This window comes from Klebsiella sp. 7-CIP_Kleb. (assembly GCF_050378655.1).
Classification (GTDB): domain Bacteria; phylum Pseudomonadota; class Gammaproteobacteria; order Enterobacterales; family Enterobacteriaceae; genus Klebsiella; species Klebsiella quasipneumoniae.
On record NZ_JBNRLJ010000001.1, the window covers coordinates 169230 to 278348 of the forward strand.

Annotated in this window: 114 protein-coding genes and 3 pseudogenes (1 of these 117 cut by a window edge); 55 read left to right on the plus strand and 62 right to left on the minus strand. The window is 59.8% G+C overall.

Annotated features, from left to right (window positions below; translation table 11 throughout):
- From mdcC to ACQUTI_RS00810, 4 genes are all read right to left on the minus strand, one after another.
- Nucleotides 1-256, minus strand: partial view of a malonate decarboxylase acyl carrier protein gene (mdcC, locus tag ACQUTI_RS00795; protein ID WP_428923169.1) — the 5' portion only. The gene continues 44 nt to the left of window position 1, outside the view; 256 of the gene's 300 nt are visible here — the first part of the coding sequence; its start codon is at nucleotides 254-256; the stop codon falls past the left edge of the window.
- 17 nt (nucleotides 257-273) lie between these two features.
- Nucleotides 274-1116, minus strand: a complete 843-nt coding sequence (locus tag ACQUTI_RS00800; RefSeq protein ID WP_048294814.1) for a triphosphoribosyl-dephospho-CoA synthase — start codon at nucleotides 1114-1116, stop codon at nucleotides 274-276.
- Nucleotides 1116-2771 (minus strand): malonate decarboxylase subunit alpha, encoded by a 1656-nt coding sequence (mdcA, locus tag ACQUTI_RS00805; protein ID WP_122543048.1) that lies wholly within the window; start codon nucleotides 2769-2771, stop codon nucleotides 1116-1118. The genes ACQUTI_RS00800 and mdcA overlap by 1 nt, the downstream gene beginning before the upstream one ends.
- 221 nt (nucleotides 2772-2992) lie before the next feature.
- Nucleotides 2993-4027, minus strand: a complete 1035-nt coding sequence (locus ACQUTI_RS00810) for an AI-2E family transporter (protein WP_428923170.1) — start codon at nucleotides 4025-4027, stop codon at nucleotides 2993-2995.
- A 138-nt stretch (nucleotides 4028-4165) separates the two neighbouring features.
- Between ACQUTI_RS00810 and ACQUTI_RS00815 the strand changes: the two genes are divergently transcribed.
- The 3 genes from ACQUTI_RS00815 (at nucleotide 4166) to kpnF (ending at nucleotide 5148) form a co-directional block, all read left to right on the plus strand.
- Complete coding sequence (locus ACQUTI_RS00815) at nucleotides 4166-4351, plus strand: hypothetical protein (RefSeq protein ID WP_004148297.1); 186 nt, start codon at nucleotides 4166-4168, stop codon at nucleotides 4349-4351.
- A 118-nt stretch (nucleotides 4352-4469) separates the two neighbouring features.
- A complete protein-coding gene (gene kpnE, locus ACQUTI_RS00820; RefSeq protein WP_428923171.1) occupies nucleotides 4470-4832 on the plus strand; it encodes a multidrug efflux SMR transporter subunit KpnE in 363 nt (120 codons plus the stop codon).
- Nucleotides 4819-5148, plus strand: a complete 330-nt coding sequence (gene kpnF, locus ACQUTI_RS00825) for a multidrug efflux SMR transporter subunit KpnF (RefSeq protein ID WP_004206057.1) — start codon at nucleotides 4819-4821, stop codon at nucleotides 5146-5148. The genes kpnE and kpnF overlap by 14 nt, the downstream gene beginning before the upstream one ends.
- 74 nt (nucleotides 5149-5222) lie before the next feature.
- Here kpnF and ACQUTI_RS00830 read toward each other — a convergent pair whose 3' ends face one another.
- Complete coding sequence (locus ACQUTI_RS00830) at nucleotides 5223-5336, minus strand: ArsR family transcriptional regulator (RefSeq protein ID WP_224052065.1); 114 nt, start codon at nucleotides 5334-5336, stop codon at nucleotides 5223-5225.
- Here ACQUTI_RS00830 and ACQUTI_RS00835 point away from each other — a divergent pair.
- A complete protein-coding gene (locus tag ACQUTI_RS00835) occupies nucleotides 5308-7410 on the plus strand; it encodes a putative bifunctional diguanylate cyclase/phosphodiesterase (RefSeq protein ID WP_428923172.1) in 2103 nt (700 codons plus the stop codon). The genes ACQUTI_RS00830 and ACQUTI_RS00835 overlap by 29 nt on opposite strands.
- Here ACQUTI_RS00835 and ACQUTI_RS00840 read toward each other — a convergent pair whose 3' ends face one another.
- The 3 genes from ACQUTI_RS00840 to ACQUTI_RS00850 all read right to left on the minus strand — a co-directional run bounded on the left by ACQUTI_RS00840 (nucleotide 7411) and on the right by ACQUTI_RS00850 (nucleotide 11235).
- Nucleotides 7411-8223 (minus strand): trypsin-like serine peptidase, encoded by an 813-nt coding sequence (locus ACQUTI_RS00840; RefSeq protein ID WP_049092630.1) that lies wholly within the window; start codon nucleotides 8221-8223, stop codon nucleotides 7411-7413. It lies immediately after the preceding gene.
- 940 nt (nucleotides 8224-9163) lie between these two features.
- Nucleotides 9164-9583, minus strand: a complete 420-nt coding sequence (asr, locus tag ACQUTI_RS00845) for an acid resistance repetitive basic protein Asr (protein ID WP_122543046.1) — start codon at nucleotides 9581-9583, stop codon at nucleotides 9164-9166.
- A 164-nt stretch (nucleotides 9584-9747) separates the two neighbouring features.
- Complete coding sequence (locus ACQUTI_RS00850; RefSeq protein ID WP_065877696.1) at nucleotides 9748-11235, minus strand: carboxypeptidase M32; 1488 nt, start codon at nucleotides 11233-11235, stop codon at nucleotides 9748-9750.
- A gap of 227 nt (nucleotides 11236-11462) precedes the next feature.
- Between ACQUTI_RS00850 and ACQUTI_RS00855 the strand changes: the two genes are divergently transcribed.
- A complete protein-coding gene (locus ACQUTI_RS00855) occupies nucleotides 11463-11555 on the plus strand; it encodes a KPN_01571 family protein (protein ID WP_004206050.1) in 93 nt (30 codons plus the stop codon).
- Between the two features lie 30 nt (nucleotides 11556-11585).
- On the opposite strand, the gene ACQUTI_RS00860 is transcribed toward ACQUTI_RS00855, so the two are convergent.
- Complete coding sequence (locus tag ACQUTI_RS00860; protein WP_049092632.1) at nucleotides 11586-12836, minus strand: MFS transporter; 1251 nt, start codon at nucleotides 12834-12836, stop codon at nucleotides 11586-11588.
- A gap of 130 nt (nucleotides 12837-12966) precedes the next feature.
- Between ACQUTI_RS00860 and ACQUTI_RS00865 the strand changes: the two genes are divergently transcribed.
- The 3 genes from ACQUTI_RS00865 to bioD all read left to right on the plus strand — a co-directional run bounded on the left by ACQUTI_RS00865 (nucleotide 12967) and on the right by bioD (nucleotide 16037).
- The gene (locus ACQUTI_RS00865; RefSeq protein ID WP_004206047.1) at nucleotides 12967-13869 is read left to right on the plus strand and encodes a LysR family transcriptional regulator; all 903 of its coding nucleotides are present in this window, start codon (nucleotides 12967-12969) and stop codon (nucleotides 13867-13869) included.
- 124 nt (nucleotides 13870-13993) lie between these two features.
- Nucleotides 13994-15214: a sugar metabolism global transcriptional regulator Mlc gene (mlc, locus tag ACQUTI_RS00870; RefSeq protein WP_004206046.1), complete on the plus strand. Its 1221-nt coding sequence runs from the start codon at nucleotides 13994-13996 to the stop codon at nucleotides 15212-15214.
- Nucleotides 15215-15341: 127 nt separating this feature from the next.
- Nucleotides 15342-16037 (plus strand): dethiobiotin synthase, encoded by a 696-nt coding sequence (gene bioD / locus ACQUTI_RS00875; protein ID WP_004206045.1) that lies wholly within the window; start codon nucleotides 15342-15344, stop codon nucleotides 16035-16037.
- Here bioD and clcB read toward each other — a convergent pair.
- The 6 genes and pseudogenes from clcB to ACQUTI_RS00905 form a co-directional block, all read right to left on the minus strand.
- Nucleotides 15990-17285 (minus strand): voltage-gated ClC-type chloride channel ClcB, encoded by a 1296-nt coding sequence (gene clcB, locus ACQUTI_RS00880; protein WP_053810422.1) that lies wholly within the window; start codon nucleotides 17283-17285, stop codon nucleotides 15990-15992. The genes bioD and clcB overlap by 48 nt on opposite strands.
- 133 nt (nucleotides 17286-17418) lie before the next feature.
- Nucleotides 17419-18027, minus strand: coding sequence for a Tat proofreading chaperone DmsD (dmsD, locus tag ACQUTI_RS00885; protein WP_049003714.1), 609 nt, complete (start codon nucleotides 18025-18027; stop codon nucleotides 17419-17421).
- 41 nt (nucleotides 18028-18068) lie between these two features.
- Complete coding sequence (locus tag ACQUTI_RS00890) at nucleotides 18069-18926, minus strand: DmsC/YnfH family molybdoenzyme membrane anchor subunit (RefSeq protein WP_114506402.1); 858 nt, start codon at nucleotides 18924-18926, stop codon at nucleotides 18069-18071.
- A gap of 1 nt (nucleotide 18927) precedes the next feature.
- Complete coding sequence (locus ACQUTI_RS00895) at nucleotides 18928-19545, minus strand: DMSO/selenate family reductase complex B subunit (protein WP_064187263.1); 618 nt, start codon at nucleotides 19543-19545, stop codon at nucleotides 18928-18930.
- Nucleotides 19546-19555: 10 nt separating this feature from the next.
- A pseudogene (gene ynfE, locus ACQUTI_RS00900) lies at nucleotides 19556-21990 on the minus strand (selenate/tellurate reductase subunit YnfE).
- Between the two features lie 150 nt (nucleotides 21991-22140).
- Complete coding sequence (locus ACQUTI_RS00905) at nucleotides 22141-22410, minus strand: DUF1161 domain-containing protein (protein ID WP_023318174.1); 270 nt, start codon at nucleotides 22408-22410, stop codon at nucleotides 22141-22143.
- Nucleotides 22411-22511: 101 nt separating this feature from the next.
- Between ACQUTI_RS00905 and ACQUTI_RS00910 the strand changes: the two genes are divergently transcribed.
- Nucleotides 22512-23222, plus strand: a complete 711-nt coding sequence (locus tag ACQUTI_RS00910; protein WP_017900332.1) for a YnfC family lipoprotein — start codon at nucleotides 22512-22514, stop codon at nucleotides 23220-23222.
- Here the strand turns inward: ACQUTI_RS00910 and speG are convergent.
- Both speG and ACQUTI_RS00920 read right to left on the minus strand, forming a co-directional pair.
- Nucleotides 23216-23776, minus strand: a complete 561-nt coding sequence (gene speG / locus ACQUTI_RS00915) for a spermidine N1-acetyltransferase (RefSeq protein ID WP_004206037.1) — start codon at nucleotides 23774-23776, stop codon at nucleotides 23216-23218. The two genes, ACQUTI_RS00910 and speG, sit on opposite strands and share 7 nt — an antisense overlap.
- A 66-nt stretch (nucleotides 23777-23842) precedes the next feature.
- Nucleotides 23843-24184: a DUF1283 family protein gene (locus ACQUTI_RS00920; protein WP_428923173.1), complete on the minus strand. Its 342-nt coding sequence runs from the start codon at nucleotides 24182-24184 to the stop codon at nucleotides 23843-23845.
- A 108-nt stretch (nucleotides 24185-24292) separates the two neighbouring features.
- On the opposite strand from ACQUTI_RS00920, the gene ACQUTI_RS00925 reads away from it, so the two are divergent.
- From ACQUTI_RS00925 to ACQUTI_RS00940, 4 genes and pseudogenes are all read left to right on the plus strand, one after another.
- On the plus strand, nucleotides 24293-24655 hold the full coding sequence (locus tag ACQUTI_RS00925) for a YnfA family protein (RefSeq protein WP_072140454.1): 363 nt from the start codon (nucleotides 24293-24295) through the stop codon (nucleotides 24653-24655).
- Between the two features lie 114 nt (nucleotides 24656-24769).
- A complete protein-coding gene (locus ACQUTI_RS00930) occupies nucleotides 24770-26053 on the plus strand; it encodes an MFS transporter (RefSeq protein ID WP_428923174.1) in 1284 nt (427 codons plus the stop codon).
- A 270-nt stretch (nucleotides 26054-26323) separates the two neighbouring features.
- A pseudogene (locus tag ACQUTI_RS00935) lies at nucleotides 26324-27786 on the plus strand (mannitol dehydrogenase family protein).
- Between the two features lie 267 nt (nucleotides 27787-28053).
- A complete protein-coding gene (locus ACQUTI_RS00940; protein ID WP_004206026.1) occupies nucleotides 28054-28485 on the plus strand; it encodes a universal stress protein in 432 nt (143 codons plus the stop codon).
- 51 nt (nucleotides 28486-28536) lie between these two features.
- Here ACQUTI_RS00940 and ACQUTI_RS00945 read toward each other — a convergent pair whose 3' ends face one another.
- Nucleotides 28537-29223: a GntR family transcriptional regulator gene (locus ACQUTI_RS00945; RefSeq protein ID WP_004206025.1), complete on the minus strand. Its 687-nt coding sequence runs from the start codon at nucleotides 29221-29223 to the stop codon at nucleotides 28537-28539.
- Nucleotides 29224-29314: 91 nt separating this feature from the next.
- Nucleotides 29315-30064, minus strand: a complete 750-nt coding sequence (gene ydfG / locus ACQUTI_RS00950; protein ID WP_004206024.1) for a bifunctional NADP-dependent 3-hydroxy acid dehydrogenase/3-hydroxypropionate dehydrogenase YdfG — start codon at nucleotides 30062-30064, stop codon at nucleotides 29315-29317.
- A 130-nt stretch (nucleotides 30065-30194) separates the two neighbouring features.
- Here ydfG and dcp point away from each other — a divergent pair, with 130 nt between their 5' ends.
- From dcp to ACQUTI_RS00970, 4 genes are all read left to right on the plus strand, one after another.
- Entirely contained in the window at nucleotides 30195-32240 is a 2046-nt protein-coding gene (gene dcp / locus ACQUTI_RS00955) for a peptidyl-dipeptidase Dcp (RefSeq protein ID WP_074384458.1), read from the plus strand.
- Nucleotides 32241-32543: 303 nt separating this feature from the next.
- Entirely contained in the window at nucleotides 32544-33125 is a 582-nt protein-coding gene (locus tag ACQUTI_RS00960; RefSeq protein ID WP_004206021.1) for a cytochrome b/b6 domain-containing protein, read from the plus strand.
- 51 nt (nucleotides 33126-33176) lie between these two features.
- Nucleotides 33177-33866: a VIT1/CCC1 transporter family protein gene (locus tag ACQUTI_RS00965; RefSeq protein WP_017900336.1), complete on the plus strand. Its 690-nt coding sequence runs from the start codon at nucleotides 33177-33179 to the stop codon at nucleotides 33864-33866.
- Nucleotides 33867-33976: 110 nt separating this feature from the next.
- Nucleotides 33977-34513: a GNAT family N-acetyltransferase gene (locus ACQUTI_RS00970; protein ID WP_004206018.1), complete on the plus strand. Its 537-nt coding sequence runs from the start codon at nucleotides 33977-33979 to the stop codon at nucleotides 34511-34513.
- Between the two features lie 78 nt (nucleotides 34514-34591).
- Here the strand turns inward: ACQUTI_RS00970 and ACQUTI_RS00975 are convergent, their stop codons facing one another.
- Nucleotides 34592-35263 (minus strand): SOS response-associated peptidase, encoded by a 672-nt coding sequence (locus ACQUTI_RS00975; RefSeq protein WP_428923175.1) that lies wholly within the window; start codon nucleotides 35261-35263, stop codon nucleotides 34592-34594.
- Nucleotides 35264-35601: 338 nt separating this feature from the next.
- Nucleotides 35602-35697, minus strand: coding sequence for a YnaM/YnfT family protein (locus ACQUTI_RS00980; RefSeq protein ID WP_272481999.1), 96 nt, complete (start codon nucleotides 35695-35697; stop codon nucleotides 35602-35604).
- Between ACQUTI_RS00980 and ACQUTI_RS00985 the strand changes: the two are divergent.
- From ACQUTI_RS00985 to ACQUTI_RS00995, 3 genes and pseudogenes are all read left to right on the plus strand, one after another.
- Nucleotides 35657-35749: pseudogene (locus ACQUTI_RS00985) on the plus strand (hypothetical protein); the annotation flags it as partial. The gene ACQUTI_RS00980 and the pseudogene ACQUTI_RS00985 sit on opposite strands and share 41 nt — an antisense overlap.
- Before the next feature lie 450 nt (nucleotides 35750-36199).
- On the plus strand, nucleotides 36200-36673 hold the full coding sequence (locus ACQUTI_RS00990; protein WP_017900339.1) for an Hsp20 family protein: 474 nt from the start codon (nucleotides 36200-36202) through the stop codon (nucleotides 36671-36673).
- Between the two features lie 169 nt (nucleotides 36674-36842).
- The gene (locus ACQUTI_RS00995; RefSeq protein WP_023318181.1) at nucleotides 36843-37355 is read left to right on the plus strand and encodes a 2-oxo-tetronate isomerase; all 513 of its coding nucleotides are present in this window, start codon (nucleotides 36843-36845) and stop codon (nucleotides 37353-37355) included.
- Nucleotides 37356-37375: 20 nt separating this feature from the next.
- Here the strand turns inward: ACQUTI_RS00995 and ACQUTI_RS01000 are convergent, their stop codons facing one another.
- A complete protein-coding gene (locus ACQUTI_RS01000) occupies nucleotides 37376-38593 on the minus strand; it encodes a diguanylate phosphodiesterase (protein WP_122543034.1) in 1218 nt (405 codons plus the stop codon).
- Between the two features lie 398 nt (nucleotides 38594-38991).
- On the opposite strand from ACQUTI_RS01000, the gene ACQUTI_RS01005 reads away from it, so the two are divergent.
- Complete coding sequence (locus tag ACQUTI_RS01005; protein ID WP_138100189.1) at nucleotides 38992-39111, plus strand: small membrane protein; 120 nt, start codon at nucleotides 38992-38994, stop codon at nucleotides 39109-39111.
- A 29-nt stretch (nucleotides 39112-39140) separates the two neighbouring features.
- Here the strand turns inward: ACQUTI_RS01005 and kbvR are convergent, their stop codons facing one another.
- Entirely contained in the window at nucleotides 39141-39752 is a 612-nt protein-coding gene (kbvR, locus tag ACQUTI_RS01010; RefSeq protein WP_004206009.1) for a LuxR family transcriptional regulator KbvR, read from the minus strand.
- Nucleotides 39753-40062: 310 nt separating this feature from the next.
- Here kbvR and ACQUTI_RS01015 point away from each other — a divergent pair, with 310 nt between their 5' ends.
- Entirely contained in the window at nucleotides 40063-40971 is a 909-nt protein-coding gene (locus tag ACQUTI_RS01015; protein WP_428923176.1) for a helix-turn-helix domain-containing protein, read from the plus strand.
- A gap of 26 nt (nucleotides 40972-40997) precedes the next feature.
- On the opposite strand, the gene ACQUTI_RS01020 is transcribed toward ACQUTI_RS01015, so the two are convergent.
- From ACQUTI_RS01020 to ltnD, 5 genes are read right to left on the minus strand one after another with little or no spacing between them, the layout of a single operon-like run.
- Nucleotides 40998-42362 (minus strand): GntP family transporter, encoded by a 1365-nt coding sequence (locus ACQUTI_RS01020; RefSeq protein WP_004206005.1) that lies wholly within the window; start codon nucleotides 42360-42362, stop codon nucleotides 40998-41000.
- 56 nt (nucleotides 42363-42418) lie between these two features.
- Nucleotides 42419-43201, minus strand: coding sequence for an HPr family phosphocarrier protein (locus ACQUTI_RS01025; RefSeq protein ID WP_017900342.1), 783 nt, complete (start codon nucleotides 43199-43201; stop codon nucleotides 42419-42421).
- A gap of 4 nt (nucleotides 43202-43205) precedes the next feature.
- Entirely contained in the window at nucleotides 43206-43826 is a 621-nt protein-coding gene (locus tag ACQUTI_RS01030; RefSeq protein ID WP_122543032.1) for an aldolase, read from the minus strand.
- The gene (otnK, locus tag ACQUTI_RS01035) at nucleotides 43819-45084 is read right to left on the minus strand and encodes a 3-oxo-tetronate kinase (protein WP_122543030.1); all 1266 of its coding nucleotides are present in this window, start codon (nucleotides 45082-45084) and stop codon (nucleotides 43819-43821) included. Before otnK ends, ACQUTI_RS01030 begins: the two co-directional genes overlap by 8 nt.
- Nucleotides 45085-45095: 11 nt before the next feature.
- Nucleotides 45096-45998, minus strand: a complete 903-nt coding sequence (gene ltnD / locus ACQUTI_RS01040) for an L-threonate dehydrogenase (protein WP_004205998.1) — start codon at nucleotides 45996-45998, stop codon at nucleotides 45096-45098.
- Nucleotides 45999-46258: 260 nt separating this feature from the next.
- Between ltnD and ACQUTI_RS01045 the strand changes: the two genes are divergently transcribed.
- A complete protein-coding gene (locus ACQUTI_RS01045; RefSeq protein WP_004205996.1) occupies nucleotides 46259-47020 on the plus strand; it encodes a DeoR/GlpR family DNA-binding transcription regulator in 762 nt (253 codons plus the stop codon).
- 20 nt (nucleotides 47021-47040) lie between these two features.
- On the opposite strand, the gene ACQUTI_RS01050 is transcribed toward ACQUTI_RS01045, so the two are convergent.
- On the minus strand, nucleotides 47041-47901 hold the full coding sequence (locus ACQUTI_RS01050; protein WP_122543028.1) for a broad-spectrum class A beta-lactamase OKP-B-22: 861 nt from the start codon (nucleotides 47899-47901) through the stop codon (nucleotides 47041-47043).
- 181 nt (nucleotides 47902-48082) lie between these two features.
- On the opposite strand from ACQUTI_RS01050, the gene ACQUTI_RS01055 reads away from it, so the two are divergent.
- The 3 genes from ACQUTI_RS01055 to ACQUTI_RS01065 all read left to right on the plus strand — a co-directional run bounded on the left by ACQUTI_RS01055 (nucleotide 48083) and on the right by ACQUTI_RS01065 (nucleotide 49633).
- A complete protein-coding gene (locus ACQUTI_RS01055; RefSeq protein ID WP_023318188.1) occupies nucleotides 48083-48214 on the plus strand; it encodes a hypothetical protein in 132 nt (43 codons plus the stop codon).
- Nucleotides 48198-48458 (plus strand): hypothetical protein, encoded by a 261-nt coding sequence (locus tag ACQUTI_RS01060; protein ID WP_004205993.1) that lies wholly within the window; start codon nucleotides 48198-48200, stop codon nucleotides 48456-48458. The genes ACQUTI_RS01055 and ACQUTI_RS01060 overlap by 17 nt, the downstream gene beginning before the upstream one ends.
- A gap of 86 nt (nucleotides 48459-48544) precedes the next feature.
- Nucleotides 48545-49633: an AAA family ATPase gene (locus ACQUTI_RS01065; protein WP_043519532.1), complete on the plus strand. Its 1089-nt coding sequence runs from the start codon at nucleotides 48545-48547 to the stop codon at nucleotides 49631-49633.
- Between the two features lie 30 nt (nucleotides 49634-49663).
- Here ACQUTI_RS01065 and ACQUTI_RS01070 read toward each other — a convergent pair whose 3' ends face one another.
- Together ACQUTI_RS01070 and ACQUTI_RS01075 are read right to left on the minus strand one after the other, a co-directional pair.
- A complete protein-coding gene (locus ACQUTI_RS01070) occupies nucleotides 49664-50929 on the minus strand; it encodes an MFS transporter (protein WP_428923177.1) in 1266 nt (421 codons plus the stop codon).
- Between the two features lie 54 nt (nucleotides 50930-50983).
- The gene (locus tag ACQUTI_RS01075; RefSeq protein WP_122543025.1) at nucleotides 50984-54091 is read right to left on the minus strand and encodes a beta-galactosidase; all 3108 of its coding nucleotides are present in this window, start codon (nucleotides 54089-54091) and stop codon (nucleotides 50984-50986) included.
- A gap of 196 nt (nucleotides 54092-54287) precedes the next feature.
- Here ACQUTI_RS01075 and ACQUTI_RS01080 point away from each other — a divergent pair, with 196 nt between their 5' ends.
- Together ACQUTI_RS01080 and ACQUTI_RS01085 are read left to right on the plus strand one after the other, a co-directional pair.
- Nucleotides 54288-55352, plus strand: coding sequence for a LacI family DNA-binding transcriptional regulator (locus ACQUTI_RS01080; RefSeq protein WP_004205987.1), 1065 nt, complete (start codon nucleotides 54288-54290; stop codon nucleotides 55350-55352).
- Between the two features lie 265 nt (nucleotides 55353-55617).
- Complete coding sequence (locus ACQUTI_RS01085) at nucleotides 55618-56058, plus strand: GNAT family N-acetyltransferase (RefSeq protein WP_049092649.1); 441 nt, start codon at nucleotides 55618-55620, stop codon at nucleotides 56056-56058.
- A 54-nt stretch (nucleotides 56059-56112) separates the two neighbouring features.
- Here ACQUTI_RS01085 and ACQUTI_RS01090 read toward each other — a convergent pair whose 3' ends face one another.
- Together ACQUTI_RS01090 and ftrA are read right to left on the minus strand one after the other, a co-directional pair.
- Entirely contained in the window at nucleotides 56113-56328 is a 216-nt protein-coding gene (locus tag ACQUTI_RS01090) for a DUF4177 domain-containing protein (protein ID WP_004205985.1), read from the minus strand.
- A complete protein-coding gene (gene ftrA / locus ACQUTI_RS01095; protein WP_136085025.1) occupies nucleotides 56297-57394 on the minus strand; it encodes a transcriptional regulator FtrA in 1098 nt (365 codons plus the stop codon). Before ftrA ends, ACQUTI_RS01090 begins: the two co-directional genes overlap by 32 nt.
- Nucleotides 57395-57461: 67 nt before the next feature.
- Between ftrA and ACQUTI_RS01100 the strand changes: the two genes are divergently transcribed.
- The 7 genes from ACQUTI_RS01100 to urtE all read left to right on the plus strand — a co-directional run bounded on the left by ACQUTI_RS01100 (nucleotide 57462) and on the right by urtE (nucleotide 64768).
- The gene (locus ACQUTI_RS01100; protein ID WP_032456007.1) at nucleotides 57462-57860 is read left to right on the plus strand and encodes a rhodanese-like domain-containing protein; all 399 of its coding nucleotides are present in this window, start codon (nucleotides 57462-57464) and stop codon (nucleotides 57858-57860) included.
- Between the two features lie 148 nt (nucleotides 57861-58008).
- Nucleotides 58009-59112, plus strand: a complete 1104-nt coding sequence (locus ACQUTI_RS01105) for a cobalamin-independent methionine synthase II family protein (protein ID WP_122543021.1) — start codon at nucleotides 58009-58011, stop codon at nucleotides 59110-59112.
- Between the two features lie 170 nt (nucleotides 59113-59282).
- Nucleotides 59283-60554: an urea ABC transporter substrate-binding protein gene (gene urtA, locus ACQUTI_RS01110; RefSeq protein WP_122543019.1), complete on the plus strand. Its 1272-nt coding sequence runs from the start codon at nucleotides 59283-59285 to the stop codon at nucleotides 60552-60554.
- 61 nt (nucleotides 60555-60615) lie between these two features.
- A complete protein-coding gene (gene urtB, locus ACQUTI_RS01115) occupies nucleotides 60616-62190 on the plus strand; it encodes an urea ABC transporter permease subunit UrtB (RefSeq protein WP_180249886.1) in 1575 nt (524 codons plus the stop codon).
- Nucleotides 62190-63263 carry an urea ABC transporter permease subunit UrtC gene (urtC, locus tag ACQUTI_RS01120; RefSeq protein ID WP_017900354.1) on the plus strand — a complete coding sequence of 358 codons (1074 nt, stop codon included), beginning with the start codon at nucleotides 62190-62192 and terminating at the stop codon, nucleotides 63261-63263. Before urtB ends, urtC begins: the two co-directional genes overlap by 1 nt.
- A complete protein-coding gene (gene urtD / locus ACQUTI_RS01125; protein ID WP_004205978.1) occupies nucleotides 63263-64060 on the plus strand; it encodes an urea ABC transporter ATP-binding protein UrtD in 798 nt (265 codons plus the stop codon). The genes urtC and urtD overlap by 1 nt, the downstream gene beginning before the upstream one ends.
- Before the next feature lie 9 nt (nucleotides 64061-64069).
- A complete protein-coding gene (urtE, locus tag ACQUTI_RS01130; protein ID WP_004205977.1) occupies nucleotides 64070-64768 on the plus strand; it encodes an urea ABC transporter ATP-binding subunit UrtE in 699 nt (232 codons plus the stop codon).
- Between the two features lie 35 nt (nucleotides 64769-64803).
- Here the strand turns inward: urtE and ACQUTI_RS01135 are convergent, their stop codons facing one another.
- Complete coding sequence (locus ACQUTI_RS01135; RefSeq protein WP_064177853.1) at nucleotides 64804-65286, minus strand: helix-turn-helix domain-containing protein; 483 nt, start codon at nucleotides 65284-65286, stop codon at nucleotides 64804-64806.
- Between the two features lie 129 nt (nucleotides 65287-65415).
- Nucleotides 65416-66612: an efflux MFS transporter YdeE gene (gene ydeE, locus ACQUTI_RS01140; RefSeq protein ID WP_004205975.1), complete on the minus strand. Its 1197-nt coding sequence runs from the start codon at nucleotides 66610-66612 to the stop codon at nucleotides 65416-65418.
- Nucleotides 66613-66806: 194 nt separating this feature from the next.
- Between ydeE and eamA the strand changes: the two genes are divergently transcribed.
- A complete protein-coding gene (gene eamA, locus ACQUTI_RS01145; RefSeq protein ID WP_064183699.1) occupies nucleotides 66807-67706 on the plus strand; it encodes an O-acetylserine/cysteine exporter in 900 nt (299 codons plus the stop codon).
- A 48-nt stretch (nucleotides 67707-67754) separates the two neighbouring features.
- On the opposite strand, the gene marB is transcribed toward eamA, so the two are convergent.
- The 3 genes from marB to marR are packed head-to-tail and all read right to left on the minus strand — an operon-like array spanning nucleotide 67755 to nucleotide 68843.
- Nucleotides 67755-67973, minus strand: coding sequence for a multiple antibiotic resistance protein MarB (gene marB, locus ACQUTI_RS01150; protein WP_043519537.1), 219 nt, complete (start codon nucleotides 67971-67973; stop codon nucleotides 67755-67757).
- A 40-nt stretch (nucleotides 67974-68013) separates the two neighbouring features.
- Entirely contained in the window at nucleotides 68014-68388 is a 375-nt protein-coding gene (gene marA / locus ACQUTI_RS01155) for an MDR efflux pump AcrAB transcriptional activator MarA (protein WP_002904397.1), read from the minus strand.
- A 20-nt stretch (nucleotides 68389-68408) separates the two neighbouring features.
- Entirely contained in the window at nucleotides 68409-68843 is a 435-nt protein-coding gene (marR, locus tag ACQUTI_RS01160) for a multiple antibiotic resistance transcriptional regulator MarR (RefSeq protein WP_017900358.1), read from the minus strand.
- A gap of 261 nt (nucleotides 68844-69104) precedes the next feature.
- On the opposite strand from marR, the gene ACQUTI_RS01165 reads away from it, so the two are divergent.
- Nucleotides 69105-69773 carry a MarC family NAAT transporter gene (locus tag ACQUTI_RS01165; RefSeq protein WP_004205969.1) on the plus strand — a complete coding sequence of 223 codons (669 nt, stop codon included), beginning with the start codon at nucleotides 69105-69107 and terminating at the stop codon, nucleotides 69771-69773.
- Between the two features lie 67 nt (nucleotides 69774-69840).
- On the opposite strand, the gene ACQUTI_RS01170 is transcribed toward ACQUTI_RS01165, so the two are convergent.
- Nucleotides 69841-71040 carry a sugar transporter gene (locus ACQUTI_RS01170; RefSeq protein ID WP_043519538.1) on the minus strand — a complete coding sequence of 400 codons (1200 nt, stop codon included), beginning with the start codon at nucleotides 71038-71040 and terminating at the stop codon, nucleotides 69841-69843.
- A gap of 201 nt (nucleotides 71041-71241) precedes the next feature.
- On the opposite strand from ACQUTI_RS01170, the gene ACQUTI_RS01175 reads away from it, so the two are divergent.
- Entirely contained in the window at nucleotides 71242-72033 is a 792-nt protein-coding gene (locus ACQUTI_RS01175) for a PhzF family phenazine biosynthesis protein (RefSeq protein WP_122543014.1), read from the plus strand.
- Nucleotides 72034-72083: 50 nt separating this feature from the next.
- Here ACQUTI_RS01175 and ACQUTI_RS01180 read toward each other — a convergent pair whose 3' ends face one another.
- The 6 genes from ACQUTI_RS01180 to ACQUTI_RS01205 all read right to left on the minus strand — a co-directional run bounded on the left by ACQUTI_RS01180 (nucleotide 72084) and on the right by ACQUTI_RS01205 (nucleotide 77931).
- Nucleotides 72084-72761: an SDR family NAD(P)-dependent oxidoreductase gene (locus tag ACQUTI_RS01180; RefSeq protein ID WP_057215131.1), complete on the minus strand. Its 678-nt coding sequence runs from the start codon at nucleotides 72759-72761 to the stop codon at nucleotides 72084-72086.
- The gene (locus ACQUTI_RS01185; protein WP_114508151.1) at nucleotides 72758-73231 is read right to left on the minus strand and encodes a YhcH/YjgK/YiaL family protein; all 474 of its coding nucleotides are present in this window, start codon (nucleotides 73229-73231) and stop codon (nucleotides 72758-72760) included. The genes ACQUTI_RS01180 and ACQUTI_RS01185 overlap by 4 nt, the downstream gene beginning before the upstream one ends.
- Nucleotides 73228-74394, minus strand: coding sequence for a sialidase family protein (locus ACQUTI_RS01190; RefSeq protein ID WP_057215137.1), 1167 nt, complete (start codon nucleotides 74392-74394; stop codon nucleotides 73228-73230). The genes ACQUTI_RS01185 and ACQUTI_RS01190 overlap by 4 nt, the downstream gene beginning before the upstream one ends.
- A 3-nt stretch (nucleotides 74395-74397) precedes the next feature.
- On the minus strand, nucleotides 74398-75807 hold the full coding sequence (locus tag ACQUTI_RS01195) for a sodium:solute symporter family protein (protein ID WP_048324146.1): 1410 nt from the start codon (nucleotides 75805-75807) through the stop codon (nucleotides 74398-74400).
- A gap of 76 nt (nucleotides 75808-75883) precedes the next feature.
- A complete protein-coding gene (locus ACQUTI_RS01200; RefSeq protein ID WP_064150080.1) occupies nucleotides 75884-76768 on the minus strand; it encodes a dihydrodipicolinate synthase family protein in 885 nt (294 codons plus the stop codon).
- A gap of 23 nt (nucleotides 76769-76791) precedes the next feature.
- Nucleotides 76792-77931: an iron-containing alcohol dehydrogenase gene (locus tag ACQUTI_RS01205; RefSeq protein WP_211774142.1), complete on the minus strand. Its 1140-nt coding sequence runs from the start codon at nucleotides 77929-77931 to the stop codon at nucleotides 76792-76794.
- 174 nt (nucleotides 77932-78105) lie between these two features.
- On the opposite strand from ACQUTI_RS01205, the gene dtnK reads away from it, so the two are divergent.
- The 3 genes from dtnK to ACQUTI_RS01220 are packed head-to-tail and all read left to right on the plus strand — an operon-like array spanning nucleotide 78106 to nucleotide 81083.
- Nucleotides 78106-79341: a D-threonate kinase gene (gene dtnK, locus ACQUTI_RS01210; protein WP_114506228.1), complete on the plus strand. Its 1236-nt coding sequence runs from the start codon at nucleotides 78106-78108 to the stop codon at nucleotides 79339-79341.
- Nucleotides 79334-80320: a D-threonate 4-phosphate dehydrogenase gene (locus ACQUTI_RS01215; RefSeq protein WP_122543010.1), complete on the plus strand. Its 987-nt coding sequence runs from the start codon at nucleotides 79334-79336 to the stop codon at nucleotides 80318-80320. The genes dtnK and ACQUTI_RS01215 overlap by 8 nt, the downstream gene beginning before the upstream one ends.
- 1 nt (nucleotide 80321) lies before the next feature.
- Nucleotides 80322-81083: a DeoR/GlpR family DNA-binding transcription regulator gene (locus ACQUTI_RS01220; RefSeq protein WP_048324158.1), complete on the plus strand. Its 762-nt coding sequence runs from the start codon at nucleotides 80322-80324 to the stop codon at nucleotides 81081-81083.
- Nucleotides 81084-81104: 21 nt separating this feature from the next.
- Here the strand turns inward: ACQUTI_RS01220 and ACQUTI_RS01225 are convergent, their stop codons facing one another.
- Nucleotides 81105-82049 (minus strand): L-lactate dehydrogenase, encoded by a 945-nt coding sequence (locus tag ACQUTI_RS01225; RefSeq protein WP_004205964.1) that lies wholly within the window; start codon nucleotides 82047-82049, stop codon nucleotides 81105-81107.
- A gap of 145 nt (nucleotides 82050-82194) precedes the next feature.
- Between ACQUTI_RS01225 and ACQUTI_RS01230 the strand changes: the two genes are divergently transcribed.
- Complete coding sequence (locus ACQUTI_RS01230) at nucleotides 82195-82677, plus strand: GNAT family N-acetyltransferase (protein ID WP_017900361.1); 483 nt, start codon at nucleotides 82195-82197, stop codon at nucleotides 82675-82677.
- Here ACQUTI_RS01230 and ptrR read toward each other — a convergent pair.
- A complete protein-coding gene (gene ptrR, locus ACQUTI_RS01235) occupies nucleotides 82631-83509 on the minus strand; it encodes a putrescine utilization regulator PtrR (protein WP_032456014.1) in 879 nt (292 codons plus the stop codon). The two genes, ACQUTI_RS01230 and ptrR, sit on opposite strands and share 47 nt — an antisense overlap.
- 106 nt (nucleotides 83510-83615) lie before the next feature.
- Here ptrR and sad point away from each other — a divergent pair, with 106 nt between their 5' ends.
- From sad to ACQUTI_RS01270, 7 genes are all read left to right on the plus strand, one after another.
- Nucleotides 83616-85001 carry a succinate-semialdehyde dehydrogenase gene (sad, locus tag ACQUTI_RS01240; RefSeq protein ID WP_004205961.1) on the plus strand — a complete coding sequence of 462 codons (1386 nt, stop codon included), beginning with the start codon at nucleotides 83616-83618 and terminating at the stop codon, nucleotides 84999-85001.
- A gap of 80 nt (nucleotides 85002-85081) precedes the next feature.
- A complete protein-coding gene (glsB, locus tag ACQUTI_RS01245; protein ID WP_004205960.1) occupies nucleotides 85082-86008 on the plus strand; it encodes a glutaminase B in 927 nt (308 codons plus the stop codon).
- Nucleotides 86008-86376: a DUF4186 domain-containing protein gene (locus ACQUTI_RS01250; protein ID WP_043519542.1), complete on the plus strand. Its 369-nt coding sequence runs from the start codon at nucleotides 86008-86010 to the stop codon at nucleotides 86374-86376. The genes glsB and ACQUTI_RS01250 overlap by 1 nt, the downstream gene beginning before the upstream one ends.
- A gap of 114 nt (nucleotides 86377-86490) precedes the next feature.
- Entirely contained in the window at nucleotides 86491-87915 is a 1425-nt protein-coding gene (locus tag ACQUTI_RS01255; RefSeq protein WP_048294837.1) for a GGDEF domain-containing protein, read from the plus strand.
- 77 nt (nucleotides 87916-87992) lie between these two features.
- On the plus strand, nucleotides 87993-88523 hold the full coding sequence (locus ACQUTI_RS01260; RefSeq protein WP_049003686.1) for a GNAT family N-acetyltransferase: 531 nt from the start codon (nucleotides 87993-87995) through the stop codon (nucleotides 88521-88523).
- A 113-nt stretch (nucleotides 88524-88636) separates the two neighbouring features.
- Nucleotides 88637-90088: a tagaturonate reductase gene (locus ACQUTI_RS01265; RefSeq protein WP_053810400.1), complete on the plus strand. Its 1452-nt coding sequence runs from the start codon at nucleotides 88637-88639 to the stop codon at nucleotides 90086-90088.
- 253 nt (nucleotides 90089-90341) lie between these two features.
- Complete coding sequence (locus ACQUTI_RS01270) at nucleotides 90342-90788, plus strand: GNAT family N-acetyltransferase (protein ID WP_017900367.1); 447 nt, start codon at nucleotides 90342-90344, stop codon at nucleotides 90786-90788.
- 209 nt (nucleotides 90789-90997) lie between these two features.
- On the opposite strand, the gene ACQUTI_RS01275 is transcribed toward ACQUTI_RS01270, so the two are convergent.
- The 7 genes from ACQUTI_RS01275 to ACQUTI_RS01305 form a co-directional block, all read right to left on the minus strand.
- Entirely contained in the window at nucleotides 90998-91378 is a 381-nt protein-coding gene (locus ACQUTI_RS01275; protein WP_004205951.1) for a tautomerase family protein, read from the minus strand.
- Nucleotides 91369-91689 (minus strand): carboxymuconolactone decarboxylase family protein, encoded by a 321-nt coding sequence (locus ACQUTI_RS01280; RefSeq protein WP_094309675.1) that lies wholly within the window; start codon nucleotides 91687-91689, stop codon nucleotides 91369-91371. Before ACQUTI_RS01280 ends, ACQUTI_RS01275 begins: the two co-directional genes overlap by 10 nt.
- Before the next feature lie 161 nt (nucleotides 91690-91850).
- Nucleotides 91851-92612, minus strand: coding sequence for a trans-aconitate 2-methyltransferase (tam, locus tag ACQUTI_RS01285; RefSeq protein ID WP_130938998.1), 762 nt, complete (start codon nucleotides 92610-92612; stop codon nucleotides 91851-91853).
- 202 nt (nucleotides 92613-92814) lie between these two features.
- Complete coding sequence (locus ACQUTI_RS01290; protein ID WP_004205945.1) at nucleotides 92815-93105, minus strand: hypothetical protein; 291 nt, start codon at nucleotides 93103-93105, stop codon at nucleotides 92815-92817.
- A 229-nt stretch (nucleotides 93106-93334) separates the two neighbouring features.
- Nucleotides 93335-94522 (minus strand): MFS transporter, encoded by a 1188-nt coding sequence (locus ACQUTI_RS01295; RefSeq protein ID WP_043519545.1) that lies wholly within the window; start codon nucleotides 94520-94522, stop codon nucleotides 93335-93337.
- A gap of 155 nt (nucleotides 94523-94677) precedes the next feature.
- The gene (locus ACQUTI_RS01300) at nucleotides 94678-95100 is read right to left on the minus strand and encodes a VOC family protein (protein WP_004205943.1); all 423 of its coding nucleotides are present in this window, start codon (nucleotides 95098-95100) and stop codon (nucleotides 94678-94680) included.
- 202 nt (nucleotides 95101-95302) lie between these two features.
- Nucleotides 95303-96148, minus strand: a complete 846-nt coding sequence (locus ACQUTI_RS01305) for a LysR substrate-binding domain-containing protein (RefSeq protein WP_043519547.1) — start codon at nucleotides 96146-96148, stop codon at nucleotides 95303-95305.
- A gap of 89 nt (nucleotides 96149-96237) precedes the next feature.
- Here ACQUTI_RS01305 and ACQUTI_RS01310 point away from each other — a divergent pair, with 89 nt between their 5' ends.
- On the plus strand, nucleotides 96238-97296 hold the full coding sequence (locus ACQUTI_RS01310; protein WP_114508154.1) for an NAD(P)H-dependent flavin oxidoreductase: 1059 nt from the start codon (nucleotides 96238-96240) through the stop codon (nucleotides 97294-97296).
- Between the two features lie 10 nt (nucleotides 97297-97306).
- Here ACQUTI_RS01310 and ACQUTI_RS01315 read toward each other — a convergent pair whose 3' ends face one another.
- Genes ACQUTI_RS01315 through ACQUTI_RS01330 form a run of 4 tightly spaced genes read right to left on the minus strand, consistent with a single transcriptional unit; the run spans nucleotide 97307 to nucleotide 100609 of the window.
- Nucleotides 97307-97966 carry a methionine ABC transporter permease gene (locus ACQUTI_RS01315; RefSeq protein ID WP_004217626.1) on the minus strand — a complete coding sequence of 220 codons (660 nt, stop codon included), beginning with the start codon at nucleotides 97964-97966 and terminating at the stop codon, nucleotides 97307-97309.
- Nucleotides 97963-98754, minus strand: a complete 792-nt coding sequence (locus ACQUTI_RS01320; protein ID WP_075201745.1) for a methionine ABC transporter ATP-binding protein — start codon at nucleotides 98752-98754, stop codon at nucleotides 97963-97965. The genes ACQUTI_RS01315 and ACQUTI_RS01320 overlap by 4 nt, the downstream gene beginning before the upstream one ends.
- Nucleotides 98751-99557: a MetQ/NlpA family ABC transporter substrate-binding protein gene (locus ACQUTI_RS01325; protein ID WP_032452814.1), complete on the minus strand. Its 807-nt coding sequence runs from the start codon at nucleotides 99555-99557 to the stop codon at nucleotides 98751-98753. Before ACQUTI_RS01325 ends, ACQUTI_RS01320 begins: the two co-directional genes overlap by 4 nt.
- 23 nt (nucleotides 99558-99580) lie before the next feature.
- A complete protein-coding gene (locus ACQUTI_RS01330) occupies nucleotides 99581-100609 on the minus strand; it encodes an isopenicillin N synthase family dioxygenase (protein ID WP_017900371.1) in 1029 nt (342 codons plus the stop codon).
- A gap of 281 nt (nucleotides 100610-100890) precedes the next feature.
- Here ACQUTI_RS01330 and ACQUTI_RS01335 point away from each other — a divergent pair, with 281 nt between their 5' ends.
- The 3 genes from ACQUTI_RS01335 (at nucleotide 100891) to ACQUTI_RS01345 (ending at nucleotide 102421) form a co-directional block, all read left to right on the plus strand.
- Entirely contained in the window at nucleotides 100891-101154 is a 264-nt protein-coding gene (locus ACQUTI_RS01335; RefSeq protein ID WP_428923178.1) for a VF530 family DNA-binding protein, read from the plus strand.
- Nucleotides 101155-101175: 21 nt separating this feature from the next.
- Nucleotides 101176-101487 (plus strand): cupin domain-containing protein, encoded by a 312-nt coding sequence (locus ACQUTI_RS01340; RefSeq protein ID WP_004205936.1) that lies wholly within the window; start codon nucleotides 101176-101178, stop codon nucleotides 101485-101487.
- Between the two features lie 178 nt (nucleotides 101488-101665).
- Nucleotides 101666-102421 carry a VOC family protein gene (locus ACQUTI_RS01345; protein WP_069136002.1) on the plus strand — a complete coding sequence of 252 codons (756 nt, stop codon included), beginning with the start codon at nucleotides 101666-101668 and terminating at the stop codon, nucleotides 102419-102421.
- A gap of 9 nt (nucleotides 102422-102430) precedes the next feature.
- Here the strand turns inward: ACQUTI_RS01345 and ACQUTI_RS01350 are convergent, their stop codons facing one another.
- Nucleotides 102431-103375 carry an AraC family transcriptional regulator gene (locus ACQUTI_RS01350; RefSeq protein ID WP_004205934.1) on the minus strand — a complete coding sequence of 315 codons (945 nt, stop codon included), beginning with the start codon at nucleotides 103373-103375 and terminating at the stop codon, nucleotides 102431-102433.
- A 105-nt stretch (nucleotides 103376-103480) separates the two neighbouring features.
- On the opposite strand from ACQUTI_RS01350, the gene ACQUTI_RS01355 reads away from it, so the two are divergent.
- Nucleotides 103481-104719, plus strand: a complete 1239-nt coding sequence (locus ACQUTI_RS01355; RefSeq protein WP_114508371.1) for an MFS transporter — start codon at nucleotides 103481-103483, stop codon at nucleotides 104717-104719.
- Here the strand turns inward: ACQUTI_RS01355 and hpxE are convergent.
- Together hpxE and hpxD are read right to left on the minus strand one after the other, a co-directional pair.
- On the minus strand, nucleotides 104696-105670 hold the full coding sequence (gene hpxE, locus ACQUTI_RS01360; RefSeq protein WP_096833912.1) for a molybdenum cofactor-independent xanthine hydroxylase subunit HpxE: 975 nt from the start codon (nucleotides 105668-105670) through the stop codon (nucleotides 104696-104698). The genes ACQUTI_RS01355 and hpxE overlap by 24 nt on opposite strands.
- A gap of 11 nt (nucleotides 105671-105681) precedes the next feature.
- On the minus strand, nucleotides 105682-106719 hold the full coding sequence (hpxD, locus tag ACQUTI_RS01365; protein WP_087771731.1) for a molybdenum cofactor-independent xanthine hydroxylase subunit HpxD: 1038 nt from the start codon (nucleotides 106717-106719) through the stop codon (nucleotides 105682-105684).
- A gap of 125 nt (nucleotides 106720-106844) precedes the next feature.
- Between hpxD and hpxR the strand changes: the two genes are divergently transcribed.
- On the plus strand, nucleotides 106845-107768 hold the full coding sequence (hpxR, locus tag ACQUTI_RS01370) for a LysR family hpxDE operon transcriptional regulator HpxR (RefSeq protein ID WP_008804925.1): 924 nt from the start codon (nucleotides 106845-106847) through the stop codon (nucleotides 107766-107768).
- Here the strand turns inward: hpxR and hpxO are convergent.
- Nucleotides 107749-108903, minus strand: a complete 1155-nt coding sequence (gene hpxO / locus ACQUTI_RS01375) for an FAD-dependent urate hydroxylase HpxO (protein WP_004205928.1) — start codon at nucleotides 108901-108903, stop codon at nucleotides 107749-107751. The two genes, hpxR and hpxO, sit on opposite strands and share 20 nt — an antisense overlap.
- Nucleotides 108904-109119 lie beyond the last annotated feature (216 nt).

Sequence of the window (109119 nt, forward strand, 5' to 3'; positions counted from 1 at the left end):
GGGCGATGCCCGGCGTGGCGCCGAAGTCGTGAATAACCAACTGTCCGGCGGGCAGGCCGTTGATCAGGTTCAGCCGGTCGAACAGCGCCTGCCAGCGCGCCTGGCTGTTATCCACCGAGGTGGTAATTTGCACGCGGAGCGTATCGCTCCCGGCGGCGGTATAGAGCACCTCCATATCGCCTGAACCTACAACCCCTGCCAACGCTCTGCCGCTGAGGGCGCGGCTGGCAGGAAATGACAATGTAATCTGTTCCATAACATCCTCTGAATGCGTTAGCCGGCAACCCGGTCGAGAAACAGGGTGGCGGCAAGGAGATCGGCGGCGCCGCCCGGCGAGGCGTTGTGCGCCAGCATCTGCGCGTCAAGCCGCGCCAGGGCGGCGCGTCCGGCGACGCTGGCGCAACCGCCGGCAGCCAGCACCTCGCGGGCGCCCTGCTGCATGGTCTGCAGGCCGCTCATGCCGGCGCGCGACAGCACGCAGGTATCGCTCAGCGAGGTCATGATGGCCATCAGCGCGTCAAGTCGCGCCTGCGGCTCGCTGGCGCCCCGGGCGCGGCTTTGCTGTAACTGCGGCAGCGCCAGGGCGGTGATATGCGGGAAACCGCGCTGCGCCTCTTCGCGCGCGCCAGGCACCTGCCAGCGGCGGCTGGCGCGCAGCCCTTTACTGAAGCTTTTCGGCGCCAGGCTGTCGGGCAGGCGGGCGAGGGCGGCGGCGGTGTCGGCGATCGTCTGTGATTGCCCCTCTCCACCCAACATCGCCACCGCGCTGACCAGCAGCCCCAGCGCCCAGATGGCGCCGCGGTGGGTATTGACCCCGCCGGTGGCCTGCATCATCTGCGCTTCGCCTTCGCGACCGAGGCGGCCGACGGTTTCGCGCAGCGCGATATCCGCCGGGCGACGCCAGCTTTGCTGGGCCAGCGCGTGGAAGGTCGGCTGCAGGCTGCGGGCGGAGCGTTCCATCAGCGCCAGCGTGAGGTCCTGATGCGCGCCGCTGCCGCGGCTGTCGACCAGACCCGGTTTCGGGCTCAGACGGGCTTCGTCAATCAGGCAGGCGCTGGCGGTGTCCGCCAGCCAGCTGACAAGACTTTCGGCGTGCAGGGGAGAGAGAATTTTCATTACCAGCTCCGGAATTTTGCCGGTGGGTTGTACAGTCCGTCGGACCATTCCACCAGGTCGGCGACGCTGCCGGCGGCCAGCAGTGAACGGGTTGCCTCGCTGCGGCGAATACCCAGATCTTCCGGGTAGACCACTTTGCCGCTCTGACGCAGGGCAGCCACGCGTTTTGCGTCCACCCCGAGGCCAATGTCGGTGATCCCGGCCACTGCGGCGACCATCGCCCGGCGCTCTTCCAGGCTTTCCGCACGATACAGATAGGCGATACCCTCTTCGGTCAGCACGTGGGTGACGTCATCGCCGTAAATCATCACCGGCGCCAGCGGCATGCCGGAGGTTTTAGCGACGTCGACCGCGTCGAGGGTCTCAACGAAGGTCGGTTTCACGCCGGCCTGGAAGGTTTCGACCATCTGCACCACCAGTTTTTTACCGCGCTGCATTGGGTCCGGCTCGGTGATCGTATTGAGCCAGGCAGGGGTAGCGTGGCGGCGGCCGTGCGGATCGTGGCCCATGTTCGGCGCGCCGCCGAAGCCGGAAAGGCGGCCGCGTGTGACGGTCGAGGAGTTAGCCAGTCCATCCACCTGCAGGGTCGAACCGATAAACATATCCACCGCGTACTGACCCGCCAGCTGGCAGAAGGCGCGGTTGGAACGCATGGAGCCGTCCGGGCCGGTAAAGAAGATATCCGGGCGGGCGCGGATGTACTCTTCCATCCCCAGCTCGCCGCCGAAGCAGTGCACGCTCTCCACCCAGCCGCTCTCGATCGCCGGGATCAGGGTCGGATGCGGGTTCAGGGTCCAGTGTTTACAGATTTTGCCTTTCAGGCCGAGCTGTTCGCCGTAGGTCGGTAGCAGCAGTTCGATAGCGGCGGTGTTGAAGCCGATCCCGTGGTTGAGGGACTGCACCTGATGCTCTGCGTAGATGCCCTTGATCGCCATCATCGCCATCAGAATGTGTTCTTGCTTAATCAGGCGCGGGTCGCGGGTGAACAGTGGTTCAATAAAGAACGGCTTGTCGGCGACCACCACGTAATCAATCCACGAGCCGGGAATATCGACGCGGGGCAGATCGCACTCGTCGTCCACCAGTTCGTTGACCTGAGCGATAACAATGCCGTCGTGGAAGGCGGCGGCCTCCACCAGCGCCGGGGTATCTTCGGTACTCGGCCCGGTATAGAGGTTTCCTTTGCGGTCGGCTTTGTAGCCGGCGATCAGCGCGACGTTAGGCGACAGATCGACGTACAGGCGGGAGTAGAGTTCGATATAGGTATGAATGGCGCCGATTTCCAGCAGCCCATCTTCCAGCAGCTGCGAAATGCGCAGGCTTTGGGTACCGGAGAAGGAGAAATCGAGCTTACGGGCGATGCCTTTTTCAAACAGGTCAAGGTGCTCGCTGCGCCCGACGCTGGGCATGATCATATGCAGATCGTGGATTTTCTGCGGATTGACTTCCGCCAGCATGCGGGAGAGAAAATCGGCCTGCTTCTGGTTGTTGCCTTCCAGCACCACCCGGTCGCCGGGGGCGAGCAGGTTTTCCAGTACGCTGACCAGCTGGTCAGTGGGGATGACTTTGCCCGGGATGTTGGCCTCGGCCAGCCGCCGTTGCTTTTCCGTCCGGCGACGGTTCCAGACCCGCCCCGTCGTTTGTTCGGCATTCATTATTAACCTCCTGATTCGACAAATCGTTTTGTTTGTCCTGGTGGAGGGTAGTGTGCGACGCGGGGCGCGGAGCATCAATTAAGCACGGCGGCCAATCGTTAGCCTGAGAGTAACAATGGTGAGTGGCCCTTTGTGATGAGGATCAATAATACAAAAGGCGTAGTGGTCTACTGCAGGTGACAAGGAGAGGAGGGCCGGTCAGCCACCGGCCCGGGGAAGGGTTACTGTTTGCTCACATCACTTAATAAGAAGGCGATGCTCTGCCCGCCGCTGGTCTGCTCAAGGGCAATTTTGACGATAATCGTCAACGGCACCGACAGGAGCATACCGACCGGACCCAGCAGCCAGCCCCAGAAGATCAATGACAGGAACACCACCAGGGTGGAGAGCCCCAGGCCGCGCCCCATGATCCGCGGTTCGAGAATATTGCCGAACACCAGGTTAACGATCAGATAGCCGGCCAGCACCACCAGCGCCTCGTACAGGCCGCCGAACACCAGCACCTGCAGGATCGGCGGGATGGCCGTCAGTACGGAACCGATATTGGGAATATAGTTCAGCGCGAAGGCCAGTAGCCCCCACATAAAGGCGAAGCGCACGTCCAGCAGAACCAGCATGCCCCAAACCACCAGCCCGGTGACCAGGCTAATCGCGGTCTTCAGCACCAGATAATGCGACACGCTGTCGATGGCGCGCTGAATGGCCCCCATGCCTTCTACCGGGCGGGACATCAGCTGCTGCAGTTTGGCGGGCAGTTGCGGAACCTCCAGCAGCATAAACACCACCGTCAGCAGCAGCAGAAAAATCGAGGACATGGCGTTCGACAGCTGAGTGAGCAGACTGGTGACCAGGGTCATCACGGCGTTGGGGTCGATGTATTTGTTAAGCTCCACCACCGAGACGGTAAAACCCAGGCGCTGCAGCCAGGGGGCGATGGTTTGCATCGGTTCGTAGAGATAGTTGCGGTACTGCGGCAGGGTGCGCGCCAGCTCGTTAAGCGAGGTCCCCAGCGAGGCCAGCAGCACAACGGCTAACATCACGATAAGGCCGATCAGCAGTGAGATCGCCAGCACACGCGGCACCCGGCAGCGGACCAGCAGCTGCACCAGCGGATTAAGGATCACCGCCAGAAAAATCGCGAGAATAAACGGGACAATAATGTCTGCCGCAAAGCGAATGCCGGTCAGGATGATCACCAGCATGCCCAGCATGATGACCATCTTTAGTCCGTTAAGTGTAATAATAGGTTTAGCCATAGGATCCCGTCCTCAATCTTCCTTGCCTGTTAACAGGTTGCGTTACATTAGCATAATGACGTTTTTTTTCAGAAAAAACGCATTGCTGCAAAACCGCGGCGTAAAGAATTGCAAAGTCTTTGAATTAAATGTAGCACTATGCTACAAATCTACCTGTGTTTAACTACTGAGGACAATTTCCATCCGCACCGGACGAGAAGCAACACCGCGGATAATTGTAATTTTATGGACAATCAGTTCAGGATGTATATTTTAAATCACCCCGCAGTATCCCTCACTTTTTCCCGTTTTGCCGGCGAACAGCACTGGCATTCGGCGCTATAGTCACCTTTTTTCTGCCTGAGCTGGCGCCAAGCGCACAGCGAAATCTACGTCAGAAATTTTCCGGTTTACGCGTCGCGTAAACGGTAATGGATTATATTCTCAAGCAGGAGAAGGGATCATGTTTTATTGGATTTTATTAGCTTTAGCTATTGTTGCTGAAATTACCGGCACGTTGTCGATGAAATGGGCAAGCATCAGCGGTGGGCATACCGGCTATATTTTAATGCTGGCCATGATAGCTCTGTCATATATTTTTCTCGCCTTTGCAGTTAAAAAAATTGTCCTCGGTGTGGCTTACGCGTTATGGGAAGGGATTGGCATTTTGCTGATCACCCTGTTCAGCGTTCTGTTATTTGATGAAAGCTTGTCGCTGCTGAAAATAGCCGGTCTGACCACACTGGTGGTGGGGATCGTCCTGATTAAGTCCGGCACCCAGAAAAAAGCGTCGTCGAAGCAGGAGGTGGCTCATGCAGCAGTTTGAGTGGATCCACGCCGCCTGGTTGGCTATCGCCATTGTTCTGGAGATTATTGCCAACGTCTTTTTGAAGTTTTCCGACGGTTTCCGCCGCAAGGTCTATGGCATCCTGTCGCTGGCGGCGGTGCTGGGCGCATTCAGCGCCCTGTCGCAGGCGGTAAAAGGCATCGATCTGTCGGTTGCCTATGCGCTGTGGGGCGGCTTCGGTATCGCGGCGACCATCGCCGCCGGCTGGGTGCTGTTTGGCCAGCGCCTGAATAACAAAGGCTGGGCGGGAGTCATCCTGTTGGTTGCCGGCATGGTGTTAATTAAACTCGCCTGACGTCGCGCCGCCTGCAAAGCCAGGCGGCAAAACGGGTCCGCTGTAGTATGCTTACCTCAAGACCGGCCCCGCAGTTATTGTGCCCGGTGACGATGAGGACTGCGCATGTTCACAGCTTTCGGCTGGCGGAAAATTCCTTCCGCCAGGACGTTGTCAATAATGATTTTTCTCGCCGGGCTCGGCCTCACCGCGTCGGTGATCTCCCTGCTTTACCTGTCGCAACACCTCATTGCCAGCAAATCCAATGAAATTGACCAGCAGCGTTCTGTCCTGTCGGTGGAAGGGGCGGTGCAGACATCGGTCAACCGGGTGCTGTCCCTGGTGCTGGACAATGCTATCTGGGACGATGCGGTGACCCAGACTTACGCCCCCAGACTGGATCAAAAATGGCTGTACGACACCTGGGGATCGGGCTTCAAAATCAATAACCTGTACGACGGCACCTTTGTCCTTGATGAACATTATCACATTCTGTGGGGCGCCTTTCAGAGTCAGGTGATGCCCCGGACAGACCTTTCATTTCTCGGCGCCGGGCTGACCAGCCTGATCCGTTATCATGCAAAAGCTCTGCGCGAGGGGAAAAACGCCTTCGCCGGCATCACGCGCACCGAGGCAGGGATCGCTTTCGTCGGCATCGGTCTGATCCGGCCAACGACCGGCCGGCTGCAAGTGGCTGACGATACCCGGCGCTATCTGGTCATTACCCGGCACATCAGTCCTCAGCTGCTGCAGCGTTTAGGCGACACCTTCCAGATAAGTCATCTCCATCTCAGCGACGGCCCCGGCGAACACCATATTCCGTTGCGCACGCAGGGAGGCGAGGTGCTGGGCTATCTGGCGTGGCAGCCGCGTCTGCCCGGCGCCGAAGCGGCCCTGGCCTCATCAGGCAGTATGCGGCTGATCGCCGGGGTGGCCGCCAGCCTGATCCTGCTGTTTATTCTGTTCAGCAGCCTCGGCATGTATAAGCTGGCCCGCGGCGAACGTCAGGCGCGGGAGATCGCCCTGATTGACTGGCTCAGCCGGCTGCCCAACCGACGAGCGCTGCTGCTGCGGTTAAGCCAGGTGTGCGACACGAGTAAGCACGACATGCAGTGCGTGGTGTTTATCGATCTGGACGGATTTAAAGATGTGAATGATAACTATGGCCACGATGTGGGCGACGCCCTGATCCGCCATATCGCCAGCGCGCTGCAAAAACGGGTGCCGGCGGAGGCCATGCTGGCAAGAATGGGCGGGGATGAATTCGCCATGGCGGTGAGCGGCGAACAAGCGATCGACCGGGCGGCGGCGTTCGCCTGGGCGGCGCTGGAGCTGCTGAAAGCGCCGGTGGTACTGAGCAAACGCAAAATTTATATCGGCGCCAGCATCGGCATCGCCAGCGGAACCCCGGCGGAATGCTCCAGTACCGAACTGTTTCGCCGGGCGGATATCGCCATGTACCACGCCAAGAAGAGCGGCAAGGGGCAGACGGCCTGGTATGACGATGTGCTGGATGCCGTGCGACGTCATCAGCTGATGATCGAGAATGGCATCCGTCAGGGGCTGGAGCAGGATGAATTTGAGGTCTGGTATCAGCCGGTAGTCGATGCCGATACCCTGACGATGACCGGCGTTGAAGCGCTGCTGCGCTGGCCGCGTCGCCCGCAGGGTGCGCTGGCGCCGGATGCATTTATCGCCATTGCCGAGAGCAGCGGCCTGATTGACACCCTCGGCCAGTTCGTTCTGCAACGTGCCTGCAGCGATCTGCAGCCGGTGAGCGATCTGCTGCTGTCGGTGAATATCTCCCCGGCGCAATTTCGCGATCCGGCTTTTGAAAGCCGGGTGATGGAGACGGTCGCTGCCTGCCGCTTTCCGCCGTCACGCCTGCAAGTGGAGGTGACGGAGAGTTATGTGCTGGAAAATCCGGAACGTTCGCAGGCGGTGGTGGAGAATCTGAAGGCCCAGGGCATCGCCGTGGCGCTGGACGATTTTGGCACCGGTTATTCGAGCATCGGCTATTTACGCCGCTTTCGTTTTGACAGCCTGAAGATTGACAAATCCCTCGCCGGGCGGGTGGACTGTGATGCGCAGGCGGCGGAGATGGTGCGCGGCACGGTGCGCATCGCCCGCGCGCTGGGGATGACGGTCGTGGCTGAGGGGGTTGAAGATCCGCAACAGCTGGCGCTGCTGCGGCGGGCCGGTTGCGACCGGCTACAGGGCTTTTACTTCAGTAAACCGATGCCGATCGCCGACCTGTTGCAGCGGCGCCAGCAGCAGGGGTAATTACTCTCCGGCCAGCGCCTCCAGCTTATCGCGAAAGCCGGTCACCGCGATGGCGCGGTTGTCCGCTCGCCAGCGATCCTGCGGGCCGGGAGCCGAACTTTGCACGGCGATCACTTGCCAGCCGTCTGCGGTTTTCAGCAGCAGCGGCGAGCCGCTGTCGCCGGGCAGGGTGTCACACTGGTGCGACAGAACGCTGTTTTGCGCCCAGCCGGTGACGATGCAGTCCTGGTGGCTATAAAGATTATCCAGATGATCTTCAGGATAACCTGACTGGGTCACTTTCCGGTCCGCCGCCTTCAGCGCTGCGGTTAAATCGGCCTTACTGCCGGGGAAGAGCGGGATCGGCGTGATGCCTGAGGGAGCATAGCGCAGCACGATCAGGCCAAAATCCGAGGGCGCCGCGGCGGAGGGAACGATCCAGCCGTCGCCGTCGGCTTTCAGGCGCTTGCCTAACCCGGGATCCACTCGTCCGTCAATGCCGTGGATCTCATACACCCAGTTTCCCTTGCGGGAAATAAAGCGCAGAGCGACCGCTTTGTCCGGCTTGCCGCGCGGGGGCGTTAACAGGCAGTGGCCCGCGGTCAGCGCCAGGTTGGGGGAGATGAGCGTCGCCGTGCACAGATTGCCGCTGGCGGTCTCCAGCTGGCCAATCGCGTCCCACGGGCTCTCCTCCGGACGGCTCACCGCTTTACGGTCATCGTGACCGAAAAACAACGTCTTAATATCTTTGGCGCTCAGTCCGTTATCATCGGCATGTGCGCCCAGAGGTAACAGATAAAATGTACACAGTAATAACAGAACGTTTCTACGCATATCACTCTCTGGGGAGGCTATGATGTCTATTGACAGTAGCAGGAGATTTAAGTTTATGAAAGTAAACAATAATTCTTATCAGGCCAAACGGCATGTCTCATCTGCGCGCGGCGGGCCCTGGCGCGGGTAAAACCGTCTGATTTCAATCGGTTAATACCAGTAACCTTCTGCTGCTATTTCCGCAGAAAGCGCGGTCTGGCGCAAGAACATTCGTGTATCAGAACGTACTGAAATTGGCGAATAATGCAGCAACACTTCTTTAAGGTTATTCCTGGTTTGTCAGCGGAATGTGCAAAAATAATACGTTTACCCGCCAGAACTTCACCAGAATTCGCACTTCTTTACGCCTCACGTAATAATTTTCAATGCGAAACATTTTCTCACCGAAAACATTGTTACCGTCACCCCGCCGTTGAGTAAATAGAGAGGTAATACCGGCGATGATAGCCTGAATTCTATTTCCCCGGCGTTCGGAGGGTATATGTCTAAAAAAGGTATTCGCGCACTGGTGTATGTTTCCCTGGTCTCCGTGGCCATCTGGGGCGCAACCGGCTATCTGGTGATGGAAGCGGTACGTGCTTTGTGATGAGTCTGGCCGCCGCATGGGGGCCAGGCGCGCGATGGTTTCTTGCTAACGTGTCTGGCGTCTTCGGGCGCCGGGCATTATTTGCGCCGCTGGCAGCGGCAGGGTACAGAGAGTGGTAAGAGGCAGGCAATAATATTTGCGCGACATTCACCTTCCGGGAAGTCTGCGCCAGGCGGCAAAAAGGGAGAGGGGGCGAAACAATTAATAGAGGAAAAAGCGGGTCGCAACCACTGCGCAAATGATTAACAGGATCAGGATGAGCTCAAAACGATATCGCCGCAGCATAGTGCTCTCCAGAAAAAACGGCGCTGAAACAGCGCCGATTATTTAAGAAGGTTGGTTCACCGGGAGGAATTATGCTGCCGGCTGTGCAGCAGGTTTAGCGGCCTGGTGTTTGGTGGGTTTGTGGTGTTTTTTCGCTGCCTGGGCTTTCTGGGCTACTGGTTTAGCGGCAGCTTTGTGGTGCTTTTTAGCGGCCTGGGCTTTCTGCGGAGCGGCTGGTTTAGCTTCTGCTTTTTTGTGTTTTTTAGCGGCCTGGGCTTTCTGGGCAGCGGCTGGTTTCGCTTCTGCTTTCTTGTGTTTTTTGGCAGCCTGAGCTTTCTGCTCTGCAGCTGGTTTTGCTGCGGCTTTATGGTGTTTTTTGTGATGGGTGGTCTTGGCAGCAGTGCTGTGGGTAGCAGCAGGCGCCTGAGTGGTGCTTACTGCGTCAGCAGCGAAAGCGGCGGAAGAGAGACCCATAGCAGCGGCAACGACCAGAGCTAATACTTTTTTCATTCTGATATCCTCGAAAAGTTTTCTTAATTTCAACCCCACTGCGGGGCCGGTGAAATTACTATATGCTTGTCTTTTCGGGCTTTCCGTGAGTGTTTGGTATCGGCGTGTAACCGAATGTACAAGGCGAGGAGCGAAGGACGCGCCGGGCAGCCCGGCGCGGACGATTACAGATAGCGGGCGGTAAGGTGGTCGCGGAAGTAGCGGCTGTTAAGATCCTCTCCGGTGGCCTGCTGGATCAGCTGCGAGGTGGTGAAGCGGCTGCCATGCTGCCAGATATTCTGCCGCAGCCAGTCAAACAGGGCGCTGAAATCCCCTTCCGCGATATCGCGGTCTAACGTCGGCAGCGCGCGGCGGGCGGCGGCCATCAGCTGCGCGGCGTACATCGCCCCCAGCGTATAGGAAGGGAAGTAGCCGAAGCCGCCGTCGGTCCAGTGAATATCCTGCATACAGCCGTCCCGGTAGTTGCCGGTGGTCGACAGTCCCAGCCAGTGCTGCATTTTCTCATCCCACAGCGACGGAATATCTTCCACCTCGATCTCGCCGTCGATCAGCGCGCGTTCAATTTCATAGCGCAGGATCACATGCGCCGGGTAGCTGACCTCATCGGCATCAACGCGAATAAAGCCTGGTTTCACCCGCTGGTTCCAGGCGACAAAATTCTCCTCGCTAAAGGCCGGCCGATCGCCAAAGCGTTCGCGCACCGCCGGCAACAGGCGGTGGAGGAAGCGCTCGCTGCGTCCCAGCTGCATTTCAAAGAACAGGCTTTGCGATTCATGGATAGCGGTAGAGCGGGCCAGTCCTACCGGCTGGTCGACCCACGGGCGAGGCAGATTCTGCTCATAGCGGGCGTGGCCGGTCTCGTGGATCACGCCGAACAGGGCGCTGAGCAGGTCGTTTTCGTTGTAGCGGGTGGTGATGCGCACATCCTGAGGGACGCCGCCGCAGAACGGGTGGGCGCTGATGTCCAGACGCCCGCCGTCAAAGTCAAAGCCGAGGATGCGCATCGCCTGCAGACCCAGCTCGCGCTGCTCAGGGATCGGGAACGGCCCCTGCGGGGCGATCAAGGTTCGCGTCGCCTGCTTGTCGACCGCTTGCCGCAGCAGGGACGGCAGCCAGGACTTGAGGTCGGCAAACAGGCTGTCCAGCCGGGCGCTGGTCATATCCGGCTCGAAAATATCAAGCAGCGCGTCATAGCGTGAGCCGCCCCGGGCGTCGGCGCGGATCTGCGCTTCCTCGCGGCTCAGCCTGACCACCTCGCGCAAATTTTCGGCAAAGCCAGCCCAGTCGTTAGCCGGCCGCTGGCTGCGCCAGGCATGTTCGCAACGGCTACCGGCCAGTGATTTGGCCTCCACCAGGCTTTCCGGCAGCAGCGCCGCCTGATCGTACTGACGCTGCATTTCCCGCAGGTTGGCCTGTTCGAGGTCGTTGAGATCCTGCTGGCGGGCCGCCTGCAGCCATTGGCCCACTTTTTTATCGGTCAGGATCTGATGCTGTAGCACGCCGAGTTCCGCCAGCGCTTCGCCGCGGGCGGCGCTACCGCCCGGAGGCATCATGGCGAACATATCCCAGCCGGCGATGGCGGAGAGATGCGAAAAGCGCGACAGGCGCTGAAAGGTGCGGGTAAGCTGCTGATAAGGCGTATTTTCAGTCATAGTAGCGTTCGGTCCGTGACAGGTGAATGAACAGATTATCGGTATGCCTCTACACTATCCTGATACGCCTGGCGGGTCGAGCGTTGCGCGCAGGAGGCGTGGTATAGCATCAGCCGGGAGATAGCAGGAAAAAAAGCGTGGCTCTGTGAGCGGTATTGCAGAAATCGGCAACGTATCGTGACTAAACTGTGATCGATTACACAGGTCTGGAGGTTCGGGGGTGGTTTATGAATCCGTTCACCTGGCTGTTTATTGCCTTACTGTCCGTTGATGCCGTCAGAGAGCTGATGGGCTTGTCATCTATCATGGGCATGTGGTGAAACGTGGCCCGCAGGCCACGTCACGGGCGATTATTTTAGTCGGCGATACAAGCAAGTGCCGGTCAACAGCGCGGCAAGGAGCAGCAGCGCGATAAATCCGCCGACGCCGTTCCAGCCGTAGCGGTGCCAGAACACCCCGCCTAACGTCCCCGCCAGGCTTGAGCCAAGATAATAGCTGAACAGATATAGCGATGACGCCTGACCGCGGGCGCGGCGCGCGCGTGGGCCAATCCAGCTGCTGGCGACGGAATGCGCGGCGAAGAAGCCGGCGGAGAACAGCAGCATGCCGATGAAAATCAGCCACAAGGAAGAAAAGAGCGTCATCAGCAGTCCGCAAAGCATCACGCCGGTAAAGCCGAGCATCACCGGACCGCGGCCATAGCGTACGGTCATGGCGCCCGCTTTCGGCGAGCTCCAGGTTCCGGTGAGATACGCCACCGACAGCAGACCCACCACCGCCTGGCTTAACGACCACGGCGACATCATCAGACGGTAGCCAATGTAGTTAAACAGAGTGACAAAGGCCCCCATCAGCAGGAAACCTTCGACGAACAGCAGCGGCAGGCCGCGATCGCGCCAGTGCAGGTGGAAATTAATCAGCAGCGTTTTTGGCCGCAGCGAGGTCGGGCGGAAATGGCGCGACTCGGGCAGGATACGCCAGAACATAATCGCCGCTGCCAGAGCGAACCCGCTGATCACCGCCAGCGCCACGCGCCAGCCGAAGAAATCGGTAAAGACCCCGGTGAGCAAGCGGCCGCTCATGCCGCCGATGGAGTTGCCGCTGATATAGAGTCCCATGGAGAAGGCCACGAAGCTGGGGTGGATCTCCTCGCTCAGGTAGGTCATGCCGACCGCCGCCACGCCGCTCAACGACAGGCCGATCAGGGCGCGCATAATCAGGATGCCGTGCCAGCTGGTCATCATGGTCGACAACAGCGAGCAGCAGGCGGCCAGCAGCAAGGCGGTGACCATCACCGGCTTGCGGCCAATGGCGTCCGATAGTGGGCCGGTAAACAGCAGGCCCACCGCCAGCATCGCCGTGGAAATGGAGAGAGAGATACTGCTGCTGGCCGGCGATACGCCGAACTCGTTCGACAGCACCGGCAGGATCGGCTGCACGCAATAGAGCAGGGCAAAGGTGGCCAGACCGGCGGAGAACAGCGCGAGAGTGACGCGCATAAACTGCGGGGTGCCGCGCTTAATAAATTGATCCGGGCGGGATGCACCAGCGACGCTGACCTCGTCCGCCGGCACGGTGTCAACGGTTGTTGTACGACTCACAGAGAATTCCTTGGATAGAAGTTGCTGCTTACCAACAGAGTGTTGTGACCATTCAGCTCACATTTTTAGGGTATGAAAATGTAAATATTCTGTCTAATATATTAATAATCTCAAATAAGACGTTTTAAATATGAATATCGAGTTGCGTCATCTGCGCTACTTTGTCGCCGTCGCCGAGGAGCTGCATTTTGGCCGCGCCGCGGCGCGACTGAACATCTCTCAACCGCCGTTAAGCCAGCAAATTCAGATCCTCGAGCAGCAGACCGGCGCCCGCCTGTTCGCCCGCACCAACCGCAGCGTCAGCCTGACGGCGGCGGGCAAACAGTTTCTCGCCGACAGCCGACAAATTCTCGCCCAGGTGGAGGACGCCGCCGCCCGCGCCGCCCGCCTGCACCATGGGGAAACGGGCGAACTGCGTATCGGCTTTACCTCCTCGGCCCCTTTCATCAAGGCGGTATCCGATACGCTGTCGCTGTTTCGTCAGCGCTACCCGGATGTGCATATTCTCACCCGCGAGACCAATACCCGCGAACAGATTGTCCCGCTGAGCGAGGGGGCCCTCGACCTTGGCCTGTTGCGTAATACTCAACTGCCGGACACCCTGGCGTGGCAGCGGGTCCTGCGTGAGCCGCTGCTGGCGATGGTCCCGGCGGACCATCCGCTGGCCCGCCTGCCCTCGGTCAGCCTGGCGGCGCTGGCGCGGGAGCCGTTCGTCTTTTTCGACCCGCATGTCGGTACCGGCCTGTATGACGATATCCTTGGCCTGCTGCGCCGCTACGGCCATACGCCGGTGATTGCCCAGGAGGTGGGGGAGGCGATGACCATTATTGGCCTGGTGGCCGCCGGGCTGGGGGTGTCGATCCTGCCGGCCTCCTTTCAGCGCGTGCAGCTCAGCGAAATGCGCTGGCTGCCGATCGACGAACAGGATGCGGTGTCAGAGATGTGGCTGGTGTGGTCGAAACACCATGAGCAGGGAGCGCTGGCAAAACGCTTTCGTGACACGCTGCTGGCCTGGAAAAGCGAGCGCAATTGAAGCAAAAATGGGCTGGAAATGTGCGGTAAATCACAAGGCTAAGCAAAAATTTGACGTTCACCATCGAAGTGCTTCACCATAGTCGAAAGTTTATTTCGAAGCGCGAAAATAAAGGGAGTCAATGGTGGTAGCGGATAGTCAACCAGGCCATATCGATCAAATCAAGCAGACCAATGCGGGCGCCGTCTATCGCCTGATTGATCAGCTCGGCCCGGTATCGCGTATCGACCTCTCCCGATTTGCGCAACTGGCGCCCGCCAGCATCACTAAAATTGTCCGCGAAATGCTGGAAGCGCACTTGGTGCAGGAGACCGAAATTCAGGAGCCCGGCAGCCGCGGGCGGCCGGCGGTGGGGCTGATGGTGGAAACCGAGGCATGGCACTATCTGGCGGTGCGCATCAGCCGCGGCGAGATCCACCTTTCGCTGCGTGATTTAAGCAGCCAGCTGGTGGTGGAGGAGCAGCTGGAGCTGGCGCTTGCCGACAGCACGCCGTTTCTGACGCGGATTATCGACCATATCGATCGCTTCTTTATTCGCCACCAGAAGAAGCTGGAACGTCTCACCTCCATCGCCATCACGATGCCGGGTATCATTGATACTGAAAACGGCATTATTCATCGCATGCCGTTTTATGAAGAAGTCAAAGACGTCCCGTTGGGCGAAACGCTGGCCAACCATACCGGGGTGCCGGTCTATATTCAGCATGACATCAGCGCCTGGACCATGGCGGAATCGCTGTTTGGCGCCTCGCGCGGCGCCCGGGACGTCATTCAGGTAGTGATCGATCACAACGTCGGCGCCGGGGTTATCACCGATGGACGTCTGCTGCACGCCGGCAGCAGCAGTCTCGTGGAGATCGGTCATACCCAGGTCGACCCCTACGGCAAACGCTGCTACTGCGGCAACCATGGCTGTCTGGAAACGATCGCCAGCGTGGAGAGCGTGCTGGAGCTGGCGCAGATGCGGATGGCGCAGTCGATGAGCTCGCTACTGCATCAGCGTCCGCTGAGCGTGGAGTGGCTATGTCAGGCGGCGCTGCAGGGCGATCTGCTGGCCCGGGACATTATCAGCGGCGTCGGTAATCACGTCGGCCGCATTCTGGCGATCATGGTCAATCTGTTTAACCCGCAGAAAATCCTGATTGGCTCGCCGTTTAACCTGGCGGCAGACATTCTTTTTCCGGCAATTTCCAGCTGCATTCGGCAACAATCACTCCCGGCCTACAGCCAGCATATCGCGGTTGAAAGCACCCAGTTCTCCAACCGCGGAACGATGGCTGGCGCGGCGTTGGTCAAGGATGCGCTCTATAACGGATCCTTACTCATACGACTGTTACAGGGTTAACATTTTTTCATAGTCACACCAAAAATTGCGCTATCTCAAGCTGACCCCCAGCGGCTTCACGTAGACTTTGCCCACTGTTGATTATTTCTCTCCCGTATATTTCATCGACAAAACTGTGGGGTTAGTGATGTTTAAGCGTTTCTTTATTACAGGTACAGACACCTCTGTCGGGAAGACAGTGGTTTCCCGTGCGCTGTTGCAGGCACTTGCTGCCAGAGGCAAAAGCGTGGCCGGGTACAAGCCTGTGGCGAAGGGCAGCAAAGAGACGCCGGACGGTTTGCGTAACAAAGACGCGCTGGTGCTGCAGAGCGTCTCCACGCTGGCGTTACCCTATGAGGCTGTCAATCCCATCGCCTTAAGCGAAGACGAAAGCAGCGTGGCGCACAGCTGCCCGATCAACTACGGTCTGCTGTCGGATGGTTTGCAGCGGCTGACCGGGCAGGTTGAACATGTGGTGGTTGAAGGCACCGGCGGCTGGCGCAGCCTGATGAACGACCTGCGACCGCTCTCCGAATGGGTGGTACAGGAGCAGCTCCCGGTGCTGATGGTGGTGGGGATCCAGGAAGGGTGCATCAACCATGCGCTGCTGACGGCCCAGGCGATCGCCAATGACGGGCTACCGCTGATCGGCTGGGTGGCCAACCGCATTAACCCCGGTCTGGCGCACTACGCCGAAATCATCGATGTGCTCAGCAAAAAGCTGCCGGCGCCGCTCATTGGCGAGCTGCCGTATCTGCCGCGCGCCGAGCAGCGTGAGCTAAGCCGCTACGTCGACTTAGACATGCTCGGCAACGTGATGGCGATAGATCGAATCCCGGCGTAACGTCCGCGACAGCACCGACGCCACCACGCAGGTGATCAACAGGCCGGGAAGCAGCGTATACTGCCCGGTCATCTCACAAATCATCAGGGTCGACATAATGGGCGCATGGGTGGTGGCGGCAAGAAACGCCGCCATGCCGGTCAGTCCCATCATCAAAGCCATCTCCTGATCCCCCGGTAGCCACAGCCCGCTGAAGCGGGCAAACAGCATGCCCATCGCCAGACCAACAAACAGCGTGGGGGTAAACACCCCGCCCGGCGCGCCGGAGCCACTGCTGGCCAGCACCGCCAGCAGTTTGCACAGGAATACCGCCACCAGCAGCGCGCCGGGCGGCGGCAGCAGGAGATAGCTTTGCACCACGCTGTAGCCGTTGCCCCACACCGCCGGAGTGATGAGCGATAAGCCGCCGACTATCAGCCCGCCCAGCGCCAGCTGCCACGGCGGCGCCAGCTTCAGCCTGACGAACCCGCGGTGGCTGTAGGCCATCAGCCAGATAAACAGCGGCCCGCACAGCCCGGCCAGCAGTCCGGTGGCGAGCATCAGGCCATAGTGCAGCGCGCTAAGGTCCTGCTGCAGGACGACATGGTACAGCGGCGCGGCGCCGCCGTTGAGAAACTGGGTGAGCAGCAGGGCGATCACAGCCGAGATGACAACCGGCCCAAGCGAGGCCAGCATCAGCGTGCCAAAGAGAATTTCAGCGATAAACAGGCTGCCGGCCAGCGGGGCATGATAGGCGCTGGCCATCCCGGCGGCGGCGCCGCAGGCGACCCACAGCTTCCATTCTGCCTGCGGCGTGAAGCGGCGGGCGAACAGCGAGGCCGCCAGCGCGGCCAGCAGGATCATGGCGCCTTCCCGGCCAATCGCGCTGCCGGTGACCACCACCAGCAGCGAGGCCAGCGACTTCACCAGGCTTGCCGGCGTATCGAAGCAACCGTCCCCGGTTTCCAGGGCTTCCATATAATCGGTGGCGGCGTGCGGGCGGGCAATGCTGCGCCGCTGCCAGAGCCAGAGAAGTGTCCCTGCCGCCAGTCCCCCCAGCGCCGGGGTAATCAGCCGCCGCCACGCCGGCAGCGACTGCGCGGCGTTGACCAGGCTCCCGCTGTCGTTACCGAGAAACAGCGTTTCCAGCACCACCATGGCATGGCGAAACAGGGCCACCGCCAGGGCGGCGAGCAGGCCAATCAGCGTGGCGATCAGCAGGCGACGAAACATCACCTGCACGTCAGGATAGGGATGAAGACGGTGCATCGGTCATGGCGAGAGTCGGAAAACATGGCCTTATTGTGATAGGGAATAACCTTATATGCAAAAGCGATAAGTGCGGGTCACGGTCAGGCGTGCAAATAAGGAAACCGCGCCGACTACCGGCGCGGTAAAGGGATTAGCGATAGAGCGGCTTTTCCGCCACGGCGATCGGCAGATTCTCCTGCCACTGCGCCAGGGTCGCCTGCGCCAGCTGACCCAGCGCCTGGTAGAAGGGGTGGGCAGCGCGTTCGACAAAGACGCTCAGGAAGCGTCCGGACCACGGCAGCAGATGCCAGGCCAGCAGCTGGCCAAACAACGCCTCCTGCTCCGTTTCGCACAGCCACGCCGCCAGCAGCAGCAGGGTGCCGAAATGGTCTTCCGGCTCGTTGCGATCGGCGTCCAGTGCGATGCCGTTCGCGCGCATCCATTCGCGCAGTGCCAGCGTGGATTCGCCGAACAGCACCGATTCTTTATCCAGCCAGACGGATCCCCATGGCGGCGCCGGCAGGGCCCATGGTCCGATAAACAGGCGCTGCCAGGCTTCCGGCAACGACTCTTCAGCCGACGCGGCAAACCCCGATGCCAGCGGGGCGGCAACCGGGTAGGGCCACTGTTGCTGCCAGCTGCCGTCCTGGAAGGCGGCGACCAGCGGCGCGATTTGCGCGTTATTCGGCGCATAAGAGAACAACGCGCCCAGGGTACGGGCGCTTAACGCGACGGCGTCGCGGTGTGGGAACGGCATCATCAATTATTCCTTTCTGCGGCGCGCGCCGGCGCGCCGTCTCATTAACCGGCAACCGCCATACCGACGGTCATATGTAGCCCATAAAACAGGCCGCGGCCAATACATTCAGCAATCAAGACCAGCAGCAGACCAGCCAGTAGCCCCGCCGCGCGCGGCGGCTGGCGACGGATCAGCGGGCACAGCCAGCAGCCGAGTCCCAGCGCCAGCAGGATCAGGCGTAAGGCCTGCAGTCTGCCGTAATTCGGCAACAGGCTGGCCGCCTGCTGAACGGAGCTGTGAATAGTACTGAGCCCGGCGCTTTGCATGACGATCACCGCGGCGCTGATGACCAGCGCGGCCACGCTCAACCCAGCAATAAACCAGCCGTTAACGTCGACTTTCGCCATTTGCAACAGCAGGGCGGCGAACAGCGGCCCGCTAAGGAGTACCGTCAGGAAGAAGGCGCTGGTGGTGTAGCCAGTGTACCATGTCGGTACAGTATCGATTTGATAAACCCGGGTCATCGCGAGGACAAACAGCAGCCCCAACAGCAGGGCGATCACCAGCCAGATTTTGCCCAGCGCTGCCGGCATTTTTTCCAGCACGGCCAGCAGCCACCAGAATCCGCCCACAGCGAAAAACAAGGCGCCGCTGGCGATTTCGTTGCTCAGCGCCGAGGCGCCGACGCGGTTCAGCGAGTTAAACGCGCGCAGTGGCGAACCGAGATGCATAACTGAAGCGAGAAAGCCGATCCCCATCAGCAGCCAGATAAAAAACATGCTGCGCACCAGACGCTGCCGCGCTTCGCGCTGGTCCGCCAACTCGAGCCAGACCAGACCGCTGATGAATGTCGCGCCCACCACGCATTGCCCTAGTACCGTAAACAGCACCAGCGGCCATTCATGCCATCCGCTTCCCATCTCACACCTCCTTCGGGTTTGCCAGATAACCGGTGGTATCGCCACACGGCCGGGCGTTGCGGTTAGGGTTGATCGCGATGCTCGGCTGAGTGAAGTGCGCCGAGGGCAGCGGGGCTACCGCCGCCAGTTGGCCGTGCTTAGCACGCAGTTCAGCAATCGGCCCGAAATCGAGCGCCCGCAGCGGGCAGGACTCGACGCAGACCGGCTTCTTCCCCTCGGCGACGCGCTCATGACAGCCGTCGCACTTGGTCATATGGCCTTTGTCGGCGTTGTACTGCGGCGCGCCGTACGGGCAGGCCATATGACAGTAGCGGCAGCCGATGCACACCTCTTCATCCACCACCACAAAACCGTCTTCGCGCTTGTGCATCGCCCCGCTCGGGCAGACTTTGGTGCAGGCCGGATCGGCGCAGTGGTTACAGGCGATGGAGAGGTAATAGGCAAAAACGTTCTGCTGCCAGACGCTGTTGTCCTCCTGCCAGTCGCCGCCGGCGTACTCGTAGATGCGACGGAAACTGACTTCCGGGGTCAGGTTTTTATAGTCCTTACAGGCCAGCTCGCAGGTTTTGCACCCGGTACAGCGAGCGGAGTCGATAAAGAATCCATATTGCGTGCTCATGGTTTACTCCTTAAACCTTCTCGATATCGACCAGGTTAGTATGCTGCGGATTCCCTTTCGCCAGCGGCGACGGGCGGTGGGTGGTCAGGGTATTCATGCAGGCGCCATGGTCAACCCGGTCGCCGGCCATATTGGCGTCGTGCCACGCGCCCTGGCCCATCGCCGACACGCCCGGCATGATGCGCGGCGTCACTTTCGCCGGCAGCCGGACTTCGCCGCGCTGGTTGAACACCCGCACCAGATCGCCGTTATTAATCCCGCGTTTTTTCGCGTCAAGCGGGTTGATCCACACTTCCTGACGGCAGGCGGCCTGCAGCACATCCACGTTGCCGTAGCTGGAATGGGTGCGCGCCTTATAGTGGAATCCAAACAGCTGCAGCGGATACTGACTGCGCAGCGGATCGTCCCAGCCTTCAAATGTGGAGGCGTAGACCGGCAGCGGGCTGATGACGTCGTCTTTCTCCAGCTGCCAGCGGGCGGCAATCCGGCGAGCCGGCTGGAGTAGATCTCAATTTTGCCGGACGGGGTGTTGAGCGGATGCGCTTCGGGATCGCGGCGGAAGTCGCGATAGGCGACGAAGTGGCCGTTCGGATCCTTGCGTTTGTAGATGCCCATTCGCTTCAGCTCCTCGTAGGCCGGCAGCGCCGGATCTTTCGCCACCATTTTGGCGTACAGATGCTGCAGCCACTGCGCCTGCGTGCGCCCCTCGGTAAAACGCTGGTAGACATCGTCGCCGAGCCGTTTCGCCACTTCGCTTAAGATCCAGTAAATCGGTTTGCGTTCAAACTTCGCCGAGGTGGCGGGCTGGATGAAAATCAGATAGCCCATATTGCCGGCGTAATCGTTGGGAATGATATCCTCTTGCTCAACGGTCATCAGGTCGGGCAGCAGCAGGTCGGCATATTTCGCCGACGAGGTCATAAAGTTGTCGATGACCACGATGGTTTCGCACTTGCTCTCGTCCTGCAGAATATCGTGGGTCTTATTGATGTCGGAGTGCTGGTTGATGAGGGTGTTGCCCGCGTAGTTCCACAGGAATTTGATTGGCACATCCAGCTTCTCTTTGCCACGCACACCGTCGCGGGTGGCGGTCATTTCCGGACCACGGGCGATAGCGTCGGTCCAGGTGAAGCAGGAGATGGCGGTTTTCACCGGATTTTCCAGCACCGGCAGACGCTCGATGGTGATGGTGTAGGTCGATTCGCGGGCGCCGCTGTTGCCGCCGTTGATGCCGACGTTGCCGGTTAAGATCGGCAGCATGGCGATCGCCCGGGCCGAGAGCTCGCCGTTTGCCTGGCGCTGCGGCCCCCAGCCCTGGCAGATATAGGCCGGTTTGATCATGCCGATGTCGCGCGCCAGTTTAATGATGCGATCGGCTGGGATGCCGGTGATACGCGAGGCCCACTGCGGCGTTTTGGCGACGCCGTCGTCGCCCTCGCCGAGGATATAGGCTTTATAGTGGCCATTCTCAGGCGCCCCGGCCGGCAGCGTCTTCTCATCGTAGCCGACGCAGTATTTATCAAGGAACGGCTGATCCACCAGATTCTCGTTAATCAACACCCAGGCGATACCGGCGACCAGCGCGGCGTCCGTGCCGGGGCGAATGGGGATCCACTCATCTTCGCGACCGGCGGCGGTATCGGTGTAGCGCGGATCGATAACGATCATCCGCGCGTTGGAGCGCTCGCGGGCCTGTTCCAGATACCAGGTAATGCCGCCGCCGCTCATGCGGGTTTCCGCCGGGTTGTTGCCGAACATCACCACCAGCTTGCTGTTTTCAATATCTGAGGTGCTGTTGCCGTCGTTACTGCCGTAGGTGTAGGGCATGGCGCAGGCGATCTGCGCGGTGCTGTAGGTACCGTACTGGTTAAGCGAGCCGCCGTAGCAGTTCATCAGCCGCGCCACCGGCGAAGCGGAAGGCGAGGAGCGAGTGATGTTCCCGCCGACAATTCCTGATGAGTAGTTAATGTACACGGCTTCGTTGCCATATTCCGCGACGACGCGCTTCAGGCGGTCAGCAAGGGTATCCAGCGCTTCCTGCCAGCTGATACGCTCAAATTTACCTTCTCCGCGTTTTCCCACGCGCTTCATCGGATAGTTAAGGCGATCCGGGTGGTTGATGCGCCGGCGAATCGAACGCCCGCGCAGGCAGGCGCGGACCTGGTGATCGCCATAGCGGTCGTCGCCGGTGTTATCCGTTTCGACATACACCACTTCATCATCACGCACGTGTAACCGCAGGGCGCAGCGGCTGCCGCAGTTGACCGAACAGGCGCCCCAGACAATGCGGGTGTTGTCGCCGGCAGCCTGTTGTACTGCCGCCGCGGCGCTGCGCAGCGTAAAGGGGAGGGGAAGCCCGCCGGCGGCCAGCGCCAGAGAACCGAGGGCTGTGGATTTAAGTAACGCGCGTCGGGTGACGCCGCCGGAAGATTCCTGATTCGACATTGCTCACTCCATGATGGTTATGCTGGGCGGAGAAGGGCCGCCGCGTCATTAACAGACGCCGGGGTGAGCGATAATACGTTATGGGTAGCCGGCAGATCTTATCCCTGGTCAATGCAGGGATAAGATCTTTCGTTTGAAAGCGAAGTGGGCTTACTGAGCGTCGTTTTCGGCGGGACTGTCGCTGTTACGGGTATAGGTGATTTTGAAGGTGTCATTGGCGCAATGACCGACCACCTGAGCGCCGGGCTGGTCCGCCTGGTCGTTTGGCACAATGGCCAGACTGAAGGCCGTTTCCGGTACGCCATTGTTCATGATCTTCTGTTGAATATCATTTTTGACCCGCTCGCAAGAGTCGGGCGCCGCCAGTACGGTCGTGGAGCACAGCAGCAGCGCGGCGCCTGTCCAGAGGGATAGTTTCATCTTACGCTCCTTATCGATGTTATCCAGATTTAAGCATAGCAGAACTGGTGTAAACAATTGTATTTGCTAATATGATTGGATGTACACAAAAGGAATCACCTGTGAAAAGACTGTATTGGCTGATCCCGACCGCGCTGTTGCTGACGGCGTGCGACCGCGAAAGCGTCCCGGAAGCCTTCACCCCGGAGATGGCGAGTTTTTCCAATGAGTTTGAGTTCGATCCGCTGCGCGGACCGGTGAAAGATTTTAGCCAGACCCTACTGGACGAACACGATGTGGTGGTCAAAAAGGTGAGCGCGCAGCTGTCAAAAGAGGGATGTTTCGATCTGTTGACGCTGGAGGATGTGGAGAATAACACCGGCGCGACGCTGCTGCTGGACGCCAACTATTACGTCGATGGCCGCACCCATGAGAAGCGGCTGCGTCTGCAGGGGAAATGTCAGCTGGCGGAGATGCCCGCCACCGGCGTGAGCTGGGAAACGGATGATAACGGCTTTATTATCAGCGCCCGCGGCAAAGAGACCACCGCCACCTACCGCTACGACAGCGATGGCTATCCGCTGGGGAAAACCACCACCGCCAAAGAGGAGCGATTTACCGTTGCCTCCACGCCGTCGAAGGATCCGCGCAAGAAAATGGACTATACCGCCATCAGCACCTTCAACGACCGCACGCTGGGCACAGTGCGCCAGACCTGCGACTACGATCGTCATGACAATCCGCTGAGCTGTGAGCTGCAGGTGATCGATGAAAGCGTCCAGCCGCCGCTGACCCGCCACTACACGATTAAAAACCGCATTGATTATTACTGAGCCGTCGGCTTCAGCAGGGACGGCCCCGGCGTTTTGTGTTCCGCCAGATACTGATGCTGGAACAGACACATGCGGATGGTGTTGCGATACTCGCCGTTAATGAAAAACTCATGGATCAGTTCACCCTCGACCATAAAGCCGAGCTTGCGGTAAATATGGATCGCTTTTTCATTCTCTTTATCGACAATCAGATACAGCTTATACAGATTGAGCACGGTAAAGCCATAGTCCATCGCCAGCCGCGCGGCGCGGGTGGCGAGGCCTTTTCCCTGGAAGTCGGGCGAGATGATGATCTGGAACTCGGCCCGGCGGTGCACATGGTTGATTTCAACCAGCTCCACCAGTCCGGCTTTATCGCCATTGCATTCGATCACAAAGCGACGCTCGCTTTGGTCGTGAATATGCTTGTCGTACAGATCGGAAAGCTCAACGAAGGCTTCATAGGGCTCTTCAAACCAGTAGCGCATCACGCTGGCGTTGTTGTCGAGCTGGTGAACAAAGCGCAAATCTTCGCGCTCAAGGGGGCGGAGTCTGACGTGTAGCGCGTCGGTCATGGGAATTCCTGTGGTCAAAGCGGAAAAGAGGGGACGGAAAGGCGGCGCCCGCAGGCGCCAGCGTGCTCAGGGATTGATCGCCCGGCCGGTACGGCGGTCAAGGCAGCGCAGGGTGTTTGGTTCCCAGTAGGCATTGACGTTGGCGCTCTTCTGGCAGTTATCCTGCGCGTCAAAGGCGACATCGGTTTTGTCCCACTCTTTTTCCGCCCGTTTGTTCACCTTCTGGCGCAGGCTGCGGGTGTCGTTCCATTGCTCTTTTTCCATCGACGCCTGCTGACGGCTTTGCGCGCTGTCGCCTGACTCAATCACCAGCCGGTCGGTGGCTGCGAATGAGCTGGAGGTATAGAGCACGGCGCTTAACGCCAGAATGGCGGTCAGGCACCAGCGTTTGTTCAGTGTCATGTTCATCACGATTTCCTTTAGGTGATGGGTTAACCCTCAGGTTAAGTTTACTACAGCTGTTTTGCCCGGCATAGCCGACAAAACAGCGTAGGGAAAGGGCTATTATCGCGTAGAATAGTTCAACGCTTTGTCTCTTTTACGAATCTTTTAATGCTCAAAACCACGCTGCTGTTCTTTGCCACCGCTCTGTGTGAAATCGTCGGCTGCTATCTGCCGTGGCTATGGTTAAAACGCGGGGCCACGCCGCTGCTGCTGATCCCCGCCGGCCTGGCGCTGGGGCTGTTCGTCTGGCTCCTGACGCTCCATCCAACCGCCAGCGGGCGGGTATATGCCGCCTACGGTGGCGTGTATGTTTGTACCGCATTGCTCTGGCTGCGGGTCGTTGACGGAGTCAAATTAACCCATTATGACTGGGCGGGGGCGGCCATCGCGCTGTGCGGGATGCTGATCATCGTGGCGGGCTGGGGACGGGCATAAGCCCGTCTAATGTGATCCCTGCCACTTTTTTAAACCCTAATTCTTGTATGGTAGTCGACCTGTTGCCTTACTTATCAGACATCATATTGGGTTATGACTCTGTAAGGAACAACGATGGCTATTGAGACATTTGCCCCACAGGCGGGGGCAACGCCGCTGCGCATCCGTCGGGTGCAGAAGATCACCCTGACGCTGCTGTTTATCGCCGGTATCGTTAACTTTCTGGACCGCTCTTCCCTGAGCGTCGCCGGGGAGGCGATACGCGCCGATTTGGGTCTGAGCGCCACCGAGTTCGGGGTGCTGCTCTCCGCTTTTTCGCTCTCCTACGGCTTCGCGCAACTGCCCTCGGGCATTTTGCTGGATCGCCTCGGACCGCGGGTTGTGCTGGGCGCCGGGCTAATATTCTGGTCTGCGATGCAGGCCCTGACCGGGATAGTCAATTCGTTCTCGCATTTTATTCTGCTGCGCATTGGCCTCGGGATCGGCGAAGCGCCGTTTATGCCCGCCGGCGTGAAATCGATCAACGACTGGTATGCGCAACGAGAGCGCGGCACAGCGGTGGGGATATTTAACTCCTCGACGGTGCTGGGTCAGGCCATCGCCCCGCCGGCGCTGGTCATCATGAAGCTGGCCTGGGGCTGGCGGACAATGTTTGTGGTGATTGGTTTAGCCGGTATCCTGGTCGGCCTGTGCTGGTATGTGGGATACCGTAACCGGCGGCAATTCACCCTGCAGGAGGAGGAGCAACGCTATCTGGCCAGCGAGGAGGCGGCCCGACCGGCGCTGAAACTGAGCGAATGGCTGGCGCTGTTTAAACGACGTACCACCTGGGGGATGATCCTCGGCTTCTCCGGGGTGAACTATACCGGCTGGCTGTATATCGCGTGGCTGCCGGGTTATCTGCAGGCGCAGCAGGGATTGAGCCTTGCTAAAACCGGCTGGGTGGCGGCGATCCCGTTTCTCGCTGCGGCGGTGGGCATGTGGGTCAATGGGCTGGTGGTCGATGCGCTGGCGCGCAGAGGCTACGATCTGGCGAAAACCCGCAAAACGGCGATTGTCGCCGGACTGGTGCTTTCCGCGCTCGGCACGCTGTTGGTGGTGCAATCAAACACGCCGACCCAGGCGGTGGCGTTTATCTCCATGGCGCTGTTCTGCGTCCATTTCGCTGGCACCTCGGCCTGGGGATTGGTACAGGTGCTGGTGGCGGAACATAAAGTGGCGTCGGTGGCGGCGATCCAGAACTTTGGCAGCTTTGTGTTTGCCTCCTTCGCGCCGATCGTCACCGGCTGGGTTGTGGATACCACCCACTCTTTCAATCTGGCGCTGGTGATCGCCGCCGGCGTGACCTTCGCCGGGGCGCTGTGCTACTTCTTTATCGTCAAAACCCGCATCGATTAACCGGTCGTTATGCAACAGGCCCGCAGGGAGGCGTGGCCTGCGCCATGATCCGTCTTCTCTTACCGCTTCGTGGCGGATTTTCTTCTGTCATCTCAAAGATTTTGTGACCGATCGCCAGCGAGCACAACCCGGCAAAAAGCTTCTTGTATGGTAGTTGACAGAAATCAAAGATGTTATACCAATTGCGTGAGATGGTTGAGGCACAAAGGCATTCTCCTCGAGAGTTCTCCCAGAGAATGGTTGATGAGCCACATAACAACGAGAGTTACCATGGAAAACACCCTCTTAACCGCTAACGCCATCCTGCCCGGCTACGATCGCCACGCGCTGGTCCCCCGTATCGTCCATCTGGGTTTTGGCGCGTTTCACCGCGCCCATCAGGCGGTATACGCCGATATACTGGCCAGCGAGTACGGCAGTGACTGGGGCTACACTGAAGTCAACCTGATTGGCGGCGAGCAGCAAATCGCCGATCTCCGGCAGCAGGATCTGCTGTATACCGTGGCCGAAATGTCCGCCGACGCGTGGACCGCGCGCGTGGTCGGGGTGGTGAAGCAGGCGCTGCATGCCCAGGTCGATGGTCTCGAGGCCGTGCTTTCGGCGATGTGTGAGCCACAGGTGGCCATTGTCTCCCTCACCATTACCGAGAAAGGCTATTGCCATTCGCCCGCCAGCGGCGAGCTGCAGCTCGATCACCCGCTGATCGCCGCCGATCTCGCTAACCCGCGCCAGCCGAAATCGGCAGCGGGCGTGGTGGTGGAGGCTTTAGCGCGCCGCCGGGCGGCAGGGCTGCCTGCCTTTACCGTGATGTCCTGCGATAACATGCCGGAAAACGGTCATGTGATGCGCAACGTCGTTTGCGCCTACGCCCGGGCGCTGGACGCGGACCTCGCGGCATGGATAGAACAGAACGTCACCTTTCCGTCGACCATGGTGGACCGCATTGTCCCGGCGGTGACCGCGGAAACCCTCGATAAAATTGAACAGCTGACCGGCGTGCGCGACCCGGCTGGGGTGGCCTGTGAGCCGTTCCGCCAGTGGGTGATTGAGGATAATTTTGTCGCCGGACGTCCACAGTGGGAGAAAGCGGGGGCGGAGCTGGTCGCCATGTGGTGCCTTTCGAAGAGATGAAGCTGAGGATGCTCAACGGCAGCCATTCGTTCCTCGCCTATCTCGGCTATCTGGCCGGTTATCAGCATATCAACGACTGTATGCAGGATGACAACTACCGCCGCGCGGCGCTGGCGCTGATGCTGGACGAGCAGGCCCCGACCTTAAAAGTGCAGGGGGTGGATCTGTCACACTATGCCAGTCTGCTGATTGACCGCTACTGCAATCCGGCGCTCAAACACCGTACCTGGCAGATTGCAATGGACGGTAGCCAGAAGCTGCCGCAGCGCATGCTGGACTCGGTACGCTGGCATCTGGCTCACCAGCATGACTTCACGCTGCTGGCGCTGGGCGTGGCGGGGTGGATGCGCTATGTCGGCGGTGTTGACGACGCCGGCCAGGCAATCGAAATTTGCGATCCGCTGCTGCCGGTGATCCAGCAGGCGGTAGCCGCCAGCGCCGATGGCGAAGCGCGCGTCAAAGCGCTGTTGGGCATTGAGGCCATCTTTGGCCGGGAGCTGCCGCAGGAAGCGCGGTTCGTCTCGGCGGTGACCCGCGCCTATGTAGCGCTACAGCGTCAGGGGGCGAAAGCCACCGTTGCCGCATGGGCTGAGGCGCAATAATCATTTGTTCCCGGTGTCGGTCATGGGGTCGACACCGGCTCTTCTGCTGTTTCTGCACGGTTCCGCTGATAAATCTTTTTTGCTGTTGATCGCTTTTAGCAGGCTAAAAATATGATCGAACGCAATGTCCTTACATAACTCTATATTTCCCTGATTTACTAAAGATAATTAGCTGTTATTTTTCCGAATAATGGCTGGTCATTCACCGCAAAAATGGCATAGTTAAGTTATTGAAAAATCATTTTCTCTGGAAAAGGAGTGCGGGCCATGTATAAAAAGATTTTATTGCCTGTTGATGTTTTTGAAATGGATTTAAGCGATAAGGCAGTGCGTCACGCGGAATTTCTCGCATCGGCGGAAAATGGCGAGATCACCTTGCTCAACGTCCTGCCGAACAGCAGCCGTTCGTTATTACGCGGATTTACGGCGGATATTCGTAAATTCGAAGCCTATATGCAGGAAGAGTCAGAGAAAAAGATGCGCGAGGTGGCGCGACTGTTCGACCTGCCAATGTCACGGATCCATACCCGGGTCGTGTTTGGTAACGTGCGCGATGAAATTCTGGCTATCAGTAACAACGAAGCGTTCGATGTGATAGTGATTGGCTCCCGCAAACCGGGGATCTCCACCCATCTGCTGGGCTCCAACGCCGAGTCCATTTTGCGCTACGCCAAAACGCCGGTGCTGGTGGTCAGATAATCCCCTCCGTCACGACGGCTGCGTCAGCCTTATTTCGCAGCCGTCTGGTCCTTACTCTTCGCTAAACCAGTCGCGATTCTCCTGGCGGATCAGCAGCACAGATTCGCTGATTTCATGCAAATGAATACTCATGGCTTTCTCGACTGCCTCAGCGTCGCGTTTTTCCAGCGCGGTAAAAATTTCGTGATGCTGGCGCAGAAGCATCTCCGGGGAGGAGACATGGTCAAGGCTCATGTAGCGCACGCGGTCAATGGCGGCTTTGATGTTTTCCACCGTATCCCAGGCCAGCTGACAATCGGCGATAACCGAAAGCTTCTGGTGAAATTCATCATCAAGCAGGAAAAAATCGTTTAACTGCTGGCGGTCGACGGCAATACGCTGCTGATGGAGATTCTGCTCCAGTTGATAGACTTGCTCATCGTTAATCATGCCAGCGGCACGGCGGACCACCGCGCACTCAATCGCCTGGCGGACAAAGCAACCATTGCGCACCTGAGACAGGGAGATTTTGTTGACGTAGCTGCCGCGCTGGGGACGGATCTGGATAAGTCCATTCTCCGCCAGCTTAATAAAGGCCTCGCGCACCGGCTGACGAGATACCGCAAAACGCACGGAGACTTCTTTCTCCGACAGCGGCGTGCCAGGCGGGATGAGGCAGTGAACGATATCCCGGCGGAGGATGCGATAAATTTGCTGATTAACGGGTTGCGTCGGATTCAGTTGCGATTCTGCGGCCATTGATGGTTACTTTTTATGGGGTTATGCGCACTATTTTACGCGTTTTTTGCGGTTCCGCCCATACCCGGCCATCAGGCCGGGTGGCTGACGGTTAGCCCTGGCGGTGAACGCTGAGCCCGGCAAAGCTCTGGCTCACCGGCATCATCTCCAGGGTGTTGATGTTGACGTGTTTCGGTAGGGTGGCCACCCACCAGACCGCCTCGGTCACATCTTCCGGCGTCAGGGCTTCGGTGTTCTCGTAGGTTTTACCGGCTTTGGCGTCATCGCCTTTAAAGCGGACGTTAGAGAACTCGGTGCCGCCCACCAGGCCCGGCTCGATGTCGGTGACGCGCACCGCGGTGCCGTGCAGGTCAGTGCGAAGATTGAGGCTGAACTGGCGCACAAAGGCTTTGGTCGCCCCATAGACGTTACCGCCGGCATAAGGCCAGCTGCCCGCCGTGGAGCCGATGTTGATGATATGGCCGCGATTGCGCGCCACCATGCCCGGCAGGACGGCGCGGGTCATGTACACCAGCCCTTTATTATTGGTGTCGATCATATCTTCCCAGTCTTCCACGCTGGCGCGGTGCGCCGGCTCCAGGCCGAGCGCCAGACCCGCGTTGTTCACCAGCACATCGATAGCCTGCCACTCGGCGGGCAGGTCGGCAATCAGCGTCTCAATAGCGGCGCGGTTGCGGACGTCCAGTTGCGCGATATAAAGATTATCGCCCAGCTCGTCTTTCAGCGTCTTCAGGCGCTCTTCGCGACGTCCGGTGGCAATCACTTTATGACCGTTAGCGACAAAACGGCGAGTAATACTTTCACCAAAACCGGCAGTGGCGCCGGTGACCATGATAATCATCTTACTGTTCCTCAACGCTTTTTGTGTTTTCATACCATAGCACGCACAGGCGGCGACCGGTAACGGAAATCATTGCGACCCCTTAAGGAGAAGCCTAATCTTACAGGATTAGCCTGTGCAGGAGAGAAAGATGTCCGAACAAAACCCCTTTTTTAGCGTCAGTCTGTTGCCTTACCAGGCGCCGCGGTTTGACCTGATCGAAGACAGTCACTATCGGCCGGCGTTTGATGAGGGCGTTCGGCAGCAGCGCGAGGAGATCCGCGCCATTATCGACAATCCGCAGCCGGCCAGTTTCGCCAACACGCTCGAGGCGCTGGAGCAGAGCGGACAGCTGCTGGCGCGGGTGACGCGGGTCTTTTTCGCCATGGCCGGCGCCCATACCAACCCTTATCTTCAATCACTGGATGAACAATTTTCCGCCGAGCTCGCCGGGCTGGGGAATGACATCTGGCTCAACGAGGCCTTATTCCAGCGGGTGAACAGCGTCTACGAACAGCGCGAGACGCTCGCGCTTGACGGCGAATCCCTGCGTCTCCTGACCCTGACATGGCAACGTTTTGTTCACGCCGGGGCAACGCTGGACCCGGCGCAGAAGGCGGTGCTGCGCGCGCTGAACACTGAAGCGGCCACTTTGCAAAGTCAGTTCCAGCAGCGGCTGCTGGGGGCGGCGAAAAGCGGCGGCCTGGTGGTCGATGACCGGCATCAACTGGATGGCCTGAACGATGAGGAGATAGCGGCGGCTGCCGAGGCGGCGCGCGAAAAAGGGCTCAGCGATCGCTGGCTGCTGACGCTGACCAACACCACCCAGCAGCCGCAGCTGCTTGCGCTGCGCGACCGGCAAACGCGGGAAAATCTTTTCGCCGCCGGCTGGACGCGCAATCAGCAGGGCGATGAGCATGATACCCGTCGTCTGGTGCTGCGGCTGGCGGCGATCCGCGCGCAGCAGGCGGAACTGCTGGGGGCGGCAGATTACGCCAGCTGGGCGCTGACCGATCAAATGGCGGCTTCCCCGGCGGAGGCATTGGGCTTTATGCGTCAGATCGCGCCGGCGGCGCGGGCGAGGGCGGAACGTGAGCTGGCGGACATCCAGCAGGTGATCGACAACGAAGGCGGGGCGTTTCACGCGCAGGCATGGGACTGGCTTTACTACAGCGAGCAGGTGCGGCGGGCTGCCTATGCCATTGATGACGCGCAGCTTAAACCCTATTTTGCCCTCGAGCGCGTGCTGCAGGACGGCGTCTTCTGGACGGCATCGCAGCTCTTTGGGCTCCGCTTCGTGGAGCGCTTTGACATCCCGGTGTACCACCCGGATGTGCGGGTCTGGGAGATCTTCGACCACAATGGCGAAGGGATGGCGCTGTTTTATGGTGATTATTTCGCGCGCGATTCAAAGAGCGGCGGCGCCTGGATGGACGTGTTTGTCGAACAGTCGACCCTGCGGGAGCAGCGCCCGGTTATCTATAACGTCTGCAACTACACCCGGCCGCAGTGCGAGCAGAGCGCGCTGTTGTCATGGGATGAGGTGATCACCCTGTTCCATGAGTTTGGCCACGCCCTGCACGGGCTGTTCGCCAACCAGCGTTATGCCAGCCTCTCCGGCACCAATACCCCGCGGGATTTTGTCGAGTTCCCGTCGCAAATCTTCGAACACTGGGCCAGCCATCCGCAGGTATTTGCCCATTATGCGAAGCATTATCGCTCCGGAGAGCCGATGCCGGAGGCGCTGCGCGACAATATGTTGCGTGCGGCAACTTTCAATAAAGGATATGACATGAGCGAGCTGCTAGCCGCCGCGCTGCTCGATATGCGCTGGCACACGCTGTCGACCACTTCGTTACCGGAAGAGGTGGATGCGTTTGAACAGAAAATACTTCGGGATGAGCAACTGGATCTGGCGGCCGTTCCCCCGCGCTATCGCAGCAGCTACTTCTCCCATATCTTCGGCGGGGGCTATGCGGCAGGCTATTACGCCTATCTGTGGACCCAGATGCTGGCCGATGACGGCTATCAGTGGTTCGTGGAGCAGGGCGGTTTGACCCGTGAGAACGGTCAGCGCTTCCGGGAAGCGATTCTGTCGCGCGGCAATAGCACTGATTTAGCTGAACTTTATCGCCAGTGGCGCGGACACGATCCACAGATTGAGCCGATGCTGGAAAACCGTGGGCTGAGTGCGTAGGGTCATTTCGGGCTGACACGATAACCGGGCGCGATGCCCGGTTTATTGACCCCTTTTTGTTCCTCAAATGTCTCCACACTGTTCTCCCCAGTCCCCCCTCAAATTCTGAGAAAAAACGATACCGGCGATATTTCCGTCGCAGTAACGGGGCGGCACAGGTGACAGCGACTTTGTCCGTTTTCCAAACACAGAAAAAGAGGACATCAGGCGCCACTTATTTCCCTGCAAACACGGGTGTTAAGGTTTAATTAACAAACAGGCAGGATACTGACCTCGCCAATCCTCTCATAAAATGGCCAAATCATGAACGAACAGTTACGTAATGCACTACCGCATAAAGACACCCCTTTTTTCCGCATGCTGCATATTATTGTCGCCACCCTGATTCTGCTGCAGATTATTAGCTCTAATTTCACTGAAAGTGAGGCGCTTCGCGACCTGAATATTACCGGGGTCGTCACATGGTTTCATATTGTCTCGGGATTAGCGCTGATTGCGCTTGGTGCGGTGATGCTGGTTTGGATGCTTAATACGCGCGGGTTTCGATACTATTTTGCCTGGTCGACGTTTGATTTTCGTGGTGTGGTTGAAGACAGTAAACAGCTGATGACATTTCGTCTTCCTGAAGCCCATGCCGGGGGCATAGCGGCAATGATTCAGGGGCTTGGCGTACTGGCACTGTTAGCGGTCGCACTCTGTGGTGGACTCTGGTTTGTACTGGACACCGCGTCATGGGCGTCACCGTCGCTGGCGGAAACAGTCCTTCATTGGCATAAGTTTCTGACGGTGTTCATTGAAACCTATTTCTGGGCACATGGTGCGATGGGAGTGCTGCATATCTTTCTCTCCTTTCGCCGTCAAAGGAAACAAGCAATTATTGATTAATGTTCTGCACTTTCTAATTCCGATGAGGATGCGTATTTAAAGGGAAACGACATGCATCTTGAACGACACAGCATCGAAACCGTCGGCTGGCTAAGGGCTGCGGTTCTGGGAGCAAATGACGGGATTGTCTCAACCGCAAGCCTGGTGCTCGGCGTCGCCTCTGCAAACAGCGGCTCTTCGGGTGTACTACTGGCGGGGGTCGCCGGGCTGGTTGCTGGCGCCATGTCTATGGCAGCAGGAGAATATGTTTCGGTATCATCCCAGGCGGATACCGAAGCCGCGGCGCTTGCCCAGGAAAAAAGCGAGCTTGACGCAGATTATCAGGGAGAGGTGCGGGAGTTGACATCACTTTATATCCAACGTGGTGTGGAGCCAGCGCTTGCCCGGCAGGTAGCAGAGCAGCTTATGGCTAAAGACGCCCTGGAGGCTCATGCCCGCGAAGAACTGGGGTTAACGGATGTCCTTTCTGCGCGACCTTTGCAGGCGGCTCTCTTTTCGGCAGTGAGTTTTTCCGCCGGGGCGGGGTTGCCTTTGATCGTTGCCTTGTTATCGCCAGCAAAATTGATATCCATCTCTATCTTCTTTTCTACACTTTTTTCACTGGCTGCGCTGGGCTATCTCTCTTCCGTTGTGAGTAACGCACCGCCTGTCAGGGCGATCATCAGAATTACGTTCTGGAGCTCGCTGGCCATGCTTTTTTCGATGGGGATTGGGCGTATCGCCGGGCAGATACTATTGTAGAATTGTCGAGGGTCTGTTCCTCGACCGCTCCTCATCACTGGTTGAGCTCATCGTAGGGTTTTGATCGGCAGGGAGGAGCACTGCCCACCTCATTCGTCAAGGAGATACGTTTGCATATTGAGACTCATCGCCTGCGTCTTCGCCCTGTCATGGCTGAAGATGTTGTCGATCTATACCGAATTTATGGCGATCCGGCGACAAATACCTTTAACCCCGCAGGGCCCTATCCGGATATTGACTATGCCAGTACGGTTCTCCAGCGCTGGCTTGCCCACTGGCACGATCGCGGATTTGGCAACTGGGCCATATCGGCGCGTGATACCCCGGAAAAAATCATTGGCTTTGGCGGCGTAAGTCTACGCAGTTATAACGATGTCACCATTAACAATCTCGGATATCGGTTTTCCACTGAGGCATGGGGAAAAGGACTGGCCACCGAGTTTGCGATTGGCGCGATAAGATATGGCTTCGAGGCGCTTAAACTTGCGGAGATGTCAGCGGTTGTCCGGGCTAACCATCTGGCTTCGCAGAAAGTTCTCGAGAAAGCCGGGATGAGGTACATTAACGATATTGCTGATGTAAAAGATGCGCCGCCGAGTCTGCTCTATTCGTTGACCTTAAGCGAGTGGTTAAGCCAGTCGGGGTAACCCGCGGGCGCTTATTCGCAAGGCTGGATCGCACCGCAGCCGGCGCATCAGGTGGGGATTGCTCACAGAATCATGCGTTCATTCTACTGGCTCAATTAACTCTGGCCCTTGATTGTTGACATTGCCGACCGCCCGCGATACCGCATGCCAGATGAAATCGTCGGCGGTGACGGCTCCGTCCCTGGCAATCTCCGCCGCTTCCGCGCCGGTGACTTCTTGCCTCATCCATTCCCGGGCGGCTTCCGGCGCCAGGACCAGCGGCCGGCGGTCATGAATATCGACAAGACCGCGATCGGCGGCAGCGGTCACCAGCAAAAATCCTTCGGCGCTATCCCCGCGTTCGAAGGGCGTGCTGCCAATAGCGGCCATAAATATCGGCTGGCCATCCTTGCGCTGGATGAAGTAGGGCTGCTTTTTCTCTCCGGCCTTTTTCCACTCAAACCAGCCGTCGGCGAAGCAGATCGCCCGCCCGTGCTGCCACAGCAGTTTGAACATCCTGCTGGTGGCAGCGGTTTCAACCCGGGCATTAATCAGCGGTGATTTATCCCACCATCCCGGCGCATAGCCCCAGTGAACGGGATCGAGGTGGAGTTGCTCATTCCTTTCACTCAGGAGTAACACTTTTGTCCCTGGCGCGACGTTATACCGCCCAATGGGCTCCGGGTCCCAGGGGATATCGCGTTCGGCCTTTTCTGCGAGAAACGCCAAATATGCTTCCCGCGTCTGCGCTTGCGCAAAACGTCCGCACATCGCCACCTCCAGCCAGATATCGGAAGGAAAGTATAGTTCAGCAGGGAAGGGGCGTGGTTAGACATGATTTTGAAATCATGCGATTGTGAATTCTTTTCGCAGGCTTATAGCTGACGCTTAGGCACATACTACTTAAGTTGCCTATATTGCAGGCCATAATTCTGGCCTGAAATATATTAATTGAAGTTACGTATTCACCATGTGAATTGCTATTGCGAAAAATGTACGCAGGCGCAAGTACTGAGTATATGTCGCCTGAACAAGGCGTGTAGATGGAGTTGAAGGTGGGGTGTTTACCCGCCGCTGCAACAGACGAAAGGCAACGGCGTAGAAAAAGATTAGTTATCCGGGTTGTTGGAGATGCCTCTCCATACCATCCCCAGACCGATCAACATCGACGCGAAGAGGGCGAACAGGGTGGTAGAGATAAAAATGCTGGTCATTATGATGCCTCAGAAAGTGCGTATGCAGATTATTAGGCACGGGGGGACGAGAAAGGTTCCTTCCCTGGCGGATTATCTTTTCACCAGCGTCTTTCCGTCTGGCGCCAGCGAGGCGGATGTCATATCGAGGCACCGCTCTTGACGGAGGGATAATGCGGGGAGCCGTGTTTCTCCCTGCGCTGTTGCAGGAAGCCACTGGCAGGGGGATGCGTCGTGTTTCGGGCGTTGACATCCCATTGTACAAGTTATATATACATGTCGCTTCTGTTTATTGAATGTTAAACAGCATCAGTTATGGGACTCAGAAGCACCACACCCCCGCCGTCGGGCGGGGGTTACTTTGCCACCTGACCTGGTTATTTCTCACGGTGACTGACGAAGAAAATTTTTATTTCAGGTCTTGAAAAACGCGCTTTTGCTATTATTTTATATAGCGGACAAGCAATGCTTGCCTTTATGTTGAGCTTTTGAATGGATATTCAGGAGGTTAATGATGGCACTCAAAACCTTGTCAGCACTCCCGGTATTTGCTGATTCCCTTTTTGCCGATCGCTTTAATCGTATTGACCGTCTTTTCAGCCAGTTAACTGGCGATACGCCGGTGGGTACCTTACCTGCCTACGATTTACAGAAAGTGGATGACAGTAATTTTCTGCTCAGCGTCAGCGTACCAGGCTGGAAAGATGATGAACTGGAAATAGAGACCGTAGGCGGTAATTTACATATTACCGGCAAGCGCGCGCAAACCGAAAATCATTCCGGCGGCAGCCAGGGCTGGATTTATAAAGGCATTCGTCGGGCTGATTTCCAGCTCAGTTTCTCCCTTCCTGAACACGCCCAGATTAATCAGGCGCAGCTGGATAGCGGGATCTTAAAAATTGCTATCCATCAGGAAATACCCGAGAGCGAAAAACCGCGCAAAATTGCGATTGAGAATCAAGGCAGGGTGATCGAGCATAAAGTTTGATTGCGCCTCTGTCCTAAAGTTATTCATTTCAAGGCCCGCGCTGCGGGCCTTTATATTATCCGCTAAAGGAGGCGTAAACGGCCTCCCGGCGATCAGAGAAATCGATATGCTATCCTGTAAACAGGGCCTGTGAGGCTGTGTTCCTTCTAAAAGTCGGCGAGGTGTCAGAATGACGGACCAAATCGATAAAGACGCACAAAATACCCATGAATTGACCGCTCGGGTGGCCCGGGCGCTTATTGCGAGAGGCTGGCGACTGACCACGGCGGAATCCTGCACCGGTGGCAATCTGGCGGCGGCGCTCTGTGCTCAGGCTGATACCGCGGCCTTTTATGATACCGGCGTGGTTACCTTCAGCGATGAAGCCAAGCGCAACGTGCTCCAGGTCCGCGCGGAAACCCTGGCGGTACATAGCGCTGTCAGCGAAGCGTGCGTTCAGGAAATGTCGACCGGTATTTTGACGTTAGCCGGGGCCGATATCGCCATCGCCATCAGCGGCTATGCGGGGCCGGAAGGAGGGGAGGATGGAACTCCCGCCGGGACGGTATGGTTTGCATGGAACTTTCGCGGCCAGATCGAAACCCAACGGATGCGCTTTACCGGTGACTGCGAGGCAGTGGTGGCACAAGCGGTGCGCTTCGCCATGGCAGCGCTGGGCGAAAAACTCGCCCACTGGCAGTGACGCTACCGGACGCTGCGCCTTTACAGATCCGCAGCCTGGCGCTCTACCGGCCAGAAAATCTCCCCGATGCCATTCAGACAAGGCCGGGAGAACAGGAAGCCCTGAAACAGGCGAATGCCAACCGACTGTAGCCAGCACCACTCCTCCAGGGTTTCAACGCCTTCCGCCACGACCGTGATGCCTAAATCCTCGCAGCAGCGGACGACCGAGGCGACAATCGCCTGCTTGGTGCCGCTGATATGAATGTTGCGCACCAGCTCTGCGTCCACTTTAATTTTGTCAGGCTGAAAGCGGGTCAGTAACGACAGGCCGGAGTAACCCGCGCCAAAGTCATCGATGGCCAGCTTCATGCCCGCGACGCGCAGCGCTTTGAGCACCTTGCGGAACTGGTCGAAGCAGGTGATCACCTCCGTTTCGGTGACCTCTATCAGCACCTGGTCCGGCCTGAGGCCGGCCGCCAGCAGGCTGTTCATCAGCCAGCCGACGGCGTCAGGATGGTTATACAGCGAACCGGGCAGCAGGTTAATGGCCAGTTGGTGTTTGCCAAGCGGTAGCTGACTTGCGAGAGAGAAGGCATATGCTTTGCTCTCGAGGTCGAAACGGTAACGATCCTCCGCCGGGATGGCGGCAAACATCTCCACAGGGGATCCGCCGGTGGGGCTGCGGATCAGCGCTTCAAAGGAGGAGATTCGCTTTTTCGCTGGTTCGACGATAGCCTGCAAGGCAAACTGGCAGGGTTGATCGGGCAGATGACGCGGCGTGGCTGTGCTCGCGGCGGCCTTCATCGTCCAGCGAGAAGGCTGCAACGGCTCGGGAAGACAATAGCGCCCACCGTTAGCGATAAAGGCGTTAATCAGTCGGAACATCCGGTCGTTGATTGGCTCGGTGACCCCGAACGAGCTAATGCGCAGGATCTCCTCCAGCGCGCCATCGTCATCGTAAAGACGGAGATCCAACATGCGCATCCCGGTGCCGCGAAAGCGACGGTAGGCCGAATAGTCGCGCATCAGCTCAACCACATCGCGATGGCGCGGATCGCTTTGTATTTCGTGGAATAACGACTCCAGACTCTCTTCGCTCCCTTCCAGCACCTGGAAGAACTGCAGGCCGTTAAACAACAGAATGCCGGTGATGCCAAGGGGCGTATTTTTCCCGCAGGCGCGATGAATTAAAGCGTCGAGATCGGTGAGCGGGCGGTCAGGATCAACCTGGCTGCGATAAATCAGGGTGGTTAGCATTAGTCATTCCGGTCGCTGCAGCAAAGCTGCGATGGCCTGTACAGCGCATGTTGAGAAAAGTATGGCCTGCCCCCCAGATAGGGAGTCTGTGTTTGGTGCCCTTTAACTAACCGTGATGTCCGCACGCAGAACGTGAGTTTCACTTGGTGACTACCTTCACTCTACAGGGAATCTAAAGTTTAGCTATCTTTTTCGCATGCTCAATGCAAAAAAGGGCAAACAGACCGATCGCCCTTTTTGAAATATTGGCTCAGCGTATTAACTAGCCGGTTAATACTCGTCACCAGGAATTATCTTACCATTCTATTTCACGCTCTCAAAAAGCGATGCTGGTCTTGCCTCGATAAAATAGAATGCATAATATCAGTCCAGGTTAAATTTCTTTTTTTAGGTCTGCTATGAGTGACTTGTTTATTATTTTATGCCTGATTCTCTGTCCCGTTATTTCTTTGTGGAGTGGTGTTTCTTACATTCGGGAAAGACGCAAAAGACGCTACGTCTTCCGTTCCAGAAGATAATCTTCAGAGGTAATACAATGGCGATTGTATTAACGTCTTGCGAGTAGTTTTACGAGGTTGTTAAATTGCTGGCGGCTGTTTAAATTGAACTTGCACATAATATTCTTTTTATGCGAATGAATTGTTTTATGGCTAATTTTAAGCGCCGCGGCGACTTCATGCGGACTTAATCCAATACTGAATGCGTAAATGACTTTGGTTTGCGCATCGCTTACCGTCTTGCAGGCGCAATTGATGCAACGCCGCAGGCGATTGAAGGATGGGTCATGATGAGGTGGCAGGGAGCGCTGAATCGCGCTGGCTATCTCATCTTTAAGAAGCTGAACGGGAGCGTGGGGAGGCATAAACACCGCCTGCCGCAGACAGTTGGGTAAACCCTCTTCGGCGGTAGCTTGTTCATTATCCTGAAAAATAAAAAGCGTGTATTGCTCTGGGGCATGCTGAAACAGGTCATGACACAGGTACCATTCTCCCGCCACCATTTCCGTGAAGATCACATTAGCTTGCGCCATCCCATCCGCGTTCCATTGTTGAGAAAACTGATACTCTGATCCCCCGTAGGTCTTCATCGCTTCATCCACCAGTTCCGCAATAGCAACCCGCAAATAGTGATTTTTTATATTGATCAAAAAATTCGTCATATAACTTCCCTGTTGGGTATTAAAAAGGTGTCAGAATAAATTAAAGAATATAATGGTGAGGTGCAGACGTTTTTTAGCCGGGGTAATCTAAGGGATGTTTTTCATTAATGCAATATCTGCCTGGAAAAGTGAGATATCGGTGTATTGGTATGCGAAAGTTCCTAATAAACAAAATGTTAAGGATATATCGATCAGCGTTTTAAGCGTTTTGATGATTTTTTATTTTTGCGATGCATAAAAAGCTTAGTGATAGCCAGTATCTGTTGTTAGAATTAGCGGAGGACAAGATTACAGGAAGTATGTAGTGCTTATGAAGCAGAAACTCTATTTAAAAATGTTGGCGTGGCTGGAGGATAATATCTACTGTAACCCGGCGATCGATGACCTGGCACAGTATATGGGCTATTCGCGTCGGTTTGTGTACGAGGTGTTTTATCAATACGGCCGGTTACCCATCGGGCAGTATATTCGCCTGCGGCGCTTGACCATCGCAGCGGTCAGTCTGCGCTTAACGCGACAACCGATCGCCGCTATAGCCTGGCAGTTAAGTTACGATTCGCCGCAGACCTTTTCCCGCGAGTTTAAGAAACGGTTCTCGCTTTCGCCACGGGAATACCGATGCGCAGCGCACTGGGATACGGCAAAACTGTTAAAAAAATTCTCCCCTGATGATGAACGTCTGCCATTGGCGCGGATCTGTTCCCTGCCGGAGCGGGTCTATTATGGCTACCCGATGAAGTATGAACTGCGCCTGTCGGATATGGTGCTGCAACGCACCGCCAAGACGGCTATCAGACAAAAGGTTGACCGTTTTTTTACCGCCGGAGAAGGCTCGCTTTCCATACTCTCTGATTACGCCGCGGCGCGTCAAAATGAGCTTAACGTCGAGATTAACGCCTTTGTTGGTTGTCATGAGACGCGAAAGCCATCGTCCACGTTGACCGCCCGGTCGGGACTCTATGTCGGAGTTGATTTCTACGGCAGCTGGTCACGCTATGCCCGTTTGTCCAGCAATCTCTATCTGGATCTGCTGCCAACGCTGGGGGTAAGCCGTCGCGACGGGTATGACATAGAATGTTTCATGGCACGCCATACGGAAGGCGGAGATACAGAAGAGAGGTGCTATCACGTACGCTATTTTATACCGGTGACGCTGAAAGCGGCGGCTCAGCAGCCGGGCAGCGATAATGAGTCAGTCCCCGCGAGGGGGACCCAATAAGGTGGCCGGAGCCACCCAAATAAACTTCACAGTAAAAACCACAGCAGCCAGGTAATGAGGAAGCCCGTCACCCCCATGATGGTTGTCAGTACGGTCCATGTTTTGAGTCCGTCCGGCACCGAGAGCCCCAGATAGCGCGTGACCACCCAAAATCCGGCATCGTTGACGTGTGACAATCCGAGTGAGCCGAAGCAGGTCGCCAGCGTCACCAGCACCAGCTGGAGCGGCTCCAGCCCGGCAACCGCCTGTGACAGCAGGCCGGAGGTGGTGAGGATCGCCACGGTGGCCGAGCCCTGCGAGGCCCGAAGCACCAGCGACAGCAGGAAAGCGGCGGGCATCAGCGGCAGATGAATCGTCTCCAGCGCCTCGGCTAAGGCATTGCCGATGCCGGAAGCGACCAGCACCCCGCCAAAGGCGCCGCCGGCGCCAGCGACAAGGATAACGTCCGCCGAGGAGGGGATCGCGCTGCCGGTCACTTCTCCCAGCTTTTTCAGGTTCATACCCCGCCGGATGCCCAGCGTCCAGCTGGCCAGCCCCAGGGAGATCAGCAGGGCGACGGGCGGGGTGCCAATGACGGTCATCAGCTGGCGAATCGCGTTTTCCGGCAGCAGCAAGGCCTGACACAGCGTTCCGGAAACAATCAGCACGATGGGCACCACGATCAGCCCGCCGATAACCAGCGCATTCGGCGGCGCCAGTCGGGTCTGCTGCGCGTTGACGGAGAGGTCGGGCACCTCGGCCGTTTGCTGCTGTTCCAGCACGTTAATCGACAGATGATAATGGCGCTGATTGATCGACCGGGCGACAAAATAACCCACGATACCCACCACGACCGACACCCCAATCCCCGCCAGCATCAGCCAGCCGACATCGCTATGCAGAATACCTGCCGCGGCCGCCGCGCCAGGGTGGGTTGGCAATGCCACGTGGACGGTTAACATCACTCCGGCCATTGGCAGGCCAAACTTCAACGGCGACATATGAGCGACTTTACTGAAGCCGTAAATTAACGGAATGATGATAATAAAGCCGACTTCAAAGAAGACTGGCGTGCCGAGAATAAAAGCGACGATGGTTAAGGCGGCAATCGTCCGTTTAGAACCCAGCACGCCGGTCAGCGTTTTCGCCAGCGATTCGGCGCCGCCGGATATTTCAATGAGCACCCCCAGCATTGATCCCAAAATAATAATGCTGGCGATATGGCCGAGCAGGCCGCCCATCCCTTTTTCAATGGTGGTAATGATCTTATCCGCCGGAATGCCGGTGGCGAACGCCACCAGCAGGCTAACGATCAGGAGCGCCACAAAAGGATGCGCTTTAGCTTTGATCACCAGCAGGAGCAACAGCACTACGCTGGCTAACGCAATAAGTAACAGCGCCGATGTCGACATAGTTTTGCCTCGGGTATTAACAGGTATACAGAGAGTTATATTTTTAGCACCGCGCTTTATTTTTTCCGGTAGGGCGAAAACCATTCCAGTCCGGAAAGGGTATCCGCCCTGGGGATATATTCGCAGCCGATCCAACCGTCATAGCCCGCTTTATCCAGTAACGCATAGATCCATGAATAATTAATCTCGCCCTCGTCCGGTTCATGGCGGTCGGGCAGGGAGGCTATCTGAATATGGCGGTACTGACCGGCATACTCTGTAATAAGATGGCTTAAATTACCGTCCACTTTCTGCGCATGAAACAGATCTAACTGCACCGCGATGTTTGGCCGGTCGACCCGCTTCGCTATCTCCAGCGTCTGATATTGGCTGTGGTAGAGATAGCCCGGTTTGGTCTGCGGATTCAGGGCTTCAATGAGCACTCGCTTGTCGTGGCGGGCAAAGCACTCGGCGGCGTAGCGTAGGTTATCGACAAGCTCGGCCTCGCAGGCCGCGCGATCCATCCCCGGCGGCACCACGCCGGCCATGATATGCACCTGCGGACAATCCAGCTGGCAGGCATACTCCAGCGCCAGCTCAATATCACGCCGGGCCTCGGCGCTCCTGCCCGGCAGGGCGGCGAGACCCCACTCCCCGGCGTTAACGTCGCCGGGCGGGGTATTAAACAGCACCAGCTGCAGCTGGTTTTCCTGCAGGCGCTGTTTAATTTCCCCGGCGGCATACTCATAGGGGAACAGAAACTCCACGGCTTCGAAACCAGCGCGGGCGGCGGCGGCAAAGCGGTCCAGGAACGGCAGTTCGGTAAACAGCATGGATAAATTTGCAGCGAATTTTGGCATGGTTTTATCTCAGTTCATCCACTTCGTCAGCGGTCAGGTAACGGATCTCGCGATTGCCGAGGGTAAACATCAGCCGCGCGGTCTCTTCCAGCTCTTCGGTATTGTTGGTGGCTTCGCGCAGCGATGAGCCGGTGACCACCGGACCATGGTTGGCCAGTAAAAAGGCGTTATAGCGCGGCGCCAGCCCGGCCAGCGCCTCGGCAATGCGGTCGTCACCCGGTCGGTAGTAGGGAACCACCGGGACGTCGCCGACCCGCATCACCACGTAGGGAGTAAAGGGGCGAAAACAATTGTGCGGATCGAGCCCCTGCAGGCAGGAGAGCGCGGTCAAATAGTGGCTATGCAAGTGGACGATCGCCTTGCAGGCCGGGTTATGCAAATAGACCGCCCGGTGAAAAGCGACCTCTTTCGACGGTTTGTCGCCGGCGAGCCATTCGCCTTGCAGGGTGACCACCGACAACCGCTGCGCCTGCAGCTCGCCCAGGCAGGAGCCGGTCGGCGTCGCCAGCAGGTTGCCGTCCGGCAGCAGCAGCGACAGATTGCCGGCGGAGCCGGTGGCATAACCGCGGTTAAACAACGAGGCGCCAATTTGCACCATCTCATCTCGCAGCTGTTGCTCAGTCATGACAAAACTCCTGCTGGGCACGGGCAAAGAACGAGATATCGCCGAAATTCCCTGACTTCAGCGCCAGGGAGAGCGGCTGGCGGGTGTCACGCACCCAGGGAACTCCAGGGGAGATCGTCGGCCCGATATGGAACGCCTCGACCCCCAGCGTCTGCGCCACGATGCTCGACGTTTCCCCTCCAGCCACAATAAAGCGGGTGAATCCTTTCGCTTTCAGCGCGGCGGCGAGGGCGGCGAACAACTGTTCCACCCTTTCGCTGCTGGCCTTGTCGCCATACTGCGCCTGGATCCGCTGCAGCGTTTGCGGCTCGGTGGTGGCATAGACCATCGGCGCCAGCGGCGCATCGCGGTTTGCGTCCACCCAGGCTGCCAGCGTCCCGACATAGCCTTCGAGATCGGTAAAGCAGGCGCTTAAGTCAACGGCGCGGGCGGGAGCCTGTTCACGATAGGCCGCCACCTGGCTGTTGGTCATCAGCGAACAAGAGCCCGAGAGCACCACCGCCGGGCCGGGCAGCGGCATGCCCGCCAGGGATCCTTCACCCTGGGTTCCGTGGCGCTGCGCCCAGTCGCGGGCGAGGCCGATGGCGAGACCAGAGCCGCCGGAGACCAGCTTCATCTCCCGCAGCGCCGCCCCCTGGGTCAGCAAATGCTGTTCACTAAGGGCATCGAGCACCACATAGCGCACCGCCGGATCGCTGATGGCCGCCAGCGCGGCAGCGACCGCTTCCGGCCCCTGATCGACAACCGGCCAGGCTATCAGCGCCGCTTTACCGCCGCCCTGGCGTTCGATTAAGCGGCCGAGGTGGGCATCCTCCATTGGCGTCACCGGATGGTGGCGCATCCCGGACTCATTGAGCAACTGCTGGCCGACAAACAGATACCCCTGATAGACCGTGCGGCCGTTCACCGGCAGCGCCGGTGATATCACCGTCCGCGTCTCGCCCAGCTCTGCCAGCAGCGCATCCAGTACCGGGCCAATGTTACCCTGCGCGGTGCTGTCGAAAGTGGAACAATACTTAAAATAAAATTGCTGACAGCCCCGGGCTTGCAGCCAGCGCAGGGCCGCCAGGGACTGGCTGACGGCGGTTTCCACCGGGCAGGATCGCGTTTTCAGACTGATCACCACCGCTTCACTGGTCAACGGCAGTTCGTGGGGCGGTACGCCGTTTAGCTGCACCGTCGGCATGCCGTTGCGCACGAGGAAGCTGGCAATATCCGTGGCGCCGGTAAAGTCATCGGCAATGACACCAAGCTGCATCTTGTCTCTCCTCACTGTTTATGGCCCGGCAGGGTAATGCCGTTGAAAATCTTGATCACCGCGCTGTCATCTTCCCGGCCGAATCCGGCGTTGCTGGCGGAGGTGAACATATTCAGCGCGGTGGTCGCGAGCGGCAGCGGGAAGGTCAGCGCCCGGGCGGTGTCATTCACCAGACCGAGATCTTTGACAAAAATATCGACGGCGGATTTTGGCGAGTAATCGCCATCCAGGACGTGTTGCATACGATTCTCAAACATCCACGAATTACCCGCCGCGTGGGTCACCACGTCGTACATCGTCTCCAGCGGGATGCCGGCGCGGGCGGCGAGGGCCATCGCTTCGGCGGCGACGGCGATATGCACCCCGGCCAGCAGCTGATGGATGATTTTCACCGTTGAGCCGAGGCCAATGTCGCTCCCAATGCGGTAGACTTTGCCGGCCACCGCATCCAGCACTGGCGCGAGGCGGGCAAAGGCGGCATCGCTCCCGGAGGCCATTACCGTCATGTCGCCGGCGGCCGCTTTCACTGCGCCGCCCGATACCGGCGCGTCGAGCATCAAGAGCTGGTATTCTGCCAGCGCTACGGCTATCGCCTGGGCATCGGCGGCGGCGATGGTTGACGACACCATCACCGCGGTGCCCGGCTTCAGATGGGCGGCGAGGCCGCTCTCGCCGAACAGGATCCCCCGCACCTGGGCGGCATTAACCACCAGCAGTACGACCGCATCCAGCTCAGCGGCGAAAGGCACCGCGCTGGAGCCTGCGCCTTTGGCGCCCGCCTCCAGCAGCGCGCGGCAGTTGTCGGGGTTGATGTCCACCCCCCAGGTGTTCAGGCCCGCCTGCAGGCAGGCGCGAGCGGCGCCCATGCCCATCGAACCCAGTCCAATCACGCAGACGTTAGTGTGTGCAGTCATGATGGTCTCCTTGTGAATATTCGTTAATTAATGTGATTTAATGATAGAATAAAGCGTTATCATGTGAAATTATGTGAGAGTTATCACGAATAACCCACATGAATATAAAAAATTCACAGGCGGAAAGTGGCTGCGCGACGGCGATTCTTGCCCTAAAATAGCGTAAAAACAGTGGTCAAGCGCGATAACAGTACAGGGTATCGTCAGGCTCCCGGCGTGAGTGGTGTGGTCTGGTGTGAAAAAATGGTAAGGGGAGAGCGGTGATTCCAATTGAACGTCATCAGCGTATTTTAGCCCTGGTGGAGCAGCGTGGGGCGGTAAGCATTAATGAGCTGACGGAGATCCTCGGCGTGTCCCATATGACTATCCGTCGGGACGTCAGTAAGCTGGAAGAACAGGGGCTGCTGGTCAGCGTCTCGGGCGGCGTGCGCGCCGTCAGCCGGCTGGCCGCAGAGCCCAGTCATCTGGTGAAAAGCACCCTGCAGAGTGAAGAGAAGCAGGCCATCGGCGCGCTGGCGGCCAGTCTCATTGCCAAAAACAGCTGCATCTATCTCGATGCCGGCACCACCACTCTGGCGCTGGCGCGGGCCATCCTCGACCGGGACGACCTGCAGGTGGTCACCAATGATTTTGAGATAACCCAGCTGCTGATAGATGCCAGCCAGTGCGGGGTGATCCACACCGGCGGCACCCTGTGCCGGGAGAACCGCTCCTGCGTCGGCGAGTCGGCGGCGCGCACCTTGCGCCACCTGGCTATCGATACGGCTTTTATCTCCGCCAGCGGCTGGGACAGCCGCGGAATTTTCACCCCTGATGAGAACAAAGTCACCGTCAAGGAGACCGTCAGCCAGGTCAGCGCCAGAAGCATCCTGCTGTGCGACAGTTCGAAATACAATCAGGTGGCCACGTTTATGGCGTTGCCCTTGACTCGCTTTACCACCATCATTACCGACCGGCATCTCTCCGATGCCGCTGCCGCCCATATCACCCGGCACGCCTGCGAGGTGCTGCGCGCCGGGTAAGGCGCGCGGCCTTCGCCGGGCTAGCGCTGCCAGTGCTCGATCAGCGCCGCGCCTATCCCGGCGATCTGCTGGTTACGTTCGGTCATGGTCGCCGCGGTATCCCGTAGATAGATCACCACGATACGCTCCGCTTTGCCGTCCGGGCCGAGCAGGGCGACAATGCCGCGTGAGCCCCGCTCACCGGCCCCGGTTTTATCGGCGATAAACCAGCCCGCCGGCAGCACGGCGCGGATCAACGGGCCGGCCACCCGGTCGTCCACCATCCACTGCAGCAGCTGCTGCTGCGAACGGGCGCTCAGAGAGGGGGTGGTTAGCAGCTTGCGCAGGGTGGTGGCCATGCTGGCCGGGGTGGTGGTGTCGCGCACGTCGCCGGGAAGCGCCTCATTGAGTTCCGTTTCCCAGCGGTCAAGGCGGGTGACGTTGTCACCGATCTGGCGCAGAAAAGCGGTCAATCCCGCGGGGCCGCCGACGCTCTTCAACAGCAGATTGCCGGCGCTGTTGTCGCTCATGGTGATGGCGGCGGCGCAGAGTTCGCCAACGGTCATCCCGTCGGCAAGGTGTTTTTCGCTGACCGGGGAGTAGTCCACCAGATCCTGCTGGCGGTAGTGGATCCGCCGATCCAGCTGTTCGTCGCCGGCATCCACCCGGGCCAGCACCGCGCCGCAGAGCAGCACTTTAAAGGTGCTCATCAGCGGAAAGCGCTCACTGGCGCGCCAGGCGGCCAGCGTGCGGCCGCTGGCCAGATCCATTTCAACATAGCCCACCCGGCCCGCCAGCTGACTTTCGCTGATTTTAATCTGCTCAAGCGGCTGAGGGCTGGCGAATACCGCCAGTGGCAGGGCGGCAATCAGGGAGATAAGGCACAGGCGAACATAACGCATAACCGTAATACTTCCTTGTGTAAGAGCCGATAAAGGCGAGAAAAGGTGTGACGAATAAGAATAACCCGGTATTTTGCTGATTCACAATTCCTCTTTTTTCCTTCATCATTTGTCATCTTTTATTTCGAATAATCAATATTTAGCTCAGCCTAAGCACGCTATTTTTTGACTCAAGGCCGCAATGAACTATAAGAAAGTACTTAAGACCGCACGCTGGCTGGCGCCGCTGATTGCTGACGATACGCCCGCCGCGCTGCGCGGTTTGCCAATGATCTATGCCATCCCGGGAGGAACTGGTGCACCCGATAATTAAGGTCATGCTGGTGGGCGGTAAGGCGGATGGACTGCTGGTCAGCGTCGCCGACGATGCGACCGAGGTCTCGGTGACGCCTGCGCAATACGGTGCGCCGTCCGGGCAACCGCTCAGCTATCGTATCGTAAGTCAAACCATTGACGATGAACGCTATTTCTTTGGCGTCTTTAGTGACGCCCATCAGGATAGCGATAAGCTGACGCGGGTGGCGCTGACCCGCGGAATGAAAAAAATGTTCTGTTGAACCCGGGCGGAGTGAGGGGATGCGATAGTATCCATGCCGCGGCTTTGCTACTGTGGCAGCCTTCTCTCTCCGGGCCAGGACGCATCATGATTCAGTACATCCGTATACAAAACTTTCGCTCAGTCAGGGATATCGAACTGGAGCTGGGGCCATTGAACATTGTCTTCGGTCCTAACGGCTGCGGCAAATCCAATATTTACAACGCCATCCATCTGTTGACCGCGGCTGCCGACGGCAGGCTGTCGGGGTTTATCAGCGCAGAGGGCGGCCTGGAAAATATGATGTGGTCCGGAGATCGTTCCCCCCTCGATCGCCATCCCCGCCGGCTGCAAATCGCCTGTCGGACGGAGAGCTTTGATTATGAACTGCAGGTAGGTTTCCCGGAAAAATTGCCCTATCCGACGCAGTTCATGCTCGATCCCATCGTCAAAGAAGAGCACATCTGGCTGGCAGGCTACTCCCGTCGGCCTTCCTCCCGCGTACTGCAGCGCAAGAATCAGGCGGCGTTCCTCGTCGATGTCACCGGGGAGAAAAGCACCTTCACCGAGAGTATTTATGAAAACGAGTCGGTGTTCGGTCAGCTTGGCGAGCCGCACCGTTTTCCCGAAGTGTCGCGGGTGCGGGAGACCCTGCGCCGCTGGCGGTTTTACCATGAGTTCGCCATTGGCCGCCACTCGCCGCTGCGCCAGCCGGCCGTGGGGTATCGTTCGCCGGTGCTCGACAGCGATGGCCATAATCTGGCCGCCGCCTTTCAGACCATTGTCGAGATTGGCGCGGAGGAGATGTTGCACGAGATCCTCGCCGACGCCTTTCCCGGCTGCCAGTTTTACTGTGAAAACGAGCACTCGCGTTTCGCCCTGAAAATGCGCCGGGAGGGGATCCGCAGGCCGCTGCTGGCGGCGGAGATGTCCGATGGCACGCTGCGCTTTCTCTGTCTCGCCGTCGCGCTGCTCAGCCCGCGCCCGCCGGCGTTTCTGGCGATCAATGAGCCGGAGAACAGCCTGCATCGCGACATGCTCCCGGCGCTGGCCCGGCTGATAATCGAGGCCTCCCGCTACAGCCAGATCTGGCTGACCAGCCACTCGGCCGAACTGGCGGAGCTTATCGCCGCTGGGGCGCCCTGTCAGCGCTATGCGCTGGAGAATAGCGGCGGAGAAACGCGCATTGTGGCGTAAACCCCGTCATCCCTGACGGGAGCGCCGGGATCAGGCGGGGGTCTGCGTCTCCGCTGCTGGCAGCAGGCTTTTGCCGCCGCGTAAGGTGATGAACGAGAGCAGGGTGAAGCTCAGGGTGATGCAGCCGAGGATCAGATAGGCCTGATGGAAGCCGACGGTGTCATACATCCGGCCCACCCAGGCGGAAAGGACCACCCCGGACAGCTGTTTCGACAGGTTAAAACCGATCAGGAACAGGGTGGCCGAGAGCCGCGGGTTAAAGGCGGAGGAGATATATTTAAAGGTCCCGACCAGCAGGAAGGGGATCTCAAACATATGCAGCATCTTGAGGATCACCACCTCTACCGCCGATGAGGCGAACGACGATCCGAGAATGCGCACTGACATGATCATCCCGGCGGTCAGCAGGGCGTTTTTGGCGCCGATGCGGTTAACGATGGCCGGGGCGCAGAACATAATTAGCGCGTTGAGCAGCTCGCCGCCGGTGGTGACGAAGCCAAACACTTCGGTACCGCGCTGCGGAATGACGAAAAAGCTTTTGAAAAAGTTGGCGAACTGCTGATCAAACACGTCGTAGACGCTGGCGACTCCCACCACATAGACGATAAAGCCCCAGAAACGCGGCATACGTAACAGCTCGGCCGCGGTGCGCAGCGAAAAGGCCTGGCGATTGGCTCCCAGCGCCTCAATAACCTGGGCGCTGTTGCTGCTTTCCGGGCGCGACAGCCAGAGCAGAAGACCTAGCACCAGCGCAAAGCCGGAGGCGATCCAGAAGGTAATATTGGGGTCGATGCCGAACAGCACGCCGGTTATCGAGGCGCACAGCGCCCAGCCGACGCAGCCAGCGACCCGCACTTTGCCATATTCAAAGCGGTTTGCCCGGCTGACGCGCTCGATATAGGCTTCCACCGCCCCGGAGCCGCTGGAGAAAACAATCCCCAGGTAGATCCCGCCCACCAGCGAACCGGCGATAATATTCATCTGCAACAGCGGGGAGAAAACGAAAATAAAGAACGGCGCGAACAGAATTAACAGTACCGTGATGGTCCACAGCAGATGTTTGCGCAGGCCAAGCTTATCCGACATCAGACCAAATACCGGCTGAAAAATAATTGCGAACAGCGAGATGGAGGAGAAGACGATCCCGGTTTCCGTTTTGGTTAAATGGTTAACGTCCGCCAGCCACACCGGAAAAAAAGGAAAATAGGCCGACATAATGAAATAGTAAAAGAAAAAGAACAGCAGGAAATAGACAAAATTATGCCGTTCTCGCGGCGCCAGTTCAGAGAATTTCATCACCATGATCCCTTGTTATTCTGTTTGTAGGGTGGGGGCTGCCGCCCCCACGGATTAAAGGCAACGCAATGAGACCTCGTACTGCCAGCGCGTTTGGGTCAGGAGCCACTGCGGCAGCACGCTTGGGGTCCAGGAGTCATCGCCGCCCACTCCCATATGCAGGCCGTCGAGGGTGATCCACACCCCGTCTTCAGCCTGGATCTTGTGCCAGTGGTCGGTCTCCATCAGCTGACGGGTGCTCCATGGCTGAACGGAGAAGTGGAAATGACCGCTGACGTGCCAGCGTCCCCAGTCCAGCGCCTGGGTATCACAGCGCAGGCCGTTTTCCGTCGGGAAGATGTAGGGCGTGCTCATCGCCGCCAGCGGCTGCTCCCAGCGGGCGAAGCAGGCGCTGCTCCGCCGGTCGGGGTAGTTCTCATGCGGCCCCAGCCCCAGCCAGCTCACCGGCGCCTGCTGATCCGCCACCTGGAAGTGCAGTCCGACCCGCGGCAGCGGCGGCAGCGTTTCCGCGCGCTCGCCGTCCACCGTCAGCCGCACCGTTCCGTCCGCAGTAAAGCGCATGCGCCAGTGGCTGACAATCACCACCTCGTCGCCGCGCAGGTAGTGCCAGCGGCTGTCGACAAGGGTCTCATTCGCCAGGCGCTGGGCATCGCACTGCACGCAGCGCGCCTCCAGGTCGAACAGGCCGGCGCTTTTCCAGCGCTCCACCCAGGCGTTGGGATCGATGCGCTCCACTTCGCTGACCCCAATGTCATTGTCGAGCGGCGCGCGGATAAACTGATCCTGCAGGGGGGTCAGCAGCTGCTCCTGACCGGCAAGCGACCAGCCACTCAGCAAACCGGTCCGCCGATCGACGGTCCAGCACTGCGTGCCGGCGCGGATCTGCCAGGCCTCCTCGCTGACGACCAGATCCGGGGCGCCGGCAGGCACCGTGGGCGCCGGCAGCGCCAGCGGGGCGGGCAGGGGAAACTGCTGCCAGGCGACGCGATGGTCCGCCGGGGACCAGTCGGTCGCCCGGGGCTGGACCACCTCCAGCGTCAGCCACACCGCGCGGGCGCCTGGCGGTATAATCAGGTCATCAAGCAGCGTTATCTCGTCACTGCCCTCCGGGGGAAGCGCCAGCGTCAGGTTGCCGTGATACAGGGGTTCACCGGCCGCCTGCACCTGCCAGCGCAGCGCTTCGTTATCGCTCTGGCGGAACAGGTATTCGCTGGCGATGCGCACGCGCAGCGGCGAGGTCGACAGCAGGGCGAACTGGAAATACTGCTGGGCGTGCTTCGCCTCGATCAGCGACGGATGCGGCGTGCGATCGGGGAACACCAGGCCGTTCATACAGAACTGGCGATCGTTCGGCTTATCGCCAAAGTCGCCGCCGTAGGCCCAGCCGACGCTGCCGTCGTCAAAGGTTTTGCAGATCGCCTGGTCGGCCCAGTCCCAGATAAACCCGCCCTGCAGCCGCGGATACTCGCGGAAGGCCTGCCAGTAATCGGCGAAGTTGCCGAGACTGTTGCCCATCGCATGGGCGTACTCGCAGAGGATCAGCGGCCGCTGCTCGCCGGGCAGGCTGATCCATTTTTTGATCCCCCACTTCGGTACCGCCGGGATCGGCTGGTCGCGTTCGACGCGGGCGTACATCGGACAGATAATATCGGTAGCGGTGGTATCCGCGCCGCCGCCCTCGTACTGCACCGGACGGCTCGGGTCGTTGCGCTTCAGCCAGTGGTACAGCGCTTCATGGTTGCCGCCGCCGCCAGATTCGTTACCCAGCGACCAGATGATAATGCATGGATGGTTGCGGTTGCTCTGTACCATCCGGGTGACGCGGGCGCTGAAGGCTGGCAGCCACGCCGGATCGTCGGACAGCCGGTTCATCGGCACCATGCCGTGGGTTTCAATATTGGCTTCATCGACCACGTACAGACCGTAGCGGTTGCACAGCTCATACCAGCGCGGCGCGTTGGGGTAGTGTGAGCAGCGGACGGCGTTAAAGTTGTTCTGCTTCATCAACAGAATGTCCTGCACCATATCCGCCTCGCTGACCACCTGACCGCGCAAATGGTGGTGTTCATGGCGGTTAACGCCGCGGATCAGCAGCGGTTTGCCGTTAAGGCGCAGCAGACCGTCGGCGATCTCGATGCGGCGAAAACCGATATCCCACGCCTCGGCCTCCAGCAGTTCGTCGCCACGCCACAGGGTGAGCACGGCGCGATAACAGTTCGGGGTTTCCGCGCTCCAGTGCGCCGGCGCCGCTACCGCCAGGGAGAAATCGACCCGTTCGGCATAGTGGCCGCGCTCATCCACCGCCGGGGTGCCTAACGGCTGACGATGGGCGGCGACAGGCTGCTCGCCGCGCCACAGGCTAACACCGACGCAGAGCCCGGCAAGCGCCGCCTCTGTCGCTTCGACGGTCGCCTGAACCTGCAGAGCGCCGTCGCGGCAGAGGGCGTCAAGGGTCGGCGTCAGCTGCACGTCGCATAGCCGCTGGTGCGGCTTATTCAGCAGCCACACCGAGCGAAAAATACCGCTCATTCGCCACATATCCTGGTCTTCCAGCCAGCTGCCGGCGCTCCAGCGCATGACCATCACGCACAGGCGGTTGTCGCCCGGGCGCAGGAAGGGGCTGAGATCGAACGCCGCCGGCAGGCGGCTGTCCTGGGAGTAACCGACCCAGGCGCCGTTGCACCACAGATGAAACGCTGAGTTGACGCCGTCGAAAATAATCTGCGTCTGTCCGTCCGTGCGCCAGGCGTCATCGATCGCAACGTGCAGGGAGTAACAGCCGGTTGGATTATCCTCCGGCACCCGCGGCGGGATGGTGTCGATGGGGTAGCGGACGTTGGTGTAGATCGGCGCGTCATAGCCCTCCATCTGCCAGTTGGAGGGCACGGGCGTCCCGCGGCTGCCTGGCAGGTCTTGCGTCAGCCACTGTGCATCGACGGCAAACGGGCTGCGGGCGTAAGCAAATTGCCATTCGCCGTCCAGCTGACGACGTCGAGGCGAAGGGCGATTATCGCGGGCGGCAAGCTCATCGCGCCAGCTGGCGAACGCGGGATGCGCTGGCAGGCGGTTGAGATGGGTAATGGTCTGGTTCTGCCAGTCTTCGCGGGCGAGGACGACGTGGAAGTCAGGCGCGTGGCGGCGACTGGTATCGCTTATTGGCATAGTAATCCCCGGTAAGTCAGAAAATGTCGATCGCTAAACAGGATAAAGAACGTTATCGGATAATTTGTTTTGTCCAGCAACGACGGCGGAAATGAAATTAACAGACGATCACGAAAGCGAGGGTAAAGCGCTGTTTTTTGTCGCGCGTTAAACATAAAATGTTAGCGCACGACATTGTTATTGCTGAGGAGAAAAAATGCCGCGTCGTACCGCTACCCTGGAGGATGTCGCTCGCGCGGCCGGGGTTTCCCAACAGACCGTCTCCCGGGTCCTGAACCGTCCTGAAGTGGTGTCAGCCCGCACCCGCGAGCAGGTGATCCGCGCGATGCAGGCGCTGCACTACGTACCTAACCGCTCGGCGCAGCTGCTCGCCGGCAAAGCAGCGCCCTCCATTGGGCTTATCACTGCCTCGCTGACCTTGCATGCTCCCTCGCAGATCGCCGCCGCGGTAAAGAGCCATGCCAGCCTGCACCAGCTGGAGGTGGCAATAGCGATGCCGGCGCAAGCCGACTTCGCCGCGCTGCAGGCCCGGCTGGACGAACTGCGCGCCCAGCATATTCGCGGAGTGATCGTCAGTCTGCCGCTGGAGAGCGCTACCGCCGAGCGACTGGTTAAAGAGAACCCGGATATGGCCTGCCTGTTTCTGGACGTCTCCCCGGAGGCCGATGTCTGCTGCGTGCGCTTCGATCATCGCGACGGCTGTGGGGCGTGCGTGCGCCATCTGTGGGAGCTGGGGCATCGCGAATTTGGCCTGCTGGCAGGGCCGGAAAGTTCGGTTTCCGCCCGTCTGCGTCTCGCCAGCTGGCGCGAGGCGCTGCACAGTCTGAATATCGCCCGTTCAACCACGGTGTTCGGTGACTGGAGCGCCGCCAGCGGCTGGCAGAAAACCTTTGAACTGCTGCACCTGCAGCCGCGGATCAGCGCCATTGTGGTGGCGAACGATCAGATGGCGCTCGGGGTACTCAGCGCGCTGGCCCAGCTCAATCGCAGCGGCAGCCAGGCGGTATCGGTGACCGGCTATGACGACACCGCCGACAGTCTCTACTTTCAGCCGCCGCTCACCACGGTGGCGCAGGACTTCGATCTGCTGGGCAAGCGGGCCGTGGAGCGGCTGATTGCTCTGATGGCGGCCCCGCAGCTGCGGATCCGCGAGCTGCTGCCGACCCGGCTCATCGTGCGCCAGTCGGCGTGGCCGCTCGCCGCCGCGGAGGACCGGCAGCAGACCCTGGCGCAGCTGAAAGCGTTGGTGGAGAAGCTCTAGCCGCAGGCCGTTGAGGATTTATTGAGGTTGACCATGCTAACCTCGGGATCAAACGTAGAGAGGTCAGGATCCTCTGCCTGCGTAAAATGCAAAATACAATCTATCCATGCAAGCATTGATTTACCGCCAGTCACATGGCGGTTTTTTTTTTTGCCTTCCTCCGTTTCCCGCTTTGTTCCGTTCGTTTTTTCGCCTGGCATCCCCTGCGGCGGCATGCTACATCTTTCTTTCGGGATAGATGCCGAACACAACGGGAGTCAAGGTCATGATGGTGATTGAGGGGAAAGAGGCGATTGGGCGGGTAGACTGGCGGCGGGTGAGGACCATCGTCGCAGAGGCCGGGCTGAATGAACGTGATGTTCAGCAGCTGGAGCAGGCGTTTCTCCATAGCACCTTCTGCTGGTTTGGCTATGAGCACGGTCAGCTGATTGCCGTGGCGCGGGCCATCAGCGACTGCACCTGGAGCAGCTATTTGTCGGATGTGGCGATCGTCCCCGACCGCCAGGGGCAGGGTTACGGACAACAGCTAATGCTGGCCATCCGGGAGCAGCTGCTGCCCTTCGGCAAAATCTTTATCTATGCGGTGGCCGATAAAATCCCATTCTATCAGCGCTTTGGTTTTGCCATGCTGACCACCGGGATGGTCTGCGCCAGCGAGGAGGGCATGCGCAACATGCAGGAGCAGGGCTATATCCGCCAGCCCTGAGCGCGGATACCGGGCAACGCCTGGCTTAAGCGGTTAAACCAGGCGCAGGCGCCGTCAGAGGGGCCGTTCAAGCACAAACAGATACGCTTCCCGCGACCAGAACAGGGCGGTACGGCGTCGCTCCACCGACATGGTTTTTACCTCCCAGCCTTCGCGGGTATAGCTACTGAGAAACTGGCTCATTTTGTCAGGGTCGGCTTTGGCTTCGCCAAAAAACAGGCTGCCCAGCAGGCCCTCTTTATAGATTACTACCCGACACTCTTTCTTCATCATCGACCATCCTGGCGACCGGTTTACTGTGGCCGTCTATTGTCCGTGGCTGGGACGATTTTGCAATCGGATAAGTTGCAAACTGTTTACGGTACTGCAGTGGGCTTAGCGCGAAGCGCTGGCGAAAATGGTGGCGCAGGGTGCCAGCGCTGGCAAAGCCGCAGCGCTCAGCGATCTGGTCGATGCCCATCGTGCTCTCCGTCAGGTGCTGACGGGCGCGCAGCAGACGCTCCTCCAGCAGCCAGCGGGCGGGGGTTTTACCAGTGGCCTCTTCAAAGCGGCGCAAAAAGGTGCGCGTCCCCATGCCGGCGCGCTGTGCGAGGGAGGCGACGGTGTGGCTGGCGGCGAGATGCTGGTGCAGATAATCAAACAGCTGGCCAAGGCGCAGACTCTCCCGGCTGCGGGCCACCGGACGCAGGACCTGCTGCGCCTGACCGCCGTCGCGATGGGGAGAGACCACCAGGCGGCGGGCGACCACATTCGCTGCCTCGCTGCCGAAATCCTCGCGCACCAGATGCAGACAGAGGTCGATCCCCGCCGCGCTGCCGGCGGAGGTCATCAGCAAATCATCGCCCACGTACAGGACATCCTCCACCACCTGGATCTGCGGAAAACGGGACTGCAGCGCGGCGGTGTAGCGCCAGTGGGTTGTCGCCTGGCGGCCATTGAGCAACCCGGCGGCGGCGAGAACGAACACCCCGGAACAGATGGAAATAATCCGGCACCCGCGGGCGTGAGCGGCGGCCAGGGCGGCGCACAGCGCCTCGGGGACCGGAGCGTCGATGCCGCGCCAGCCGGGGACCACGATGGTCTGCGCCTGGGCGAGAAGCTCAGGGCCGCCGTCGGTCATCAACCGGACTCCGCCGGTGGCTCTCAGAGGCCCTTCATCGACGGCGGCGACGGCGAACTGGTACCAGCGCTCGCCCATTTCCGGGCGCGGCAGGCCGAAGATCTCCACGGCCACGCCAAACTCAAAGGTGCACAGGCCATCGTAGGCGAGGGCCACCACGCGGTGAGGTGACAGTGTCACCGAAGGAGTTGTCAGGATGTTAGCGTTTTCTGTCATGGTTGCCGGCAGATAAGGGTGATGGGCGTCAGTAAAGTAGTGTTATCACAGACAAGGAGAAGACGCCATGAGTGTAGTAACCCAATTTACCCCCGCAACCTCCGCCGAGGCTATCCGCTGGTTCCGCCATAAGCTGCATCTCGAGACCGACTGCGCCGATGTGCACAGCGCCCAGCGTGCCGGCGAGGTCGACTTTGTCCTGCTGCACGTGGTCGGCAGCGAGGAGGCCTTCGCCAGGCGCCACCTGCCCGGCGCGCTGCATCTCCCGCACAGCCAGATCAGCGCCGAGAGAATGGCGGCCTGGCCGGGAGAGACCCTGTTTGTGGTCTATTGCGCCGGGCCGCACTGCAACGGTGCCGACGTTGCCGCGCTAAAGCTGGCCGAACTGGGGCGGCCGGTGAAAATGATGCTCGGCGGGATCACCGGCTGGGAAGATGAGGGCTATGCGTTTGTCGCCGGTAAATGAATATTTTTCATGTCCCATGAAATATTCTCGTTTGCGGCCCGCCGGCCTGCATGCCAGTATCTGGACATATAGCCATCCAGAAGTCTAAAAATTCAAATAATGAACTATCACGGTGGGCAACTAACGCGCCCACCGCTAAGGAGACAGCATGCAACGTCAACAGGCCCCGTTCCGCGCAGACATCGTCGGCAGTTTTTTGCGCCCGGACAGCATCAAACAGGCGCGTCAGCAGCTGGCTGAGGGGCTCATCGACGCCGGTCAGCTGCGCGAGATTGAGAATAACGCTATCCGTCACCTGGTCCAGCAGCAGTGCGACTGCGGCCTGCACGTGGTCACCGACGGCGAGTTTCGTCGCGCATGGTGGCATTTTGATTTCTTCGACGGCCTGCAAGGCGTTGAGCGTTACGATGCCGAGCAGGGGATCCAGTTCAACGGCGTGCAGACCAAAGCGCACGGCGTGCGCGTTACCGGCAAGCTGGCGTTTGGCGACCACCCAATGCTGGAGGATTTCCGCTATCTGAAAAGCATCAGCGGCGACGCGCAGCCTAAGATGACCATTCCCAGCCCGAGCGTGCTCCACTTCCGCGGCGGTCGGAAAGATATTGATGCCACCGTTTACCCGGATCTCAGCGACTACTTCGACGACCTGGCCACCACCTGGCGCGACGCGATCCGTGCGTTTTATGACGCCGGCTGCCGCTATCTGCAGCTGGACGATACCGTCTGGGCCTATCTGTGCTCCGATGCCCAGCGTCAGCAGGTGCGCGAGCGCGGCGACGATCCGGATGCGCTGGCGCGCATTTATGCCCGGGTGCTGAACCAGGCGCTGGAGGGCAAGCCGGCCGATCTGACGGTGGGCCTGCACGTCTGCCGGGGCAACTTCCGCTCAACCTGGATCTCGGAGGGCGGTTACGAGCCGGTGGCTGAGGTGCTGTTTGGCGGCGTCAATGTCGATGCCTTCTTCCTCGAGTATGACAACAACCGCTCCGGGGATTTCGCGCCGCTGCGCTTTATTCGTCCCGGCCATCAGCAGGTGGTCCTCGGGCTTATCACCACCAAAAACGGCGAGCTGGAGAACCCGCAGGGGGTAAAAGCGCGCCTCGCTGAGGCGGCGCAATATGTTCCGCTCGAGCAGATCTGCCTGAGTCCGCAGTGCGGTTTCGCCTCCACGGAAGAGGGTAACGCCCTCAGCGAAGACCAGCAGTGGCAAAAAGTCCGTCTGGTGACCGCCATCGCCGCCGACGTCTGGTAATTGCTTTCTTAGCGCAGCGTTGCACCGTGATGAGGCAACGCTGCCATCTCCTTCGCCTTCGCCGTCCACCTGCGCCGCATCCCACTGTTCTCACAACCTGGCACCGTTTTTGCCTTATCACCTCTGGTTAGCTGTTAATTCTTTATTTTTGCGCTACTCAGGAGTGAATCATGCAACGTAGAACGTTATTAAAAGCTTTTGCACTCTCCGCCTCTGTTATGGCTATGGGTCTCTCATTCCAGGCCTATGCCGCCAACACTATTAAAGTCGGGATTATGCATTCGCTCTCCGGGACGATGGCGATTTCCGAAACGCCGCTGAAGGACGTCGCCCTGATGGCCATCGACGACATCAACGCCAAAGGCGGGGTGTTGGGCAAGAAGCTGGAGCCGGTGGTGGTCGACCCGGCCTCCAACTGGCCGCTGTTCGCCGAGAAGGCACGCCAGCTGCTGGCCCAGGACAAGGTGGCGGTGGTGTTTGGCTGCTGGACCTCGGTCTCGCGTAAATCGGTGCTACCGGTGTTTGAGGAGCTGAACGGCCTGCTGTTCTACCCGGTACAGTACGAAGGGGAAGAGATGTCCCCCAACGTCTTCTATACCGGCGCGGCGCCTAACCAGCAGGCCATCCCGGCGGTGGAATACCTGCTGAGCGAGGACGGCGGCGGCGCCAAACGCTTCTTCCTGCTGGGAACCGACTACGTTTATCCGCGCACCACCAACAAGATCCTTCGCGCCTTCCTGCATGCCAAAGGGATCCAGGACAAAGATATCGAAGAAGTCTACACCCCGTTCGGCTATAGCGATTACCAGACCATCGTCGCCAATATCAAAAAATTCTCCGCCGGCGGCAAAACGGCGGTGGTCTCTACCATCAACGGCGATTCCAACGTGCCGTTCTACAAAGAGCTGGCTAACCAGGGACTGAAAGCGACCGACGTGCCGGTGGTGGCCTTCTCGGTGGGGGAAGAGGAGCTGCGCGGCATCGACACCAAACCGCTGGTCGGCAACCTCGCGGCATGGAACTACTTTGAGTCGGTCGATAACCCGACCAACAAAGCCTTTGTCGCCGATTATCGCGCTTACGCCAAAGCGCACAAGCTGCCGAATGCCGATACGGTGGTGACCAACGATCCGATGGAGGCGACCTGGGTGGGTCTGCATATGTGGGCGCAGGCGGTGACCAAAGCCGGCACCACCGACGTGGACAAAGTGCGCGACGCTATGGCCGGACAAACCTTCAAAGCGCCGTCCGGTTTCACCCTGACGATGGATGCCACCAACCACCATCTGCATAAGCCGGTGATGATCGGTGAAATTGAAGGCAACGGCCAGTTCAACGTGGTCTGGCAGACCGATGAGCCCGTCCGCGCGCAGCCATGGAGCCCGTGGATCCCCGGTAATGATAAGAAACCTGACCATCCGGTGAAAACCGTCAGCCAGTAAGCGCCAGGGCCGACGGAGCGGGAACGTCGCGTCCGTCGGCCGCTGACCAGAGGAGAACGACATGAACGCATTGCGTCTCATGAGTGTGTTGACGCTACTGCTGATCCTGCTGCCATGGCGGGCACAGGCCGCGGAGGCGGACGACTTCGTTGCCGCCAGCCGCAGCCAGCAGGCGCAGCTGTTGACCCAGTGGGCGGCAGCGCCGCAGGCGGATCGTCTGCCGCTGCTGCGGGCGTTGACCACCGAGAGCCTGGTGATGGACGACGGAAAACATGCTTTCCGCACCCGACAGGGCGGATTACAGCCATTGGGTGCCGTCGCCGCGCCCCAGGGCGAAACCCGACCGGTGCGTCTGACCAACCGGCTGCGCAATCTGGCTGCCGGCGCGCTGGCCAGCCATCTTATTTTAAGTGACAACGTCACAGAGCGAGCGTCCGCCGCACGAACGCTACAGCGGGAAGCGACCCCGGCCATGGCCGCGCTGCTGCAGCAGCGGCTGAAGGCGGAAAGCGATGATAATGTGCGGGGCCTGCTGGAGGTGGCGCTGGCCCGGCTGCAGCTCACTCAGCCTGAGGCCAGCGCGCGGTTGGCCGCCGTGACGCTGCTCGGCCATTCTGTGGACCCGGAAACCCAGGCGCTGCTGATCCCCTTTACCGATGCCCAGCATGAGCCGGATGCGGCGGTGCGCGAGGCGGCCAGCGACAGCCTGCAAAAGATCAAACATCGTCTGCTGATCGGCGATCTGCTGGGCCAGGCCTTTATGGGACTGTCGCTGGGATCGGTGCTGCTGCTGGCCGCGCTGGGGCTGGCGATCACCTACGGCCTGCTGGGGGTGATTAACATGGCCCATGGCGAGATGCTGATGATTGGCGCCTACAGCTGCTGGCTGGTTCAGCAGGCGCTGGCGCAGCTCGCGCCGCAGTGGCTGGCCTTTTATCCGCTGGTCGCGCTGCCGGTGGCGTTTCTGGTGACCGCCGGGATCGGCATGGCGCTGGAGCGCACCATTATTCGTCATCTGTATGGTCGGCCGCTGGAGACGCTGCTCGCCACCTGGGGGATCAGCCTGATGCTTATCCAGCTGGTGCGCATGCTGTTTGGCGCGCAGAACGTCGAGGTGGCGAACCCCGCCTGGCTCTCCGGCGGCGTGCAGGTCCTGCCGAACCTGATCCTGCCGTGGAACCGGCTGGCGGTGCTGGCGTTCGTCCTGCTGGTGCTGTGCTTTACCTGGCTCATCCTGAACCGCACCCGTCTCGGCATGAACGTCCGCGCCGTGACGCAGAACCGGGCGATGGCCGCCTGCTGCGGCGTACCTACCGGGCGGGTGGATATGCTGGCCTTTGGCCTCGGCTCCGGTATTGCCGGGCTGGGCGGCGTGGCGCTGTCGCAGCTCGGCAACGTCGGGCCTGAACTGGGTCAGGGATACATCATCGACTCGTTTCTGGTGGTGGTCCTGGGCGGCGTCGGCCAGCTGGCCGGCAGCGTGGCGGCGGCCTTTGGGCTGGGCATTTTCAACAAAATTCTCGAACCGCAAATGGGCGCGGTGCTGGGCAAGATCCTGATCCTGGTGATGATTATTCTGTTTATTCAGAAACGCCCGCAGGGTCTGTTCGCGCTGAAAGGGAGGGTGATTGACTGATGAGCCAACCTGTTACCTTAACGCTGGCGCAGCGCGCGCCGCGGCCTCTGCGCTGGCTGGGGATCCTGCTGGTGCTGGGGCTACTGAGCATGCCATTTCTGGCGCTGCTGCCGGCCTCCCATCCGCTGGCGGTACCGAGCTGGCTGCTGACCCTGAGCGGTAAAATCCTCTGCTACGCCATTGTGGCGGTGGCGCTGGATCTGGTCTGGGGCTACGCGGGTATGCTGTCGCTGGGGCACGGGATTTTCTTTGCCCTCGGCGGGTACGCTATGGGCATGTACCTGATGCGCCAGGCGGCGGGCGACGGTCTGCCGGCGTTTATGTCTTTTCTCTCCTGGAGCGAACTGCCCTGGTTCTGGTGGGGCACGCAGCATTTCGCCTGGGCGATGGCGCTGGTGGTGCTGGTTCCCGGTCTGCTGGCCCTGGTTTTCGGCTGGTTTGCTTTTCGCTCGAAGATCAAAGGGGTCTATTTCTCGATCATGACCCAGGCCCTGACTTATGCCGGTATGCTGCTGTTCTTTCGCAACGAGACCGGGTTTGGCGGCAATAACGGTTTCACCGGTTTTACCACGTTGCTGGGTTTTCCGGTCACCGCCACCGGCACCCGCGCCACCCTGTTTATGGCCACGGTTTTGCTGCTGTTGCTGACCCTGTGGCTGGGCTCGGCGCTGGCGCAGAGTAAGTTTGGCCGGATCCTCACCGCGGTGCGGGATGCCGAGAACCGCCTGATGTTCTGCGGGTACGACCCGCGCGGCTTCAAGCTGCTGGTGTGGACGCTGTCGGCGGTGCTCTGCGGCCTGGCGGGGGCGTTATATGTCCCGCAGGTGGGGATCATCAACCCCAGCGAGATGTCGCCGACCAACTCCATCGAGGCCGCCATCTGGGTGGCGCTCGGCGGGCGCGGCACCCTGATCGGCCCGGTGCTTGGCGCCGGGCTGGTCAACGGCGCGAAGAGCATTTTCACCGTGGCGATGCCGGAGTACTGGCAGCTGTTTCTCGGCCTCATCTTTATCATCGTAACCCTGTTTTTACCCCGCGGGGTGATGGGCCTGCTGCGTCGAGGAGACCGCTAATGCAACCGGATGAAGGACTGTTTACCCGCCAGCTGCCCGGCGATCGCTTTCGTGCGCAAACCGACCCGGTACTGCAGCTGGAGAACATTAACGTCAGCTTTGACGGTTTCCGGGCGCTGACGGACCTGTCGCTGGCGATTGGCGTCGGCGAGCTGCGCTGTGTGATCGGCCCCAACGGCGCGGGCAAGACCACCCTGATGGACGTGATCACCGGCAAAACCCGGCCGCAGAGCGGCAAAGCGATCTATGACCAGTCGGTGGATCTGACCACCCTCGAACCGGTGGCCATCGCCCGCCAGGGCATCGGGCGCAAGTTTCAGAAGCCGACGGTCTTCGAAGCGCTGACGGTGGCGGAAAATCTCGCCCTGGCGATGAAGGGAGATAAATCGGTGTGGGCCAGCCTGCGCGCCCGGCTGAGCAGCGAACAGGACGATCGGCTGAATGAGGTGCTGCGCCTGCTGCGTCTTGACGGCGAACGCTACCGCCAGGCCGGTCTGCTGTCCCATGGCCAGAAACAGTTCCTTGAGATCGGCATGCTGTTGGTGCAGGAGCCGCATCTGCTGCTGCTTGATGAGCCAGCGGCCGGCATGACCGATGCGGAAACCGAATATACGGCGGAGCTGTTTCGTACGCTGGCCGGACAGCACTCCCTGATGGTGGTGGAGCACGACATGGGGTTTGTCGAGACCATCGCCGACCGGGTGACGGTCCTGCATCAGGGCCAGGTGCTAGCGGAGGGATCGCTGCGGGAGGTGCAGGCCAATGAACAGGTCATTGAAGTTTATCTGGGACGTTAAGGAGCGCCAATGTTACAGGTGAGTCAGCTACATCAATACTACGGCGGCAGCCATATTTTGCGTGGGGTGGATTTTTCCGCCCGCCAGGGCGAAGTCACCTGCCTGCTGGGGCGCAACGGCGTCGGCAAGACCACCCTGCTGAAATGTCTGATGGGGCTGATCCCGGCGCGCAGCGGCGAAGTGCGCTGGCAGGATCAGAACATCACCCACCGTAAACCGCACCAGCGGGTGCAGGCCGGGGTGGCCTACGTCCCTCAGGGACGCGAGATTTTTCCGCGCCTGACGGTGGAGGAAAACCTGCTGATGGGGCTATCGCGCTTTCCCGCCCGCGAGGCGCAGCAGGTGCCGGAGGAGATTTACCAGCTTTTCCCGGTGCTCAAGACCATGAAGCAGCGGCGGGGCGGTGACTTATCCGGCGGCCAGCAGCAGCAGCTGGCGATCGGCCGGGCGCTGGCCAGCCGTCCGCAGCTGCTGATCCTCGATGAGCCCACCGAGGGGATCCAGCCCTCGGTCATCAAAGAGATTGGCGAGGTGATCCGTCAGCTGGCGAGCCGCGGGGATATGGCCATCCTGCTGGTGGAGCAGTTCTATGACTTTGCCGCCGGGCTGGCGGACCACTATCTGGTGATGTCGCGCGGCGCCATCGTCCAGCAGGGCAAGGGCGGAGATATGGAAACCGACGGCGTACGCGCCCTGGTGACTATCTGAACGGACCGGCGGCGTTCGCGCCGCCGGTTTCCTTGCTATTTACGCAGCAGCCGCTGCAGGCGCGCCTGGCGCCAGTTTTTGATCCATTCGCCGAACACGAACAGGCGTAATCCTCTCACCGCCAGCAGAGCGCCCCAGATCAGGGCGACCCAGCCGGACCAGGTGTACTGCGGGTTAGTGTACCGGTTGAGCAGCGCCAGCAGCACGCAGACCACCAGCGCGACCGACAGCGAACGAAAAAAGCGGCTCTCCTGCTGCACCCGCGCTTTCGCTTCCTCGATACGCAGATCCAGCGAGGCTTCCGGGCCCGCCGCGCCCTCCCGCGAGGCTTCGCCGCCGATCTCGGCCACCGTCACCTCAAAGACCGCGGCGAGGGCGCTGAGGGTCTCCAGTCCCGGGCGTTCGCCATTCTCAATGCGCTGGATCGTGCGGACGCTGAGCCCCGCCATTTCGGCCAGCTGTTCCTGGGACCAGGCGCGCTGCAGCCGTAATTGTTTGACCTGATTGTTGCTGTTCATATTTGTATGCTCCATGACGTTCTGCGGATGTAAACCTGTGATGGAGTATGGAAAAGCGGGCCGCCAGCCACCACGACAGCGACCCGACAACGGCCCGACAGCAACCTGACAGCCGCATGCCAGCTGGCGTCAGGCGTTGGCCAGCGGAGAATCCGGTTGCCAGGGGCGGGCATTGATCCCGCGGAAAATCATCAGCCAGGCGGCGACAATGGCCCCGATAAGAATGACAAAAAGCGACCAGTGCGGCAGATGGGTGAGGATCAACCCCGTCAGCATCGGGTTGAATGCCGCGCCCAGCCATCCCAGCGATTGAGCGGAGAAGTAGCTGGCCTTCATCCCCGGCGGGGCGATATGGTCAATCAGCATATACTCGCCGGGGGCATAAATCACCTCGCCAAGGGTGAAGACTGCCGCCGAGATCCCCCATGCCCACAGGCTGGCGCCGGAGAACATAAAGCCCACGAGGCCGATCACAAAGCAGACGGTGCCGAAGGTCATCAGCGGGCGAATATTTCTGGCGCTCAGTCGCCGGCCAACCGCATACTGCAGAGCGACGACCACCGCGGCGTTAACCGGCAGCACCACGGCCACCACTTTTTCGGCGAAGTCGCTGCTGGCGACCACCAGTACGTACTGCGAGATACAGGAGGCGAAAGCGCCGCCGACGAAGGAGGCCAGCAGCCCTGAACAGGTAAACCACAGCAGCGCGCGGTCGCGCAGCAGCACCGAAGGCGTCCAGACGGCAGCCCCTGGCTGGGCGGCGGCGGCGCCATCTCGCTGCAGAAACAGCTGAATAAACACTAACGGGAAGGCGGCGCAGGCTGCCGCCAGCCAGAATGGCAGATTAATGCTGTGCATCACCAGCAGCGTGCCGATGGGCGGTCCGACGGTCCAGCCGATGTTGAGGATGGTGTAGTTCAGCGAGAAGATGCGCGCTTTTTTCTCCGCCGTCAGCCGGTCGGCGAACCAGGCTTTCAGCACGGTGGAAAAGACCGAGTAGGCGCAGTTGATCAGCGCAAAGAAGATCACCACCAGGATAGCGTTATTGACCAGCGGTATCGCGCTGAAACCAAGGATAAACACCAGCACTGACCACACCATATAGCGCTTTTTGTCGAACTTGTCCGCGAGGATGCCAAAGCCCATGCTAAACAGCACGCCGACCACGAGGGCCAGCGACAGGGCGTAGCCAATCACATCCACCTCCAGCTGATAGCGTCGGGTGAGGTAGATGGTCATAAACGGCAGTGTGGCCCCGCGGCCGATAGTCAACAGTAGCGACGATGCCAGCAGCGCGATAGTGGAGCGCCGGAGTGTGGTGATCATGATTTCCTTGCCTGTCATGTTGTTATAATTTTATGTCTTCGATCACAAATAACACGGCCATCACGCCTTGTACAGGTCGCCCCGGTGGCGATAGGCACTTCCGAACCTGCCAAAAATAATGATCTATCCTGGCGACCGCTTTTTCGCTACTTTGATTTTGTTCACAAAAATTCTAATAACGACAGAGGCAGGGTATGACGAGGAAAGATGGACTGCTGGCGCTGCTGGTAGTGGTGGTGTGGGGGCTTAACTTCGTGGTGATCAAGCTGGGATTGCACAATATGCCGCCGCTGATGCTGGCGGGCCTGCGCTTTATGCTGGTCGCCTTCCCGGCGCTGCTGTTTGTCGCCCGGCCGGCCATTCCGCTGCGCCTGCTGCTGGGCTATGGCCTGACCATTAGCTTTGGCCAGTTTGCCTTTTTGTTCTGCGCTATCGGCCTGGGCATGCCGGCGGGGCTGGCGTCGCTGGTGCTGCAGGCGCAAGCCTTTTTTACCATCATTCTCGGCGCCTTCGTCTTTGGCGAACGCTTACAGGGCAAGCAGCTGGCGGGGATCGCGCTGGCGATCTTCGGCGTGCTGGTGCTGGTGGAGGGGAGCCTCGGCGGGGAGCATGTCCCGCTGGTGGGCTTTATGCTGACCCTGGCGGCGGCGTTCAGCTGGGCCTGCGGCAATATTTTCAACAAAAAAATCATGTCCCAGGCGACCCGCCCGCCGATCATGTCGCTGGTGGTGTGGAGCGCATTGATCCCGGTGCTGCCGTTTATGTTTGCCTCGTGGCTGATCGATGGCCCGCAGCTCATGCTGGCGAGTCTACGCCAGATCGATATGCTGACGGTTCTCTCGCTGCTTTACCTGGCGTTTATCGCCACCATCGTCGGCTATGGTATCTGGGGCTCGCTGCTGGGGCGCTATGAAACCTGGCGGGTGGCGCCGCTGTCGCTGCTGGTGCCGGTAGTGGGGATGGCCAGCGCCGCGCTGCTGCTGGGGGAGACGCTGAGCGGACTGCAGCTCGCCGGGGCGGCGCTGATCATGGCCGGGCTCTATATCAACGTTTTCGGTCTGCGTCTGGTGCGGCCGGGCATGGCGCGCGGGTAAAAAAAAGCCCCGGAGACGGGGCTATACACAAGTATGCGTGTAATGGCATCACAGGTCGTGCTGCTGGTAGTACGGCACGCCTAGTTCGTCAGATTTATCATTGCCGGCCGCCATATGATTGAAATCAAACGGCGAGTCGTTATGGTCCGAAGGGAGAATCATTGTGTCACGCTGGTTTTGCCGCACCGGCGTGGTGGTTTGCTCCGCAAAGCTGAAGCTGGATGCCAGCGACAGAAGGACGATAGCTGCGGCAGCGAATAGTTTCATGATTTCCTCAATACGTCTTTGATATTACAGGCGATTAACATCAGTTATTTAGCGGATGCAGATAGCGGGATTCGCCAGGTACATTCGTTATGCGATATTTGTGGGGCGGAACATCGAAATAGTTTTTAAACGTTCGCGTCAGGGTCTGCTGCGATTCGAAACCGTAGCGTTCCGCCAGGTACAGGATTGGCTCATTGCTCTGCTTGAGCTTTTGCGCAATCTCCGTCAGCTTACGGCTGCGGATGTACTGGCCGAGGGAATGGCCGGTCTCTTTCTTAAACATACGTTGCAGGTGCCACTTGGAGTAACCTGAGCGCTCAGACACTTTTTCCAGCGACAGGGGCGATTCCAGGTTATCCTCGATCCACGACAAAATACTATGGATAGTGATGGCGTCATTATTACGTCTGGACATCATCTTACCTCTTCTTATTGTTACGGCAGGACCTTCTTGAGGAGTTGCTCAAGCATGGCGACTTCGTCCGCCGACAGATTTTTTGTTAACTCCTGGTGTAACTTCTGACCCACAACCTGATGACACTGCTCGCAAAGGGCTGCGCCGTCTGGCGTCAACTGCACCAGCACACCGCGCTTGTCAGCGGGGTTGGGTAACCGTTCAATCCAGCCTTTACACGCCAGGCGGTCGAGCATACGCGTCATCGCGCCCGGGTCGACGGAAAGCACGGTTTTCAGCTCAACGGGGGTAATACATACCTCGCAACGAATGGAACAGAGCACCCGAAACTGGGTCGCGGTAATATCCATGGGTGAGAGGTAGTCGTTGAGCAGGCGATCTTTTTTCTGGTTAACCATCTGGATCAAGCGGCCCAGCGGGATCATCTCGTTGAACAGGTCGCTGGTATTTTTCATGATGGTTGCCCAGGCAATGATTTAGTTGCGAGTGATACTATTGCCCAGGCAATCATAAGTCAACATTATGAATTAGCCGATGCCACGATTTGCTAAAACAAAAAAATTCGACGCGTGTCACTGTTTGTGAATTTTCTAACGCTTGTTAATTTTTGGCGAAAGTGATTTATCAGCTGGCTGGCGTTGGAATTGTTGAAGCCGGTATACTCACGGACTGAAACCATCTTTAAAAAATGAATATTTACGGGACTTTATTTAACTATGTTCGATTTGTTTAAAGCGATAGGGCTCGGCCTGGCGGTGCTTTTACCGCTGGCGAATCCGCTGACTACCGTGGCGCTGTTCCTCGGCCTGGCGGGCAATATGAACAACGCCGAGCGTAACAAGCAGGCGTTGATGGCCTCGGTGTATGTCTTCGCCATCCTGATGGTGTCATGGTATGCCGGCCAGGTGGTGATGAATACATTCGGCATATCAATACCTGGGCTGCGAATCGCCGGGGGGTTGATTGTGGCCTTTATCGGTTTCCGCATGCTGTTCCCCCAGCAAAAAGCCCACGATTCGATGGAAGCGAAGATCAAATCGGAAGAACTACAGGATGAGCCGACCGCCAATATCGCCTTTGTGCCGCTGGCGATGCCGAGCACCGCCGGTCCGGGCACCATCGCGATGATCATTAGTTCCGCCTCGACCGTTAAGCACGGGGTGGACTTCCCGGAGTGGGTGGTGCTGGCGGCGCCGCCGATTATCTTTGCCCTGTTGGCGATCATTCTCTGGGGTTGCCTGCGCAGTTCGGGGGCGATTATGCGTCTGGTAGGCAAAGGCGGCATTGAGGCCATCTCACGACTGATGGGCTTCCTGCTGGTCTGCATGGGCGTGCAATTTATTATTAATGGCGTGCTGGAGATCATTTCGACCTGGCATCCCTGACCGCGGTGATGCGCAGAGAGACAACAGCCCGCCGGAGCGATACCGGAGGGCTTTTTTTGCGGCTGTATTAAGAGTGGTGCGGCTGGTGTTCTTCCAGCGATACCGGCCAGCGGCGGAAGATCAGCAGGGCCCAGATCAGGCCTGCCAGCGCCGGGATAGCGCCGATATAGCCGATGGAGGCCATAGAGAGATGCAGACTCACCTGGCTGCCCACCAGCGCGCCGGCGCCAATGCCGATATTAAAGATGCCCGAGAACAGCGACATGGCGACGTCGGTGGCGTCCGGGGCGGAGGCCAGCACTTTCACCTGCATGCCGAGACCGATAATCATAATCGCCACCCCCCAGAAGATGCTGAGCAGCATCAGGTGGTGCGGGTTATGCGAGGCCGGCAGAAGCAGCAGCAGACAGGCCAGCAGCAGGCCGATGGCGAGGCTTATCAGCCCCGAAGCGTGCTGGTTACCGAGCTTGCCGAACAGAATGCTGCCGATAATCCCGGCCCCGCCGAGGATCAGCAGCAGCACGGTGGCAAAATTGCCGCTCAGACCCGCCACCGTCTGGACGAAGGGTTCGATATAGCTGTAGGCGGTATAATGGGCGGTCACCACCACTACGGTCAGAATGTATACGCTGACCAGCGCCGGGCGACGGAACAGCACCGGCAGGCTCTTCAGCGAGCCTGAGTGTTCGCTCGGCAGGGTCGGCAGCAGTTTCACCAGGCAGACCAGGGTGGCTAACGCGCCCAGGCCGATCGCCAGGAAGGTCATTCGCCAGCCAAAATACTGGCCGATGATGCGGCCGATCGGAATCCCAAACACCATCGCCAGCGCGGTACCGGTGGCGATCAGACTGAGCGCCTGCGCCCGTTTGCCCGGGGGTGCCATGCGGATGGCTAGCGCCGACGTTATCGACCAGAACACCGCATGGGCGAAGGCGATGCCGATGCGGCTGATGACCAGCACGTCAAAATTCCATGCAAAGAACGACAGCACATGGCTGGCGATAAACAGAATAAACAGGCCGATGAGCAACCGCCGGCGCTCCACTTTGCTGGTCAGCAGCATAAACGGCAGCGACATTAACGCTACCACCCATGCGTAGATGGTCAGCATCATGCCCACCTGGGCGGTTTCCATGTCGAAGCTGTCGGCAATATCCGACAGCAGACCGACCGGGGCGAATTCTGTGGTGTTAAAAATAAACGCGGCGATGGCCAACGTCACGACACGTAGCCACGCTACCTTGCGTGAGACCGTATTCGTAGTCATAAGCTCTTGACTGGTGATTCAGGGGAAGATGTGACGCCGATCATAAAACGTTTGCTGGCGAAAAGACAATCATTATGTGATCTGTCTCTCATTTCACTGTAAGCAGCCAGGCGCGGTTAAGCAATTAATTTTGCTATGGATAGTGTCAGAGGGGCACTTTTATGTCATGTTGAAGGAAAGTAAAAAAAGTAAGGACAGTGTATGCAGGAAATTCAATTTTATCTGGTCGATGCTTTCAGCGATAAAAACTTCGGTGGCAATGCCGCGGCCGTCTGCCCCCTCAGCGAGTGGTTAGCCGACGATGTGCTGCTGAAAATGGCCCAACAGCATAATCAGTCCGAAACGGCGTTCTTCGTCCGCACCGACGAAGGCTATGAGCTGCGCTGGTTTACCACGCTGCACGAGATCAACCTCTGCGGTCATGCCACCCTGGCCGCGGCGCACGTTATTTTTGAATATCTCGACCATCCCTCGGCGACCATCACCTTCAGCACCCGCTTCGTTGGCGACCTGCGAGTCACCCGCAGCGGCGACTGGCTGACGCTCGACTTCCCGGCGTGGACGACCACCTCGGTGGCCAACCCGTCGGCGGACCTGCTGGCCGGACTAGGCCTCGAGGCGGCCGTCGAGGTACGTGAAGGGCGCGATTATCTGGTGCTGCTGGCGGATCGTCAGCAGGTTGAAGCGGTGCGGCCGGACATGGCGCGCCTGCAGACGCTTGGCAAAATGATCTGCGTCAGCGCGCCGGATGAGGAATATGACTTTGTCAGCCGCTTCTTCTGCCCGGGTGAAGGGGTGCCGGAGGATCCGGTGACCGGCTCCGCCCATAGCATGCTGATCCCCTGGTGGGGCGAAAAACTGGGGAAAACCACCATGATGGCGCGCCAGGGCTCCGCCCGCGGCGGCGACCTGCGCTGCCAGTGGCAGGGCGACAGGGTGCTGATCGGCGGCCAGGCCACCACCTATCTGCGCGGGACTGTCTATTTGCGTTAATCATCACCGCCGCGTCGTTCCGCTGTCCGGGGACGGCGCGGCGTGCGTCATCAGGCGAGGGAGGCGCCACCGCACATCACCAGCTCCTGTCCGGTCATCGCCGATGCGCCCTCACTCAATAACCAGCTTATCAGCGAGACCACCTCTTGCGGGGTAATGAGCCGCCCCAGCGGCGGCAGCTGCGGCGGGGAGCTTTCCCTGCCGGGCTGACGGAGCATCGGCGTATCGGTTGCCCCGGGCGCCACCACGTTGACCGTCACCCCAGCGGGCGCCAGCTCTGCCGCCCAGCTTCTGGCAAGGGCGACCAGCGCGGCTTTGGTTGCCGTATACTGTGAACGACCCGCTGCGCCACGTGATGTACGGCTTCCCAGCAGAACAATCCGCCCACCCGGCCTCATGGCCGGGGCGAAGTGATTGACCAGCGTCTGGGCCGCGTCGACATGTAAACGCCACAGCGACTCGCCGTGCAGTGGATCCAGATTGCCCAGGGTTGCGGCGGTCATCGAGCCCGCGGCGTGGATGATGGCCTGAGGAGGCTCAATCTGCTCCAGCGCCGCCAGCAGCGCGCTGCGTTGGCTGACGTCGACCGTCAGATGGCGAAAGTTCGGCTGTGAGAAGGGCGGCAGCGAACGGCTCATGCCGACCACCTGCCAGCCGTCCTCCAGCAACTGCCTCACCACCGCGGCGCCGATCCCGGAACTGGCCCCGGTTACAATTGCCTGCTTCATCGCGCCTCCAGCATCGCCGCCGGGATCTTGAATACCGCCTTTCTGACCGGCGCTGGCGTCGAAACCGCACACAGCGCCTGGTGCGGTTCGCCGGGGTAAAAGACCGCGAAGTCGCCGGGACGCAGCAGAATAGAGACACTCTCCGGGGCCGGCTGACAGATATAGAGGTCGGGCTTAATCTCATTATCTTCCGGGCGCATCGCGGGAGCCATGCCCGCCTGGATCCGCTCCTCGCCGGCCAGGATGACCTGAATATCCGCCCACTGGCGATGATATTCCGTATGCCGCTCGGCCGCGGGCTGGGTTTGCACCACGCTGAGGGTGCAGAACCACGGCGCGCCGTCGGGCTGGAACCGGCCATCCACTCTGGCGCTCAGAGCGGCCAGCGAGCAGACCTCGCTGCTCAAAAGCTGGTTTAACGCCGGCGGCAGGCCAGCCTGCTGCAGCGCCTGCAGATTACCGATAATCATGCGCTTTCTCCTTTCACCCACTGTGGCGAAACGCGAACATACTTGATCGCCTGGCGGTACCAGGTGTAGGCGATATGCAAATTACCGTCTGCTCCCTGTTTGATGCTGGGGTAGGAGAACTCCCGGTTCAGCTTCTGCTCCGAATTATTGGTCATGCAGTAGCCGTCACCCTCGTCAAGATTGCGCAACCACGGCCAGCTTTTGCCGCCATCGGGTGAAATCGCCACCGTCATCGGCGCGCGTGGCGCGCCCCAGAAGGCGCTTTTCCCGGTTGTTTCCGGCTCCTTACGGCCATCGTCATCCGCAATTTCATCGTACAGCGAGGCACGGCGTTCAGTGGCTCCGGCGGCGCTCATATTATTGAACACCAGCACCAGTTCGCCATTGTCGAGAGTTGTCGCCTGAATGGACGAGTTATTGTTCGGCAGCGTCGTGGGCGCCGGCGCAGACCAGCTTTCACCCTGGTCGCTGGAGTGGCTGAACCAGATATGATCCGCCCAGCGACTGCGAAAGAAGGCCGCCAGTCCGCCGTCGGGATGCGGGGTGATGCTCATATGGACGCAGCCAAGGCTCTCCGGGACTGCCACGTCACGCCAGCTTATGCCGCCGTCTGAGGAGATTTTCACCGCGCTGACGTCATTGTTACCCACCCATTTCTCGCCTGGTTCGGTGCGGCAGTAAAACACTGGCAACAGCCAGCTGCCGTCAGGCATGACGCTAATCGGCTGGCGAATAAAGGTACCGGGCTGATCCAACAGGGTGTCGATGGGACCCCAGCTTTGCCCGCCGTCATGTGACTGGCGGTAGCGGACAATGGCGGTATCCTGGTTGCCGGCGTATTGCGCCGTCCATAACAGCCACACTACCTGGTCAGGCGCCTGAAACAGCACCGGATTTTGTTCCGAGCGGTCAGGATCGTCAGAGAGCTTAACCGCTTCGCTCCAGCGATCGCTGTCGGTGGCTAACCGCGATCCCCAGATCGAAATGTCGGCTTTCCCTTCCTGCGAGCCGCCGAACCAGACGCACATCAGGCTGCCATCTTTCAGCTGAAGCAGGTTGGCGGCATGATTTTGCGGGCAGGCGCAGGGGAGCATCGCCCATGCGATATGTTCATCTTGTGGGTGCTGGCGAATGACGCCGTCGAAAGAAGGTATTGTGGTCATGTTTTAGACTCCACGTTGCTCAACAGGGGCAGGAGATGATTGTGATTTATTCGGGATCAAGCGATCGAGGACCATAATGATCGCCGGGGTCGCCAGGGCGACATACATGTTATTGATGCCGAACGGATCGCCAAGTAAATACCAAACGGAGGTCACCACGCAGGCGCCGATCAGACCGGCATTGGCGCCGCGGGTGCTCCGGAAAAACGGTGCGTAGAAGGCGATAACCGCCACCACGGTAATGGACAGGCGGATGGCGCGGGTGAAGAAGGAGAGTTTCAGCACTTCCGGCACCAGCAGCACAAAGACCAGCGGCAGGAAGCCGATAATTAACGATGCCCAGCGCGTGGCTCTGAACTCCTGGTCCGGGGTCGGGTTACGCCATGGCACGTAGAAATCTTTCACCACCAGCGAGGCAATGGCTAGGGCAACGGTACTAACGCTGACGAATATCGAGGCCACAAGTGACGTTGTCACGAGTCCCGCCAGCCACGGGTTCATGTCCTGCAGAAATACCGGCAGGGCGTACAGGCTGTTGATTTCCGGATGCAGATATTTCGCCGCCACGCCGATGATAGCGATGGCAAGGGCGATGGGCAGGCAGAAAAAGAAGGCGATCCAGGTGGAACGCTTTGCTGACCGGACATCTTTGGTGGAGCTGATCGCCTGGATAACAAACTGGGTGCAGAAGATGGAGCCGATGGTGCCGATAAGCCAGGCGAAGATGGTGCCAGCGCCAATGTTGCCATCCCACGTCCAGTAGTAATCCGGCATATTCTCAATCATCGGCGTGAAGCCGCCGGTTTTGGACAGAGCAAAACCCAGAATGATCAGCAGTCCGGCGTATTTTAACGCGCTGTGTAACATGGTGACCCAGGCGACGCCTTTCATGCCGCCGAAAGCGAAATAGAAGGTACTGACGATGGCGGTAATAAAGGCGGCCACGGGTAAGTTGACTTTTAAGACGGTGGAGATAGCCGCGGCGCCGCTGACGTAGTTGCCCACGTTAACCAGCAACAGCGCATAAATCATGATCAGGGAAATGATATTTTTGGTACTGGTGCCATATTTCTCAGCGATAGCGCCGGAGATGGTGATTTTCCCGGTGTTATAGATGCGTTTTACCAGAATCAAACCGAACAGCGGGAAACCGATGGCTGCCCCCAGCACGGACCATGAAGCGGCAATGCCGCTCTCAAAGGCGGCCTGAGCGGTACCGATGGTTGATTTGGCACCAATATATTCCGACATCAGTAATATACCGACAATTAAGGCCGGCATGGCGCGCGAGCCTTCCATAAAATCCCCGGAATTTTTACTACGAATACGGAATGTCAGCCAGGTGGTAAACAGAATATAGGCAATGACAATGCCGACAATAATAAAGGTATCTTCAGCGGTAAAATGATTCATCTTAGCCTCTCTCTGGGCGTACGAATCCTGGGTACGACGGTACCCGGTCTGTTTTATTTACGAAACGCAGCGGGTATTACGCTAAATAACGGGCAATGATGCCGCGAATTTCCTGCAGCTGCTGGTCACTGAACTGCACCGCGTAGCGGCTGTCGCCCACCTCATGACCCATTAGCTGCAGAGCTTTCTTCACCGCCGCAGGCGAGAACGCCACTTTATACAGATCGGTGCGCAGGCCCGTTACCTGCTCCTGGGCCTGGCGCGATCCGACGATATCCCCGGCGTGAAAGCGCGACCAGATGGCGTTAATTTCCGCGGGCGCGACGTTGGCAAGCCCCGAGATGCACGCCGAACAGCCGTCGACAAATCCTTGATGGATAAGCGAGTCCGGTCCGTTCAGAACGTCGAAACCGTCGATATCGCGCACCGCGTCGAGAAAACCTTTCAGGCTGTCGTAGCTGCCGGCGCTATCCTTAATGCCGACAATATTCTCGTGCCTGGCCAGCTGACGCGCGGTCTCCGGGGCAATGGTGTTCCCGGTGCGGGCGGGAATGTTGTAAAGAAAAAGCGGGACACTCAGCGCGTCGGCGATCGCCGTATAGTGGTTAATCAGTTCTTCCTGCTTCAAGGGCACGAACCACGGGGTAATGGCCGATACCGCATCAACCCCGAGGCGGGCGATCTGCTGGCCCAGCCGGAGAGTCTCGCGGGTGGAAACCTCCCCGATATGGGCCACCACCGGGACGCGACCGGCCGCTTCTTCCACACAGGTTCTGGCGACGGCGATCTTCTCTTCCTCATTGAGGACAAAAAACTCGCCGTTGGTGCCGCCGCAGAAAATACCGTTGCCCGCGGCGATCTGGCGCTGCACCTGCTGGCGTAGCGCTGGCAGGTTAAGCGCGCCCTCGACGGTAAAGGGGGTGACGATGGCGGTCAGTACGCCGCTGATAGCTTTCCTCATTTTACTTTCTCCTGTTAGGCATGTTATGGAAACAGCGTCTGGTAGATGGCCGCGATCTCTTCGCGGCTGACGCTGCAGGGTGCATTGTTCATCAGGCGTTTAACGTTTTGCGCCGCCGCGCTGAGGGCGGGAATGCTCTCCTGCGGCACGCCGAGAGCGGCGAGGTTATCGGGCAGCGGTAAGCGTTTGACCAGCGCCGCCAGCCACGCGACCAGCGCATGGGATTTCTCTTCCTCGCTGAGCGTGCGATCCGCGTCGGGGATCAGATCCCAGACCTGAGCAAATTTCACCACCGCGTGGGGGCGGATCACCCGCATACAGGGCGCCAGAAGAATGGCGTTGGCCACTCCGTGCGGCAGATGCCAGGTGCCGCCGAGCGGATAGGAGAGCGCATGTACCAGGTGGGTGCCCGCATGGTTAATCGCCGCGCCGCCGTACCACGAGGCCCAGAGCATCTCCAGCTTCGCCGTCAGATCCTGCGGCTGATTCACCGAGCGTTCGATATGGCGCACCAGCTTGTGCAAACCGATTAACGCGGCGTTATCGCTTACCGGGTTGGCGACGGTGGAGGTAAAGCACTCCAGCAGATGGCACAGGGCATCAATGCCGGTCGACGCCGCGATGCTGGCCGGCATGCTGGTGGTCAGCTCCGGCAGCAAGGCGACATAGTCCGGCAGGAGCACCGGGGAGATGATCCCCACTTTGGTCTGCTGCTCGGGGATTGCCAGAATGGCGTTCGGCGTCGCTTCGGAGCCGGTCCCGGCGGTGGCCGGGATTAACAATGAGCCGATCCGTCGTTGCGGCTGCTCGCCTGCCAGCAGGGCCGTCAGAGCGGGCGCCTCAGGGTGCAGAAGTACGGACAGCAATTTTGCTACATCCAGCACGCTTCCCCCGCCGATGCCAACAACTAACTGTGGCTGGCTGGCGTCGAGCTGGCTGACGATCTGCGCCACATCGTGATGGCTGGGCTCGGCCGGTACCGTGTCAATGACCTCAACTACACGCCCCTCAGCCGCCAGCAGACGATGGATCGCCTGGGTTGCTTCCAGCGCCCCGACGTTCTTGTCGGTCACCAGCAGGATAGAGGTTTTACCGGCCAATAACGGGAGCAGAGCCGATGAGGCACCCGCCCCGCTGATAATCGTGCTGTGTATCGTCGCCACGCGTTTCTCCTTGGTAGCAATTGATTATTTTCAATCATTCGTGAGTTATGGAACTCGTCTGGTGGGGAAAAGTTATAATTTATACGGCGGGTTAATAACTTGAGCTTGCTCACATTTAATCAATTATGATTGAATATAATCAATTCATAATTTCATCGACCACAAGGCAGGACAATGAACGACGGCAATAACAACGTGCTGGTGTTGGCGGATGACTTTACCGGGGCCAATGACGCCGGGGTCAGCCTCGCAGAGGCGGGAATGGCGGTGGAAGTGGCATTCACCGCCGGGCAGACGTCCTCCGTGCGGGCATTAATTCTCAACAGCGACAGCCGGGCGATGAGCGCCGCCGCAGCGGCGGACAAGGTCACCGGTCTGCTGCGCGACGCAGCGACATTCGTCCCACACTGGCAGGTAAAGAAGATCGACTCCACGCTGCGCGGGAACCCCGGAGCCGAGCTGGAGGCCATGATGGCGGTGCAGAACTGCCGGGTGGCGGTGGTGGCGCCGGCGTATCCGGCGGCCGGGCGGCATACCCGTGACGGACGCTGCTATGTGTATGGGGTGGCCCTCGATCAGACCGAATTTGCCAGCGACCCGAAAACGCCGGTGAGCCGGGCGGAGATTAGCGAAATTATCGCCATGCAGAGCCGTCTTCCCTGTCTGACCTTGAACGCTACCCAGCTCCCGGCGGCATTAGCGATGGCGGGCGAGGAGAAGCGAGTATTGATTGTCGACGCCTGGGAAGACAGCCAACTGGATCAAGTGATCGACGCCGTCGCGCCCCATGCGCGAGAGACGCTGCTGGTTGGCTCGGCGGGACTTTGCGAGGCGCTGGCCCGCCGCCTTCGCCGCAGCGAGCAGGGGCCTCTGCTGGCGGTGGTTGGTTCGATGAGCGAGATGGCGCAGCGCCAGGTCGCTGCGCTGCAGGCTCATTCCCGAGTGAGGAAGATTGAAATTGATGTCGAACAGGCCTTTAGCGGATCGCCGAAGGAGGAAGCCTCGCGGATCGCCGAGGTGCTGCGTGAGGGGCAGCACTGCGTGGTGACCACCCGCCCGAATCACGCCGCCCGGCACGGGATTGAAGCCCAGTGTCGCGAACATGGCCTCAGCCGCGCGGCCTACGGGGAGCGCATCTGCGCCTGGCTTGCCGACGTCACGGCGCAGGCGGTGGCGCAGTGCCCTCCGGGCGCGCTGTATCTTTCCGGTGGTGATGTAGCCATCGCCGTCGCGCACGCGCTGGGTGCCAGCGGTTTCCAGATCCGTGGCCGGGTGGCGGCCTGCGTTCCTTACGGACATTTTCTCGGTGGCCGCTGGTCGCGGCCGGTGATGACCAAAGCCGGAGGATTCGGCACCGACACCACGCTGTTACATGTTGTGAATTTTATTGAGGAGAAACTGAGTGTCTAAAATGATTGCAGTCACAATGGGCGACCCGGCAGGTATTGGTCCGGAGATTATTATTAAATCCCTCGCCGAGGGGGCGCTGAGCGGCGCGCCGGTGGTGGTGGTAGGCTGCGCGCAGACGCTGCGGCGGATCCTGGCGCTGAATATCACGCCGCGGGTGGAGCTGCGCATCATCGACCATCCCGCCGAAGCAGTATTTACCCCGGCGACGATTAACGTTATCGATGAACCGCTCAGCGATCCGCAGGGGCTGCGTCCTGGCGAAGTCCAGGCTCAGGCGGGCGATCTGGCATTTCGTTGCATCAGACGGGCGACCGCCCTCGCACTGGAGGGCGCGGTCGCGGCCATCGCTACCGCACCGCTGAATAAAGAGGCGCTGCATCTCGCCGGGCACGCTTATCCCGGCCATACCGAACTGCTGGCCCACCTGACGCAGACTACAGATTACGCCATGGTGCTGTATACCGAGAAACTTAAAGTTATCCATATCACGACCCATATTTCCTTGCGCCAGTTCCTCGATACCCTCAATCAGCCGCGGATTGAGACGGTGATTGGCGTGGCGGATCGGTTTTTGCGCCGCGTCGGCTATCCGCGTCCGCGTATTGCGGTCGCCGGCGTCAACCCGCACGCCGGGGAGAACGGCCTGTTTGGCGATGAAGAGATCCGCATCGTCGCCCCCGCGGTGGCCGCCATGCGGGCGGAGGGCGTGGAGGTGACCGGCCCCTGTCCGCCGGATACGGTGTTTATGCAGTGTCATGAGGGGATGTACGACATGGTGGTGGCGATGTATCACGACCAGGGGCACATCCCGCTGAAGCTGCTGGGATTCTATGATGGGGTGAATATCACCGCCGGGCTGCCGTTTATCCGCACCTCTGCGGATCATGGCACCGCGTTTGATATTGCCTGGACAGGTAAAGCGAAGTCTGAGAGCATGGCAACCTCCATTGAGCTCGCCATGCACATCGCGCAGGAATAACATGAAGGGATATAACCGGTTAGAGCAGATTATGGACTTCCTGAAAAGCCATAATCTGGTGACAGTCGACCAGCTGGTGGCGGCGACCAACGCCTCGCCGGCCACCATTCGCCGTGACCTGATCAAACTCGATCAGGAAGGGGTGATCAGCCGCACGCATGGCGGGGTGACTTTAAACCGGTTTATTCCTGCCCAGCCGACGACGCTGGAGAAAGCCCAGCGCAGCCCGCTGGAAAAGCAGGCGATCGCCAGCGCGGCGGCAGCGCTGGTGAAAGCCGGCGACGCCATTGTGCTTGATGCCGGCACCACCATGATTGAACTGGCGCGGCAGATCACCCATCTGCCGCTGCGGGTGATCACCAGCGATTTACATATCGCCCTGTTTTTGTCGGAGTTTAAGCAGATTGAAGTGACGATTATCGGCGGCCGCATCGATGACAGCAGCCAGTCGTGCATTGGCGATCACGGCCGCCGCCTGCTGCAGGCCATCTGGCCCGATCTCGCCTTCGTCAGTTGCAACGGCTGGGACCTTGAGAAAGGGATCACCGCCCCGACGGAAGAGAAGGCCGCCCTGAAGCGCGATCTGATGGCCAATGCCCGCCGGCGCATCCTGCTGGCGGACAGCTCCAAATACGGTGCCTGGTCACTGTTCAACATTGCCCCGCTGGAGTCGTTGACCGATATCGTTACCGACAGCCACCTGCCGGAAGCGACCCGCGAGGCGCTGGTGACCCTTTCCCCACAGCTGATCATTGCCGACTGAACCAGACGTCGCCGTCTGCCATCAGGGCAGACGCGCGATATTGGCTTTGATTACCGCAATCGACTGGCTGAACTTCGCCTGCTCTTCGTCGGCCAGCCGCAGTTCAATAATCTGCTCCACGCCCCCCTGGGCCAGCACCGCCGGCACCCCAGCCGCCGCGCCGCAGACCCCGTACTCACCGTCAAGAATGCAGGAGACCGCCAGCGCGCGGTGGCTACCGGTAAAAATATTACGGCAGATCTCGGCGATGGTGCCTGCCACACCATATTCCGTACAGCCTTTCCCGGCGTAGATCTCAAACCCCAGCTTACGCACTTTGTCGGCCATCGCCTCGCGGTCGAGCGGCCGGCCGGTGCGCTGCTGGTAGAGGTCGGCTATCGGCGAGCCATATACCGAGGAGTGCGACCAAACCGGAAACTGAGTGTCGCCGTGCTCGCCGAGGATAAAAGCGTCGATGCTCTGGGCGCCAATGTTCAGCTCCTGCGCCAGCAGACGGCGCAGGCGGGTGGTATCCAGCCAGACGCCGGTGCCCAGCACCTGGCTGCGCGGCAGGCCGGAGAGCTGCCATACCTGCCAGGTGATGATGTCGCAGGGGTTCGTGGCCACCAGAAAGATGCCGTTAAACCCATTGGCCATCATCGTTGGCACGATGCGCTGCACTATCTTCGCGGTGGTGGTCAGTTCATCCAGTCGGCTCTGGCCTGGACGCAGCGCGCCGCCGGAGACGGTGATCACCGCGATGTCGACATCAGCGCAGTCGCTAGCCTCGCGGGTAGAGATGGTCATCATCCCTGGCAGATAGGCCGCGGCATCGCTGAGGTCCTGAGCGTGGGCCTCGGCGCGCTGTTGGTTAATGTCGACGAGGATCAGCTCCTCGCAGATGCTCTGATTGAGCAGCGCGTAGGCCGCCGACGCGCCGACGTTGCCGGCGCCAATAATCATCACTTTACGGGCTTTGGTGTGCATATTCAGCTCTCAAAAACGAACGGCAAGGGATAAAATTACTGTGTTTCAGTGAGTTAGCGCAAGTGGTTAGCGGCAATATAAGTTAATGCTATGGCGGAAACCGTCCTGAGGCGCGCTACAGTGGCGTAAAAAAAGGAGCTCACCTATGTATACCGTTACCGACATCGCCCCCACCGACGCCGAATTTACCGCCCTGATTGCCGCCCTCGACGCCTGGCAGGAGACACTCTACCCGGCAGAGAGCAACCATCTGCTGGACCTCGGCCAGCTGCCGCCAGAGACCGTGATCGCCCTGGCGATTCGCAGTCCGCAGGGCGAAGCCGTTGGCTGCGGGGCTATCGTCCTCAGCGCTGAAGGTTTTGGCGAGATGAAGCGGGTCTATATCGATCCGCAGCACCGCGGACAGCAGCTGGGAGAAAAGCTGCTGGCGGCCCTGGAGGAGAAAGCGCGGCAGCGCGACTGCCATACTCTGCGCCTGGAGACCGGCATCCATCAGCATGCGGCCATCACCCTCTATACGCGCAACGGCTATCAGACCCGCTGCGCGTTTGCCCCTTACCAGCCCGATCCGCTCAGCGTGTTTATGGAGAAACCGCTGTTCGCCGATCTTCGTTCAGCAGCGCTATAAACGCCTCCAGCTGGCGGGTTTTGGCGCCCCGGCGCCACACCAGCCAGGTGGTGAGCCAGCGCCACTCTTCCGCCAGCGGCCAGGCGGATACCTGCTGATGGCCGGGCATACTTTCCAGCATACTGCGCGGGATCAACGCCAGGCCCGCGCCGGCGATCACGCAGGCCAGCATCCCGTGGTAAGACTCCATCTCGTGGATCCTGCCCGGGGTCGCTCTGTCGGCATGAAACCAGCTCTCAAAATGGCGGCGGTAGGAACAGTTGGCGCGAAAAGCGTAGACATTTGCCCCGTTCACTTCGCTGGCGCGGGCGATGGGCGCGTGGCCGTAGGGGGCGACGATCATCATCTCTTCAGGGAACACCGGCAGCCCCTCCAGGCCCGGATGCACCAGCGGTCCATCAACGAACGCGGCGCTCAGGGCTCCCTCCAGCACGCCGTCGATCATCGTCCCGGAGGGGCCGGTGGAGAGGGCGAGATGAATTTTCGGGTAACGCTGATTAAAGTGGGCCAGGGTGGTGGGGATCCGCACCGCCGCGGTGCTCTCCAGCGAACCGAGAGAGAACAGCCCCTGGGGTTCGTCGCCCGCCACCACCATTCGCGCCTCGTCAACCAGGGCGAGGATCTGCTGGCTGTAGCGTAAAAAGCTGTGGCCCGCGGGCGAGAGGCGCAGCCGCTGGTTCTCGCGAATAAACAGCTCAACGCCAAGATCAGCCTCCAGCTGGCGGATGCGAGTGGTGAGGTTGGACGGCACACGATGCACTTTTTGCGCCGCCTGGGTGATGCTGCCGGTGCTGGCGACAGCGTTAAACATCTCAAGTTGAGTCAGGTCCATACCATTCTTCTTTTGTGAATGCGTTGCTTAATATTATTCATTTTCAATGAATGGAAAGGTAAGCCAGAATACGCTCACTTCGCAAGCAACGAGAGAGAGAATAACGATGAATTTATCTGCAACGCACGCCGTCTCCGTCAACCCGACTACCGGTGAGGTGGTCTCCTCGCTGCCGTGGGCCAGCGAACGCGAGGTCGACGCCGCTATCGCTCTCGCCGCGGCGGGTTATCGCCAGTGGCGTCAGACGCCGCTCGCCGCACGCGCCGACGCGCTGCGCCGCATCGGGGCCGAGCTGCGCGCCCGCGGTGAAGAGGTGGCCCAGACGATCACGCTCGAGATGGGCAAACCGATTGCTCAGGCTCGCGGCGAGGTGGCGAAATCCGCCAACCTCTGCGACTGGTATGCCGAACATGGCCCGGCGATGCTGGCGACCGAAGCCACCCTGGTGGAAAATAACCAGGCGGTGATCGAATATCGTCCGCTGGGAGCCATTCTGGCGGTGATGCCGTGGAATTTCCCGGTCTGGCAGGTGCTGCGCGGCGCGGTGCCGATCCTGCTGGCTGGCAACAGCTACCTGCTGAAGCATGCCCCTAACGTAATGGGCAGCGCCCGTCTGCTGGGCGAAATTTTTGCCGCCGCCGGCCTGCCGGAGGGGGTTTTTGGCTGGGTCAACGCCACCAATGACGGCGTTTCGCAGATTATCAATGACGACCGCATCGCGGCGGTGACCGTCACCGGCAGCGTCCGCGCCGGAAAAGCGATTGGCGCTCAGGCGGGCGCAGCGCTGAAGAAATGCGTGCTCGAGCTGGGGGGATCCGATCCCTTTATCGTCCTGAACGACGCCGATCTGGATGAAGCGGTAAAGGCCGCCGTCACCGGCCGCTATCAGAACAGCGGCCAGGTGTGCGCCGCGTCGAAACGCTTTATCCTCGAAGCCGGCATTGCCGAAGCCTTCACCCGCAAATTTGTCGACGCCGTCGCGGCGCTGAAGATGGGCGATCCGCGCGACGAGCAGAATTACGTCGGGCCGATGGCGCGATTCGATCTGCGCGATGAACTGCACCAGCAGGTCACGGCGACCCTCGATGAAGGCGCGACCCTGCTGCTGGGGGCGGAGAAAATCGAAGGGGCGGGCAATTACTACGCGCCCACGGTCCTGGGCAACGTCACCGCCGGAATGACCGGCTTCCGCCAGGAGCTGTTTGGTCCGGTGGCGACCCTGACCACCGCCCGAGATGCGGACCACGCGCTGGCCCTCGCCAACGACAGCGAATTTGGCCTGTCGGCAACGGTCTACACCACCGACGAGGCGCAGGCTCAGCGCTTTGCCCGCGAGCTGGAGTGTGGCGGCGTCTTCCTTAACGGCTACTGCGCCAGCGACGCCCGGGTGGCTTTCGGCGGCGTGAAGAAGAGCGGTTTTGGTCGTGAACTGTCGCATTTTGGTCTGCACGAGTTCTGCAATGCGCAGACCGTCTGGAAAGACCGTCGCTAATCTGCGTTTGCCCCTGACGACCGTCGTTCTCGTCTGCTATACTCGCCCACCAAAATTCGACGGTGGGCAAGGAGCCGCGTGTGGCGACGGTGATCAATAACGCAATGCTGGAAGCCATTCTGGCAGAAATCAGGCCGCTGATTGGCCGCGGTAAAGTGGCGGATTATATTCCGGCGCTGGCCAGCGTCAGCGGCGACAAGCTTGGCATCGCTATCAGTACAGTGGACGGGCAACATTTTGCCGCCGGCGATGCGCATGAACGATTCTCCATCCAGTCGATCTCCAAAGTTTTGAGTCTGGTGGTGGCCATGAACCACTATCAGGAAGAAGAGATCTGGCAGCGGGTGGGGAAAGATCCCTCTGGCCAGCCGTTTAACTCGCTGCTGCAGCTGGAGATCGAGCAGGGTAAACCGCGCAACCCATTTATCAACGCCGGGGCACTGGTGGTTTGCGACATGCTGCAGAGCCGGCTCAGCGCGCCGCGCCAGCGGATGCTGGAGATAGTCCGCCGCCTCAGCGGCGTGGCCGATATCGCCTACGATCCGCTGGTGGCCCGCTCTGAGTTTGAGCATTCGGCGCGCAACGCCGCCATCGCCTGGCTGATGAAATCCTTCGGCAACTTCCATAACGACGTCACCACCGTGCTGCAGAACTATTTTCATTACTGTTCGCTGGAGATGAGCTGCGTCGAGCTGGCGCGAACCTTTCTCTTCCTCGCCGATCGCGGCATCGCCCCGCACCTGGAAAAGCCGGTTATCGCGCCCATTCAGTCCCGTCAGGTGAATGCCCTGATGATGACCAGCGGCATGTACCAGAACGCTGGCGAGTTCGCCTGGCGCGTGGGGCTGCCGGCGAAATCGGGCGTCGGCGGTGGAATTGTGGCGATCGTGCCGCAGGAGATGGCGATCGCGGTGTGGAGCCCGGAGCTTGACGAGGCGGGTAACTCGCTGGCCGGGGTGGCGCTGCTGGAGAAACTGACTCAGCGGCTGGGGAGGTCGGTGTTCTGATGGTCGATCAGGATCGGTTGTTTGCTCGTCTGGCGTGCTCGACGTTTCGTTCGCGCTTCCGGCTGGGGATGAAAGAGCGGCAATATTGTCTCGATAAGGGACCGGAGGTCATCGACCAGCACGCCGCCGATTTCATTCGCCAGCGGCTGGCATCCGCCGCGCCGGCCAATGATGGCAAGCAGACGCCGATGCGCGGTCACCCGGTGTTTATCGCCCAGCACGCGACCGCCACCTGCTGTCGCGGCTGCCTGGAAAAATGGCACGCCATTCCCCACGGCCGCGCGCTGAGCGAGCAGGAACAGCGCTATATTGTGCAGGTGATCCACCGCTGGCTGGTGCTGCAGATGAACGCGCCGTCTGTGCGCTAATTTGCATTTGATCGGCGCCGGAGTATGCCTGATAAATATTCTCATGTTATGATAATCCGCTAACTAACTATTAACATAATAATTGCCTGAAACAATTAGACGGATAATTACTGAATGTCTTCACTGTCGATTCGGTCATTTACGCTGTTTCGTGAAGAACAACCCGTGCGCGATGCACTGGTCTTATTTACGTTAACGCTACTGCTGCATTTTCTGGGCGCCATGCTGCGTCTGGTGCAGGAGCTCTCTTTCTTCTGGCCGCTCAACGCCGTGATGGCCGGGATTTTTGCGCGCTACGTATGGCTTAATCGCAGCTATTTTTATGCCGTCTGCTTTGCGGCAATGCTGGTCTATGACGGATTAACCTCGCGCTGGGGAATGGGCTTTGCCTCATTGCTGATTAACTTCTCCAATATTGTCTTTATTGTGACCCTGGCACAGCTGGTGCTGTGGGATAAACGACGCGCCGATTCCATGCCAGGCCCGATTAACGCGCTTAATTTATTCTGTTTCTGTCTGTTAGCCGCGTTGCTGTGCGCAGCGGTCGGCGCGCTGGGGTCGGTGGACGTCGAGCGCGCCACCTTTATTCCCCAGCTGGCGGACTGGTTTAGCGAGCAGTTCTCGACGGCGGTGCTTATCCTGCCGTTTATTCTGACCCTGACGCTGCCATCCGCGTTAAGCGGTTTTCGCTTTCACCAGCTGCTGCCAGCGCTGGCGCTGGTGCTGTCGATTGCCCTCGGCGTGGCGGTGGGCGGCGCCGGCAGCATTACCTTCCCGTTACCGGCCCTGATCTGGTGCGCCGTGCGCTATCCGCTGCCGCTGACCTGCCTGTTGACCTTTCTCACCGGCATCGGCGAGATACTGCTGGTGGCCAACTCGTTAATTCACTTTTCGCCGGATACGCGAATGCAGCCGTGGCAGCTGTTCTCCACCCGCCTGGGGATCGCGGCTATGCTGATAAGCCCGGTGATCGTCGCCTCCAGCGTCGAGGCGATTAACATGCTGGTGAAGCAGCTGGCCCTGCGCGCTGATTTTGATTTCCAGACCCGCGTCTATTCCCGTTCCGGGCTGAGCGAGGCGCTGAAGCGCCAGGCGCTGCCGGCGGATAAGCTGCTGACGGTGATGGTGCTGGATATCGATGGCTTCAAGCGAGTGAATGATGCTCTGGGCCATGAAGGCGGCGATTGCGTGCTGACCCAGTTTGCCCAGCAGGTTCGACACCTGGTGGGCGAGCAGGGGATGGTTGCCCGTATCGGCGGCGAGGAGTTTGCCGTGGCCGCCGTCGTCGACAGCGCTCAGCAGGGCTATGTGCTGGCGGAGAAGATCCGCCACGGTGTGGAGTCGCAATCCTTCGGCCTCGGTCAGAACCCGATCCATCTGACCATCAGTATGGGACTGGAGACCCGCGAGGTGGGCCACGCCCGCATTACCGAACTGTTTAACCAGCTGCTGCTGGCGGCGGATGATGAAATGGTCAAAGCCAAACAGACCGGCCGTAACCGCATCTGTATGCCGGCGCTCACCGAAAGTGCGCCATAAGAAAATCCTATCAGGATCTCTCTTGTGTTAATTTTTGGTTAAAAACATAGTGATGTGGTCGATAACAGGGAGCTCTTATGACCACATCCTTTTCATTACGCACGCTGTCGCGTGACGATATTCTTCATCATCTTCCGGCATTAAGCGATATCCTGGCCAGCTGCGTTAACGGCGGCGCCTCGGTGAGCTTTATGCTGCCTTTTAGTCTGCAAACCGCGACGACCTTCTGGCAACGTACCGCTGACAGCGTGGCGGCCGGGGAGCGCATCGTGCTGGCCGCCCTTGACGCTGACGCGCGCCCCGTCGGCACCGTGCAGCTGATTATCAGCCAGCCGGAAAATCAGCCGCATCGTGCGGATGTCGCCAAACTTTTGGTTCACCAAAATGCCCGCCGCCAGGGTATTGCCAACGCGCTGATGGCGGAGCTGGAGCAAACCGCTCGTCGGGAAGGGAAGACAGTGCTGGTGCTGGACACGGCGACCGGCAGCGGGGCGGAGCAGTTCTATGTTCGCTGCGGTTGGGAAAAAGTGGGGGAAATTCCGCGCTATGCGCTGATGCCAGACGGCAAGATGACTGCCACCTCGCTGTTCTATAAGTTTCTGCCCTGACGGCCGCTATTGCAGAATGCTTTGATCAAAACAGGGTTTCAGTGGTCGTAAAACCTGATAACTTATTGGACCAATTACTCAGGTTGTATGACTACTATTAGAGGGAACCCATTGTGAAAACATTAAACCGTCGTGATTTCCCCGGCGCGCAGTACCCTGACCGTATCGTCCAGTTTGGTGAAGGCAACTTCCTGCGCGCATTCGTTGACTGGCAGATCGACCTGCTCAACGAGCATACCGACCTGAATGCGGGCATCGTGGTCGTTCGCCCCATTGACACGGATTTTCCACCGTCTCTGAACACCCAGGACGGCCTCTATACCACCATTATCCGTGGTCTCAACGAGCAGGGCGAAGCGGTTAGCGACGCGCGGTTGATCCGATCGGTCAACCGCGAAATCAGCGCTTACGCTGACTACGACGCTTTTTTACGTCTGGCGCATAACCCGGAGATACGGTTTGTCTTCTCCAATACCACCGAGGCAGGCATCAGCTACCATGCCGGGGACCGGTTTGACGACGCGCCGCCGGTCAGCTATCCGGCGAAACTAACCCGCCTGCTATTTGAGCGTTACCAGCATTTCGCCGGCGCAGCCGATAAGGGATGGGTGATTATCCCTTGCGAACTGATCGATTATAACGGTGAGGCGCTGCAGGCCCTGGTCCTGCGCTATGCCACCGAGTGGCAGCTGCCGCAGGACTTTATCAACTGGCTCACCTCGGCGAACACCTTCTGTTCCACCCTGGTGGATCGCATTGTGACCGGCTATCCGCGCGATGAAGTGGCGGCCCTGGAGGCGCAAACCGGCTATCAAGATGCTTTCCTCGATACCGCCGAGCACTTCTATCTGTTTGTTATCCAGGGGCCCGCTTCGCTGGCCAGCGAGCTGCGTCTCGATAAGCTGCCGCTGAATGTGCGTATCGTCGACGATATCAAGCCCTATAAAGAGCGCAAAGTGGCGATCCTTAACGGGGCGCACACCGCCCTGGTGCCGGTGGCCTTCCAGGCTGGAATCGATACCGTCGGCGAAGCGATGAACGACGCGGAGATTTGCGCGTTTGTCGAAAAAGCGATTTATGACGAGATTATTCCGGTGCTGGACCTGCCGCGCGATGAGCTGGTGTCATTCGCCAGCGCCGTGACCGGGCGCTTCCGCAATCCCTATATCAAACATCAGCTGCTGTCGATCGCTCTCAACGGCATGACCAAGTACCGCACCCGTATTCTGCCGCAGCTGCTGGCAGGGCAGAAGGCGCATGGCACGCTGCCGCCGCGCCTGACCTTCGCGCTGGCGGCGCTGATCGCCTTCTACCGAGGAGAGCGGGAGGGGACAAGCTATCCGGTACAGGATGATGCTGACTGGCTGACGCGCTACCAGACGCTCTGGGCCCGACATCGCGACGGTCAGATAAGCACCCGCGAGCTGGTTTCCGCTGTGCTCAGCGTGGAGTCCCACTGGGAGCAGGATCTAAGCCAGATCCCCGGACTGGTGGATCAGGTCGCCGCTGACCTTGACGCTATTCTGACCCGCGGGATGCGCGACGCCGTCAGGCCGCTCTGCTGATAGCGGAGTCTCTTCACCCGGCTGCGGCCGGGTTTATTGGCACTCAAATTAGTTACAACATACTTTTTTATTGTCCCGATAGAGCCGGTCAGCAGCCCCGCTGCAATAGGCTTTTTAGTGCCAAATCGCCCTGCGCAGGCGGGAATTATGGTTAAGCCGCTTGAACAAATATCTGCGCAGGAAAATAATGGCCTTAATACCTGGTTCCTGCCAATGTTCGCAGGCTAATTCATTCATCTGTAAGGAAACTCGCATGGTCATCGATATCCGGGAAGTACGGCCGCATGACAAAGCCGAATGGCTTCAGCTCTGGGAAGGCTATACCCACTTCTACGGCAGTCCGCAGCCGGAAGAGGTGACCGAATGCACCTGGCAGCGGATGCTGGACGTGAACTCACCCGTGCTGGGCAGGGTCGCAGTGGTGAATGATACGGTGGTGGGATTCGCTATCTGCATTCTGCACGAAGGCACCTGGGTCACCACGCCAATCTGCTATCTGGAGGATCTGTTCGTCGATCCAGCTTTCCGCGGACAAGGCATTGCCAGAACGCTGATTAAGTCGCTGCAAACCGAAGGGACTGATCAAGGCTGGTCACGTCTGTACTGGCATACTCGCCGTGATAATCCCGCCCGCCACCTGTATGATGAATTCACCCCAGCTGACGATTATGTACGCTACAGGATCACCCTTGACTCCTGAAGCGATAAGATGCTGTTAAGCTTTTCCCGCTATAACAGGGGAAACAGGCTCAGGAGAAGCAACGATGGAAAAACGTCTCGAAACAGTGGTCAATCTGATAATGTTTCTTTCGCTATTGGCGACGGCCTGGGATCTGTCACTGGTGCATCATCTCGCCTGGTAGCAACTAAATAGCCTGAATCGCGGCGCCCTTGCAGGCGCCGCCTGACTTATTCACCCGCCATTTTGCCGGCGCTAAAACTCCAGTCCTCCAGCTGGTTAAACTGGATCACCACCATCACGTCCTGCGGGCTGACCGCCATCTCATCGGCTAACCGCGCGCAGAGCCGACGATAGAGACCCTGTTTTTGCGCCCGGCGGCGCGGTTTTCCGGCGAAAATATGAAACAGCACGAAGCGGTCGCTGCGACCGCCGCTAAGATAATGCGGGTCGTAAATGCGCTGCCCGTCGGCGGTCTGCTCGATAAACTGAAATTTGTCCGCCGGCGGCACGGCAAACTCCGCCACCAGACACTCATGGAATAGCGCCGACAGCTGAGCAAACTCCGCGGGACGCCATGCCGTGCCAAGCGAAATACGGGTCAGAGGCATGGCGCCTCCGGCGCGTTCAGGCAGGTCAGGGCGCTGGCCGCCGCCGGCCAGCCGGCGTAGAACGCCAGGTGGGTAAATAATTCGACAATTTCCTCCTGGCTCAGGCCATTTTGATAGCCGTAGGCGATATGCCAGGGCAGTTGCTCGGTTTTGCCCAGCGCCGTCAGGGCGGAGAGGGTGATTAAGCTGCGTTCCCGGGGCGACAGCTCGCTGCGCGCCCAGATATCGCCAAACAGCACCGTTTCGGTCAGTTCTGCCAGTTTTGGCGCAATGGCAGCCAGCGTGTGGCGATCGACAGGGGTGGTATCCATGGTGACTCCCGTTACAGGTTGAAGTGGTCGTCACTGTCGCACGCTGAGGAATGTGTTGAATATCGCAATGTTCAGGATAATTGATCCTGAAAAACAGGAATGTTTGCTGGCTCGACTTGCTTATGTATTGGTTATGTTTTACTCCACGCTCAAGGCAACCCTCAGGCGGCTATTTTTCGCGCCACGATAAACAGACGTGGGAAGCGTAGAAGCACCATTCCGTTACACTGTAACGGATAGTGGTCGGCCAACGATGCCAAATAGCGGGTCAGAAAGGCGCTTTTGGCCTGCTCATCGAGGTCCGTCAGATAAGGTCGCAATCCGGTGCCCTGCAGCCAGTCGACTATCGCCTGATGAGAAGCGAGCGGATGAAAATAGGTGGTGCGCCAGATATCAACTTCACAGCCCTGTCGGGTGAGCAGATCGTACCAGGCGTCCGGCGGAAGCAAGGGCTGGCGGCCGCGGTCCGGCAATCCCAGCTCGCCGGCGACCTGACGCATCAGAGTATGGGAGGGCTCCTGCCAGTTATCCGGCATCTGCACCGCCAGCGTACCGTTATCCGCCAGCTGATTCACCAGATGCGGAAACAGCGTCTCATGATCCGCCAGCCACTGCAGCGAGGCGTTGGCATAGATCACGTCTGGCGGTTGCGCAGGCCGCCAGCTGGCGATATCGGCCTCGATGAACTCACAGTCGGGTAAGGCCCGCGCCGCCTGGTCCAGCATGGCCGGGGAGTTATCGATACCGACGATCGCCGCCAGCGGCCAGGCGGCACGCAGCAGGCGGGTACTGTTGCCCGGCCCGCAGCCGAGGTCAACGACGCTCTCTACCTGCAGGTGAGCGATACGGGAAAGCAGGTCAGCCGCCGGGCGGGTGCGCTCAGCGTCAAACTGCAGATACAGCGAAGGATTCCAGTCAGCCATCGGGCGTTGTCCTGTGTGAGGGAGACAGGGCAAAGCATAGAACGCCCAGGGCCGCCTGTCAGGGGAAATGATCCCCTGCAGCACCTGGTAGCGTGACACTGTCACAGATAAAATGGCATCAGCAGGCTATCGCGTGCGGTATGGGCACATTGTGAGGGGAAGCGGATTGGTCAGCATCTGCGCCCGCAGCGGGCGCAGTGGCTTATTCGGCGTTCTTCAGCGCTTCGGCGCGGCTGGCGGTGGCGTAAACAAAATCCAGCATCGGCTCGAGATCGGTATCGTAGCCGGCCTGAATAATCTTCCCGCGCAGCCATTCGATTTCACTGGTGATATCGGGATGGAAAATGTTGTTATCCTGCGCCCGGCGCAGCCATTTCAGCAGAAAGTTGTTCTTTCCTCGGATACCGCCCGACTTTTTCGACTTTCCGTGCATCTTCAGCGCGACCAGGACGCAGTAATAGAAATGAACGCGCTGATTAAAACTTTGGTGCATGTCTGTGTTTCCCGCCAGAATCAGGAATTCACCGTGTGGGTCAGTGATTCGGATTGGACTACGGCGGCGGGCTGGATCGTTGCGCGATCTCTGTTGTTTTCCGCCACCGTCCTTGCATCTGTCGCCAGACGCTGAGGGGGATGTTGGCACGGAAGCCGAATCGTCGTCAATTGCCGATTCGTTTTTTGCCGGTGTCGGCAGCCCGCGGCGATCCGCGAGCCGGGCCTGGCTACGTCCTGACCGCTGCCCGCTGTTGCAGATGTACGCGTAAAATCAGCAGGAAAGCGAACACGACGACGATCGCCGCCAGCAGATACAGGGTGGCGAGATCGTAGTAGCCGGCGACCCAGCCGGCCAGCGGCCCGGTCAGCCCCAGCGCGAGGTCAAGGAACGCCGAGTAGGTGCCGAGGGCGGTCCCCTGGTTTTGCTCTTCCACCTGTTTTACCGCCTCAACCCCCAACGCCGGGAAGACCAGCGAAAAACCCGAGCCGGTGAGGAAGGCGCCGATGCCCGCCACCCAGGCTGACGGCGCCAGCCAGATAAGCAGCAGGCCGAGACATTCGATGACGAAGCAGGCCAGGGAGACCGGGACTCCGCCGTAGCGGGTGATGGTATTCCCCAGCACCAGGCGAACACAGATAAAACCGACGCTGAACAGCGAGAGGGTAAACGCGGCGCCCTGCCAGCTGTGCGCGGCGAAGTAGAGGGTGATAAAGGTGGCGATAACGCCGAAACCGACGGTGCCAAAGGCCAGCCCCAGGCCATAAGGCCAGATTTTGCGCACCACCGCGTGGAAGGGCGCTCTGACGCCGGCGGTCACGCTGACGTCTTGCCGCGTGCGGGCGAACAGCAGGCCGATGGCGGCGACCAGCACCACCACCGTGGCAAAGCCGCTGATGCCGAAATAGTGGTTAAGAGTGACCCCCAGCGGCGCGCCCACCGCCATCGCCACATAGGTCGCCACGCCGTTCCACGAGATCACCCGTGACGTATGGATCGCGCCGACGGTTTTGATCCCCCAGAGGGTGGCTCCGGTGGCGGTAAAGCTCTCGCCGACGCCAAGAAATACCCGGCCCGCCAACAGCGCGGCAATCGCCAGCATGGGCATCGTCTGCAACATTACCGCCAGCAGCGTGAAGGCGCCGCTAAGCAGACAGCAGACGATCCCGAGGCTAACCACTCTTTTCGGCCCCCAGATATCGGTATAGCGCCCGGCGTGCGGCCGGCTTATTAGCGTGGAGATGTACTGCAGACTGATCACAATACCGGCGACAAAGGTGCTGTAGCCCAGCTGATAGTGAATATAACCCGGCAGAACGGCCAGTGGCAGACCAATGGAGAGATAGCAGATACAGGTAAAAACAACGATCGAAATGATGCGCAAATTAAGCTGCGTGGTGCTGACGGAAGTGCTCATAGGGATAAAGGGTTAATACATAGGGATGTTTAGCATAGCGCGCCGCGAGAAGGCTGGCGAGTCGGGAAGGCGTTTTATCGGTAACCGACGGGAACGTTGTCTGTCCGAAGGTAAATAATTGCTTTTGCAGCGGTTGACGCCAGCCCCGATCATCGTCAGCTCGCCGCCACATGCGACTCATCGCCCACCACGCCCCAGGCGCGGTTTTGCAGCACGGTGCGATAGCCGTCGCGGTCGACGAAAGTGACGCCGTTGACCTCCCAGTAGGGGTTGAACGCCGTGACGCGCAGAAACCCGGCGGCGTCCATGGCGCTGCATTGTGCCTCCCAGGCCTGACGCTGCGGATAGTACAGCACCAGCAGATCTTCATCTCCTGGCGAGGGGGTAACGGGATGGTGGCGGCAGTGGGTGAATTCCAGATGCCAGCTGGCATCCGCGGAGCCGATCATAATCCCGCTAAATCCTTCATGATCGGTAAAGCTGCCAAGTTCCTGCAGCCCCAGCCCGGCACAATACATGCTGGCGCTGGTCTCCAGTTCGCTGACCGGTCTGGCGATGCGCATGTGGCAGAACGACATATTGACTCCCATAAGGCGTAGGCCGGATCAGGCGCAGCCGCCACCCGGCAAAAAAGCGGTGTCACAGCCGCGACCTGTGGCGAAAAGCGATTCTGTCGCTGTTGTCGCTCGGGTTGATACTGTAGCGGCAAAACGCCTCTGCGTTTGTCGGCAAGAGCTCTGGTTCGCCCTCTGCGCGTGTGTCACTGAATCCTCTTCTAGCTTAGCCGTTCGCAGCGCTTTGCAACAGGATGCGCCACTCGCTGAGGGCGGAGGTGCTGAACCCCTGACGCCAGATAAGCTGGGTGCTCGCCTCGCACAGCGGTTCGCTAAGGCAGTTTTCGGGAAGCGTCATCAGCGACAGCACGCTCTGCGGCAGCAGGCAGACGTAGCGCCCGGAGGCCACGCAGGCCAGCATGCTGTGATAGGAACTAACCTCATGCACCTCGACGGCCGCCTGTTGCTCCGCCAGCCAGCGCTCTCCTAACGCCCGATAGCTGCAGCCGCTGGTAAATGCCGCGAACCGCAGCGGGCCAGCGCCCTGCGGCCGGACCAGCATCAGGGTTTCCTGAAACACCGGGACAGATTCCAGCCCGGGCGGGCATGTCGGTTGGCCATCCGGCCCTGGCGGCAGGCAGACCAGCGCGGCATCGAGGGCGGCGGTGAATACCCCCTCGGCTAACTGGCGGGTCGGCCGGGTGCTGAGGGTGACATCCACCTGCGGGCATTGCTGTTGGAAGCGGGTAAGCAGCGGCGGCAGACGGCTGGCGGCGGTCGCCTCCATCGCGCCCAACCGCAGGCTGCCGCCGGGTGTGGTCGGATGCAGAGCCTGCTTTGCCTCCTCCGCCAGGCTCAGGATCCGCCGGGCATAGCTGAGAAACTGAACGCCTGCCGGCGATAGCACCATTTTTTTGTTGCCGCGGACGAAAAGTTCCACGGCAAGCTCCTCTTCCAGCTGCTGAATACGGGTGGTGATATTAGACTGGGCGCGGCCCAGCCGTTTTGCTGCCAGGGTGACGCTTTGCGTGTCGGCCACCTGGATAAAAATTTGCAGTGTGCTGTGGTTCATATTTTTATTCTCAATATGATAATGATGTTGATCTTATCATCTTTAAAAGAGATGGTAAGCCTCCGGCATCACTCATCTACGAGGAACTCATGCAAAATTCACTGCTTTCGCTTCTTGATATTGACTACCCCCTGATCCAGGCCCCGATGGCGGGCGTCTCCACCCCCGCGCTGGCTGCTGCGGTGAGTAATGCCGGGGCGCTGGGTTCGCTGGGGCTGGGCGCTTCAACCGTTGCCCAAGCGGAAGCGATGATCGTCGCCACCCGCCAGCTGACGGACCGGCCGTTCAATGTCAATTTATTTTGCCATGCGCCGCCGCGGCGCGACGACCCACGTGAAGCGGACTGGGCAGAGACGCTGCGCCCCCATTTTACCCGCTTTGGCAGTACGCCTCCGGCATCGCTTAGGGAGATATACCAGACGTTTATCGGCCACACCGCCATGCTGGAGCTACTTCTCGACCTCTCGCCGGCGGTGGTGAGCTTTCATTTCGGCCTTCCTGAAGGTGAGACGATCCAGCGTCTGCGACAGCAGGGGATTGTCACCCTGGCGACGGCAACCTCGCTCCAGGAGGCGCTGCTGATTGAACAGCAGGGGATCGACGTGGTGGTCGCTCAGGGCTATGAGGCGGGCGGGCACCGGGGGATCTTTGCTCCGCAGGAGCCTGACGCGCAGCTGAGCACCTTCACCCTGGTGCAACTTCTGCGGCGTCGACTAACCATCCCGGTAGTGGCCGCCGGGGGCATCATGGACGGAGCGGGGATCGCTAGCGTGATGCAGTTGGGGGCGCAGGGCGTACAGCTCGGTACGGCGTTTTTACTGTGTCCGGAATCGGCCGCCGACGCCGGCTATCGCGCGGCGATCCACAACAGCCTTGACGGGCGTACGGTGCTGACTTCCGCGATCTCCGGGCGTCCGGCACGCTGTCTGGCTAATGCCTTCTGCGCGCTAGGGGAAGCCTGTCCGACGAGCGCCGTGCCGGATTATCCGCTGGCGTATGATATCGGCAAAGCGCTGGCCGCCGCCGCGAAAGCCCAGGGCGTCCATGAGTATGGCGCCCACTGGGCCGGGCAGGGGGTGGGGTTGATCCGCGAGTGTGACGCCGCCCGTCTGGTCCGCCAGCTGGCGGCAGAGAGCGGCTGGAACTAATGACTGACGGCTAACGGCGGTGGGCCAGGCTGCGCACCAGCCGATCGCCGGCCATCTGCACGCCCTGAACCATCGCCACCAGGATCAGCACTGTGCCAAACATCACCTCATTATTGAATCGCTGATAGCCGTAGCGGATGGCGAGGTCGCCGAGTCCGCCGCCGCCGATCACCCCGGCCATCGACGAAAAGCCAATCAGCATCACGATAGTCAGCGTGATCCCGGCCAGCAGCGTCGGCAGGGCTTCTGGCAGCAGGGATTTAAAAATCACGTGCCAGACGTTGCCGCCCATCGACAGAATGGCTTCGATTCTTCCGTAATCCACCTCGTCGAGCGCGTTTTCCGTCAGGCGGGCAAAGAACGGAAAGGCGCCGATGGTCACCGGCACGATGGCGGCGGTGCTGCCCAGCGTGGTGCCGACGATCAGCCGGGTAAAAGGGATCAGGGCGATCAGCAGCACGATAAACGGTAGCGACCTGCCGATGTTGATCACCGCGCCTAACAGCGCGTTCAGTTTCGGCATCGGCGCCAGCCCGTTGGCGCGGGAAATAAATAACAACACACCGGTGGGCAGCCCGATCAGCACGGTAAACAGGGCCGCCAGGCCCACCATATAGAGCGTATCCAACGTGCCGTCGAGTAATAACGGCCACAAATCTTCCCAGCTCATGCTACTCCGCATAATGGCCTCCCCTGAACGCCGTGACGGGTAAGAAAATCCTGTTCAGCCTGCGGGTCGTGCAGCAACGACTGGCGCAGCCGCGACCATGGGGTCACCAGCAGGTCGGCGAGTTTGCCGCTCTCGACAATCTCGCCCTGTTCCAGCAGCGCTGCGTGGTCACAAATGGTTTTCACCACCTCCAGCTGGTGCGTTATCAGCACAATGGTCAGATTGAGCCGCTGGTTAATATCCGCCAGCAGAGCCAGCACCGAGGCGGTGGTCTCGGGATCCAGAGCGCTGGTCGCCTCGTCGCACAGCAGCACCTCCGGTCGGGCGGCCAGCGCCCGGGCGATGCCGACGCGCTGTTTTTGCCCGCCGGAAAGCTGCGACGGAAAAGCGGCGGCCTTTTCGCTGAGATCCACCAGCTCCAGCAGTTCGCGCACCCGCGCTTCGCGAGCGGCCCGCGGCACCCCGGCAATCTCCAGCGGCACCGCGATGTTGGCGGCGACGGTACGGGCATGCAGCAGATTGAAGTGCTGGAAAATCATCCCGGTGCGCAGGCGATAATCCCGCAGCGCCGCCTTGTTCAGCTGAGTAATATCCTGTCCGTTCACCAGAATGCGGCCCGAGGTGGGCCGCTCCAGCAAATTGAGACAGCGGATGAGCGTACTTTTGCCGGCGCCGCTGCGCCCGAGAATGCCGTATATCGCCCCTTTCGGGATCTGTAACGCGATATCGTTCAGCGCCGGTCGGCCGGTTCCGGCGTAGGTTTTGCTCAGCCCTTCGATGGTGATCATGACTGAGGGGCCACCGGGATCACCGAGCCGTTGTAGTTTTTACGGATAAACTCCGCCACCTGCGGCGACGTCAGGTCTTTCGCCAGCGCCTTAATACGCGGGTCATTCGCCAGGGCCGGGGTGGTCACCAGGATATTGGCGTAGGGGTTATGCTCGGCGCTTTCCAGCCCCAGGGCATCTTTCGCTGGCACCAGACCGGCTTCCAGCGCGTAGTTACCGTTAATCACCGCCAGGTCGACATCGTCGAGGGAGCGCGGGATCTGCGGCGATTCAATCTCCAGGATCTTCAGGTGTTTCGGGTTCTCGACAATATCCTTCGGCGTCGCCAGAGTGGTGGCCGGGTCGGTAAATTTAGGGTCCAGCTTGATAAGCTTCTGTGCCTGCAGCAGGAACAGCGCACGGCTCAGGTTGGTGGTGTTATTCGGCACCGCCACCGTGGCGTTGTCCGGCAGCGACGAGAAATTTTTATGTTTATGCGAGTAGATCCCCAGCGGCTCAATGTGCACGGTGGCCGCGACGGCAAAGGTTTTACCCAGCGCTTTTTCCTGATCCTTCAGGTAGGGAACATGCTGGAAGTAGTTGGCATCCACATCGCCACTGGCCAGCAGTTCATTGGCGTTGACCCCGCTGGTCAGCTCCACCACCTTCAGATCGAGGCTGGGATCGATTTTTTTGATGTAGTTGAGGATCTCCGCGTGGGGAACCGGGTCCGCGGCGACGCGCAGCGCGGCGGCCTGGGCAGACGTCCATGCCAGAGAAAGAGACAGTGCGACCCCTGCCAGTTTAAAAGCGGCATATTTCATGGTGTGTTCCTTTTTAGTTATGGTTAAACGATCAATTGCTCGGCGCGTTCGCGAAAAACGTCCTGATAGTAGCGTTCCGCCACGTCCGGATGGGAACGCAGACGGCCCTTGAGATAATTCCAGCCGACATCGCGCAGCAGCGGATTGTGCGGGTCGCTGTCCGGACCGCGCGCTTCACGCGCCAGCTCGGGCGGCAGGGTATAAACCGGCACCACTGCGTCAAGCTGGGCGCCAAGGAAGAAAGCGATGGAGAGGCGCTGCTGCTGAGCCGGCGGTGACACCACCCGGTGAACGGTAGCGCGCAGATAGCCGTTGGTGGCCAGCTCCAGCAGTTCGCCAATATTGACCACAAAGCTGCCGGCCAGCGGTACGGCGTCGATCCACTGCCCGGGCGCCACCTCAACCTGCAGCCCTTTCTGCTCGTCCTGCAGCAGGAAGCTGAGAAAACCGGAATCTTTATGGGCGCCAACGCCCTGGCTGCTCTGGGTCTCCTGCTGGCCGGGATAACGGATCAGCTTGATATGCTCGTTGGGTTGGTCGCCGTAAAGCCGGTCAAAGGCATTCTCCGGGAGCTGCAGCGCTTCGGCAAAGGCGCGCAGCAGGCGGATCCCCACCTGAGTCATCTGCTGTTGCCAGTGAAGTAATACCGGTTTTAGCGATGGCAGCGCGGCAGGCCACAGATTCGGACCCTGCAGGCGCTGCCAGCGCGGCGCGTCGTCGCTGAGGGTCAGCGCCGGACGTTCGGCGCCGATATCAAACTGCTCTCGCCAGTCAGGCTGGCCGCGCGTCAGCTCAGAAGCCGCGCGGTTATAGCCGCGAAAATGGGGGGAGTGGATCATCGCCACCTGCTGTTTTTGCGCCTCATCAAGCGCAAAAAAGCGCTGGGACTGGCGCTGAACTTCATATTGAAGCGCGTCGTCGACACCGTGGTTGATCAGATAAAAGAAGCCGATGTCGCGGGCGGCGTGACGCAGGTCGGTCAGGAAGGCCGCTTTATCCGCGGGGTCCGCGTAGCGGGCCAGATCGAGAATCGGCAGGGTGGTCGCGTTCATTGTGTTCTCCGAAAACGGGATAATAAGTTATGGGTCGATTCAGGTTCAGGGTTCTGGCACAACAGCAGCGCATGGTGATTTCCTCTGTCCGGGGCTGAGCACAGCTTGCCTCAGGGCCAGATAAGCAACCAATAACGTTATTTTCTAATTTATGTCCGCGCGGGGTTCTGTGCTTTTGCGTTAAATAGATAAAGGCGTAAGGGCGAACTGAAGCCGTTGCGCCCGTCACCGAGAGTCAGTAAGGTGGGCGCACTTTTTTAATGCGGAACGGATGTATCCTCATGCACAGCTCAAAAGATCCCCTGCACGGCGTGACGCTGGAAGCGCTGCTCAATGCCCTGGTGGCGCGCTACGGCTGGGCGGAAATGACCCGCCAGGTCAACATTAACTGCTTTAAAAGCGATCCCAGCATCAAGTCCAGCCTGAAATTTCTCCGCCGGACGCCGTGGGCGCGTAAAGAGGTGGAGGCGATGTATCTGGCTTCGCTCGACGACGATGCGCCGGCGGAGAAAGCGGATCCCTGGGCAAACTGGCAGAAAAAATAACCCTTACCACAGGACAACATCATGCAGAGCTGGAGCAGTAAAGATTTCACCGCCGACCGCGCGTGGGGCGCGCTGGACATTGCCAATTTTTCCGGCACCACCGTGCGCCTGCACTGGACCGACCAACCCTATATCTGGCACATCAACGACGGTCAGGAGGTGTTTGCCGTGATGGATGGTCAGGTGGCGATGCATGTGAAGGTCGACGGCGAGGAACAGGTGATCATGCTGAACGCCGGAGATATCTTTTACGCCGAGGTGGGATGCGAGCATGTCGCCCATCCCCAGGGGGCGGCGCGTATTCTGGTGATTGAGAAAGAAGGGTCGGTCTGATCCCGCCGGCGGGCAATTCGTTAGCCCGCCGTTTCATAGCCTGTCACACTCAACATACCGCGTTGATATAAATCACTTATCCAGCTTTCAATATACATAATTCTTGTTTGCCATTGCCTTCACCCCAGCACTATCTTTTGCCGCAGACGTCTTAACAGGCACAACCCCGGGAGAGATCATGGCCACCTTGCAGTGGGATCACGCAGTACAGTTTGTGAATCAGCCGGAAGCGGCGATTGAAATCTTTGCCGGGCAGCAGCTGCGGGCGGCGGTCGGCGGGCGCCATCCGGGCTGGGGAACCCGCAATGCGCTGAGCTATTTTGGTCTGACCTATATCGAATTCCTCGCCATTTCCGACCCCGACGAACTGCGCGCCGCGACGGACAGATTTCTGCTCTCGCGGGATGCCGCGCGGTTGCTGCCGGAGAACGAAGCGCTGTTTCGCGTCGCGCTGCGCAGCGACGACATCGACGCCACCCATGACCACTTGCGTCGCAAGGGGCTGGCGGTGTCACCGATTGTCGATGGCCAGCGCCACGATCCGCAGGGCAATGTCATCCGCTGGAGGATCTTCACCATCGATGGCGACACCGACGGGCTGGTCTTTCCTTTTGTGCTGCAGTGGGGAGAAGACGACGAGACCCGGCTGGCGCGGCTGCGCGCTCAGGGGCTGGACGTGCCTCATCCGCTGGGCGACATTGTGCTCGAGCAGGCGGTATTCGAGGTGGACAATCCGCAGGCGGTGCGCGACCGCTGGCAGGCACTGCTGGGCTTCCCGTCACAGGGGGACCAGGGGCTGGACGCGGGCGGCCAGTGGTTTATTTTCCGCCAGGGACCCGCCAACCAGCTGGCCGAGCTGGTGTTTCGCGTCGCCAACCCGGCGCTTAAGGGGCAACGCTTTCGCGTCGGCAACGGCGTGTATCGCTTTATATAACGGCTGACGCTAGCGTACCGTAGCGCGCAGGGCCCCCGGCGGCTGGCCGGTGATGCGTTTGAAAGCCCGGCTAAAGGCCGCCAGCGACTGATACCCGAGGCTGAAGGCGACTTTTTCCAGCGCCTGGCCTTCGTGGGTGATGTACTGCACCGCCAGCCGCATACGCAGCTCGGTGAGATAGCGGGCGGGGGTGGTGCCGGTGGCGGCAAGAAAACGCTCGGCGAAGAGAGAGCGCGACAGCCCCGCCTCCCGCGCCAGATCTTCCACTTTCCAGTTAACGCCCGGACGTTGATGCATGGCGTAGATCGCTTTCGCCAGCCGGGGATCGCGCAGGACCTGCACCCAGCCGGTGGCGTTACCGCACCCGCAGGCCACCCAGCCGCGGACTATCAGCGCGGCCACTACGTCCGCCAGTCGGGCGAGGATCCCGGCATAGCCCGCCTGGCGGGTGAGCGATTCCCGCTCCATCGCCGCCAGCAGCGGCTGGATCTCCGGCCAGGTGTTGAGCAGGCAGCTCACCCGCATCACTTCGGGCATGGCCTTCACCAGCGGCTGCATGCCGCCGAGTTCAAAGTCCATACAACCGCTGAAAATCACGGCGCGCTCCGGGCAGTCAGGCTGGCCGCCAGCGTTGATACAACTGACCGTGCTGCACACCGTTTCGCTGTTCAGCTGCGCCACATTCACCACCGCGGCCTGCGGATCGGAGAGCAGGGCGTGCCCGTCGCCGTTGGGAATAAACAGCGCGTCGCCGCTCTCCAGGGTGAACTGTTCCCCGCTGGCCATGCGCAGCAGCACCGGCCCGCGGCTGATGAAATGGAACTGGGCTTTGCCCGCCACGGCGCTAAAACCGACGCCAAACGGGCGGGAGGTCTCGATGCGCCGGTAATTCACGCCGGAGAGGCGCATACCGCGCAGCAGTTCGCTGGTTAGATCGATAGTGGGCTGGCTCATGGTAATTCCGGACGAATAATCAATAACTGAAGAGTATGCATCATATATCGTCCAGGGGTAAGCCCCTAAGATGACCAGGATGTTAATAAACCTGGAGAGATGTATATGACTTCCTGCATAGCTGCTGACGCGAGCCTGTCACCCGTCAGGCCTGCCTGGCGCGCCGTCTATGCCCTGGCCCTCGGGGTGTTCGGCCTGATCGTGGCTGAGTTTCTGCCCGCCAGCCTGTTAACGCCGATGGCCAGCAGCCTCGGCGTCAGCGAAGGGATGGCCGGGCAGGCGGTGACCGCCACGGCGTTAGTGGCGTTAGTCACCGGCCTGCTGATCGCCACCGCCACCCGCAATATCGACCGCCGCTGGGTGCTGATGTTCTTTTCCGTGCTGCAGATTGTCTCCAGCCTGATGGTCGCTTTTGCCGGTTCGCTGGCGTTTCTCCTGCTCGGTCGTCTGCTGTTGGGGATCGCCATCGGCGGTTTCTGGGCGATGTCCACCGCCACGGCGATGCGTCTGGTGCCGGCGGCCCATGTGCCGAAAGCGCTGGCGATCATCTTTTCCGCGGTGTCTGTCGCCACGGTGGTGGCCGCGCCGCTCGGCAGCTACCTCGGAGAGCTGATCGGCTGGCGCAACGTGTTTATTCTCTGCGCGATACCCAGCCTGCTGGCGCTGCTCTGGCAGCTGTGGGTGCTGCCCTCCATGCGGCCGGAAAGCGTTGGCACCTTCTCCACGCTGTTCAGGGTGCTGCGCCGTCCCGGTATGCTGGGGGGCATGCTGGCGTCGATCCTGATTTTCAGCGGCCATTTTGCCTTCTTCACCTACCTGAGACCGTTCCTTGAGACCGTCGCGCAGGCCAGCGTTGAAGGCGTTTCGCTGATTTTGCTCGGCTTCGGTGTCGCTAACTTTATCGGCACCTCGGTGGCGAGCTATCTGCTGAGCCGCAGCCTGCGTCTGACCCTGGCGCTGGTGCCGCTGATGATGAGCGTCCTGGCGCTGCTGATGGTGACGTTTGGCCATCTGTCCGTGCTCGACGGGTTGCTGGTCGCCCTGTGGGGATTTGCCTTCGGTCTGGTGCCGGTGGCCTGGTCCACCTGGCTGGCCACCACCGTGCCGGATGAGGCGGAAAGCGCAGGCGGTCTGCTGGTGGCCTCTATTCAGCTGGCCATCAGCGCCGGCGCCGCCGGCGGCGGGGCGGTGTTCGATCTGCATGGCGCCAGCGGCGTCTTCACCGGCAGCGGTTTGCTGCTGTTGATCGCGATGGTCGTGGTCTTCACCGCTGTGCGGGTGAAACCGGTCGCCAGCGCCGAGCAGCCGGAGACCGGCCGCTTATCCCGCGAGATCGATAACTAAATTGGCCGACAGGCTGCGGGAGCAGCACAGCGCGATATGCTGCTCCGCGGCCTGTTTTTCCGCCTCCGACTGCACGGTATCCCGGTGGTCGACCGTTCCCTCCCGCACCGGCGTCAGGCAGGCGCCGCAGATCCCCATCTCGCAGGAGAGCGGCACCTCAACGCCATGCTCCTGCAGCACCCGGGCGATGGTTTTGTCCCCCGGGACCGGCCAGCGCTCCCCGGTGGAGGCGAGGGTGATGGTGAAGGTGCCGTCCTCCGCCGACGCCGCCGTCGGGACGGTCGGCTGGAACGCTTCGCTGTGCAGTTGCGTTTCCGCCCAGCCGGCCGCCAGCGCGGTGTCGCGCACCTGGGCCATAAACCCCGGCGGTCCGCAGAAATAGACTCGGGTGTCGGCGTCCGGCGCGCCCAGATCCTGCGCCAGCCGCAGGCGCGGACTCTGCCCGTCGGCAGAGCTGTGGATCAGGCAGGTTCCGCCGGTGAGCTGGCTGGCGATCTCGGTGGCGAAGGCGGCCTCCTGCGCGCGGCTGACGTAATAGTGCAGCGTAAAGCTGGCGCCGGACGACGCCCGCGCATGGGCCATCGCCAGCAGCGGTGTAATGCCGATCCCGGCGGCGAGGAGCACCACGTGGCCGCCCCCGTGCAGGGGAAAGTGGTTGCGCGGAGCAGAGATCAGCAAGGGCTGCCCCGGACGCAGGGTGTCATGAATATAACGAGAGCCGCCTCGCGACTGCGCCTCGCGGGCGACGCAGAGCAGATAGTGATCCCGTCCGGCCGGGCTGCCGGTCAGCGAATACTGACGGATCAGCCCGCAGGGGAGATGGAGGTCGATATGGGCGCCGGGCGCCCACGCCGGCAGCGGTTGCCCATCGGCGCTCACCAGACGAACGGCCAGATTTTTCGCGCCCTGGCGCCACAGGCCATCGACCACCACCGGGAGTATGTCGCGCATAAGACCTCCACTCATACCAGAAAGAAATCGCCAAAGCCCATCTTCTTCAGCCCGCGCCGGTAGGCGATAGAGCTGCGGTCTGCCGGAATATGCGCCTCCAGGGTCAGATCCAGCGGCAGCCGCTCCGGGCGCTGGGTCTCAACCATCAGGCGGTCCTCCTCAAACACCCGCAGGTTGAACGCATGAACGTCTTCCACCGGCACATGCAGGTCAAAATTGCGGGCGATAGGGGCAAACATTCGCGTCACGCGCGACGACACCGGCGAGGCGGCGTTCATGATCACCAGCTTCGCATCGGCAGGGAAATGGATGGTCAGCGTGGCGGTGAACGGCAGATGCATTTCAAAGTGACGCAGCCACTGGAACCCTTCCGGCGCGCGGAAATCGGAGCTGGCCGGGTAATTGCCTACCGAGCTCCAGTAGTCGGCAACAAAGCCGAACGGCGTCTCCTGCGGGGTGTAGTCCGGCACCTGTTGGTTGTCAGGATCGGCGAAGGTCTCGGTGTGGATCCACGCGAAGTGGGCGACATCGAGAAAGCCTTCGACCTGGCGGCCGGCAAAGCCCTTCACTTCAAAGGCCGGACAGTTGATTTGCTGAAAGCCGGCGTCGTCCCAGTGCGGCATGGTCGGTAACGGAGGCGGATTGTCCGGATCGCAGGCCAGGCAGGTCCAGATCAGCCCGTAACGCTCCTCCACGGCGAAGCTGGTGAGATGCAGTTTGGCCGGAATGGGTTGCCCCGGACTGGAGGGGATGCGGTTGCAGCGGCCATCCTCGCCAAAGCGCAGGCCATGATAGGGGCAGACGATGCCTTCTTCTTCATGAAACCCCAGGGTCAGCGGGACGCCGCGGTGCGGGCAGACGTCGCGGGCGACCACCACCTGGCCTTTTATACGATAGATAACCAGCTGTTCGTCCAGCAGGGTGGCTTTCACCGGAGCGCCGTCAATATCGCAGGCGCGGGCCACCGGGTGCCAGCAACGGGCCAGCCGCAGCCAGTCTTCCGGATCGAAGGTGCAATGGGCGGGGGGCGTGGGGGGGGTTGTCTTCATGATTTCTCTTCCTGCTCACATCGGTGATTGTTTTATTGTTGTGAGATTATTGTTGTCATATTAGGGTGTTCACATCCATCACCATTAATTCACTCTGCTGTTGCAAAAAAGAGTACAGGGGCACCATGAGTCCATTTTCCCGTTTCGCCCACTATTTCATCGCCGTGGCTCGCTGCGGCAGCCTGCGCCGGGCCGCCGAGCAGCTGCATATCTCGGCCTCGGCGATTAACCGCCAGATCCTGCAGGCCGAGGAGGCCTTCGGGACGCCGCTGTTCGAGCGGCTGCCGGAGGGACTGCGGATGACCACTGCGGGTGAACTGCTGTATGACAATCTGTTGCGCTGGCAGAAGGAGTTTCGTCAGACCCGGCAAAAATTTGATGAGCTGCAGGGGATGAAGCGCGGGAGCGTCAGCGTCGGCATGGTGCAGGCGCTGGCGGAAGGCGGCTTCGCCGCCGCGCTGGCGGAGATCATAGCCAGCTGGCCGTGGCTGGAGCTGGATCTGCAGGTGGCCGACAGCCACACCGTCAGCCAGAAAGTGCGTCAGGCGGATCTGGACGTCGGTCTGATCCTCGATCCGCAGGGGCAGGCCGGACTCAGCGTACTGGCCTTTGCCGAACTGGAGGTGGGGATTGTGATGCGCCCGGACCATCCTCTGGCGGGGGCGAAGGCCCTGTCTCTGGGCGAGCTCAGCCTGGAGCGGCACATCGTGCCCGGCGCGCCGCTGATCGTTCATGAGCGTGTTGCGCTCCTCTATCGCCACCATGACTTTGCGCCGGAGAATACCATCAGCTGCAATGATATTCGACTCATTAAGTCGCTGGTGCTGCGCGGCAGCGGCGTGACGCTCCTCAGCCTGCTCGACGTGCTGGACGAGGTTCAGCGCGGACAGCTGGCCTTTATCCCGCTGCGCAGTACGCTGCTGCGGCCGCTGACTCTGGCGCTGTGCACCGCGCCCTCGCGTCAGCTATCGCGTCCCGCGCAGATGGCCATTCAGACGCTGAGCGCGGTGATTGAGTCCATGGCGACCGTCAGCCCAGCGGCCCGCTGAGGATGGTGTCGCACATGCCGTTGATAATCCGTTCGCCGGTCTCCTCCCGCAGCTCCTGGTACCAGGCTTCGGTGAGCTGCATATCCTTACCGTGGGTGATATCGCAGCGCTTGCGCGCCTTCAACACCAGATCGCGAACCCGATCGCAGCGCTGGGCTTCATACTCGCGCAGGGCGGCGTCAATATCGCGGGTCTGGCGGAAAACGGCGCCCAGCACCACTGCATCTTCCATCGCCGCACATCCCCCCTGGCCAATATCCGGGGTGGTGCTGTGTCCGGCGTCGCCCAGCAGCGCGACGCGACCGCGCACCAGGCGGCTGAACGGTTCGATATCGTGGATTTCAATACGGTTGGTGGTCTGCGGGTCAAGGGCGGCGATCAGCTTCTGCACCGGCGGCGCCCAGCCGGCAAAGTAGCGGCTGAGGTCAGCGCGCAGGGTGTCACGATCCTCGGCCAGACCCGCCGGCAGCGGCACATCAAAGAAAAAGTAGAACCGGCCAGCGGAGACCGGCATCAGCGAGACGCGCTTGCCTTCGCCGACAAAGGTGGTCCACTGATCGCCCGGCGCCAGCGCTTCATCTATTTCCACCAGACCGTTCCAGTTGACGTAGCCGGCGTAGCGGCGCTGCGGAGTAAAGCCGAGCACCCACGGACGCAGCGCGGAATGGCTGCCGTCGGCGGCAATCAGCAGATCGCCGCTGGCGCTGCTGCCGTCGGTAAACCACACCGTCACGCCGTCGGCGTTTTCTTCACAGCGGGTGACGCGTTTGCCGAACTGCACGCGCTCCCGTCCCCAGAAATCCAGCATTTCACGCTGCAGCTCTGCGCGGGATACCGGGCAGGGGCGGCTGCCGGTGCGTTCGATCAGCGGCGCGAGGCTGAACTGGGTCATGTTCTCGCCGCTGCGGAAATCGCGATACGCCATGCGGCGCAGCGGTCCGCCGAAGGTTTCCATGATATCGCCCATGCCGAGGTGGGCCATGCATTTCACGCCGTTGGGCCATACGGAAATCGCCGCGCCGACCGGTTTGATCTCTTTCACCGCCTCATAGACGTCGCAGTCGATCCCCGACTGTTTGAGCGCCACTGCCGCACTTAAGCCGCCGATGCCCGCGCCAATCACGATTGCTTTCATTTTTTTCTCCTTCTCCAGATGTAGGCACTGACTACAGCAATTTGCGTACCAGTTCGCCGGAGGGAGGAAAACCGCCCGCCAGAGGCACAGCGGCAGGTCATGGCGCACCACCTCGGTGCAATGTGATGCATTGGTTGCCTTTTTATGAATCAAAAGTTTCTTTATGTTGCATTAAGAATCTATCGTTTCATAAGCCTGGTTCAGCAGCGGAGGGAA

What these genes read in the sequence shown, in the direction of transcription:
- urtC (WP_017900354.1), top strand. Translation starts at nt 62,190, where the DNA reads ATGAGCCAACCTGTTACCTTAACGCTGGCGCAGCGCGCGCCGCGGCCT.
- ACQUTI_RS00890 (WP_114506402.1), bottom strand. Translation starts at nt 18,926, where the DNA reads ATGGGAAGCGGATGGCATGAATGGCCGCTGGTGCTGTTTACGGTACTA.
- mdcA (WP_122543048.1), bottom strand. Translation starts at nt 2,771, where the DNA reads ATGAATGCCGAACAAACGACGGGGCGGGTCTGGAACCGTCGCCGGACG.
- ACQUTI_RS01175 (WP_122543014.1), top strand. Translation starts at nt 71,242, where the DNA reads ATGCAGGAAATTCAATTTTATCTGGTCGATGCTTTCAGCGATAAAAAC.
- ACQUTI_RS01180 (WP_057215131.1), bottom strand. Translation starts at nt 72,761, where the DNA reads ATGAAGCAGGCAATTGTAACCGGGGCCAGTTCCGGGATCGGCGCCGCG.
- ACQUTI_RS00865 (WP_004206047.1), top strand. Translation starts at nt 12,967, where the DNA reads ATGAATATCGAGTTGCGTCATCTGCGCTACTTTGTCGCCGTCGCCGAG.
- asr (WP_122543046.1), bottom strand. Translation starts at nt 9,583, where the DNA reads ATGAAAAAAGTATTAGCTCTGGTCGTTGCCGCTGCTATGGGTCTCTCT.
- ACQUTI_RS01330 (WP_017900371.1), bottom strand. Translation starts at nt 100,609, where the DNA reads ATGAACGCGACCACCCTGCCGATTCTCGATCTGGCCCGCTACGCGGAC.
- marA (WP_002904397.1), bottom strand. Translation starts at nt 68,388, where the DNA reads ATGTCCAGACGTAATAATGACGCCATCACTATCCATAGTATTTTGTCG.
- ACQUTI_RS01275 (WP_004205951.1), bottom strand. Translation starts at nt 91,378, where the DNA reads ATGCCTCTGACCCGTATTTCGCTTGGCACGGCATGGCGTCCCGCGGAG.
- ACQUTI_RS01295 (WP_043519545.1), bottom strand. Translation starts at nt 94,522, where the DNA reads ATGAGCACTTCCGTCAGCACCACGCAGCTTAATTTGCGCATCATTTCG.
- ACQUTI_RS00930 (WP_428923174.1), top strand. Translation starts at nt 24,770, where the DNA reads ATGGCTATTGAGACATTTGCCCCACAGGCGGGGGCAACGCCGCTGCGC.
- ACQUTI_RS01170 (WP_043519538.1), bottom strand. Translation starts at nt 71,040, where the DNA reads ATGACTACGAATACGGTCTCACGCAAGGTAGCGTGGCTACGTGTCGTG.
- ACQUTI_RS01105 (WP_122543021.1), top strand. Translation starts at nt 58,009, where the DNA reads ATGCAACGTCAACAGGCCCCGTTCCGCGCAGACATCGTCGGCAGTTTT.
- ACQUTI_RS01070 (WP_428923177.1), bottom strand. Translation starts at nt 50,929, where the DNA reads ATGAAATTCTCTGAACTGGCGCCGCGAGAACGGCATAATTTTGTCTAT.
- ACQUTI_RS01305 (WP_043519547.1), bottom strand. Translation starts at nt 96,148, where the DNA reads ATGAACCACAGCACACTGCAAATTTTTATCCAGGTGGCCGACACGCAA.
- marR (WP_017900358.1), bottom strand. Translation starts at nt 68,843, where the DNA reads ATGAAAAATACCAGCGACCTGTTCAACGAGATGATCCCGCTGGGCCGC.
- ACQUTI_RS00905 (WP_023318174.1), bottom strand. Translation starts at nt 22,410, where the DNA reads ATGAAACTATCCCTCTGGACAGGCGCCGCGCTGCTGCTGTGCTCCACG.
- ACQUTI_RS01225 (WP_004205964.1), bottom strand. Translation starts at nt 82,049, where the DNA reads ATGCACACCAAAGCCCGTAAAGTGATGATTATTGGCGCCGGCAACGTC.
- hpxE (WP_096833912.1), bottom strand. Translation starts at nt 105,670, where the DNA reads ATGCGCGACATACTCCCGGTGGTGGTCGATGGCCTGTGGCGCCAGGGC.
- urtB (WP_180249886.1), top strand. Translation starts at nt 60,616, where the DNA reads ATGAACGCATTGCGTCTCATGAGTGTGTTGACGCTACTGCTGATCCTG.
- ACQUTI_RS01015 (WP_428923176.1), top strand. Translation starts at nt 40,063, where the DNA reads ATGAAGCAGAAACTCTATTTAAAAATGTTGGCGTGGCTGGAGGATAAT.
- ACQUTI_RS00810 (WP_428923170.1), bottom strand. Translation starts at nt 4,027, where the DNA reads ATGGCTAAACCTATTATTACACTTAACGGACTAAAGATGGTCATCATG.
- ACQUTI_RS01320 (WP_075201745.1), bottom strand. Translation starts at nt 98,754, where the DNA reads ATGATCACCATCGAAGGGCTGAGCAAAACCTACGCCGGAACCGGCCGA.
- ftrA (WP_136085025.1), bottom strand. Translation starts at nt 57,394, where the DNA reads ATGACAGAAAACGCTAACATCCTGACAACTCCTTCGGTGACACTGTCA.
- ACQUTI_RS01340 (WP_004205936.1), top strand. Translation starts at nt 101,176, where the DNA reads ATGCAGAGCTGGAGCAGTAAAGATTTCACCGCCGACCGCGCGTGGGGC.
- dcp (WP_074384458.1), top strand. Translation starts at nt 30,195, where the DNA reads ATGTCCGAACAAAACCCCTTTTTTAGCGTCAGTCTGTTGCCTTACCAG.
- ACQUTI_RS00945 (WP_004206025.1), bottom strand. Translation starts at nt 29,223, where the DNA reads ATGGCCGCAGAATCGCAACTGAATCCGACGCAACCCGTTAATCAGCAA.
- ACQUTI_RS01300 (WP_004205943.1), bottom strand. Translation starts at nt 95,100, where the DNA reads ATGTCGTTCTGCCACATGCGCATCGCCAGACCGGTCAGCGAACTGGAG.
- ACQUTI_RS01200 (WP_064150080.1), bottom strand. Translation starts at nt 76,768, where the DNA reads ATGAGGAAAGCTATCAGCGGCGTACTGACCGCCATCGTCACCCCCTTT.
- tam (WP_130938998.1), bottom strand. Translation starts at nt 92,612, where the DNA reads ATGGCTGACTGGAATCCTTCGCTGTATCTGCAGTTTGACGCTGAGCGC.
- ACQUTI_RS01000 (WP_122543034.1), bottom strand. Translation starts at nt 38,593, where the DNA reads ATGCTAACCACCCTGATTTATCGCAGCCAGGTTGATCCTGACCGCCCG.
- hpxO (WP_004205928.1), bottom strand. Translation starts at nt 108,903, where the DNA reads ATGAAAGCAATCGTGATTGGCGCGGGCATCGGCGGCTTAAGTGCGGCA.
- kpnF (WP_004206057.1), top strand. Translation starts at nt 4,819, where the DNA reads ATGCAGCAGTTTGAGTGGATCCACGCCGCCTGGTTGGCTATCGCCATT.
- ACQUTI_RS01350 (WP_004205934.1), bottom strand. Translation starts at nt 103,375, where the DNA reads ATGAGCCAGCCCACTATCGATCTAACCAGCGAACTGCTGCGCGGTATG.
- ACQUTI_RS01195 (WP_048324146.1), bottom strand. Translation starts at nt 75,807, where the DNA reads ATGAATCATTTTACCGCTGAAGATACCTTTATTATTGTCGGCATTGTC.
- ACQUTI_RS01280 (WP_094309675.1), bottom strand. Translation starts at nt 91,689, where the DNA reads ATGGATACCACCCCTGTCGATCGCCACACGCTGGCTGCCATTGCGCCA.
- ACQUTI_RS01220 (WP_048324158.1), top strand. Translation starts at nt 80,322, where the DNA reads ATGAAGGGATATAACCGGTTAGAGCAGATTATGGACTTCCTGAAAAGC.
- ACQUTI_RS01025 (WP_017900342.1), bottom strand. Translation starts at nt 43,201, where the DNA reads ATGCCAAAATTCGCTGCAAATTTATCCATGCTGTTTACCGAACTGCCG.
- ACQUTI_RS01190 (WP_057215137.1), bottom strand. Translation starts at nt 74,394, where the DNA reads ATGACCACAATACCTTCTTTCGACGGCGTCATTCGCCAGCACCCACAA.
- ACQUTI_RS01355 (WP_114508371.1), top strand. Translation starts at nt 103,481, where the DNA reads ATGACTTCCTGCATAGCTGCTGACGCGAGCCTGTCACCCGTCAGGCCT.
- ACQUTI_RS00975 (WP_428923175.1), bottom strand. Translation starts at nt 35,263, where the DNA reads ATGTGCGGACGTTTTGCGCAAGCGCAGACGCGGGAAGCATATTTGGCG.
- ACQUTI_RS00990 (WP_017900339.1), top strand. Translation starts at nt 36,200, where the DNA reads ATGGCACTCAAAACCTTGTCAGCACTCCCGGTATTTGCTGATTCCCTT.
- urtE (WP_004205977.1), top strand. Translation starts at nt 64,070, where the DNA reads ATGTTACAGGTGAGTCAGCTACATCAATACTACGGCGGCAGCCATATT.
- dtnK (WP_114506228.1), top strand. Translation starts at nt 78,106, where the DNA reads ATGAACGACGGCAATAACAACGTGCTGGTGTTGGCGGATGACTTTACC.
- kpnE (WP_428923171.1), top strand. Translation starts at nt 4,470, where the DNA reads ATGTTTTATTGGATTTTATTAGCTTTAGCTATTGTTGCTGAAATTACC.
- marB (WP_043519537.1), bottom strand. Translation starts at nt 67,973, where the DNA reads ATGAAACTATTCGCTGCCGCAGCTATCGTCCTTCTGTCGCTGGCATCC.
- ACQUTI_RS01075 (WP_122543025.1), bottom strand. Translation starts at nt 54,091, where the DNA reads ATGCCAATAAGCGATACCAGTCGCCGCCACGCGCCTGACTTCCACGTC.
- ACQUTI_RS01325 (WP_032452814.1), bottom strand. Translation starts at nt 99,557, where the DNA reads ATGAAATATGCCGCTTTTAAACTGGCAGGGGTCGCACTGTCTCTTTCT.
- urtA (WP_122543019.1), top strand. Translation starts at nt 59,283, where the DNA reads ATGCAACGTAGAACGTTATTAAAAGCTTTTGCACTCTCCGCCTCTGTT.
- bioD (WP_004206045.1), top strand. Translation starts at nt 15,342, where the DNA reads ATGTTTAAGCGTTTCTTTATTACAGGTACAGACACCTCTGTCGGGAAG.
- ACQUTI_RS01085 (WP_049092649.1), top strand. Translation starts at nt 55,618, where the DNA reads ATGATGGTGATTGAGGGGAAAGAGGCGATTGGGCGGGTAGACTGGCGG.
- ACQUTI_RS00835 (WP_428923172.1), top strand. Translation starts at nt 5,308, where the DNA reads ATGATTTTTCTCGCCGGGCTCGGCCTCACCGCGTCGGTGATCTCCCTG.
- ACQUTI_RS01090 (WP_004205985.1), bottom strand. Translation starts at nt 56,328, where the DNA reads ATGAAGAAAGAGTGTCGGGTAGTAATCTATAAAGAGGGCCTGCTGGGC.
- ACQUTI_RS01260 (WP_049003686.1), top strand. Translation starts at nt 87,993, where the DNA reads ATGACCACATCCTTTTCATTACGCACGCTGTCGCGTGACGATATTCTT.
- hpxR (WP_008804925.1), top strand. Translation starts at nt 106,845, where the DNA reads ATGAGTCCATTTTCCCGTTTCGCCCACTATTTCATCGCCGTGGCTCGC.
- sad (WP_004205961.1), top strand. Translation starts at nt 83,616, where the DNA reads ATGAATTTATCTGCAACGCACGCCGTCTCCGTCAACCCGACTACCGGT.
- ACQUTI_RS01055 (WP_023318188.1), top strand. Translation starts at nt 48,083, where the DNA reads ATGAACTATAAGAAAGTACTTAAGACCGCACGCTGGCTGGCGCCGCTG.
- ACQUTI_RS01250 (WP_043519542.1), top strand. Translation starts at nt 86,008, where the DNA reads ATGGTCGATCAGGATCGGTTGTTTGCTCGTCTGGCGTGCTCGACGTTT.
- ACQUTI_RS01255 (WP_048294837.1), top strand. Translation starts at nt 86,491, where the DNA reads ATGTCTTCACTGTCGATTCGGTCATTTACGCTGTTTCGTGAAGAACAA.
- ACQUTI_RS01005 (WP_138100189.1), top strand. Translation starts at nt 38,992, where the DNA reads ATGAGTGACTTGTTTATTATTTTATGCCTGATTCTCTGTCCCGTTATT.
- kbvR (WP_004206009.1), bottom strand. Translation starts at nt 39,752, where the DNA reads ATGACGAATTTTTTGATCAATATAAAAAATCACTATTTGCGGGTTGCT.
- ACQUTI_RS00995 (WP_023318181.1), top strand. Translation starts at nt 36,843, where the DNA reads ATGACGGACCAAATCGATAAAGACGCACAAAATACCCATGAATTGACC.
- ACQUTI_RS01290 (WP_004205945.1), bottom strand. Translation starts at nt 93,105, where the DNA reads ATGCACCAAAGTTTTAATCAGCGCGTTCATTTCTATTACTGCGTCCTG.
- ACQUTI_RS01100 (WP_032456007.1), top strand. Translation starts at nt 57,462, where the DNA reads ATGAGTGTAGTAACCCAATTTACCCCCGCAACCTCCGCCGAGGCTATC.
- clcB (WP_053810422.1), bottom strand. Translation starts at nt 17,285, where the DNA reads ATGCACCGTCTTCATCCCTATCCTGACGTGCAGGTGATGTTTCGTCGC.
- ACQUTI_RS01165 (WP_004205969.1), top strand. Translation starts at nt 69,105, where the DNA reads ATGTTCGATTTGTTTAAAGCGATAGGGCTCGGCCTGGCGGTGCTTTTA.
- ACQUTI_RS01020 (WP_004206005.1), bottom strand. Translation starts at nt 42,362, where the DNA reads ATGTCGACATCGGCGCTGTTACTTATTGCGTTAGCCAGCGTAGTGCTG.
- urtD (WP_004205978.1), top strand. Translation starts at nt 63,263, where the DNA reads ATGCAACCGGATGAAGGACTGTTTACCCGCCAGCTGCCCGGCGATCGC.
- ydfG (WP_004206024.1), bottom strand. Translation starts at nt 30,064, where the DNA reads ATGATTATCATGGTCACCGGCGCCACTGCCGGTTTTGGTGAAAGTATT.
- ACQUTI_RS01230 (WP_017900361.1), top strand. Translation starts at nt 82,195, where the DNA reads ATGTATACCGTTACCGACATCGCCCCCACCGACGCCGAATTTACCGCC.
- ACQUTI_RS01135 (WP_064177853.1), bottom strand. Translation starts at nt 65,286, where the DNA reads ATGAACAGCAACAATCAGGTCAAACAATTACGGCTGCAGCGCGCCTGG.
- ACQUTI_RS00800 (WP_048294814.1), bottom strand. Translation starts at nt 1,116, where the DNA reads ATGAAAATTCTCTCTCCCCTGCACGCCGAAAGTCTTGTCAGCTGGCTG.
- ACQUTI_RS00940 (WP_004206026.1), top strand. Translation starts at nt 28,054, where the DNA reads ATGTATAAAAAGATTTTATTGCCTGTTGATGTTTTTGAAATGGATTTA.
- hpxD (WP_087771731.1), bottom strand. Translation starts at nt 106,719, where the DNA reads ATGAAGACAACCCCCCCCACGCCCCCCGCCCATTGCACCTTCGATCCG.
- ACQUTI_RS01310 (WP_114508154.1), top strand. Translation starts at nt 96,238, where the DNA reads ATGCAAAATTCACTGCTTTCGCTTCTTGATATTGACTACCCCCTGATC.
- ACQUTI_RS01185 (WP_114508151.1), bottom strand. Translation starts at nt 73,231, where the DNA reads ATGATTATCGGTAATCTGCAGGCGCTGCAGCAGGCTGGCCTGCCGCCG.
- ptrR (WP_032456014.1), bottom strand. Translation starts at nt 83,509, where the DNA reads ATGGACCTGACTCAACTTGAGATGTTTAACGCTGTCGCCAGCACCGGC.
- ydeE (WP_004205975.1), bottom strand. Translation starts at nt 66,612, where the DNA reads ATGATCACCACACTCCGGCGCTCCACTATCGCGCTGCTGGCATCGTCG.
- ACQUTI_RS00895 (WP_064187263.1), bottom strand. Translation starts at nt 19,545, where the DNA reads ATGAGCACGCAATATGGATTCTTTATCGACTCCGCTCGCTGTACCGGG.
- ACQUTI_RS00960 (WP_004206021.1), top strand. Translation starts at nt 32,544, where the DNA reads ATGAACGAACAGTTACGTAATGCACTACCGCATAAAGACACCCCTTTT.
- ACQUTI_RS01345 (WP_069136002.1), top strand. Translation starts at nt 101,666, where the DNA reads ATGGCCACCTTGCAGTGGGATCACGCAGTACAGTTTGTGAATCAGCCG.
- ACQUTI_RS00815 (WP_004148297.1), top strand. Translation starts at nt 4,166, where the DNA reads ATGCTACAAATCTACCTGTGTTTAACTACTGAGGACAATTTCCATCCG.
- ACQUTI_RS01030 (WP_122543032.1), bottom strand. Translation starts at nt 43,826, where the DNA reads ATGACTGAGCAACAGCTGCGAGATGAGATGGTGCAAATTGGCGCCTCG.
- ACQUTI_RS01335 (WP_428923178.1), top strand. Translation starts at nt 100,891, where the DNA reads ATGCACAGCTCAAAAGATCCCCTGCACGGCGTGACGCTGGAAGCGCTG.
- ltnD (WP_004205998.1), bottom strand. Translation starts at nt 45,998, where the DNA reads ATGACTGCACACACTAACGTCTGCGTGATTGGACTGGGTTCGATGGGC.
- ACQUTI_RS00965 (WP_017900336.1), top strand. Translation starts at nt 33,177, where the DNA reads ATGCATCTTGAACGACACAGCATCGAAACCGTCGGCTGGCTAAGGGCT.
- dmsD (WP_049003714.1), bottom strand. Translation starts at nt 18,027, where the DNA reads ATGATGCCGTTCCCACACCGCGACGCCGTCGCGTTAAGCGCCCGTACC.
- ACQUTI_RS01080 (WP_004205987.1), top strand. Translation starts at nt 54,288, where the DNA reads ATGCCGCGTCGTACCGCTACCCTGGAGGATGTCGCTCGCGCGGCCGGG.
- ACQUTI_RS01065 (WP_043519532.1), top strand. Translation starts at nt 48,545, where the DNA reads ATGATTCAGTACATCCGTATACAAAACTTTCGCTCAGTCAGGGATATC.
- ACQUTI_RS00855 (WP_004206050.1), top strand. Translation starts at nt 11,463, where the DNA reads ATGAATCCGTTCACCTGGCTGTTTATTGCCTTACTGTCCGTTGATGCC.
- eamA (WP_064183699.1), top strand. Translation starts at nt 66,807, where the DNA reads ATGACGAGGAAAGATGGACTGCTGGCGCTGCTGGTAGTGGTGGTGTGG.
- ACQUTI_RS00850 (WP_065877696.1), bottom strand. Translation starts at nt 11,235, where the DNA reads ATGACTGAAAATACGCCTTATCAGCAGCTTACCCGCACCTTTCAGCGC.
- ACQUTI_RS00920 (WP_428923173.1), bottom strand. Translation starts at nt 24,184, where the DNA reads ATGAACATGACACTGAACAAACGCTGGTGCCTGACCGCCATTCTGGCG.
- otnK (WP_122543030.1), bottom strand. Translation starts at nt 45,084, where the DNA reads ATGCAGCTTGGTGTCATTGCCGATGACTTTACCGGCGCCACGGATATT.
- ACQUTI_RS01315 (WP_004217626.1), bottom strand. Translation starts at nt 97,966, where the DNA reads ATGAGCTGGGAAGATTTGTGGCCGTTATTACTCGACGGCACGTTGGAT.
- ACQUTI_RS01050 (WP_122543028.1), bottom strand. Translation starts at nt 47,901, where the DNA reads ATGCGTTATGTTCGCCTGTGCCTTATCTCCCTGATTGCCGCCCTGCCA.
- ACQUTI_RS00840 (WP_049092630.1), bottom strand. Translation starts at nt 8,223, where the DNA reads ATGCGTAGAAACGTTCTGTTATTACTGTGTACATTTTATCTGTTACCT.
- ACQUTI_RS01270 (WP_017900367.1), top strand. Translation starts at nt 90,342, where the DNA reads ATGGTCATCGATATCCGGGAAGTACGGCCGCATGACAAAGCCGAATGG.
- speG (WP_004206037.1), bottom strand. Translation starts at nt 23,776, where the DNA reads ATGACCGACGCGCTACACGTCAGACTCCGCCCCCTTGAGCGCGAAGAT.